120 protein-coding genes and 1 tRNA gene (1 of these 121 running past the window's edge) are annotated in these 115,343 nt (G+C 32.1%); 74 read left to right on the top strand and 47 right to left on the bottom strand.

Going from position 1 to position 115,343, the window contains the following annotated elements; translation table 11 throughout:
• Positions 1-83, bottom strand: partial view of an anti-sigma factor domain-containing protein gene (locus tag EAH81_RS18870; RefSeq protein WP_140510042.1) — the start only. It extends 706 nt beyond the left edge of the window; 83 of the gene's 789 nt are visible here — the first part of the coding sequence; the start codon lies at positions 81-83; the stop codon falls past the left edge of the window.
• A complete protein-coding gene (locus EAH81_RS18865; protein ID WP_140510040.1) occupies positions 83-613 on the bottom strand; it encodes an RNA polymerase sigma factor in 531 nt (176 codons plus the stop codon). The genes EAH81_RS18870 and EAH81_RS18865 overlap by 1 nt, the downstream gene beginning before the upstream one ends.
• A gap of 352 nt (positions 614-965) precedes the next feature.
• Here EAH81_RS18865 and EAH81_RS27510 point away from each other — a divergent pair, with 352 nt between their 5' ends.
• Together EAH81_RS27510 and EAH81_RS18860 are read left to right on the top strand one after the other, a co-directional pair.
• Positions 966-1,118: a hypothetical protein gene (locus tag EAH81_RS27510; RefSeq protein WP_161595832.1), complete on the top strand. Its 153-nt coding sequence runs from the start codon at positions 966-968 to the stop codon at positions 1,116-1,118.
• Between the two features lie 381 nt (positions 1,119-1,499).
• Complete coding sequence (locus EAH81_RS18860; protein ID WP_140510038.1) at positions 1,500-2,087, top strand: glutathione peroxidase; 588 nt, start codon at positions 1,500-1,502, stop codon at positions 2,085-2,087.
• 100 nt (positions 2,088-2,187) lie between these two features.
• Here EAH81_RS18860 and pip read toward each other — a convergent pair whose 3' ends face one another.
• The 3 genes from pip to EAH81_RS18845 form a co-directional block, all read right to left on the bottom strand.
• Positions 2,188-3,099, bottom strand: coding sequence for a prolyl aminopeptidase (gene pip, locus EAH81_RS18855; RefSeq protein ID WP_161595831.1), 912 nt, complete (start codon positions 3,097-3,099; stop codon positions 2,188-2,190).
• Positions 3,100-3,261: 162 nt separating this feature from the next.
• A complete protein-coding gene (locus EAH81_RS18850; RefSeq protein ID WP_140510034.1) occupies positions 3,262-3,759 on the bottom strand; it encodes a GNAT family N-acetyltransferase in 498 nt (165 codons plus the stop codon).
• An 88-nt stretch (positions 3,760-3,847) separates the two neighbouring features.
• Complete coding sequence (locus tag EAH81_RS18845) at positions 3,848-5,026, bottom strand: thioredoxin family protein (protein WP_140510032.1); 1,179 nt, start codon at positions 5,024-5,026, stop codon at positions 3,848-3,850.
• A 175-nt stretch (positions 5,027-5,201) separates the two neighbouring features.
• On the opposite strand from EAH81_RS18845, the gene menD reads away from it, so the two are divergent.
• From menD to menC, 9 genes are all read left to right on the top strand, one after another.
• Complete coding sequence (menD, locus tag EAH81_RS18840; protein WP_140510031.1) at positions 5,202-6,863, top strand: 2-succinyl-5-enolpyruvyl-6-hydroxy-3-cyclohexene-1-carboxylic-acid synthase; 1,662 nt, start codon at positions 5,202-5,204, stop codon at positions 6,861-6,863.
• 96 nt (positions 6,864-6,959) lie between these two features.
• On the top strand, positions 6,960-7,304 hold the full coding sequence (locus tag EAH81_RS18835; protein ID WP_140510029.1) for a DUF2853 family protein: 345 nt from the start codon (positions 6,960-6,962) through the stop codon (positions 7,302-7,304).
• Between the two features lie 148 nt (positions 7,305-7,452).
• Positions 7,453-8,310 carry a S1 RNA-binding domain-containing protein gene (locus EAH81_RS18830; protein WP_140510028.1) on the top strand — a complete coding sequence of 286 codons (858 nt, stop codon included), beginning with the start codon at positions 7,453-7,455 and terminating at the stop codon, positions 8,308-8,310.
• Positions 8,311-8,380: 70 nt separating this feature from the next.
• On the top strand, positions 8,381-9,154 hold the full coding sequence (locus EAH81_RS18825; RefSeq protein WP_140510026.1) for a hypothetical protein: 774 nt from the start codon (positions 8,381-8,383) through the stop codon (positions 9,152-9,154).
• Between the two features lie 698 nt (positions 9,155-9,852).
• The gene (locus EAH81_RS18820; protein ID WP_140510025.1) at positions 9,853-10,686 is read left to right on the top strand and encodes a 1,4-dihydroxy-2-naphthoyl-CoA synthase; all 834 of its coding nucleotides are present in this window, start codon (positions 9,853-9,855) and stop codon (positions 10,684-10,686) included.
• A 122-nt stretch (positions 10,687-10,808) separates the two neighbouring features.
• On the top strand, positions 10,809-11,771 hold the full coding sequence (gene menA / locus EAH81_RS18815; protein WP_140510023.1) for a 1,4-dihydroxy-2-naphthoate octaprenyltransferase: 963 nt from the start codon (positions 10,809-10,811) through the stop codon (positions 11,769-11,771).
• 29 nt (positions 11,772-11,800) lie between these two features.
• Positions 11,801-12,478: a metal-dependent hydrolase gene (locus EAH81_RS18810; protein WP_140510022.1), complete on the top strand. Its 678-nt coding sequence runs from the start codon at positions 11,801-11,803 to the stop codon at positions 12,476-12,478.
• Between the two features lie 327 nt (positions 12,479-12,805).
• Positions 12,806-14,008 carry a tetratricopeptide repeat protein gene (locus EAH81_RS18800; protein WP_140510020.1) on the top strand — a complete coding sequence of 401 codons (1,203 nt, stop codon included), beginning with the start codon at positions 12,806-12,808 and terminating at the stop codon, positions 14,006-14,008.
• A gap of 98 nt (positions 14,009-14,106) precedes the next feature.
• Entirely contained in the window at positions 14,107-15,141 is a 1,035-nt protein-coding gene (gene menC / locus EAH81_RS18795; protein ID WP_140510018.1) for an o-succinylbenzoate synthase, read from the top strand.
• Between the two features lie 240 nt (positions 15,142-15,381).
• On the opposite strand, the gene EAH81_RS18790 is transcribed toward menC, so the two are convergent.
• Together EAH81_RS18790 and EAH81_RS18785 are read right to left on the bottom strand one after the other, a co-directional pair.
• Positions 15,382-15,936: a hypothetical protein gene (locus EAH81_RS18790; protein ID WP_140510016.1), complete on the bottom strand. Its 555-nt coding sequence runs from the start codon at positions 15,934-15,936 to the stop codon at positions 15,382-15,384.
• A 19-nt stretch (positions 15,937-15,955) separates the two neighbouring features.
• The gene (locus EAH81_RS18785) at positions 15,956-16,867 is read right to left on the bottom strand and encodes an OmpA family protein (protein ID WP_140510014.1); all 912 of its coding nucleotides are present in this window, start codon (positions 16,865-16,867) and stop codon (positions 15,956-15,958) included.
• A gap of 200 nt (positions 16,868-17,067) precedes the next feature.
• Here EAH81_RS18785 and EAH81_RS18780 point away from each other — a divergent pair, with 200 nt between their 5' ends.
• Together EAH81_RS18780 and EAH81_RS18775 are read left to right on the top strand one after the other, a co-directional pair.
• Positions 17,068-17,541 (top strand): CYTH domain-containing protein, encoded by a 474-nt coding sequence (locus EAH81_RS18780; RefSeq protein WP_140510012.1) that lies wholly within the window; start codon positions 17,068-17,070, stop codon positions 17,539-17,541.
• 5 nt (positions 17,542-17,546) lie between these two features.
• Positions 17,547-18,512, top strand: coding sequence for a YpdA family putative bacillithiol disulfide reductase (locus tag EAH81_RS18775; RefSeq protein ID WP_140510187.1), 966 nt, complete (start codon positions 17,547-17,549; stop codon positions 18,510-18,512).
• 177 nt (positions 18,513-18,689) lie between these two features.
• Here the strand turns inward: EAH81_RS18775 and EAH81_RS18770 are convergent, their stop codons facing one another.
• Positions 18,690-20,258, bottom strand: coding sequence for a protein adenylyltransferase SelO (locus EAH81_RS18770; protein ID WP_140510010.1), 1,569 nt, complete (start codon positions 20,256-20,258; stop codon positions 18,690-18,692).
• Between the two features lie 124 nt (positions 20,259-20,382).
• Entirely contained in the window at positions 20,383-20,916 is a 534-nt protein-coding gene (gene msrA / locus EAH81_RS18765; RefSeq protein WP_140510008.1) for a peptide-methionine (S)-S-oxide reductase MsrA, read from the bottom strand.
• Between the two features lie 181 nt (positions 20,917-21,097).
• Here msrA and EAH81_RS18760 point away from each other — a divergent pair, with 181 nt between their 5' ends.
• From EAH81_RS18760 to EAH81_RS18750, 3 genes are all read left to right on the top strand, one after another.
• Positions 21,098-22,585 (top strand): aminotransferase class V-fold PLP-dependent enzyme, encoded by a 1,488-nt coding sequence (locus EAH81_RS18760; protein ID WP_140510006.1) that lies wholly within the window; start codon positions 21,098-21,100, stop codon positions 22,583-22,585.
• 220 nt (positions 22,586-22,805) lie between these two features.
• Entirely contained in the window at positions 22,806-23,672 is an 867-nt protein-coding gene (locus EAH81_RS18755; RefSeq protein WP_140510004.1) for a helix-turn-helix domain-containing protein, read from the top strand.
• A gap of 480 nt (positions 23,673-24,152) precedes the next feature.
• A complete protein-coding gene (locus tag EAH81_RS18750) occupies positions 24,153-24,758 on the top strand; it encodes an NAD(P)H-dependent oxidoreductase (protein WP_140510002.1) in 606 nt (201 codons plus the stop codon).
• 315 nt (positions 24,759-25,073) lie between these two features.
• On the opposite strand, the gene EAH81_RS18745 is transcribed toward EAH81_RS18750, so the two are convergent.
• The 6 genes from EAH81_RS18745 to EAH81_RS18720 all read right to left on the bottom strand — a co-directional run bounded on the left by EAH81_RS18745 (position 25,074) and on the right by EAH81_RS18720 (position 29,852).
• Positions 25,074-26,816, bottom strand: coding sequence for an APC family permease (locus tag EAH81_RS18745; protein ID WP_140510000.1), 1,743 nt, complete (start codon positions 26,814-26,816; stop codon positions 25,074-25,076).
• Between the two features lie 145 nt (positions 26,817-26,961).
• Entirely contained in the window at positions 26,962-27,432 is a 471-nt protein-coding gene (locus EAH81_RS18740; protein WP_140509998.1) for a nuclear transport factor 2 family protein, read from the bottom strand.
• 50 nt (positions 27,433-27,482) lie between these two features.
• Positions 27,483-28,004: a hypothetical protein gene (locus EAH81_RS18735; RefSeq protein WP_140509996.1), complete on the bottom strand. Its 522-nt coding sequence runs from the start codon at positions 28,002-28,004 to the stop codon at positions 27,483-27,485.
• Positions 28,005-28,013: 9 nt separating this feature from the next.
• A complete protein-coding gene (locus EAH81_RS18730; RefSeq protein WP_140509994.1) occupies positions 28,014-28,490 on the bottom strand; it encodes a hypothetical protein in 477 nt (158 codons plus the stop codon).
• Positions 28,491-28,496: 6 nt separating this feature from the next.
• Positions 28,497-29,174 (bottom strand): peptidoglycan DD-metalloendopeptidase family protein, encoded by a 678-nt coding sequence (locus EAH81_RS18725; RefSeq protein WP_140509992.1) that lies wholly within the window; start codon positions 29,172-29,174, stop codon positions 28,497-28,499.
• A gap of 12 nt (positions 29,175-29,186) precedes the next feature.
• Positions 29,187-29,852, bottom strand: coding sequence for a spermidine synthase (locus EAH81_RS18720; RefSeq protein ID WP_140509990.1), 666 nt, complete (start codon positions 29,850-29,852; stop codon positions 29,187-29,189).
• Between the two features lie 65 nt (positions 29,853-29,917).
• Here EAH81_RS18720 and EAH81_RS18715 point away from each other — a divergent pair, with 65 nt between their 5' ends.
• Positions 29,918-30,469: a 1-acyl-sn-glycerol-3-phosphate acyltransferase gene (locus EAH81_RS18715; protein WP_140509988.1), complete on the top strand. Its 552-nt coding sequence runs from the start codon at positions 29,918-29,920 to the stop codon at positions 30,467-30,469.
• Between the two features lie 83 nt (positions 30,470-30,552).
• Here EAH81_RS18715 and EAH81_RS18710 read toward each other — a convergent pair whose 3' ends face one another.
• Positions 30,553-31,029, bottom strand: a complete 477-nt coding sequence (locus tag EAH81_RS18710; RefSeq protein ID WP_140509986.1) for a helix-turn-helix domain-containing protein — start codon at positions 31,027-31,029, stop codon at positions 30,553-30,555.
• Between the two features lie 312 nt (positions 31,030-31,341).
• Here EAH81_RS18710 and EAH81_RS18705 point away from each other — a divergent pair, with 312 nt between their 5' ends.
• From EAH81_RS18705 to EAH81_RS18690, 4 genes are all read left to right on the top strand, one after another.
• Complete coding sequence (locus EAH81_RS18705; protein ID WP_140509984.1) at positions 31,342-32,496, top strand: M14 metallopeptidase family protein; 1,155 nt, start codon at positions 31,342-31,344, stop codon at positions 32,494-32,496.
• A 77-nt stretch (positions 32,497-32,573) separates the two neighbouring features.
• Positions 32,574-33,053, top strand: a complete 480-nt coding sequence (locus EAH81_RS18700; RefSeq protein WP_007805990.1) for an Lrp/AsnC family transcriptional regulator — start codon at positions 32,574-32,576, stop codon at positions 33,051-33,053.
• 90 nt (positions 33,054-33,143) lie between these two features.
• A complete protein-coding gene (locus tag EAH81_RS18695; protein WP_140509982.1) occupies positions 33,144-35,729 on the top strand; it encodes a phosphoenolpyruvate carboxylase in 2,586 nt (861 codons plus the stop codon).
• A 31-nt stretch (positions 35,730-35,760) separates the two neighbouring features.
• Positions 35,761-36,276 carry a DinB family protein gene (locus tag EAH81_RS18690; protein WP_140509980.1) on the top strand — a complete coding sequence of 172 codons (516 nt, stop codon included), beginning with the start codon at positions 35,761-35,763 and terminating at the stop codon, positions 36,274-36,276.
• A gap of 117 nt (positions 36,277-36,393) precedes the next feature.
• Here the strand turns inward: EAH81_RS18690 and recQ are convergent, their stop codons facing one another.
• The 5 genes from recQ to aroB form a co-directional block, all read right to left on the bottom strand.
• Positions 36,394-38,718, bottom strand: a complete 2,325-nt coding sequence (gene recQ / locus EAH81_RS18685) for a DNA helicase RecQ (RefSeq protein WP_140509978.1) — start codon at positions 38,716-38,718, stop codon at positions 36,394-36,396.
• A gap of 150 nt (positions 38,719-38,868) precedes the next feature.
• Complete coding sequence (locus EAH81_RS18680; RefSeq protein ID WP_140509976.1) at positions 38,869-39,279, bottom strand: DNA primase; 411 nt, start codon at positions 39,277-39,279, stop codon at positions 38,869-38,871.
• A gap of 7 nt (positions 39,280-39,286) precedes the next feature.
• On the bottom strand, positions 39,287-40,255 hold the full coding sequence (locus tag EAH81_RS18675) for a deoxyhypusine synthase family protein (RefSeq protein ID WP_140509974.1): 969 nt from the start codon (positions 40,253-40,255) through the stop codon (positions 39,287-39,289).
• A gap of 110 nt (positions 40,256-40,365) precedes the next feature.
• Positions 40,366-41,769, bottom strand: coding sequence for an arginine decarboxylase (locus tag EAH81_RS18670; RefSeq protein ID WP_140509972.1), 1,404 nt, complete (start codon positions 41,767-41,769; stop codon positions 40,366-40,368).
• Positions 41,770-42,066: 297 nt separating this feature from the next.
• Positions 42,067-43,134, bottom strand: coding sequence for a 3-dehydroquinate synthase (gene aroB, locus EAH81_RS18665; protein WP_140509970.1), 1,068 nt, complete (start codon positions 43,132-43,134; stop codon positions 42,067-42,069).
• A gap of 314 nt (positions 43,135-43,448) precedes the next feature.
• Here aroB and EAH81_RS18660 point away from each other — a divergent pair, with 314 nt between their 5' ends.
• Positions 43,449-44,618 (top strand): proline dehydrogenase family protein, encoded by a 1,170-nt coding sequence (locus EAH81_RS18660; RefSeq protein ID WP_140509968.1) that lies wholly within the window; start codon positions 43,449-43,451, stop codon positions 44,616-44,618.
• A gap of 325 nt (positions 44,619-44,943) precedes the next feature.
• Here EAH81_RS18660 and EAH81_RS18655 read toward each other — a convergent pair whose 3' ends face one another.
• Both EAH81_RS18655 and EAH81_RS18650 read right to left on the bottom strand, forming a co-directional pair.
• Positions 44,944-45,540 (bottom strand): PolC-type DNA polymerase III, encoded by a 597-nt coding sequence (locus EAH81_RS18655; protein WP_140509966.1) that lies wholly within the window; start codon positions 45,538-45,540, stop codon positions 44,944-44,946.
• Positions 45,541-45,543: 3 nt separating this feature from the next.
• Positions 45,544-47,460 (bottom strand): DUF294 nucleotidyltransferase-like domain-containing protein, encoded by a 1,917-nt coding sequence (locus EAH81_RS18650; RefSeq protein ID WP_140509964.1) that lies wholly within the window; start codon positions 47,458-47,460, stop codon positions 45,544-45,546.
• A 609-nt stretch (positions 47,461-48,069) separates the two neighbouring features.
• On the opposite strand from EAH81_RS18650, the gene EAH81_RS18645 reads away from it, so the two are divergent.
• From EAH81_RS18645 to EAH81_RS18610, 9 genes are all read left to right on the top strand, one after another.
• Positions 48,070-48,396 (top strand): hypothetical protein, encoded by a 327-nt coding sequence (locus EAH81_RS18645; RefSeq protein WP_140509962.1) that lies wholly within the window; start codon positions 48,070-48,072, stop codon positions 48,394-48,396.
• A gap of 296 nt (positions 48,397-48,692) precedes the next feature.
• Positions 48,693-49,742 (top strand): hypothetical protein, encoded by a 1,050-nt coding sequence (locus tag EAH81_RS18640; protein WP_140509960.1) that lies wholly within the window; start codon positions 48,693-48,695, stop codon positions 49,740-49,742.
• A gap of 277 nt (positions 49,743-50,019) precedes the next feature.
• Positions 50,020-50,739, top strand: a complete 720-nt coding sequence (locus tag EAH81_RS18635; protein WP_099712425.1) for a hypothetical protein — start codon at positions 50,020-50,022, stop codon at positions 50,737-50,739.
• Between the two features lie 3 nt (positions 50,740-50,742).
• Entirely contained in the window at positions 50,743-51,174 is a 432-nt protein-coding gene (locus EAH81_RS18630) for a hypothetical protein (protein ID WP_140509958.1), read from the top strand.
• Positions 51,175-51,285: 111 nt separating this feature from the next.
• The gene (locus tag EAH81_RS18625; RefSeq protein WP_140509956.1) at positions 51,286-51,687 is read left to right on the top strand and encodes a hypothetical protein; all 402 of its coding nucleotides are present in this window, start codon (positions 51,286-51,288) and stop codon (positions 51,685-51,687) included.
• Between the two features lie 102 nt (positions 51,688-51,789).
• On the top strand, positions 51,790-51,957 hold the full coding sequence (locus EAH81_RS27505) for a hypothetical protein (protein WP_161595830.1): 168 nt from the start codon (positions 51,790-51,792) through the stop codon (positions 51,955-51,957).
• Positions 51,950-52,495: a hypothetical protein gene (locus tag EAH81_RS18620; protein ID WP_140509954.1), complete on the top strand. Its 546-nt coding sequence runs from the start codon at positions 51,950-51,952 to the stop codon at positions 52,493-52,495. Before EAH81_RS27505 ends, EAH81_RS18620 begins: the two co-directional genes overlap by 8 nt.
• 159 nt (positions 52,496-52,654) lie before the next feature.
• A complete protein-coding gene (locus tag EAH81_RS18615) occupies positions 52,655-53,233 on the top strand; it encodes a hypothetical protein (RefSeq protein WP_140509952.1) in 579 nt (192 codons plus the stop codon).
• Between the two features lie 14 nt (positions 53,234-53,247).
• On the top strand, positions 53,248-54,099 hold the full coding sequence (locus EAH81_RS18610) for a hypothetical protein (RefSeq protein WP_140509950.1): 852 nt from the start codon (positions 53,248-53,250) through the stop codon (positions 54,097-54,099).
• A 235-nt stretch (positions 54,100-54,334) separates the two neighbouring features.
• Here EAH81_RS18610 and EAH81_RS18605 read toward each other — a convergent pair whose 3' ends face one another.
• On the bottom strand, positions 54,335-54,694 hold the full coding sequence (locus EAH81_RS18605) for a hypothetical protein (RefSeq protein WP_140509948.1): 360 nt from the start codon (positions 54,692-54,694) through the stop codon (positions 54,335-54,337).
• A 163-nt stretch (positions 54,695-54,857) separates the two neighbouring features.
• Between EAH81_RS18605 and EAH81_RS18600 the strand changes: the two genes are divergently transcribed.
• Together EAH81_RS18600 and EAH81_RS18595 are read left to right on the top strand one after the other, a co-directional pair.
• Positions 54,858-55,418, top strand: a complete 561-nt coding sequence (locus tag EAH81_RS18600) for a hypothetical protein (protein WP_140509946.1) — start codon at positions 54,858-54,860, stop codon at positions 55,416-55,418.
• Between the two features lie 499 nt (positions 55,419-55,917).
• Positions 55,918-56,328: a helix-turn-helix domain-containing protein gene (locus tag EAH81_RS18595; RefSeq protein ID WP_140509944.1), complete on the top strand. Its 411-nt coding sequence runs from the start codon at positions 55,918-55,920 to the stop codon at positions 56,326-56,328.
• 224 nt (positions 56,329-56,552) lie between these two features.
• Here EAH81_RS18595 and EAH81_RS18590 read toward each other — a convergent pair whose 3' ends face one another.
• Together EAH81_RS18590 and EAH81_RS18585 are read right to left on the bottom strand one after the other, a co-directional pair.
• Entirely contained in the window at positions 56,553-56,933 is a 381-nt protein-coding gene (locus tag EAH81_RS18590) for a hypothetical protein (protein WP_140509942.1), read from the bottom strand.
• A 93-nt stretch (positions 56,934-57,026) separates the two neighbouring features.
• Positions 57,027-57,446: a hypothetical protein gene (locus tag EAH81_RS18585; protein ID WP_140509940.1), complete on the bottom strand. Its 420-nt coding sequence runs from the start codon at positions 57,444-57,446 to the stop codon at positions 57,027-57,029.
• 149 nt (positions 57,447-57,595) lie between these two features.
• On the opposite strand from EAH81_RS18585, the gene EAH81_RS18580 reads away from it, so the two are divergent.
• Positions 57,596-58,831, top strand: a complete 1,236-nt coding sequence (locus EAH81_RS18580) for a multidrug effflux MFS transporter (RefSeq protein WP_140509937.1) — start codon at positions 57,596-57,598, stop codon at positions 58,829-58,831.
• Between the two features lie 385 nt (positions 58,832-59,216).
• Here the strand turns inward: EAH81_RS18580 and EAH81_RS18575 are convergent, their stop codons facing one another.
• The 4 genes from EAH81_RS18575 to EAH81_RS18560 all read right to left on the bottom strand — a co-directional run bounded on the left by EAH81_RS18575 (position 59,217) and on the right by EAH81_RS18560 (position 64,458).
• Complete coding sequence (locus EAH81_RS18575) at positions 59,217-60,485, bottom strand: NAD(P)/FAD-dependent oxidoreductase (protein ID WP_140509935.1); 1,269 nt, start codon at positions 60,483-60,485, stop codon at positions 59,217-59,219.
• A gap of 87 nt (positions 60,486-60,572) precedes the next feature.
• Entirely contained in the window at positions 60,573-61,907 is a 1,335-nt protein-coding gene (locus EAH81_RS18570; RefSeq protein ID WP_140509932.1) for a DEAD/DEAH box helicase, read from the bottom strand.
• A 367-nt stretch (positions 61,908-62,274) separates the two neighbouring features.
• Positions 62,275-63,816, bottom strand: coding sequence for a DEAD/DEAH box helicase (locus tag EAH81_RS18565; protein WP_140509929.1), 1,542 nt, complete (start codon positions 63,814-63,816; stop codon positions 62,275-62,277).
• Positions 63,817-63,924: 108 nt separating this feature from the next.
• Entirely contained in the window at positions 63,925-64,458 is a 534-nt protein-coding gene (locus EAH81_RS18560) for a DUF6155 family protein (protein WP_140509927.1), read from the bottom strand.
• 103 nt (positions 64,459-64,561) lie between these two features.
• On the opposite strand from EAH81_RS18560, the gene EAH81_RS18555 reads away from it, so the two are divergent.
• Both EAH81_RS18555 and EAH81_RS18550 read left to right on the top strand, forming a co-directional pair.
• Positions 64,562-64,849 (top strand): DUF3817 domain-containing protein, encoded by a 288-nt coding sequence (locus tag EAH81_RS18555; protein ID WP_140509924.1) that lies wholly within the window; start codon positions 64,562-64,564, stop codon positions 64,847-64,849.
• Positions 64,842-66,098 (top strand): mechanosensitive ion channel family protein, encoded by a 1,257-nt coding sequence (locus EAH81_RS18550; RefSeq protein WP_140509922.1) that lies wholly within the window; start codon positions 64,842-64,844, stop codon positions 66,096-66,098. The genes EAH81_RS18555 and EAH81_RS18550 overlap by 8 nt, the downstream gene beginning before the upstream one ends.
• 103 nt (positions 66,099-66,201) lie before the next feature.
• Here EAH81_RS18550 and EAH81_RS18545 read toward each other — a convergent pair whose 3' ends face one another.
• Both EAH81_RS18545 and EAH81_RS18540 read right to left on the bottom strand, forming a co-directional pair.
• On the bottom strand, positions 66,202-66,630 hold the full coding sequence (locus EAH81_RS18545) for a hypothetical protein (RefSeq protein ID WP_140509920.1): 429 nt from the start codon (positions 66,628-66,630) through the stop codon (positions 66,202-66,204).
• A 101-nt stretch (positions 66,631-66,731) separates the two neighbouring features.
• Positions 66,732-67,115, bottom strand: a complete 384-nt coding sequence (locus EAH81_RS18540) for an acyl-CoA thioesterase (RefSeq protein ID WP_140509917.1) — start codon at positions 67,113-67,115, stop codon at positions 66,732-66,734.
• Between the two features lie 59 nt (positions 67,116-67,174).
• Between EAH81_RS18540 and EAH81_RS18535 the strand changes: the two genes are divergently transcribed.
• The 4 genes from EAH81_RS18535 to EAH81_RS18520 all read left to right on the top strand — a co-directional run bounded on the left by EAH81_RS18535 (position 67,175) and on the right by EAH81_RS18520 (position 69,782).
• Positions 67,175-67,582 carry a glyoxalase gene (locus tag EAH81_RS18535; protein WP_140509915.1) on the top strand — a complete coding sequence of 136 codons (408 nt, stop codon included), beginning with the start codon at positions 67,175-67,177 and terminating at the stop codon, positions 67,580-67,582.
• 9 nt (positions 67,583-67,591) lie between these two features.
• On the top strand, positions 67,592-68,047 hold the full coding sequence (locus EAH81_RS18530) for a hypothetical protein (RefSeq protein ID WP_140509913.1): 456 nt from the start codon (positions 67,592-67,594) through the stop codon (positions 68,045-68,047).
• A 20-nt stretch (positions 68,048-68,067) separates the two neighbouring features.
• Positions 68,068-68,643 carry a Crp/Fnr family transcriptional regulator gene (locus EAH81_RS18525; protein ID WP_140509911.1) on the top strand — a complete coding sequence of 192 codons (576 nt, stop codon included), beginning with the start codon at positions 68,068-68,070 and terminating at the stop codon, positions 68,641-68,643.
• Between the two features lie 167 nt (positions 68,644-68,810).
• The gene (locus EAH81_RS18520) at positions 68,811-69,782 is read left to right on the top strand and encodes a zinc-binding alcohol dehydrogenase family protein (RefSeq protein WP_140509909.1); all 972 of its coding nucleotides are present in this window, start codon (positions 68,811-68,813) and stop codon (positions 69,780-69,782) included.
• Between the two features lie 206 nt (positions 69,783-69,988).
• On the opposite strand, the gene EAH81_RS18515 is transcribed toward EAH81_RS18520, so the two are convergent.
• The 6 genes from EAH81_RS18515 to EAH81_RS18490 all read right to left on the bottom strand — a co-directional run bounded on the left by EAH81_RS18515 (position 69,989) and on the right by EAH81_RS18490 (position 77,816).
• On the bottom strand, positions 69,989-70,783 hold the full coding sequence (locus EAH81_RS18515; RefSeq protein WP_140509907.1) for a helix-turn-helix domain-containing protein: 795 nt from the start codon (positions 70,781-70,783) through the stop codon (positions 69,989-69,991).
• Positions 70,784-70,797: 14 nt separating this feature from the next.
• On the bottom strand, positions 70,798-71,928 hold the full coding sequence (locus EAH81_RS18510) for an MBL fold metallo-hydrolase (RefSeq protein WP_241676594.1): 1,131 nt from the start codon (positions 71,926-71,928) through the stop codon (positions 70,798-70,800).
• A gap of 6 nt (positions 71,929-71,934) precedes the next feature.
• A complete protein-coding gene (locus EAH81_RS18505; protein ID WP_140509904.1) occupies positions 71,935-72,579 on the bottom strand; it encodes an NAD-dependent epimerase/dehydratase family protein in 645 nt (214 codons plus the stop codon).
• Positions 72,580-72,590: 11 nt separating this feature from the next.
• On the bottom strand, positions 72,591-73,637 hold the full coding sequence (locus EAH81_RS18500; RefSeq protein ID WP_140509902.1) for an SDR family oxidoreductase: 1,047 nt from the start codon (positions 73,635-73,637) through the stop codon (positions 72,591-72,593).
• Between the two features lie 391 nt (positions 73,638-74,028).
• Positions 74,029-75,771: a DUF885 domain-containing protein gene (locus tag EAH81_RS18495; protein ID WP_140509899.1), complete on the bottom strand. Its 1,743-nt coding sequence runs from the start codon at positions 75,769-75,771 to the stop codon at positions 74,029-74,031.
• A 68-nt stretch (positions 75,772-75,839) separates the two neighbouring features.
• Entirely contained in the window at positions 75,840-77,816 is a 1,977-nt protein-coding gene (locus EAH81_RS18490; protein ID WP_140509897.1) for a thiamine pyrophosphate-dependent enzyme, read from the bottom strand.
• Between the two features lie 171 nt (positions 77,817-77,987).
• On the opposite strand from EAH81_RS18490, the gene EAH81_RS18485 reads away from it, so the two are divergent.
• The 10 genes from EAH81_RS18485 (at position 77,988) to abc-f (ending at position 86,904) form a co-directional block, all read left to right on the top strand.
• Positions 77,988-78,938, top strand: coding sequence for an isopenicillin N synthase family dioxygenase (locus EAH81_RS18485; RefSeq protein WP_140509895.1), 951 nt, complete (start codon positions 77,988-77,990; stop codon positions 78,936-78,938).
• 127 nt (positions 78,939-79,065) lie between these two features.
• On the top strand, positions 79,066-79,398 hold the full coding sequence (locus tag EAH81_RS18480) for a translation initiation factor (RefSeq protein ID WP_140509893.1): 333 nt from the start codon (positions 79,066-79,068) through the stop codon (positions 79,396-79,398).
• Between the two features lie 278 nt (positions 79,399-79,676).
• The gene (locus tag EAH81_RS18475) at positions 79,677-80,546 is read left to right on the top strand and encodes a nucleoside phosphorylase (RefSeq protein WP_140509891.1); all 870 of its coding nucleotides are present in this window, start codon (positions 79,677-79,679) and stop codon (positions 80,544-80,546) included.
• A gap of 124 nt (positions 80,547-80,670) precedes the next feature.
• Complete coding sequence (locus EAH81_RS18470; RefSeq protein WP_140509889.1) at positions 80,671-81,111, top strand: DinB family protein; 441 nt, start codon at positions 80,671-80,673, stop codon at positions 81,109-81,111.
• Between the two features lie 4 nt (positions 81,112-81,115).
• Positions 81,116-81,508: a VOC family protein gene (locus EAH81_RS18465; protein WP_140509887.1), complete on the top strand. Its 393-nt coding sequence runs from the start codon at positions 81,116-81,118 to the stop codon at positions 81,506-81,508.
• A gap of 72 nt (positions 81,509-81,580) precedes the next feature.
• The gene (locus EAH81_RS18460) at positions 81,581-82,054 is read left to right on the top strand and encodes a DUF4265 domain-containing protein (RefSeq protein ID WP_140509884.1); all 474 of its coding nucleotides are present in this window, start codon (positions 81,581-81,583) and stop codon (positions 82,052-82,054) included.
• An 84-nt stretch (positions 82,055-82,138) separates the two neighbouring features.
• A complete protein-coding gene (locus EAH81_RS18455) occupies positions 82,139-82,990 on the top strand; it encodes a substrate-binding domain-containing protein (protein ID WP_140509882.1) in 852 nt (283 codons plus the stop codon).
• Positions 82,991-83,009: 19 nt separating this feature from the next.
• Positions 83,010-83,942, top strand: coding sequence for a transglutaminase (locus EAH81_RS18450; RefSeq protein ID WP_140509879.1), 933 nt, complete (start codon positions 83,010-83,012; stop codon positions 83,940-83,942).
• A 558-nt stretch (positions 83,943-84,500) separates the two neighbouring features.
• Positions 84,501-84,869, top strand: a complete 369-nt coding sequence (locus tag EAH81_RS18445) for a hypothetical protein (protein ID WP_140509877.1) — start codon at positions 84,501-84,503, stop codon at positions 84,867-84,869.
• Positions 84,870-85,317: 448 nt separating this feature from the next.
• The gene (gene abc-f / locus EAH81_RS18440) at positions 85,318-86,904 is read left to right on the top strand and encodes a ribosomal protection-like ABC-F family protein (RefSeq protein ID WP_140509875.1); all 1,587 of its coding nucleotides are present in this window, start codon (positions 85,318-85,320) and stop codon (positions 86,902-86,904) included.
• A gap of 109 nt (positions 86,905-87,013) precedes the next feature.
• On the opposite strand, the gene EAH81_RS18435 is transcribed toward abc-f, so the two are convergent.
• Complete coding sequence (locus EAH81_RS18435; RefSeq protein ID WP_140509872.1) at positions 87,014-87,235, bottom strand: hypothetical protein; 222 nt, start codon at positions 87,233-87,235, stop codon at positions 87,014-87,016.
• 64 nt (positions 87,236-87,299) lie between these two features.
• The gene (locus EAH81_RS18430) at positions 87,300-87,494 is read right to left on the bottom strand and encodes a hypothetical protein (RefSeq protein ID WP_140509869.1); all 195 of its coding nucleotides are present in this window, start codon (positions 87,492-87,494) and stop codon (positions 87,300-87,302) included.
• Positions 87,495-87,581: 87 nt separating this feature from the next.
• Between EAH81_RS18430 and EAH81_RS18425 the strand changes: the two genes are divergently transcribed.
• From EAH81_RS18425 to EAH81_RS18375, 11 genes are all read left to right on the top strand, one after another.
• Positions 87,582-88,316, top strand: a complete 735-nt coding sequence (locus EAH81_RS18425) for a helix-turn-helix transcriptional regulator (RefSeq protein ID WP_140509867.1) — start codon at positions 87,582-87,584, stop codon at positions 88,314-88,316.
• A gap of 136 nt (positions 88,317-88,452) precedes the next feature.
• Complete coding sequence (locus tag EAH81_RS18420; RefSeq protein WP_140509865.1) at positions 88,453-88,776, top strand: ArsR/SmtB family transcription factor; 324 nt, start codon at positions 88,453-88,455, stop codon at positions 88,774-88,776.
• A gap of 5 nt (positions 88,777-88,781) precedes the next feature.
• Complete coding sequence (locus tag EAH81_RS18415; RefSeq protein ID WP_140509862.1) at positions 88,782-89,249, top strand: SRPBCC domain-containing protein; 468 nt, start codon at positions 88,782-88,784, stop codon at positions 89,247-89,249.
• 192 nt (positions 89,250-89,441) lie between these two features.
• On the top strand, positions 89,442-89,819 hold the full coding sequence (locus tag EAH81_RS18410; RefSeq protein WP_140509860.1) for a DoxX family protein: 378 nt from the start codon (positions 89,442-89,444) through the stop codon (positions 89,817-89,819).
• 463 nt (positions 89,820-90,282) lie between these two features.
• Positions 90,283-91,356 carry a hypothetical protein gene (locus tag EAH81_RS18405; protein ID WP_140509858.1) on the top strand — a complete coding sequence of 358 codons (1,074 nt, stop codon included), beginning with the start codon at positions 90,283-90,285 and terminating at the stop codon, positions 91,354-91,356.
• 417 nt (positions 91,357-91,773) lie between these two features.
• Entirely contained in the window at positions 91,774-92,634 is an 861-nt protein-coding gene (locus tag EAH81_RS18400; protein ID WP_140509855.1) for a helix-turn-helix domain-containing protein, read from the top strand.
• 79 nt (positions 92,635-92,713) lie between these two features.
• The gene (locus EAH81_RS18395; RefSeq protein ID WP_140509853.1) at positions 92,714-93,898 is read left to right on the top strand and encodes an FAD-dependent oxidoreductase; all 1,185 of its coding nucleotides are present in this window, start codon (positions 92,714-92,716) and stop codon (positions 93,896-93,898) included.
• A 149-nt stretch (positions 93,899-94,047) separates the two neighbouring features.
• A complete protein-coding gene (locus EAH81_RS18390; protein WP_140509850.1) occupies positions 94,048-94,806 on the top strand; it encodes a helix-turn-helix domain-containing protein in 759 nt (252 codons plus the stop codon).
• A 32-nt stretch (positions 94,807-94,838) separates the two neighbouring features.
• Positions 94,839-96,005 carry an FAD-dependent oxidoreductase gene (locus EAH81_RS18385; RefSeq protein ID WP_140509848.1) on the top strand — a complete coding sequence of 389 codons (1,167 nt, stop codon included), beginning with the start codon at positions 94,839-94,841 and terminating at the stop codon, positions 96,003-96,005.
• Between the two features lie 197 nt (positions 96,006-96,202).
• The gene (locus EAH81_RS18380; protein WP_140509846.1) at positions 96,203-97,639 is read left to right on the top strand and encodes an MBOAT family O-acyltransferase; all 1,437 of its coding nucleotides are present in this window, start codon (positions 96,203-96,205) and stop codon (positions 97,637-97,639) included.
• Positions 97,640-97,642: 3 nt separating this feature from the next.
• Entirely contained in the window at positions 97,643-98,668 is a 1,026-nt protein-coding gene (locus EAH81_RS18375) for an alginate O-acetyltransferase AlgX-related protein (RefSeq protein ID WP_140509844.1), read from the top strand.
• Positions 98,669-98,704: 36 nt separating this feature from the next.
• On the opposite strand, the gene lepB is transcribed toward EAH81_RS18375, so the two are convergent.
• The gene (gene lepB, locus EAH81_RS18370; RefSeq protein WP_140509841.1) at positions 98,705-100,312 is read right to left on the bottom strand and encodes a signal peptidase I; all 1,608 of its coding nucleotides are present in this window, start codon (positions 100,310-100,312) and stop codon (positions 98,705-98,707) included.
• Between the two features lie 378 nt (positions 100,313-100,690).
• On the opposite strand from lepB, the gene EAH81_RS18365 reads away from it, so the two are divergent.
• From EAH81_RS18365 to EAH81_RS18345, 5 genes are all read left to right on the top strand, one after another.
• Positions 100,691-101,482, top strand: coding sequence for a TlpA family protein disulfide reductase (locus EAH81_RS18365; protein ID WP_140509839.1), 792 nt, complete (start codon positions 100,691-100,693; stop codon positions 101,480-101,482).
• Positions 101,483-101,522: 40 nt separating this feature from the next.
• Positions 101,523-101,777 (top strand): FUSC family protein, encoded by a 255-nt coding sequence (locus EAH81_RS18360; RefSeq protein WP_140509836.1) that lies wholly within the window; start codon positions 101,523-101,525, stop codon positions 101,775-101,777.
• Between the two features lie 56 nt (positions 101,778-101,833).
• Entirely contained in the window at positions 101,834-102,445 is a 612-nt protein-coding gene (locus tag EAH81_RS18355) for a hypothetical protein (protein WP_140509834.1), read from the top strand.
• 112 nt (positions 102,446-102,557) lie between these two features.
• Entirely contained in the window at positions 102,558-102,980 is a 423-nt protein-coding gene (locus EAH81_RS18350) for a hypothetical protein (RefSeq protein WP_140509831.1), read from the top strand.
• A gap of 116 nt (positions 102,981-103,096) precedes the next feature.
• Positions 103,097-103,486, top strand: a complete 390-nt coding sequence (locus tag EAH81_RS18345; protein WP_140509829.1) for a hypothetical protein — start codon at positions 103,097-103,099, stop codon at positions 103,484-103,486.
• Positions 103,487-103,552: 66 nt separating this feature from the next.
• Here the strand turns inward: EAH81_RS18345 and EAH81_RS18340 are convergent, their stop codons facing one another.
• Positions 103,553-104,752: a PQQ-binding-like beta-propeller repeat protein gene (locus EAH81_RS18340; RefSeq protein WP_140509826.1), complete on the bottom strand. Its 1,200-nt coding sequence runs from the start codon at positions 104,750-104,752 to the stop codon at positions 103,553-103,555.
• Between the two features lie 272 nt (positions 104,753-105,024).
• On the opposite strand from EAH81_RS18340, the gene EAH81_RS18335 reads away from it, so the two are divergent.
• The 3 genes from EAH81_RS18335 (at position 105,025) to EAH81_RS18325 (ending at position 106,536) form a co-directional block, all read left to right on the top strand.
• A complete protein-coding gene (locus tag EAH81_RS18335; RefSeq protein WP_140509824.1) occupies positions 105,025-105,369 on the top strand; it encodes a hypothetical protein in 345 nt (114 codons plus the stop codon).
• Between the two features lie 78 nt (positions 105,370-105,447).
• Positions 105,448-106,038, top strand: a complete 591-nt coding sequence (locus EAH81_RS18330; RefSeq protein WP_140509822.1) for a hypothetical protein — start codon at positions 105,448-105,450, stop codon at positions 106,036-106,038.
• Between the two features lie 39 nt (positions 106,039-106,077).
• Positions 106,078-106,536 (top strand): hypothetical protein, encoded by a 459-nt coding sequence (locus EAH81_RS18325; RefSeq protein ID WP_140509820.1) that lies wholly within the window; start codon positions 106,078-106,080, stop codon positions 106,534-106,536.
• Positions 106,537-106,749: 213 nt separating this feature from the next.
• On the opposite strand, the gene EAH81_RS18320 is transcribed toward EAH81_RS18325, so the two are convergent.
• Positions 106,750-107,652: a hypothetical protein gene (locus EAH81_RS18320; protein ID WP_140509817.1), complete on the bottom strand. Its 903-nt coding sequence runs from the start codon at positions 107,650-107,652 to the stop codon at positions 106,750-106,752.
• Between the two features lie 358 nt (positions 107,653-108,010).
• Between EAH81_RS18320 and EAH81_RS18315 the strand changes: the two genes are divergently transcribed.
• Together EAH81_RS18315 and EAH81_RS18310 are read left to right on the top strand one after the other, a co-directional pair.
• Positions 108,011-108,658, top strand: coding sequence for a hypothetical protein (locus EAH81_RS18315; protein WP_140509815.1), 648 nt, complete (start codon positions 108,011-108,013; stop codon positions 108,656-108,658).
• Positions 108,659-108,719: 61 nt separating this feature from the next.
• Entirely contained in the window at positions 108,720-109,649 is a 930-nt protein-coding gene (locus EAH81_RS18310; protein WP_140509813.1) for a DUF2268 domain-containing putative Zn-dependent protease, read from the top strand.
• A gap of 64 nt (positions 109,650-109,713) precedes the next feature.
• Here EAH81_RS18310 and EAH81_RS18305 read toward each other — a convergent pair whose 3' ends face one another.
• A complete protein-coding gene (locus tag EAH81_RS18305; RefSeq protein WP_140509811.1) occupies positions 109,714-110,127 on the bottom strand; it encodes a helix-turn-helix domain-containing protein in 414 nt (137 codons plus the stop codon).
• Between the two features lie 63 nt (positions 110,128-110,190).
• Between EAH81_RS18305 and EAH81_RS18300 the strand changes: the two genes are divergently transcribed.
• On the top strand, positions 110,191-110,370 hold the full coding sequence (locus tag EAH81_RS18300; RefSeq protein ID WP_140509809.1) for a hypothetical protein: 180 nt from the start codon (positions 110,191-110,193) through the stop codon (positions 110,368-110,370).
• Between the two features lie 10 nt (positions 110,371-110,380).
• Here the strand turns inward: EAH81_RS18300 and EAH81_RS18295 are convergent, their stop codons facing one another.
• Positions 110,381-111,685, bottom strand: coding sequence for a M20/M25/M40 family metallo-hydrolase (locus EAH81_RS18295; RefSeq protein ID WP_140509807.1), 1,305 nt, complete (start codon positions 111,683-111,685; stop codon positions 110,381-110,383).
• A 414-nt stretch (positions 111,686-112,099) separates the two neighbouring features.
• On the opposite strand from EAH81_RS18295, the gene EAH81_RS18290 reads away from it, so the two are divergent.
• Positions 112,100-113,005: a LytTR family DNA-binding domain-containing protein gene (locus EAH81_RS18290; protein ID WP_140509804.1), complete on the top strand. Its 906-nt coding sequence runs from the start codon at positions 112,100-112,102 to the stop codon at positions 113,003-113,005.
• Positions 113,006-113,106: 101 nt separating this feature from the next.
• Positions 113,107-114,261 carry an acyltransferase family protein gene (locus EAH81_RS18285; protein ID WP_161595829.1) on the top strand — a complete coding sequence of 385 codons (1,155 nt, stop codon included), beginning with the start codon at positions 113,107-113,109 and terminating at the stop codon, positions 114,259-114,261.
• Between the two features lie 363 nt (positions 114,262-114,624).
• On the opposite strand, the gene EAH81_RS18280 is transcribed toward EAH81_RS18285, so the two are convergent.
• Both EAH81_RS18280 and EAH81_RS18275 read right to left on the bottom strand, forming a co-directional pair.
• Positions 114,625-114,699, bottom strand: a tRNA-Val gene (locus tag EAH81_RS18280).
• A gap of 406 nt (positions 114,700-115,105) precedes the next feature.
• Positions 115,106-115,343, bottom strand: a 238-nt coding sequence (locus EAH81_RS18275) for a GIY-YIG nuclease family protein (protein ID WP_206669092.1), incomplete at its 5' end; no start/stop codon positions are given.

The following is a 115,343-nucleotide window of genomic DNA, read 5'->3' as shown; positions in this document are numbered from 1 at the left end:
ATTTCTAAATTTTCAGCTTCGGTCAACAGACCAAAAACATATAGTTCTAGAGTTCCTGATTCAATATATTCTTGTGCTTCCATTAGATTTTTAAATAATTTCTTAAATCGTTAATACAGTTTCTGTTTTGCGTTTTGATAGTTCCCAAAGGCATTGCCAATTCTTCTGAAGCTTCTTGTTGGGTATATCCTTTAAAAAATAACAAATCGATAATTTCGATACATTTTGGTTTTAATTTTTTTACAAATTCTTGTATACCAATGGTATCAATTTTATTAACGAGTTTGTTACTGTCGTCTAACAGATTTACGAAATTATCTGATGAAAGGTTTTTTTGGCTGTTATTATAATTTTTAGATCTCAGCTTGTCGATCGAAGTATTCCTAGCAATATTAAGGATCCAGGTATAAAACCGGCCCTTACTTTCATTATAAGAATCGATGTTTTTCCAGATTTTAACAAAAACATCCTGTAAAACATCTTCAGCTTCTTCTCGATTTTTTATAAGAACATTGATCACCGAAAACAAGCTTTTAGAGTACATATCGTACAAATGCGTAAAAGCTCTTTCGTCTTTCTTGTAAATTAAAACTAACAATTCTTCTTGACTCATAGATTTGGATTTTAAAGTTTAAACAAAAAATATTAAACATTATTTCATTACTTGAGATAAAGATAAATTATTTTTTCGGTAAAATTAGATTTTTTTTAATAGTCCTAACCCTAGTAAAACAAGGGATTAAAAAAAAAGTTTAATTTTTTTTCATTTTTTTAAAACCAAAAGCAATCCAATTACGTAAATGCTATTATAACATGAAATGATTATTTAGTAAAATAGCAGAAAACAAAAAAAGAAGCTTTTTGTTTGATTATTAGAAGCTTATTAAGGATTGTTGAGTTTGTAAATTTTAACATTTGTTTAAAGAAATAGTAAGGTGAAATTTCAATAAAAAAAACGGAAAGGCATGAATAACATAAATAATTTAAAAATACTGATTGTTGCTTTAACGACCGTTCTTGCGCTTACCAATTTCGGAAAAGAAGAATTTAGAAAAGAAATTTTAAACTGTTATCATTTGTCTGAGAATATTTCTTCGGACCTAAAAAATAAAACTTAAAAAATTAAAGATATATAATAGTTGATGTCCTCGGACTTCCAACCGAAAATTTTTTAATAGAAGGATTACAATGTTCAAAATTACACTCTTATACCAATAAAGAAAACTAGTCACAATCAACGCCATAGAAGAATAATTCAGTAATTGAGAACAATGGAATTCATTAAAAGAAATTCACTATAACCGAGGCATCAACTATAATTTAAAGAAATTGCATAAAAGCATAATAATTAATTCATGGTTTGATTTGTTTGTATGGGGGGAAGCCTAACGTCTGATTAACGTTAGGCTTCATTTTTTTTAACTATTCTTTAATAAAAATAATAGAAGCAAAAACTTTCTGTGAGAGAGATTTTAACTAAATTTATAAAAAATTAAACAATGAAAAAAGCAGTATTTATAGCTTGTAGTGTGGTATTTTTCCTGAGTTCTCAACTTCAGGCGCAAACAAGTAAAACTAAAGTATCTAAAACAGATAAAGTCATGACAAAAGAAACAATCTATCAATTTAAAGTACAAGATTTATCAGGAGATCCATTTGATTTTGCATCTTTAAAAGGAAAGAAAATTTTGATTGTTAATACCGCTTCAAAATGCGGATTAACACCTCAGTACAAAGATCTTGAAGCTGTTTACAAAGAGTACAAAGACAAAGGTTTTGTAATTGTAGGTTTTCCTGCGAATAATTTTGCATCTCAGGAACCGGGAACAAACAAAGAAATTGAAACGTTTTGCCAACAAAATTACGGCGTGACTTTTCCTATGATGGATAAAGTTTCTGTAAAAGGCGATGATATGTGCGACGTTTACAAATTCCTTACTCAAAAATCTAAAAACGGTTTACAAGATTCTGAAGTTGAATGGAATTTTCAAAAATACTTAATTAACGAAAAAGGAGAATTAGTAAAAGTGATTAAACCAAAAACTTTAGTAACAGAACCAGAAGTAATAAACTGGATTAAAAGCTAATTTATAAGTATCTAAAAAAAATCCACAAATCTGAGTAATTCAGGTTTGTGGATTTTTTTTTAGCTTATCTTTTCTTGTAGATAGATAAATAATATGATACTTAATCATTTAAAACGGTAATTATTCGTTTTTCAATTTCAGGTTCAGAATCTGAATGTCCGGCGTCTTCAATATATAAGGTAGAATTTTCTAAATGACGATGAAATTCCTCCGTATATTCAACAGGACAAATAGCATCATTTTTACCATGAATTATAATTGTTGGAATAGTTTCTAATACTTTGCAATTATTCAGAATATAATTGTCTTCAAGAAAACAATTATTACTTAAATAATGTGCTTCCATTATCGATAAAGAATAGTACGGAAATTCTTTTAAAATCGTGTCAATTTCATTTTCCTGAATCCCTTTCTTGAAAATCGATATTTCATAATATGCCCATTCATAACAATAAAACTCCTTATTTTCAAGAGTTCCGTTTAACATTTGATCAAGATAATAAGCCGAAATAGTAAGAGTGCTATTTGCCGGAACATTATTTATAAAGCGATTCCATTCTTTTGGATATTCTTTTTTAAGTCCTCCGCCAACAAAGTGATCGATTGTTGTTTTATTAGCTAAGAAAAGCCCTCTTAACAAAAGGCTCTTCACTTTTTCCGGATTCTGAATTGCAAACACAAGACTTAAAGCCGTTCCCCAAGAACCTCCAAAAATATTTATGCGTTCTATTTTCAAATAGGAGAGAAGCAAGTTAATATCATCAACAAGATCTTGAGTTGTATTTTGCTCGATGGATGTAAAAGGTTTGCTTTTTGATGCTCCTCTTTGGTCAAAAAAAACAACTTTATGCTTTTCAAAATCAAAAAAGCGTTTGTCTTTCTCTGAAAATCCTGCGCCAGGACCACCGTGTACAAATAAATAAGGTTCGCCAACTCCACAAACTTCATAATAAATCTCATGGATTTCATTAACTTTTAAATATCCTTTTTCTAAGTTGTAATTTTGTTTCAATTGAATTAATGTTCAGATTTTAAAATAGATTTTATGCAATATAAATATTTAATCGCAAAGTTCGCAAAGCTTTGTGTAGATATAGCTTTGCGAACTTTGTGCTTTCTATGCGTTAAGTAAAATTAAATCTTTGCAAACTTTGCGGTAAAATAATCTCGTAATCTACTTCAATATCAATTGCATAAACACAAGATCAAGCCAGTGATCAAATTTATAACCTACTTCGCGAATTGTTCCGGTAGCAACAAATCCAAATTTTTCATGAAAGGCAATACTTCCTGTATTATCGGCATCAATAGCACCAATCATAACATGTAAACCTTGTTCTTTTGCCAATCGAATTAACTCCGTTAATAATTTTGATCCAATACCTTTTCCTATCACATTATCGACCACATAAACAGAATGCTCAACCGTATATTGATAACCAATTTTCTCGCGAAATTGTCCATAACTACCAAAACCAACCACTTCGCCATCTAAATCAGCTACAACAATAGGTAGATTCTTGGCTTTTTTATCTTCAAACCATTTTGTTTGAACTTCAAGAGTTTGAACTTCATAACTATAGTTTGCTGTTGTATGCAAAATAGAATGATTTACAATCTCCAGAATTTTCCCTAAGTCGTTTGTAGTTGCAGGTCTAAGTATAAGGCTCATGGTATTAATTGTTTTTTTGCCACGAATTCAAAAATTAATTTAAAGAATAGAAAATAATTCGTGAATTCGTGGCTATTTTTTGTTAGTGTTATTTAGTGTTGAGTTCCGCTAGTAAAATATCAACTTCTTTGGTACTCCAGGTCATTTCGGCACAAATTTCCTTGGCGTCTTTGGCGTATTGCAAAGCTAGTTTTTTATCTTTAATTTTATTGTAAAGCCTTGCCAGAAGCAAGTTTCCATCATAAGAATCATTTAATTCTAAAGAATGTTTAACCCAGAAAATAGATTTTTTCAAACTTTCGGCATCAGAAATATGTTTCAAATAAGTTTGCCCAATTTCTTTTAGAAAACTCGCGTCATTCCAAACCAGTTTCTGTGTATCTTCAAGGGTTACTTTTTTATAAAACTGCCATTTCTCCGTTCTTTCTGCCAAAGTCAAATCAAACTTAAAAACTAGAGAATCTGTTTTTTGCAATTTAATAGATTTTGCAACTTCCCTTTGTTTGTAGTAGTTGATCGTGTCCAGATTGTCAACATAAGGACGAAGTAATTCTGATACAATACTTTCTATTTTACGATCTACACGATTTTGAGAAGCCACGGCAGCAAACTCTTTTTGGTGTTTTAAAACATATTGAAATTCCCTAGATTTTATATCCGTAACACCATTTGCGATAATACGCCAATTGGTTTCGCTCACTAATTGTTCGTCAGATTGTGTGTTAAGATAAATATGTGTCGGAATTGATAAATCAGTTCTGTCTTTTCCTTTTTTTAAGGTATTCAAATAGGTGAAAAACTTAGTCGAATTACTGGGATCTGCAAGAAACTCTTTTTCTAAATAAGGCAATTGCATCTTTGAATTCAAAGCATACTTAACTTCCGTCATAAATTCGGGAGTTTTCATTTCACCTTTTAAAGCGTACAAAAGTGTTTCCGTATTTGGATCAATAAACAAGAAAGTAGGCAGCGATTTGGTATTGTACTTGTCTTTTAAAGCAATTCCTTCTTCTTTTTCAATATTTTTCCAGGCGCAAACGTAATTTTCCTTCAGGAAAGCCATAACATTTGGATCAGTAAAAACTTCTTTTTTCATTTGATTACAATGCGGACACCAATCCGCATAAAGCATTACAAAAAGCGGTTTGTTTTGCAGTTTTGCAGTTTCTAAGGCTGTTTTATAAGGTGTATCGTCCGGAACAAACTGATTTTGAGACTTTACAGTTTGCAACGATAAAAAAAGAATGAAGATAGAGAGGAAACGCATATGAAGTTTATTTTATCAAAAATTCGCTTTTACAAATATATCCTCTTTTTCGATAAACAACCTTAATATCTTCCTATTTATAAGTTAAATCCAATGCGAAGTTTGTAACTTTGTGATATCAAAAAAGAGAAGCTAAACTTTTAAGTGTTTCTCTAAAAAAGTAATATACATACGAATGATTTACCCCAAAATACCGCTTGCACAAAGCATTATCGAAATTTTTTCTGCAAAAGGAATCACAAATATTATAATTTCTCCGGGTTCTAGAAACGCACCATTAACAATAGGATTTGCTCAAAATTCAAACTTCAAATGTTACAGCATTGCTGATGAACGCTGTGCTGCATTTTTTGCGTTGGGAATTGCGCAGCAAACCAAACAGCCAACAGCAATTGTTTGTACATCAGGATCTGCCTTGTTAAACTATTATCCGGCTGTAGCCGAAGCATTTTACAGTCAGATTCCGTTAATCGTGGTTTCAGCAGATCGTCCGCAAAGCAAAATAGACATTGGTGACGGACAAACGATTCGTCAGGAAAATGTTTTTCAAAATCATTCTGTTTTCAATGCCAATTTAACCGAAGAGGCTTCTGTAGATAATGATTTAAAAATAAATAAAGCGATTGAAACTGCCATTCTTCAAAAAGGACCGGTTCATATCAATGCGCCTTTTGAAGAACCTTTATATGAAACGGTAGAAACACTTTCGGTTCAGCCAACAATTACACATTCAGAAGAAATTCTTGGAACAAAAATCATTGATAATAGCGAAGAAGTTGCTTCAATCTGGAATTCAGCCAAGAGAAAGTTAGTTTTAATTGGTGTAAACGAAGCTAATGCTATTGACGAAAAAACAATAGAAAATTTAGCAAGCGATCCATCTGTAGTTGTGCTGACAGAAACTACTTCAAATTTGCATCATCCAGGTTTTATTGCCAGTATTGATACCTTAATTACACCTTTTGAAGAGGTTGATTTTCTGGAATTTCAGCCAGAAGTTTTACTCACTTTTGGAGGAATGATTGTTTCAAAACGAATCAAAGCTTTTTTACGAAAATACAAACCACAAGAACATTGGCACATTGATACGTTACGTGCTTATGATACTTTTAGTGCGCTAACAAAGCATTTTGTAATGCAGCCAAATGATTTTTTCAATGACTTATTGCCTAAAACTACTTTTGTAGAAAGCGATTATTTTTCGAAAATTGATAAAATTTACGATTTAAGAAAAATCAGAAGACAAGAATATCTTGAAAAAACTATATTTTCAGATTTTAAAGTATTTGAGAAAGTAATTGAGTCTTTGCCTAAAAATAGTCAGCTTCAAATTAGTAATAGTTCGGCCATTCGATACGCGCAATTAATCGACATTGATCCTTCGATTGAAGTTTTTTGCAATCGGGGAACAAGCGGAATCGATGGTAGTACGTCAACTGCAATTGGTGCTGCTGTTGCCAACGGAAAACAAAATATTTTTATTACTGGAGACATCAGTTTCCTGTATGATAGTAATGCTTTGTGGAATGCCTATATTCCCAAAAATTTCAAAATTATTTTGATTAATAATGGAGGAGGCGGTATTTTCAGAATTTTGCCGGGACACGAAGAAAAGCCTGTTTTTAATACCTTTTTTGAAACTTCACATCATTTAACAGCCGAAAATCTAGCTATGATGTATAAGTTGAATTATTATACGGCATCAGATGCAAATTCTTTGGACGAAAACATAAAATTGCTTTATTCTAATAATGATGCACCGGCTATTCTGGAGGTTTTTACTCCAACTTTTGAAAATGATGTTATCTTAAAAAGGTTTTTTAAAGAACTAATTTAATTTGTAAATAAAATAATGTTAATTTTTATTTTTTACTAAATATTTGTTTTAGATTTGGCACTTTAAAAAGTAAGAAAAATCATTAAAATAAATATTATGACTAAAAGAGAAGAGTTAATTGCAAAATACGCATCAGACTTAAAAGAAAAATGTGGAGTAACACCAAATATGGATTTACTTACAAAGGTAACGATTGGCTGCGGGCCTTCAATATATAACGCAGATTCATCAACAGTTGCAGCAACACAGCATACTGAAATTGACACAGTTAAGAATAATTTCCTGATTAAAAAATTAGGATTACCAAATGGTCCGGAATTAGAAGCAGCAATTCATGCTGTTCTGGAAAAATACGGACATTCGAACAAACATAAATACAGAGCAGTTGTTTATTATTTATTAACTGTGCACTTTAAAAAAGAAAGTGTTTATAATAAATAGACTTAATTATTCAAAAAAAACAGCAAAAGCATCTTAATAGGTGCTTTTGTTTTCTTATATCTGAAATATTTTTCTTGGTACCATTTTCAAACTTCGTACATTTGCAGCTTAGAAACTTAGTCGCTTTTCGACTTAGAACCTCAAGAATATGATTGAAATAGGAAAATACAATACCCTTACTATATTACGTGATACCAAAGTTGGTTTATTTTTAGGAAATCCTGAAGAAGATCCTGAAGGGATTCACGACATTTTATTACCAAACAAATACGTTCCAAATGAATTTGAAATAGGCGAAGAACTAATTGTTTTTGTTTATCTGGATCATGAACAACGCCCGGTTGCTACGACACTGGAACCTTATATTTTATTGAATGAATTTTCGCTTTTAAGAGTAAATTATACCAATCAGGTTGGTGCATTTATGGATTGGGGAATGGAAAAAGATATTCTAGTTCCGTTTAAGGAACAAGCTCGTCCAATGGAAAAAGGAAAACGTTACTTAGTTTACCTTTATATGGATGAAAAAACCAATCGTTTAGTAGCTTCAAGTAAATTGAACCAATTTTTAAGCAATGAAAACCTAACCGTTGAAAAAGGAGAAGAAGTTGATTTGATAGTTTCGCATATTACGGAATTAGGAATCAATGTAATCATCAATGAACAGCATAAAGGATTACTGTACAAAGATGAAGTTTATGACGACGCCATAAGAACCGGAGACAGAATGCATGGTTTTATTAAAACCATTCGTCCTGACAATAAAATAGATGTTGCATTACAAGTGCAAGGATATCAAAGTATTGAGCCAAATGCAGAGAAAATTTTAGACGAATTAAGAGCCAATCGCGGTTTCTTACGTTTAAATGATAATTCGCATCCGGAAGATATTAAGACGGTACTAAAAATGAGTAAAAAGACCTTTAAAAAAGCCGTTGGAGCTTTATATAAAGACAAACTCATCGAAATCAAAGAAGACGGAATTTATCTGATTCAGGATAATTAAAAAATAAAAAACTTGCTGAAATTGGCAAGTTTTTTTATGTTCTCAAATTAAATATTATCGATTGAGCTTTATGAAAAAAATACTTTTTTTAAGTTTCTTGTTTTTAATTCTCTTTTCATGTCAAAAAAATAAAAAAGATTTAGAACTTGAATTACTAACCAACGAGGTCGTTTGCGTAGAAAATATTGATATATACGATTTTTTTGAGGCTTTTTATAAACCAAATAAAGAATATAATAGCCTTTCAAAAAATATTCTAAGATATAAAATAACAAATGTTTCAGACAAAAAGTATTTTATAATGTTAGACCCAAATAATTTAGGAACTCTGGAACGCGATCTCTATAAAGAAGCTTTGGGACGAAAAAACTATTCTTCAAATTCAATTGGTTTTAGTATGTATAAAAATGATTCTATTTTAGATTATAGTTCAACAGCGGCGGAAAACGTGTGCGGAAATGATCTTGAATTTCAGAAAATAGAAGAGTTAGATACTATAATTAATAACTTTTTAATAAAGAACAGAATTGAAAAAAGGTACAAAGTTCAATTTTTAAACCTTGTTGATGATTCATTGCAAGGTTATTTTCTTAACCCTGGTGAAACAAAATATTTTACTTCAATAATTAATTTGCCTTATAGAAATAATCAAAAGTGGTTTTCGAATATCGATAAGAAAAAACCAAATCTAGCTTCTCTTTCTTTAAAAAGTGATTCCAGTTTTATAAATAAAAGATTAAGTCAAGATAGAAAAAAGGAGATCCAAGAAAATGGGTATATTGTATTTGACGGAACTATTTATTCAAAAAAAATTCCAGTTAAATTAATACGTATAAAAAACTAAAACAAGAAAGGCTGCTCATTACAAGCAGCCTTTCCCTTTTTATTCTAGTTTTAAAAAAAATTGTAATTAAAAAAAAACAGAAATAAAATAAATTCGAATCCTTTCAAAAAATAATAGCTTTAAAAATTTTAGAAATTACTTCCTGAAACGGTATGTCTTTAAACAATATATACATTCATATTAAAAGCAAAAATTTAATTTCACGGCTAATCCATTTGGTTTAATAAAATAACTTATAGAAAGTTTTAGTTAGTATTTTTTTCCTTTTCGTAATCAATTTTATACTAATTACTAAACAATTCCAGCATTTAACCTTAGGTGTTACTATTTCCTTTTCGAAGTTTCAACAAACGAATAAATCATTTGCCCATTAATCAAAGGTTTATAAATAAAAACCATAAAAAAATGAGCGACAAATTTTTTAAATTTTCTCAAAAAAATCATTTTTTAGGTTAATAAATCAGTGAAAGAAAATCAATCTTATACCAATGAAATAAAATGTATCTCATTGATTTCTAGGGTGTAAAATTAATTATTATTTTTCAAAACTAATGTTAAAAAATGTTATTTTTTGTAAGTAAATACTAATTGTTAACATTCCAAGTAATTTTAGAACAGACTAAAGCTAATTTGAGTAGGTAAAAATATAAAAATGCTTTATTTTTACACTATAATTATTCAAAATAAAACAAATAGAAATGGATTGGATTACTGCCAGAGAATTTGAAGATATAACCTATAAAAAATGTAATGGAGTTGCGAGAATCGCCTTTAACAGACCAAATGTTAGAAATGCATTCCGTCCTAAAACAACTTCAGAATTATACCAGGCTTTTTATGATGCTCAAGAAGATACTTCAATAGGTGTTGTTTTACTTTCAGCCGAAGGACCGTCGACTAAAGATGGCGTATATTCTTTTTGCAGTGGAGGAGATCAAAACGCTCGCGGACACCAAGGCTATGTTGGCGAAGATGGTCAGCATCGCTTGAATATTCTTGAAGTTCAGCGTTTAATTCGTTTTATGCCAAAAGTTGTTATTGCGGTTGTTCCGGGTTGGGCAGTTGGCGGTGGGCATAGTCTGCACGTAGTTTGCGACTTGACACTGGCAAGTAAAGAACATGCAATTTTTAAGCAAACAGATGCTGATGTAACGAGTTTTGATGGTGGTTACGGATCTGCCTATCTGGCGAAAATGGTAGGGCAGAAAAAAGCACGTGAAATCTTCTTTTTGGGAAGAAATTATTCAGCTCAGGAAGCGATGGACATGGGAATGGTAAATGCCGTAATACCTCATGACGAACTAGAAGATACCGCATATGAATGGGCACAGGAAATTTTACAAAAATCGCCAACTTCTATCAAAATGCTGAAATTCGCTATGAATTTAACAGACGACGGAATGGTTGGACAGCAAGTTTTTGCCGGAGAAGCTACACGTTTGGCCTATATGACCGAAGAAGCTAAAGAAGGAAGAAATGCTTTCTTAGAAAAAAGAAAACCAAATTTTGGTGACAATAAATGGCTGCCATAAAATATTTTAGATTTTAGATTGCAGATTTTAGATTTTTGAAATCTGCAATCTAAATTTAGAATCTAACAATCTAAAATCTATCCCGATAGCTATCGGGACTAAAATCTAAAATAAAAAACATAATGAAACATTGGATTGAAGCCGCGAGATTGCGCACATTATCTTTATCAGTTTCCGGAATTATAGTAGGAAGTATATATGCCTTATCAAACCCAACAGCAACCATCAATACGCCAACAGAAGTATTTAGTTGGAAAATTTTTGGTTTTGCACTATTAACAACATTAGGTTTACAGGTTCTGTCCAATTTTGCAAATGATTATGGCGATGGAGTAAAAGGTACAGATAATGCCGATAGAGTAGGTCCGCAAAGAGCTATTCAGAGCGGGGTTATTACGCCTCAAGCCATGAAAAAAGCAATCATCATTACCGCTGCATTAACCTTATTATCAGCTATCATTTTGATTTATTTTGCATTTGGAGAAAGCAATTTCGGATATTCAATCTTTTTCTTATTACTGGGAATCGCTGCAATTGTTTCGGCAATTCGCTATACAGTAGGAAATTCAGCTTACGGATACAAAGGTTTAGGAGACGTATTTGTTTTCATATTCTTCGGTCTGGTAAGTACATTGGGCGTAAACTTTTTATACTCAAAAGAAGTAGATCCACTTTTAATTTTACCTGCAGTTTCTATCGGATTATTAAGCGTTGGCGTTTTAAACCTAAACAATATGCGCGATGAAGAATCAGACAGAAAATCAGGAAAAAATACCATAGTAGTTAAAATGGGAGCATCAAAAGCTAAGATTTATCATTTTACATTGATAATTACAGCAATGCTTTCAGTAATTCTTTTTGCTATTTTAAGTGATTATAACTTCGATCAATATTTGTTTTTATTGGCATATATACCATTAACCAAACATTTAATCACCGTCTATAAAAACCAAAACCCTAAGCTATTAGATCCGGAATTAAAAAAACTGGCGCTTAGTACATTTTTACTTTCAATATTATTAACAGCATGTATGATCTCGTTGATTTCAGACATCATTGTTAACCTCTTTTTAGGAGGCAGATAAATTAAGTTTCAACTTTAAATTTTATAAAAATGAAAATTACATTTTACGGACACGCTTCTTTAGGCATTGAAGTTGGAGGAAAACATATTATTGTTGATCCTTTCATCACAGGAAACCCACAAGCATCAGCAATCGATATAAACACATTAAAAGCAGATTATATTTTGCTTACACACGCCCATGGCGATCACGTTCTGGACGTTGAAGCGATTGCAAAACGCACAAATGCTACGATTGTTTCAAATGCAGAAATTGCGAGTTATTATGCGAGCAGAGAATTTAAAGCGCACCCAATGAATCACGGCGGAAGCTGGCAGTTTGATTTCGGAAAAGTGAAATATGTAAACGCAATTCACTCCAGTTCTTTTCCTGATGGAACTTATGGCGGAAATCCCGGAGGTTTTGTAATCGAAGGCGAACATAAAAACATTTATATTGCCGGTGACACAGCACTTACAATGGATATGAAACTGATTCCGTTGCGAACCAAACTTGATTTAGTAATATTGCCAATAGGAAATAATTTCACGATGGATGTTGAAGATGCTATTATCGCTTCAGATTTTGTAGAATGCGATAAAATCTTAGGCTACCATTTTGACACCTTTGGTTACATTAAAATCGATCATGAAGACTCAATCCGTAAATTTTTTGATAAAGGAAAAGATTTGATGCTTCTGGAAATCGGAGAATCAATCGAATTATAAGTATAAAAATCGAATTTACGCTTTTTGGAATTTTCAATATTGGAATTTTAAGAAGCTATTTCCCGCTTTCGGCTATATCTTTTTTTGAGGCAAAGAAAAATTGCCTCAAAAAAAGGATACCGCCTCAAACGAAGTTCACTGAACTCCTTTGAAAATAAATATTAAGTGAAGTAATCGGGGCTAAAAACACCTTTACGTTTTTGATCATCCATTTGTAAAAGATTATTACGAAGAAATCACAAAAGAAGAAGCTGAAAAAAGAATTAAGGAAATGCTAAAAAATTAGGCTTGAAATTTGTACAAGATATTTAAACTAAATTTTATAAAATGAATTTAAAAAAAATTGCCCTATTTCTTTTTATTGCAGTTTCTTATAGCACGTACGCCCAAAAAGACGGCTATTGGGACAAAGAACGTTCTACAACAAAAGAAATTATAGTTTCCGCCCGCGACCGAATCCTCCTTAAAACCGAAGATCTACCCGTTGGAACTACCGAAATCGTGTACAGAATTACACTATTAGACGAGAATCAGCAAATGGCAAACAGTTTAGTTTCAGTACTAAAATCAATTCCGGATCCAACAGGAATCAGTCAGGGATCAGCAGGAGCAGTTTTTTTAATGTCTAAAATTTCTGGCGACGATACTTGTTCTTACGCGCTTTTTACTTCAAATGATAGTGCTAAAAAGTATATCGATGACGGAAAAACGGATAAAGCCTGTTACGCTCAGGAAGAACCTGTAAGCAAAGATGCAAAACGATTATCCCTTGATAAATCATCTTGTTTAGGAGATAATTTAAATACGATCTGGTTTGGTTTTCATAGCAAAAACTGGCTTCTCAATCAGAAAATAGTTTTAGAAGTGGTGCCTTGGGTTGACACAAAACTAAATCGCGGCTGGAATCAAGACAACAAAAACGAAATCATAAGTCTGTGCAAAACATCAACAATGGCTCAGAAAATGGCCAATTCTGATGATTTTTGTGTTTGTATCCTGGATAAAATCATGAAACAATATCGATACACAGAATTTCAGAAATTGTTACCAATTGAGAAAAACAAAGTATATAAAGATTTCGGAAACACTTGTTATAAAGATGCCGATATTTCTAAAAACGTTTTTAATGATTTAAGAGCACAAATCGCAGCTTTAATAAAAGCCCAAAAATATAACGAAGCGATTCCAAAGTTGAATACGATAATAAACGACGGGAAAGCAACCGCAGTAGATTATAGTTCTATTGGATATTGTTATATTTTGACCAAACAATATGCAAAGGCAATTAAATTCCTTAAAGAAGGCGAGAAACTTGATGATACAGAGCTATTGGTAAAACTAAATTTAGCGCATGTTTATTTGGTAAATGACGAATATAGCGAAGCAAAAAATATTTATAAAAAATACCAAACCCAAAATGTAACAGATAGTCTGAGCTGGAAAGAAAAAACAAAACAAGATTTTACAATTTTCCAAAAAGCAGGTTTACCATCAAAAGATTTTGAGAAAGTTTTAAACCTTTATAATTAAAAAATTCCACCATATAAGTTATATAAGTTCATTTAAATTAGATTACGCATAAAGCTAGACTTAAATTTTCTTATATAACTTATATGGTTTAAACAAACATGAAAGCAACTTACCATAAATACATGCTCGAGTTTAAGCGTCCTTCGGGAACTTCACGAGGCATTATGACCGAGAAAGAAACCTGGTTTATTGTACTTGAAGAAAATGGCAAAAAGGGAATAGGTGAGTGTGGAATTCTTCGTGGTTTGAGTGCTGATGATCGAGAGGATTACGAAGAAAAACTGCAATGGGCTTGCCAAAATATTCATTTGGGAGAAACAGCACTTTGGGAAACTTTATTAGAATTTCCTTCAATACAATTCGGGATTGAAATGGCGTTTTTATCTCTTAAAAGTGAGAATCCCTATTTGTTATTTCCATCCCATTTTACAAACAATTCAAAATCGATTGTTATAAACGGTTTGGTCTGGATGGGAGAAGCCGCTTTCATGAAAGAGCAAATCGAAGAAAAAATAGCCAATGGTTTTAAATGTGTAAAGCTTAAAATTGGCGCAATAGATTTTCAAAAAGAACTAGAATTATTACACTTTATCAGAAGTCATTTTTCTGCTGAAGAAATAGAAATTCGGGTTGATGCCAATGGCGCTTTTGCTTTAGATGAAGCTTTAGATAAACTGGAACAACTTAATAAATTCCAGTTACATAGTATCGAGCAACCCATTAAAAAAGGAAATATTAGCGCAATGACCGATTTATGTAGAAATACTCCGTTTCCAATTGCGCTGGATGAAGAATTAATTGAAGTATTTTCAGTAGAAGAAAAAGAAAAATTACTGCTTAAAATCAAACCTCAATACATCATACTGAAACCAAGTTTTGTTGGTGGATTCAGAGGAACTTCAGAGTGGATCAATTTAGCTAATAAGTATAATATTGGTTGGTGGATAACATCCGCTTTAGAAAGTAATATTGGATTAAATGCCATTGCACAATGGACATTTTTGCAAAATTCAGAAATGCCGCAAGGTTTAGGAACCGGAGCCCTTTATACGAATAATTTTGAATGTCCTCTTGAAGTTTCTCAAGGGCAATTGTGGTATAATACAACTAAAAGCTGGGATTCTACTTTATAAAAGCAGGTTCGTTCAAAGATTAAAAGGAACAAAGGTTCAAAGCAGCAAAGGTTTAAGAACTTTGGTTAATCTGCACTTTTTCCTAAAAAATTAAAAGCACAAAAAAACAAAGTTATAAAACCTTTGTCCTTCTGTGCTTCTGCATCTTTGAACCTTTTTTAAAGATTCGCAAAAGAATAAAAGATGCAAAACAACCAAAGCCTTAGAGCCTTTGTTACTTTGCACCTTTGAACCTATTTTTTATTCTTTTCCACCTGTTAAACTTTCTTGCAGGTCTTTCAGCTCTTGCCATTTACCCTCGTACGCAAGTAAAGCTTGTCTTGCCCACGTGCTGGGATTATGAATTGCATAATTTTCACCGCCTCCGTCTAAAATAGATTGAAGTTTTTCAGTAGAAGCTTGAGAAAGCTCATACCAGGTTTTGATTCCGGCATCATTAAACAAAGCTTCAATTTTTGGTCCGATACCTTCGACAATTTTCAAGTCATTCTCTTTTATTTTCTTGCCGTAAAAAGTTGCAGCCAAGGCACCGTCAAAAAGTACAGATGGAGCAACTACTGCTGCAAAAGATTGCGGAGCTGACGCCGAAATTTTAGATTTCGCTGCTAAATCAGCCTCTAAAGAAGCAATTTTAGCATTCAAATTTCTTGTATTTGCTTTACAAGCATCTAAATCAGCTTGTAATGATAAAGCAAGCGAATCATCTCCTTTAGAATTCATTTTTCCTAATAAGTAACCTAAAATTCCACAGATTAACCCCACTAGCGCAGGTATTAAGATACAAGGTATATTCATAATAGTATATTTTGATTAATTATTTGATTGTAATAACAGTTCTCCTGTTGTTTGCTTTGCCTTCGGCAGTAGTATTTTCGCCAATAGGTTCGTCCGGACCTTTTGATTCTGTTGTAATACGCGTGCTTTCAATACCATTTTTAGACAAATAGTTTTTAGAAAATTCGGCACGTTTTTGTCCAAGAACAACATTAGAATCACGATTTCCAACATTATCACTATGTCCAACAGCCAGAATAACAGCATCTTTAACATGCTCCATATATTTTACTAAATCAGCTACTTTTTGTTTCTCAACGTCCGTCAATTTATCACTGGATTTATTGGTATTGAAATGTAGAATTAGCGGATCGCCATTAATTTTCTCTTTCAGAATACCCCATTCATCAGTGGCAGCCGGAGTTGCTTCTAATGCAGCAAATTTATATTCGGCAGGACCAAAAAGCGTGTCTGCATTTGTTTTCCATTTATCAATCACTTCTCCTTTTGTGTCAAACTGAGTATCAGATAAACCTTTGGAAACAAAGTACTTTTTAATATCATTTGCCCTCGCCAGACCAAGATTTTCAAAAGTTGTCGTATTAGTTTCGTCAGAAGTAGCATAACCGGTTATGGTAACTTTTTGCTTAGGATTTGCAATCAAAAATGTTTTAAGATTTCCGATTCCAATTGATACAGAATCACTAACAGGCAGAATTACTGCAAAACTGTTTTTAAGGAACTTGATGTTATCATTGGTGTGATAATCAATTCCGGAACCATTTAGAATAAAAGGGACAATATTATCGTCCTGCACCGTAGCAACAGGTACTTTTTCAGTATCGACCGCTGGTGTTTTCATAGTACAATTGCAACAGAATTTTACATACAAAAAGGTACCTAAAATAATTGTTATTGCAATGCCTAAAAGATAAAGTGCTTTTTTCGACATAGGTGATGAAGTTAAGATTCTATCAAATTTAACAAAAAAATAGATACAGAACGTATTAAGAATTAGTTATTTTTTATTGTACACTTCTTATTATGAGATTGTTATGTGGTTAGAAACAAATTAAGAATGGAATCTAAAAACACAATTACAAACAAGATTAAATTGAGTAACTTGCATTAAAAAATTAATTTAGACATAAAATGGTCGAAATAGAAAGAAAGTTTCTTGTGAAATCAGAAGATTTTAAAGAACAGGCTTTTACCCAAAACAGGATAGCTCAGGGATATTTAAGTTCTGTGCCGGAAAGAACTGTCAGAGTTAGAATTAAAGGCGAAAGAGGCTTTATAACGATAAAAGGAATTGGTCATCATGGAGGAATTACTCGTTTTGAATGGGAAAACGAAATTCCGCTTGGCGAAGCTCAGGAATTACTTAAATTATGCGAAAAAGGCAAAATCGAAAAAACTCGTTTTGAAATAAAATCCGGAAAACACACTTTTGAAGTGGATGAATTTTATGGAGAAAATGAAGGCTTAATAATGGCTGAAATTGAATTAGAATCGGAAACAGACTCTTTTGAAAAACCGGATTGGTTAGGAGAAGAAGTAACAAATGATCCGCGATATTATAATGCCTATTTGAGTAAAAATCCTTTTAAATTTTGGAAGAAATAAAAGTTATGAAAGAGTATGATTTGATTATTGTGGGTGGCGGTCCTATTGGATTGGCATGCGCAATTGAAGCCCAAAAGAAAAATTTAAAGTACTTAATTATAGAAAAAGGCGCCATTGTAAATAGTATTTTCAACTATCCTTTGTATATGACTTTTTTTTCGACAGCAGAAAGGCTAGAAATTGGTGACATTCCGTTTAATTGTCTGGCACCAAAACCGGGACGTCAGGAAGCACTGGAATACTACAGAAATATTCATCGTTATTTTAATTTTTCAATTCATTTATTTGAAAAAGTAACTGAGGTTAAAAAAAATGAAGATTCATTTTTTTTAGTTACAACAGATAAAGCTTCTTATAAGGCTAAAAACGTTGTAATTGCAACAGGTTTCTATGACATTCCGATACAAATGAACATTAAAGGAGAGGAATTACCCAAAGCACGTCATTATTACAAAGAAGCGCATGAATATGCTTTTAGAAATATATTAGTTGTAGGAGCTAATAATTCTTCTGTAGATGCAGCTTTAGAATGCTGGAGAAAAGGGGCAAATGTAACAATGGTAATTCGTAAAAACGAAATTAATAACAGGGTTAAATATTGGGTAAAACCCGATATCGAAAACCGAATCGCAGAAGGAAGTATTAAAGCTTATTTTGAATCGAATATTACTGAAATTCGGGAAAATGAAGTAGAGATAGAAACTCCAAATGGAAAAGTAATCATTGATAATGATTTTGTTCTGGCATTAACCGGATACAAACCAAATTTGATTTTCCTTGAAAAAATGGGAATCAAATTATCTGAAGATGAGTTAAAAACGCCTGATTATAATCCTGAAACTATGGAAACTAATGTTGAAGGTTTATTTCTTGCAGGAGTAGTTTGCGGTGGAATGCATACGCACAAATGGTTTATTGAGAATTCCCGCATTCATGCGAATATGATTGTCGATTACATTACTTCGAAATAGAAAAATTTGCCACAGATTTTTTTTAAGTTAGCCGCGAATTTCACGAATTTTCACGAATTTTTGTTGTCAGTTCGAGAGGTCGGCAACACTTTACGCGCATTTCGACTTCGCTCAGTGTGAGATTCTATTTCAATAAAAAAAATTTGTGAAAATTTGTGAAATTTGTGGCAAAAAAACCTAAGAACTACAAGAAAGCATCGAACAACCTACTTTAGATCGAGCCCAATCCGGTCGTTTTGCAAACCATTTTTCGAATTCCGGTTGTTCTTCGTATGGTTTTTGTAACAATAAAAACAATTCATTTATCAAAGAATAATCACCTTGATCAGCAGCGTCAATTGCTAGTTGAGACATATAATTCCTTAACACATATTTAGGGTTAATAAGATTCATTTTCTCGGCACGAGCATCATCTGAAAGATCTTCAACTTTTAATCTCTCCAAATAGACCGAGAACCATTTTGTCCAGGATTCCAGGATTTCTAGCGAAATTTCTTCAGGAATATAAAAAGCATTCTGAATTTTTTTCATTGCTTTTTCAACTGAATCCAGTTTCTGAACTTTACTTAAATTCCTGAAAAATATTGTCATATCAGTTTCTGATACTTGCAAAACAGTTTCTAAATTGGTCATTAAAGCACTATCAGTTTCAGTTGAAGTAAATAATCCTAATTTACTTAAAAACATTGTTTTATAGTCAGTATTAAAATCTGTAATAAACGATTCAAGTATATCTTCCAGAGGTTTAGCTTCATTAATTAACGGATAAATTGCATTTGCCAATTGATATAAATTCCATTGTGCAATCTGAGGCTGATTTCCAAAACGGTATCTTCTATTTTGACTGTCAGTAGTATTTGGAGTCCAATTTGGATCGTAATTTTCTAACCAGCCATAAGGACCATAATCAATCGTAATTCCGTGAATCGACATATTATCTGTATTCATCACGCCATGCACAAAACCAACACGTTGCCAATGCAAAATCATTTCGCGGGTTTTATCTGCAACGGTTTTAAAGAATTTTAAATACTGTTCTGTTGGTTCTCCTTTTATTTCAGGAAAATAATGTTTGATAGTGTACTCAATAAATTGTTTTAGATTTTTGAGTTCATTTCGCGCTGTCAGCATTTCAAAACTTCCAAAACGGATAAATGATGGGGCAACGCGACAAACAATAGCACCTTTTTCGTAAGCAGGATTTCCGTTGTATAAAATATCACGCAAAACTTCATCTCCGGATAACATTAGCGAAAGCGATCGGGTAGTGGGAACACCCAAATGATACATTGCTTCAGCACATAAATATTCTCTAACAGAAGAGCGTAAAACCGCTAAACCATCGGCTGTTCTTGAATATGGCGTTTTTCCGGCGCCTTTTAACTGAAGTGTGAAAAATTGATTTTCATGTTCAACTTCTGTCAAATTTATAGCGCGGCCATCGCCCAATTGTCCCGCCCAATTTCCAAATTGATGTCCCGCATAACACATGGCATACGGACGTGTTTCCGGAAGAATTTCTTTACCCGAAAACACATTCAAAAAAGATTCTGATTGAATTTCATCAGGTGTTATCCCAACCAATTGTGCAACTTCTTCTGAAGCATGAATTAGTTTTGGACTGGATGGTTTGGTTGGATTTACATAAGAAAATAGTGCATTCTTAACCTGACGAACTTCATTAGTTTCATCCGGATCTGCAGGCAATTCGGAAGTAAATCTGTTATTTATTTTTAAATTTTTCATTGTAGTTTTTATTTTTTAGCCACAGATTATTTAAATTAAAAGATTCTTTTTTAATCTTTATCAGATTTACAAGTAAGTAAGGAAAATCATTCTAATCCTTCTAATCTGTGGCAAAAACTTTTATTTAATCAACCAGTTTATCTGCGTACATTTTTTTCAGTTTCTGTACTTTCGGATCAATTACGATCTGGCAGTAACGTGCATCCTGATTGTTGTTGTAATAATTTTGATGATCTTCTTCTGCTTCATAAAACACTTCAAAAGGAGCTATTTCAGTTACGATCTTATCATCATAAAAACCTTTTACTTCTTCAAAAACCTGTTCTGCAATTGTTTTTTGTTCGGCATCATGATACAAAACAATCGAACGATATTGCGTTCCAACATCTGCGCCCTGACGATTTAAAGTTGTTGGATCGTGACTTGTCATGAATATGAAAACTAAATCATGATATGAAATTATGTCAGGGTTAAAAGTAACTTGTATAACTTCGGCATGACCAGTTCTGCCAGTGCAAACCTCACGGTAAGGAGGATTTTTAATAAACCCGCCTGAATAACCTGATTTTAAGGATTCTACACCTTTTAAACGCTGAATTACAGCTTCAATACACCAAAAACATCCACCACCAAAAGTGGCTACTTGTAAATTTTCCATAAAATACTTTTGTTTAAGTTCCATTGCCCCATTAATCCGATAGAATATTATGATAAATTATCAACAAAACAACAATTAAAATAAAGATACCAAACGGTTCTGTAATGTTTGAAGTTTACAATTGATAAATTCGCAATTCTATAAAAAAGCAATATATTTGCAATCAAACTCAGGCACACTAATGAATAGCAAAAATAATACCATCACTTTAGAGACCTATTTTCAGGATTTTAGACAACATATTGTTGGGGTTAACCAGGATTTTACCTCTCCTTATGGCAAAAAAAAGATTGTTTATACAGACTGGACTGCCAGTGGACGCTTGTATCGCCCTATTGAAGAGAAACTTTTGAACGAATTTGGACCTTTTGTAGCCAATACACACACAGAAACAACTGTGTCAGGTACTGCCATGACAAAAGCGTACCATCATGCAAGAAACATTATTAAGCGTCATACTAATGCCAACAATGATGATGTTTTAATTACTGATGGTACCGGAATGACTGGTGTTGTCAATAAATTTCAACGAATTTTAGGTTTAAAAATTCCTGAAAACTTAAAAAATTTTACAAATATTCCTATAGAAAAAAGACCAATTGTTTTTATTTCACATATGGAACATCATTCTAATCAAACCTCTTGGTTAGAGACTATTGCAGATGTTGAGATTATTCCGTCATGCGAAAAAGGACTTTTTTGTCTGGATAATTTGGCTTTATTATTAGAAAAACATGCTGACAGAACGATTAAAATTGCTTCTATAACTTCCTGTTCAAATGTTACGGGTTTAAAAACTCCGTTTCATGAAGCTGCAAAATTAATGCATCAACATAATGGGGTTTGCTTTGTAGATTTTGCCTGCTCCGGGCCTTATGTAGAAATTGATATGCATCCTGAAGATCCTGAAGCTTATTTAGACGCTATTTTCTTTTCACCGCATAAATTTTTAGGAGGTCCCGGAACTTCGGGAGTTTTGATTTTTAATAAAAAATTATACAATAATATGATTCCTGATTGTCCTGGCGGAGGAACAGTAAGCTGGACAAATCCATGGGGAGAACATAAATATGTAGACAATATTGAGGATCGCGAAGATGGCGGAACTCCCGGTTTCCTGCAAGTTATTAAAACGGCTTTGGCAATTGAACTTAAGGAAGAAATGGGAATTGAAAACATCTTACAGCGCGAGCATGAGATTGTTGATTTTGTTTTTAATGAATTAGATCCTGTTTCGAATATCAAAATTCTGGCTGGTCAACATAAAAATCGTTTGGGTGTAATTTCTTTTTTTATTGAAGATCTTCACTTTAATTTAGGTGTAAAATTACTGAATGATAAATTCGGGATTCAAACCAGAGGAGGATGCAGCTGTGCCGGAACTTACGGACACTTTTTGTTACACGTCGATCAGGAAACTTCGAATAAATTGGTTGATGAGATTACGATTGGTGATTTAATCAAAAAACCGGGATGGATCAGAATGTCTATTCACCCAACAACTACTGATAAAGAAATTGCTTTTGTTTGCGAGAGCATCAAGGATTTAGCTCAAAACCACCAATCATGGGCTTTGGACTATTCTTATAATAAAAACACAAACGAATTTATTCATAAAAATGCAAATTCATTTGAAAATGAATTAGTTGCGGGATGGTTTAAAAGCTAGTTTGGTTTTTTAACCACAAAGTTCACTAAGATTTTATCTTACAATATATTTATAAAAACACAAAGTTCGCAAAGCTGATTCAACACAAAGCTTTGCGAACTTTGTGTTTTTATAAAACCCCATTAAGGAAAAAACTTTGTGTGCTTTGCGGTAAAAATCAATCAGTTTGTTGTTTTATAATTTTTTTTCTAACCTTTGTCAATATTAACCATACTGCAAAATGATAATCTTTAAGGATTTTGAATCGTTTAACGAATATGTCGGATTAAAAAAGCCAATCGATAATGATATCGATATTGGTTATTATGATTCTATAAACATGCGATCACAATCTGAGCCAGTTAAAGCTGATTTCTATCGTATTTCTATAAAGATGGATTATACGGATAAAACATTAGCCGTTCCGAAACCTATAACAGCTATTTTTTTCAGCAGTCCTGAAATGCTAAACGGATGGAATGTTGAACCGAATTATACAGGAATGTACGTTCAGCTTTCTAAAAAGATTATTGAGGAAAACAGGTTTTTATTCAAAACGTATCTTGATTACGGACAACACGAAGCTTTGTATTTGACAGAAAGTGAGGTAGAAGAAATAAGCACACTTTTTGGTTTGATGTATAAATATTATAAAAGCGAGAAACAAGATTTTGGTGTTTTACTTTCTTATATTAATGTATTGATTTCTGTAGTTGAAGCTTTTTATAATAGACAATTTTCTACAAACCCAAAACAGTACAATCGCATTGTTATGGATTTTCAACAAAGTTTAAAAGATTATTATAATCAGCCCGTTAATCAACTACCAAATGTTCAGTATTTTGCTGATCAATTGGGTTTGACTCCAAATTATTTGGGAGATATCATTAAACATTTCACAAACAAATCGGCTCTTGAGAATATTCATGAATTTGTGATTAAAAAAGCAAAAGAATTATTAGAAAAAAATAATTCAATGAATAATACGCAAGTAGCTTATGAATTGGGTTTTGAGTATCCTAATTATTTTTCGAAGTTTTTCAAAAAACAAGTCAATTTGACTCCGAAAGAATTTCGGGAGCAAATAAAAAGCAATAATTTTTACTAATTTGTTCCATCGGAACATTTCAGTGGTAGAATAAAAATAGATTGGGAGTAATATCGTCCTGTAAGGACGTTTGACAAATTGTGTGTCTAATCTGTATGTATTTTTTCCGTTATTATTTATAAAATCAAACGTTCCTACGGAACGTAAAAAATGCTGCATTTATTTGACTACCGATGAGATGTTCCGATGGAACAAAAAAACAAAAAAATATGTATCTTAAATAATGATATTGTCCTTAACAACCTGTTACATTTGGTTTTATCTTAACTTAATGACATTGCCCGACGTTTCCGGATCGGGAACAGTTATGTGTTAAGAAACATGTTTTTTTTTACACTCTGCTATAGATCCAAAATCTATGTTTCTATGTGTTAGTTTTTTTTGCTATAAGTAATTTGTTTCTTTTTTAATGGTAGTTTGTCTCTTCGTTCCCGACGATCCATTTTTACTTTTGCTTGGTAGAAAATAGAAAATATTAAAATGGAAAAACAGAAGAAAGTATTACTGATTAATACGCATTTAACTTACCCAAATTGGACCGAAGGAAAATTAAACAACACTTTTATCGAAGTTGCAAAGCATTTTTTTGAAGCCAAAAATTATGAGGTTCTCGAAACAAAAGTAGAAAAAGGATACAACGCTGATGAGGAAGTTGAAAAACATTTAAGCGCCGATATTGTTATTTTGCAAACTCCGGTAAATTGGTTTGGCGCGCCCTGGATTTATAAAAAGTACACGGACGAAGTTTTTAATAGTGGATTGCACAGTCAAAAATTTCTTTCTGGTGACGGACGTACAAGAGATGATTTGAGCAAACAATATGGAAGCGGCGGAAAATTGCACGGAAAAAAGTTTATGATTTGTGCAACGTGGAATGCTCCGGAAGAGGCTTTTGGAAATCCATCTCAACAATTTATGCAAGGAAAGACAACTTCAGATTTGTTTTTGAATCTTTCAAGTAGTTATCGTTTTTGTGGTTTTGATATTTCACAGGATTACAATTGCTTTGATATTTTTAAAGGCGGAACTATAGAAAATGATCTTGAAAATTATCCGAAGCATTTAGCTAAAGTTTTTAATTTGTAAGGGAAATTTAACCACAGAGTTCGCTAAGGTTTTTATCTTATATTACGTTTAGAAAACACAAAGTTCACAAAGCTAGTTCAACACAATCCCGATAGCTATCGGGATTGCGAACTTTGTGTTTTTTTATAAAACCAGGTAAGCAAAAAAACTTTGCGCGCTTTGTGGTAAAAATTAATCTGGATTGCAGACTCCTTTTATTACTATAGTTCTAATTTAGCCCCGATAGAGCCGGTATCCTTTGAGAGGAACGAACAAAGATATAGGCGAAAGCGGGACTTCTGGTCTTAAAAAACAAATTGTTCTGCTTCTAAAAAATTACATAATCAATCGGACACCGCCAAGATCTGCAACTCTGTAAGAGAATTTATTTCCGGGAGAACCTATAAACATGAAGTTTTTAGGGATTTTCCATTTTGTAGAAAGTTCATCAATCATCTCAGGGCCAAAAACGCCTTGTATTTCGAGATATTCGATATCGATGTCATCATAAGCGCGATCCAGAACCTCGAGATCTTTAATTAATGCTTCGTTGTTTGTACCGTCACTTTTTACATGGACAATTTTTAATTTCTTTGTAGTTTCATTATTTTCAACATATTGCAAAACTTTGTTCAGAATTGCTATATCATCGCCTTTGGTAAAAAAGACAAACTCCTGCGCATTAATCTCGACACTCATTTTCTGTAAATAGCGATTGCTGACAATAACAAATCTGCGGAGTGGCTGGTAGAAATATTCTAAGGCTTCGATCAGGAGTTTTATTAAAATGACACGATTAAGCATGATTCCGATAAAAAGTAAGGAAGGAACCATGTATTTCAAAAAGGTATAAAATGCATTTATGTTTAGTTTCATGTTTCCAAGGAAAGCAGCGATAATAAACAAAACTGCGATTACGACTGCAATACCTTTTGCACGCTCAGGTCTTGGTAGTTTACTTCGTTTGAATTTTAGCAATAAATTACCAATTCCGAATAATGCCATTACTGCCAAAAACGAAAAGGTATAAACTCCTGCTAAGGATTCTAAATGTCCGCTTGTGGCAAAAAGAACTGAAATACATAAAACCAGAAAACTAATTACGATACGATAATGTGAACCTCTTTTGTTTTGTTTTAGAAAATAATTTGGAAGAATTCTATCCAATGTCATTCGGTTTAATAATCCTGAAACTCCAACGAATGAAGTCAATACAGCTCCGCATAAAACTAAAACTGCATCTATAGAAATTAACCACGCCAGCCAGGATCCTCCGGTGGTTTCTCCTAAATAAGCCAAAAGGGATTCTTTATGTTCACCAACTTCTGTTAAGGGAATTACACTAATAAGTAAAATAGCAATTACAGGATTAAAGAAACTAACAATTGCCCACATATTTCTCAGCGTTTTTGGAAAAACGCCATGTTCTTGTTCTTCAACAAAATTGGCTGAACTTTCGAAACCTGAAATTCCAAGCATTGCAGCAGAAAACCCAAGAAAAAGTGCCGTTTTGATATTTCCGTAAGCGATTGGAGTTTGCCAATTGATATGAAAAGTTTCTAAGCCATTATTCAAAACGAACCAAAGTGAAGCCAGAACGAGTAAGCTTAATGTTGCCAAATGAGTGACAAAAATAATTACGGCTACAAATGCAGATTCTCCAATTCCGAGAATGGCAAGTCCCGTAAATAGTATCAAAACAATAACTGTTGCAATGGTTACATTTAAGGTTTCGAAAATACCGTGTAAATAATGCATTCCTTCTGAGGCCGAAATTACGGCTGTTGCCATGTAGGACAAAACGGTTAATGTCGCCGCTAAAGAAGCCAATCTTTTAGTAGAAGTATTCAATAAAACATTGTAAGCGCCACCATTTAAAGGAATTGCGCCAACAACTTCGCCATAAATTTTTCTAAAAAGGAATAATACTACTGCAACAATCAATAATGAAATCCACGCATATTGACCAGCATATAAAATAGTTAGTGCCGAAACATATAAACAGGAAGAGCTTATATCGTTTCCGCAAATTGCCGTTGCTTGTAATTGATTTAATTTTTTGTGTACAATTTCTTTCATGGATATCCAAGATTAAAACACGATTAACTCAACAAAATGTAGAAACAGACAAGCAAATTCTTAAAATAAGGCAGGTAGATTGAATAGGACTAAAAATGTATTTTAGCTAATGTGTTGTGTATTTAGAATATCCAATTTAAGAAAATTATTTGGATTCCTCAAATTTTTTCAGGGAGGATAATGCTTGTTCCTGAACTTTATTCTGGAAAAAACCTGTCCAGCCTAACAAATATCCAGCCGGACCAAAAGCTTGTTTGGACCATTTCCAGACATCAAAACTATCTGTATGCTTGATAATTAAACCATCTTGAAATGCAAATTCGGCAGCGATCTTATTGATTACTTTTCGGTTTGTTTTGCTAAAATTATAAGTAGCAACCCAATTTGCCGAGCCAAAAAACTCATCAGCTTTAACATTTGAAAATTCAATTTTAATGTTGCCTTTGCTTTTTAAAATCAACATTTCCCACATTCTGGAAACTTGTTCTTCTTTTAATAAACCAAAAGCCGGGTCAACAAAATGAATTTTTGGATGGTAACATTCACTCATTGTTTTTGCGTCGGCATTTGCAAAAGCAGTGTAAAATTTTGTAATTAAAGCTTCGTTGGCATTCATAGAAAAAGAATTAGATTATAAATATAAGATTTATTTTATTAAAGACCTTATTATAAAATACTAATTTCTTTTGCGGTATCATATGACTTTTTTGACTTGTCGTATGCAGTAGAAAAATAATTCATTTTGTTTTTTGCCGTAAAATGTCCGGTTTGATTTCCAAAAGTATCCGGACCTCCTGCAATAATAAAACGAATCGCATAAATATCGGTTTTTCTCAACTTTGCAAATTCAGCAGGCGTGAAGTAATAATACGCCGAAGTTTTACCATCTGCAGTTTCTTTTACATTTTTATCTGTGCAGGCAATTACATCGGCATTAGCCAAATCTATATATACGCCTCCGGCAATTCGTGCTTTGTCATTGGCAGTTGCGACAGTCAATTTTAAGATTCCACCTTTATCTGTTTTTGCAATTTGAACATTTGTTTCGCCGGTAAAGGCATATTTTTCACAAATGAAAGTATAATTTTGCGTTGCAGGAAAAGGTTTTGAGTTTACAATCATTTTTTCCTGCGCATTTGCAAAACCAGAAATTAGCAATAATACAAGCAGCGGTAGTCTTAAATTCATAGTTTTAGTTTATTGATCTGTTATTTTTGAATCAAATTTTTCATCCCAATCCATTGATTTTATTGCCGAAATCAAGTTATCCTCGTTTACAAAAACACGTAACTCTTTATTAGCCACCTTTTTGGTGTACAAAGCATGATATCGATATATAACTTCTTGTTTGGTTTTGTAAACGCCATCTAATTTTAAATCAATAAAACTTCCATAATATTGTCTAAATCTTGTACAGGTTTTAGTCAATCTTTCCTCGGTCGTATTTTCTCTAACAGACTGCGTTACTTCAGTTTCATTAAAAGGTTTAAACTTTGACGTATTGCAAGTTTCTAAAACTCTTTTGCCCAATTCGTACGCTTTTCTCTGTTGATTCGCGTCAATTTCGGCACCAGAAACTTTCTTTACTTTTAAATCTTCTGTATCTCTGGTAATGGTTTTGGATTTACATCCAATTAATAACAACAAACATATAATCAATCCTGCTTTCTTCATAACTATTTAAGTAATTTTTAATAATAAGTTAGGGTCGGGACAGTTTTCTATATAAAAATTAAGGTCATTTGTATTGCAGACTCCGGGATAATCTCCCCAATATTCTTCAATATTTTTTATAATTTGAAAGTGTACATGAGGTGCATAATCCCCGTTAACATCTGAATTTCCTAAAGTCGCAATTTTTTCGCCTTTTTTAAATAATGTCCCAACGGTTAGGTTTTCTATACTTTCTAACGATAAATGTCCGTATAAAGTATAAAAAGTTTCATTTTCAATTTCATGTTCCAAAATAATCGTTGGACCATAATCGCCCAAACCTACGTTGTTTTTGAAACTATGTACTTTTCCGTCAAGCGGAGCCAGCACTGCGGTATTGGCTTTTGTCCACAAATCGAGACCAATATGAATGTTGCGTTCGGGAATAGAATCGTTTTTAAAAATGGTACTTCTCTGATACAAAGTCCGTCCTTCGATATATCCGCCAAAAGCAACTTCGGCATTATTTTTTTCAAGATAATTTGAAATAAAACGCTCAAATTCTGCAGCGTTTTCAGGCTTAGATTCAACTAATTCCTGGTTGGTAACGGATAAATCTAAAGCGATGTATTTAGAAAAATGGATACTTGAATCAATTACTTTAGTAGGTGATAAGGTTTTTAAAATAGAGGCAAGAGGTTTCATAAAATTTTAAATTTAGGCAACTTTTTCAATTATTATTAATTCGTTATGAACTTCAATGCGGGGCAGCATTTTTGAAGTAAATAATTTGGGGTTAATTTCTGAAATGTATTTTCTGTTTCTAATATTATGCGCTTCGTCAAGAATCATGGTATTGAACAAAACAAAACCCTGATCTTTTAGAAGGGAGCAAACACGTTCGCTAAAAAACTTCTCGAACAAAAAGTTCGGCATATGAATGTCTTCAAAAATATCAATAATTATCAAATCATACTTCTCTTTTGTTTTTAAAACAAATTCAAACGCATCATCAATAATTATATCCAATTGTTTTATTTGATTAAGGTTAAAATATTCGTTTGCGATCTGAATCATCTCTGAGTCAATCTCGACACCGGTAATTTTACCTTTATATTTAACTTCATCAACTAATGTTTTTATCACGCTTCCGCCGGCAACACCAAGCAATAAAACATGATCCATTTTTAAAACTGCATTATATCCAATATTTCTAAGCCCATACCTTAATATACGCTGCAAACTTCCATAAGAATAATTTGTGTTTTCAGAGTCTAAAACCAATTCACCATTTGCCCATGTAACCTCGATTATTTTGCTTCTGGCAGATTTTTTTTTGAATATTTTTATAGGAATTAGGTAACTGAATAACTTTTGAATCATTTTATAGGCTTTTACTCAAAATTACCACTTTAAATCTTTTATTTTGCATGAAAAAATAAATTTTAATGAAAAAACAATTGTACAAATTCATCTTTTTTAAGCTAATGGGCTGGAAGATAGTTGGAATTGAAAATGCTGAAGTGAAAAAATGTGTACTAATGGTGATGCCGCATACCAGTAATCATGATTTTTATTTAGGAATTTTTACCCGCGGAATCTCCGGATTGGAAATGAACTGGGTTGGAAAAAAGGAATTGTTCAAGTTCCCTTTTGGATATTATTTTCGAAGCGTAGGAGGTGAACCTTTAGATCGCTCAGGCGGATTGAATAAAGTCGACTCGATTGCTGCGATTTTTGATCGAAAAGAAGTTTTTAGACTGGCAGTCGCAACCGAAGGAACCCGTAAAGAAGTGAAAGAAATAAAAACAGGATTTTATTATATAGCGCTTAAAGCAAACGTACCAATTGTTCCGGTTGCATTTGATTGGGGTAAAAAGGAAGTTAATTTTGGAAAACCATTTTTCCCAACGGGTGATTATGAAGCCGATTTACAAGTTCTGAAAAAACATTATGAAGAAGTGATAGGTAAAATTCCTCAAAATGGGTTTCAATTGTAAATTTTCGATAATTTTTCAATTACGTGAGAATCTTTTAAATGAAAAATAATTTTTAAAATTCTCAAATAATCAATTTTTATAGATCATGGGACATATGCCTTAAATGTCCCATTTTTATAAAAGATAACTATTTTCTCAATTTCACCTTCTTCTGATCTCAAATTTTGATTTTTTATTTCTGGTGAATATCTTGTTTGTGATTTTTCTTCTTCCTTCTTATTAATTTCAGAAAACAAATCTCCAGCTGCAAAATTTTCATTTAGCGAAGTAGGAGCATTCTGTTTTTCAATTTCTAATGATTCATAATTCTTCACATTACTATTTTCTTCTTCAATTTTAGGAAAACTTCCTTTACCGTTTAGAATCCAATAGAGATCTACATCAGGAAAAACGTCCAGAATTTTTAGCACAAAATCTAAGCTTGGCTTGTTTCTTCCCGAAAGGAGGTGAGACATACTTGAGCGTTGTACACCAATTCTATCTGCAAAAGAAGAGGCATTCAAACCATAATAATCCAGTATAATTTCCAGTCTTTTTACAAAATCATCGATGTTTACCATTGTAAATTATTTTAATTGATTCCTATGTTTACAAATGTAATTAAAAAGGATTGTATAACCTATTTTACAGATGTAAATTTGGTTTATTAGAGAATTAATAAAGAATAATAGCTTTAAGTAACGGAATTTAAATGATTGAAATACAGAAGTTTGAAATTTACTATTTAAAGTAATAACATTTGTTAACTACAATAGAATCAAGCACTCCTTATAGTGCCAAATTATTGTTTACATTTCTAAATTCTAGCAATTTTCAATTGTTTACAATTGTAAAAATAAAGATGTTTACTTTTGTAAACTAATCAAAAGACAATGAATTTAGAAGAATTATTTAGCCAATACAAAGAACATTCCATAGAAGGTCGTTACCTGACTTTAGACCATATTCAACCTTTATTAGATAAATTAAATACGAATAATCAAGTCAAAATTATTGGTACATCTGTTTTAGGAGAACCTATATATAGTTATGAAATTGGTACCGGAGAAACACGTATTTACCTTTGGTCACAAATGCACGGAAACGAAAGCACAACTACAAAAGCGTTGTTTGATTTCATTAATGTACTAAACAGCGGATCTGAATTTGCAGAAAAACTGCTTAAAACCTTTACTTTTTACAGTATTCCGATATTAAATCCTGATGGAGCCAGACTATATACACGTGAAAACGCTAACAAAATTGATCTAAATCGAGATTCTCAAAACTTAACACAGCCCGAAAGTAAGGTTTTAAGAGAAGTTTTCGAAAACTTTAAGCCTCATTACTGTTTTAACCTTCACGATCAGCGAACTATTTTTGGAGCTGGAGAAACTGGAAAACCAGCAACGGTTTCGTTTTTAGCACCTTCTTATAATGAAGAAAGAGACATTAATGAAAACCGATTAAAAGCTATAAATGTGATCGCAGGAATCAATGATGTTTTGCAAAAATACATTCCGGGACAAGTTGGCCGCTTTGATGATTCGTTCAATATCAATTGCATAGGAGATACTTTTCAATTTCTGGGAGTACCAACAATCTTGTTTGAAGGTGGTCATTTCCCGAATGATTATGATAGGGAAATCACCCGAAAACTCCTATTTTTCTCACTAATCACAAGTTTTAAACTGATCGGCGAAAACGATTTAGTTGATAATAGAATTCATGATTATTTGAATATTTCACAAAATAAAGTCGTTTTTTATGATTTTATGTATAAAAATATCAAAATAAATTATGATGGTATCGAAATTATTACGAATTTTGTCGCACAATACAAAGAAGAATTGATTGAAAATAAGATTCATTTCAACGCTTACATAGTTGAAGTAGGCGAGTTGGAAAATTATTTTGGACATTATGAATACGATGCAAAAGGAGCACTTTATTCTGATGACTTTACAAATTTTCCGAAAATGAATCAAAAAGCAGATTTTTGTTTAGATAAAAATGTTAAATTTGTTAACGGATTGATAAAAAGTTAATTTTTATGTGAATTTGTTGTTTTTTATATATATTTTTATACTTTGTAATAGCAATTAGTAATATTAATTAAAGAATTATGAGTAAATTTCGTTTAGATGAAGTAGATCACCAGATTTTAGATATGTTAATAGACAATACGAGAGTTCCGTTTACTGACATTGCAAAAAAACTATTGATTTCTGCTGGAACAGTACATGTTAGAGTAAAAAAAATGGAAGACGCCGGAATAATAATGGGCTCTTCATTGGCCTTGGATTACGATAAATTAGGGTACTCATTTATTGCTTATGTTGGTGTATTCCTTAATAATACGTCTCAAACTAAATTTGTACTAGAGCGCATCAATCAAATTCCTTTCGTTACAGTTGCTTCTGTAACTACTGGTAAATTCAATATTTTTTGCAAAATTAGAGCAAAAGATACTAAGCACGCAAAAGAAGTTATCTTTATGATTGACGATATTGAAGGTGTTTACAGAACAGAAACAATGATTTCATTAGAAGAAAGTATAAACGATAAGAAGCGTTTGATGCATACTATTTTTAAAAATATGTAATATTTTCTTGAATGCTATATTTAAATATAACCTCAAGTTTATTCTTGGGGTTTTTTTATGACTAATTAACCAACCAACTACAACGCAATTATGTACACGTTACCCAAAATTGAGCGTTTTAATCAAGATGTTCTCTCTAAATATCACATTTATAATAGTGTTTTTATAACATTACCATTTGATTCTATTGATAATACCGGAGTTTTACTTCCTTTATTTACAGAAACTTGCGAAACGGGGTTTAAAAAACAAGAAACACCAAAAGAGATCTTCGATTTCTTTTCTAATAAATACTTAAATAATGCCTCTGAGACTGAAAAAATCGACTTAATGTTTCGATTTATTCAGTACATAGAACGTCAAATTGTACTTTTTGATGCTATTGAAGATGCTGCTTTTCCAGTTGTTAATAATATGGAAGGCCGTGGATCTTTGCGCGATATTAAAGAAAAATCAGATGCTAAGGAGAAAGATGAGGAATTACTCGAATTTCTTGAAAATTTTAACGTTAGAACTGTTTTAACAGCACATCCAACACAATTTTACCCTGGTCCGGTTTTAGGGATTATTAATGATTTGACTGATGGTATTCGTTCGAATGATTTATTAAAAATAAAACAATTATTAGCGCAATTAGGTAAAACGCCTTTTATTCAAAACGAAAAACCAAATCCTTATGATGAAGCGGTTTCTTTGATTTGGTATTTAGAAAATGTGTTTTATGCAACTTCCGGAGAAATAGTTCATTATTTGCAGAAAAATATCCATGAAGGAAAGGCTATCCAGAATCAATTAATCAAACTTGGATTCTGGCCTGGAGGAGATCGCGACGGAAATCCATTTGTTACAACTGAGATTACTTTAAAAGTTGCAGACCGTTTGCGTACTTCTATTTTAAAGTGTTATTACATCGAAATGAGAAGTTTAAAACGTAAGTTAACTTTCTCAGGAGTAGATACTTTAGTATCAGAACTTGAACATAAACTTTATCGTTCTGTGTTTTATTCTAAAGGTGAAATTTATATCACTTTAGAAGAATTGTTATCGCAATTAAATAAAATCAGAAATATTATTATTGAGAAACATCAGTCATTATACTTAGATGAATTAGAAGCTTTCTTAGTAAAAATTAATCTATTCGGATTCCATTTTGCTACTTTGGATATTCGTCAAAATAGTAAAATTCATGATGCTGTATTTAAAGATGTAGTGAATTATTATCTAAATTCAGGTTCGGAAATATTCCCTGAGAATTATTTTGAATTGTCTGAATCAGAAAAAATTGAAGTTTTATCAAAAGTAAAAGGAGAATTAAATCCAGATGACTTTAATGATGAAATTACAAAATCAACATTGGAATCTGTACAAGCAATAAAAACGATTCAGAAAGCAAACGGTGAGTCTGGAGCAAATCGCTACATTATTAGTAATAATGAAAGTGCATTGAACGTGATGGAAACATTTGCGATGATTCGTTTGAATAATTGGGAAAATCCTACTGTAGATATTATTCCGCTTTTTGAATCCGTTGATGATTTACAAAAAGCACATGAAATCATGGAGCAATTGTATACAAATCCTGAATATTCTAAACATCTTGAAGCAAGAGGAAATAAACAAACAATTATGCTTGGTTTCTCTGACGGAACTAAAGATGGTGGTTATTTGATGGCAAACTGGAGTATTTATCAGGCAAAAATAGCTTTGACTGAAATTTCCAGAAAATATGGCATAAAAGCAATTTTCTTTGATGGTCGTGGTGGACCTCCAGCACGTGGAGGAGGAAAAACACATAAGTTTTATGCGTCTCTAGGACCAAAAATAGAAAATAACGAAATTCAGATTACTGTACAAGGACAAACTATTAGCTCTAATTTCGGTACTTTGGATTCTTGTCGTTATAATATAGAAAATTTACTAAGTGCGGGTGTAACAAACCAAGTTTTTAGTAAAGAGAAAAATGAATTATCTACTGAAGAAACTGCAATTTTAACACAATTAGCCGGTTTAGGATATGACAAATATTTGAGTTTCAAAAATCACCCGAAATTCATTCCGTACTTAGAAAAAATGAGTACGTTGAAATATTATTCGAAAACTAATATTGGAAGCCGTCCATCAAAAAGAAGTAAATCAGAACAATTGGATTTTGCAGATTTAAGAGCAATTCCATTTGTAGGTTCATGGAGTCAGTTGAAACAAAATGTACCCGGTTTCTTTGGAGTTGGATCTGCCTTAAAATATTTCGAAGAAAGTGGTCAATGGGATAAAGTTTATGATTTGTATCACAATTCTTTATTCTTTAAAACCTTGCTTGAAAACAGTATGATGTCTTTGGCAAAATCATTTTTCCCACTTACAGCATACATGAGAAAAGATCCTGAGTTTGGAGAATTTTGGCAAATTATCTACGATGAATTCTTAGAAACAAAACGTCTATTGCTTAAAATTGCCGATCATAAAACGTTAATGGAGAATTATCCTGATGGTATAGCATCTATCCAAGTAAGAGAACGTATTGTGCTGCCACTCTTGACAATACAACAATATGCTTTATTAAGAATTAATGAATTAAATAAAGAAAACAGTACGAACGAGGACCTGATCAAAGTATATGAAAAGATCGTTACAAGATCACTTTTCGGAAATACGAATGCGAGTAGAAATTCAGCATAATAAAATTATAATATAAAAAAAGTTATAAAAAATGAATGCAGATCAATTAACAGAAAATGAATATTCAGGCGGATTTACTAATTATATTAAAGAAGCCGGAAATGTAAATTTATTTGAAGAACTAGAAATCTCTTTGCATGATTTTATAAAATTTGTTCAAAATATTCCATTGGATAAATTTGATTATCGTTACGCAGAAGGAAAATGGACTATTAAGGACATTACTCAGCATATCATGGATTGCGAGCGTATTTTTGCTTACCGCGCTTTGCGATTTTCCAGAAATGACAAAACACCTTTGCCAAGTTTTGAAGAAGACGATTATGCAAATAGTACAGATTCAGGAAGCAGAAGCATTCAAAGTTTGTTGACTGAACTTTCGGCTTTAAGACATTCTAATTTATTGTTTTTTAAAAGTTTATCTGAAGAGCAATTAAAAAGAATTGGTACTGCGTCTAACAATCAAATTTCTGTTCGTGCTTTGGGATTTGTAATTATCGGACATCAAAAGCATCATCAAAAAGTTTTTGAAGAGAGGTATTTATAACTTTCTAATCAATATAAAAAAATCCTGTGAAGTAAATTTCACAGGATTTTTATTTTACTGATGATTTATAATTTCTCCTAAGCCGAAAATGAAAAAAAAAAAAAAAAACCGAGAAAATTATTTTTTCAATTCTAATTTTTTCAATCTGGAGTTTATTGCGCCTTCATTTCTTCCTAACAAAAGCGCTATTTCTTTCACTTTCTTTCCTTGATAAAAATTATGAACAAGATCTGAATCTTCCTCTGGACTCCATTTTTTATAGGCTTCAGGATTTTCTAATCTTTTCTCATCCACTGAATATGCTTTAATTTTTAGCTTTTCATCGTCATTTTTGTGCCTTTCAAGAAAAGCTAATCCAAAGCGAATTTTGTCATAAGATAATTTTTCTTCAAAATGATCATAATAAGGTTTCAACGCTGTAGGATATTCAAGTTCTACTTGTGCTTTGTGTAATTGTTTAACTTCTGCATCAGAAACAAATTGGCTTAAATCTAAATCTTCACCATCTACATATAGTTTTGCTAAATGTGAAACAATTGTTGTTTGTCCTAGATTTCGCTGTCCGGCAATTTCTTCAATACTGTTACCGTCTTTAAAAAGTGCTAAAGTTGTTTTATAAGTGTTGCCTTCTTTTTTTGGTTTAGATTTGGCCTTTTCTTGTTTTACCTTTTCATAATAAACAATTGCATCTATAAACTCCTGACCATATTTTTCAAGCTTGGCTTTACCAACACCATCAATGGCAAGAAATTCTTCGTCGCTCATAGGTCGCAATGTTTCCATTTGCCTTAAGGCAGCGTCACTAAAGATTACATATGCCGGAACTTCTTCGTCCTTTGCGATTTCATAACGCAATTTTCGAAGTATTTCAAAAAGAGAACTTTTTGCGGCTTTAGTTTTTGTTTCTTTAATTTCTGTTTTATCAATTACTTTTTTGACAACAGTTGTCAATTTTACTTTTTCTCCTTCAAACAAAACTTTTTTCGCAAAAGGAGTTAGTAAAATTTTATTGTGCTGATGAAAGGCAATTTCTAAATATCCAAGATTAATTAACTGAATCAAATATTGATTCCAGTCGTACCACGAAGTGTCAATGCCAATTCCGTACGTTTTTAAGCTTTGATAATTTTTTTCGTAGATATACGCGTTTCTCGAGCCGCGTAAAAAATCTACAATTACTGCCAAAGGTTCAGATTGTTCTAATCGTGTAATTGCCGACAATGCTTTTTGCGCGAGAATCGTACCATCGAAAAAAGTTGGAGGTTTTTTGCAAATATCGCAGTTTCCGCAATTCTCCTTAACCAGTTCGCCAAAATACGAAAGCAAAATTTTTCTTCGACAGCTTAATGCATCTGCATATTGCTTCATTCTTTCTAACTTTGCCAGCTGAACATCTGAGTTCAATCCTTCAGAGGCAAATTTCTGAAGTTGAATCACATCAGCATAACTTTCGAATAAAACGGTTTCTGCAGGTAATCCATCACGACCGGCACGACCAATTTCCTGATAATATCCCTCTATATTTTTAGGCAAATTATAATGAATTACCCATCGAACATTCGATTTGTCAATTCCCATTCCAAAGGCAATTGTAGCGCAGACTACCTGACAATCATCATTTATAAATTCATCCTGAGTTTTTGCACGAAGTTTATTATCCAAACCAGCGTGATATGCTTTAGCCTTAATGCCCGTTTTTTGTAATTTTTCAGCAAGTTCTTCAGTCGTTTTTCGACTTAAGCAATAGATAATTCCAGATTCATTTGGTTTCTTTTCGACAAAATCAATAATTTGTTTTACACGATCCAGCGCCGGACGAACTTCCAAACTTAAATTTTTCCTATCAAAAGAAGCAACAAATGTCTTTGGATTCTTTAATTTTAATTGTTTTGTAATATCTGTACGTGTCGCTTTATCGGCAGTTGCAGTCAATGCCAGAACTGGAGTAGAAGGGAAGCGGCTTTTTAAATACCCCAAATTGGTATATGCGGGACGAAAGTCATGTCCCCAAGACGAAATACAATGTGCCTCGTCAATCGCAATTAAACTGATTGTCAACTCATTAAATACAACATCTAAATAAGACAAGCTTTCCGGAGCAATATATACAAGTTTGAATTTGTTCGATTTTAAGTTATCGATATAAAATTGCTGTTCTTCACTACTTTGGCTGCTATTAATATAACAGGCATGAATTCCGTTAGTTTTTAAACTATCGACCTGGTCTTTCATTAAAGCGATTAATGGAGAAATAACGATAGTAATTCCTGGTAAAACTAATGCAGGTAATTGAAAACAAATCGATTTTCCTCCACCTGTTGGCATAATTGCCAAGGTATCCTGACCGGAAAGAATTGTATTTATAATCGTTTCCTGATTTGGTCTGAATTTTTCAAACCCAAAATTTTCTTTTAGTTTGGCGTGTAATATTTCTGAGGTCATTTGGCAGATATTTTTATCATTATTTTAAGTATTCTAGAAGCATTAAATATACTAATTTTCTTATAAATCAAACCTCTTGCCATTCATTATTATTTTCATAAAAAAAGGAACCCGAGTAGAGTTCCTTTAGTTTATTTTTAAAGAGATGAATTAATCTTCATCGTCTTCATCATCTTCTTCGTCAGCGATATCATCTGGATCTTTGTCTTCATCGTCATCATCATCTCCGCCATCAGTATCCGGTTTATCTATTGCATCATCATCCTCGTCATCATCACTATCATCATCAAGATCAAGACCTTTTACCGGTTCGATTGTATCAACATCAAGATCGATGTCGTCATCTTCATCGTAATTCTCAATTCTGTCAGCAAGTTTAGTACTAATTTTTACTAAATAAATAGTGTCTTCAGTACGAACTTCAACAGCTTCGATCAATTCGTTTTTAGCATTTCTAAAACGGATCACATCCGAATCATCATAACCATCAGGAAATTTTTCTACCAAAAGGTTCAAAATTTCATTGGTAAGTTTAGCGTAGTCTACTATAACTCTTTTCATAAATATCCTATAAATCTAATAAGTAAGCAAAAATTAACGGTGCAACAATTGTAGCATCCGACTCAATAATAAATTTAGGGGTTTTAATATCTAATTTACCCCAAGTAATTTTCTCGTTTGGAACTGCTCCGGAATAAGATCCGTAACTAGTTGTTGAATCTGAAATCTGGCAGAAATAACTCCAAAACGGAATATCATGCATCTCCATATCCTGGTATAACATTGGTACCACACAAATTGGGAAATCTCCAGCAATACCACCACCAATTTGAAAAAAACCAATTCCGTTAGTGCTATTTTTTGGATACCAATCTGCAAGGAATACCATATATTCAATTCCTGATTTCATTGTAGAAGCCTTTAGGTCTCCTTTGATTACGTACGAAGCAAAGATATTTCCCATTGTACTATCTTCCCAACCCGGAACAATAATAGGTAAATTTTTCTCAGCAGCTGCATACATCCAGCTATCTTTTAAATCTATTTCATAATATTCTTCTAAAACACCTGATAATAGCATTTTATACATGAATTCATGTGGAAAATAACGCTCTCCGTTATCATCTGCGTCTTTCCAGATTTTGTAAATGTGTTTTTGTAAACGACGAAATGCTTCATGCTCAGGGATACAAGTGTCAGTAACACGATTTAATCCTCTTTCCAGCAATGCCCATTCGTCTTCTGGTGTCAAATCACGGTAGTTTGGTACTCTTTCGTAGTGTGAGTGAGCAACCAAATTCATGATGTCTTCTTCTAGATTGGCTCCGGTACAGGAAATAATCTGTACTTTATCTTGTCTAATTATTTCGGCAAAAATTTTACCAATTTCTGCTGTACTCATAGCGCCAGCCATACTTACCATCATTTTAGCACCATTTGCCAATTGTTGTTCGTATGCTTTTGCAGCATCAACTAAAGAAGCAGAGTTAAAGTGTAAATAATGTTTTTCAATAAACTGACTGATTGGTCCTTTCATTTTTTTTTGTTTTTGTGTTTTTTTTTTTTTGAATTAAAAGTTTAACCTTCTAGTTGGTACTGCAAATTAATAATTTTACTGATATTAACATTTAATTTGCAGGTTTTTTTTTATATTTTTTTTGTGTACCCTAAAATCTTCAATACATCGTCAGAAGTTTGCTGTTCTGAGAAAACTTCCGTACCTATAATACCGTTTTCATCACGATCTATCAAAATATGTTTAGGTTGTGGAATCAAACAGTGGTGTAAACCTCCATAACCTCCAATAGTTTCCTGATATGCACCTGTATTAAAGAAACCAATATACAATGGTTTTTCTTTACTGTATTTAGGCAAATAAATGGCGTTCATATTTTGTTCTGAGTTGTAATAATCATCACTATCGCAAGTCAAACCTCCTAATAAAACCCGCTCATAAGTATCATTCCAACGGTTCACCGCCAGCATGATAAAACGTTTGTTTATTGCCCACGTATCCGGCAAAGTGGTAATGAAAGAGGAATCAATCATGTTCCATTTTTCTCTATCATTTTGTTGTTTTTGATACAAAATCTGATAGATTGCGCCACCGCTTTCACCTACTGTAAATGATCCAAATTCTGTAAAGATGTTCGGAACATCAACTTCAGCTTCATCACATGCAATTTTAATCTGATTGATAATTTCGTCAATCATATATTGATAATCATACTCAAATGCTAATGAATTCTTAATTGGGAAACCGCCTCCAATGTTCAAACCATCAAGAGTAGGGCATTCCTTTTTAAGTGCAATGTAAACTTTAATACATTTTACCAACTCATTCCAGTAATATGCTGTATCGTTTATTCCTGTATTGATAAAAAAGTGAAGCATTTTAAGCTCTAATTTATCATTTTCCTGAATTTGTTTTTTATAAAACGCAACAATATTTTTGTATCCAATACCTAATCTTGACGTATAAAACTCAAATTTTGGCTCTTCTTCAGCAGCGATACGAATTCCAATTTTGAATTTCCCTTTGATTTCTGCCTGAAGCAAATCAAGTTCTTCATAATTGTCAATGATCGGAATCGTATTTTTATGTCCGTTATTTATTAATCTCGCAATATTGCTAATGTATTCATCTCTCTTAAAACCATTACAAATTACATAAGTACTTTTGTTGATTTTACCGTTTTCCAACAAATTCTCTACTATATTAATATCAAAAGCAGATGAAGTTTCAACATGAATATTGTTTTTGAAAGCTTCATTCATAATGTATTCAAAATGAGAGCTTTTTGTGCAATAACAATAAAAGTATTTTGCTTCGTATTTGTTTTTTTCCATTGATTTTCTGAACCAGGCTTTTGCCTTATTGATATTTTCAGAAATCTGTGGTAAATAGGTGAATTTTAATGGTGTTCCGTATTGTTCAACCAATTTCATCAAATCGATATTGTGAAATTGTAAGTTGTCTTTGTTCAATTTAAATTCCTCTTGAGGAAAGTAATACGTTTGATTAATTAGATCAGAATATTTTGTATTCATTTATATTTTAATATTTGAGTTGTAATTTTTAAATTCAGTAAACGATGCTAAATCTAAAATTCAAACCCTAATATTGGCAAATACAATCTCTAATTTTTCATGCTCTGCCTTTGAGCATAAAAAAACATCAAAACAAAATGGACTTTTACTATTATAAAATCGATTCAACATTCTAAGTAAAGAACTATTGAGGCGGTTTCTATAGGAGCTGAATTGTCTTTGTTTTTTGTTTGTTTTCATTGAGGCAAATGTAAAAAATAATATATACCTAAAGCAAAGCTTTTTATTAAAAAAAGTTTAAGATTTATAATCCTGAAACGCATCTAGAATCAATTTATTTTCAACGGATTGGTTAATTTTTATTTTTCCTATACCTTCGATTAATGCAAATTGAATCAAACCGTACTCATTTTTTTTGTCGTGAATAAGCAATTCAAGGATCGGATCGATGTCATTTTCTTCCACTTTTACATCCTCATAAATGCTTTTTATGGCTGTTTTAATTTCGGCATATTCATTTGCTGTAATCAAACCTTTATGCAGTGAAATATAGCTTTCCAGTATCATCCCAATCGCAATAGCTTCACCATGTAATAATGTCTTCTTAGTTTCGCTTTCCAAGAAATAACTTTCGATAGCATGTCCTAAAGTATGTCCGAAATTTAAGGCTTTACGAATGTTTTTCTCCGTTGGATCTTGTACTACAATTTCGTTTTTAATTTCGACAGAGCGATAAATTAACGCATCAAAATCAGCAAAATCAATTGCTTTCAGGTCTAAAAATTGTTTCCAATAGGCAGAATCATAGATTAAACCGTGTTTTAGCATTTCTGCAAGACCGGAACGCATTTCGCTTTGCGGTAAAGTATTAAGATATTCTGTATCAATTAAAACCATTTGAGGAACATTGATAACGCCAATTTGATTTTTAAGATTTCCTAAATCTACGCCGGTTTTTCCTCCAACAGAAGCATCAACCATAGATAATAGAGTAGTAGGAATATTTATAAAATCAACACCTCGTTTAAAAGTAGAAGCTACAAATCCGCCTAAATCCGTAACAACACCGCCACCAAGATTAATTACCAGTGATTTTCTATCTGCGCCAAGTTCTGTTAATACATTCCAGATTTCAATACAGGTTTCAATATTTTTATTGACTTCACCAGACTCAAATTCAATGATTTCGATCGTTAAATCGGTTTCCAATAATGGCAAAAATATGGGCAAACAATGTTCATTTGTTTCATTATCAACTATAATAAACAAATTAGAATATTTATTTTCTTTTAAATGAATATTTAAAGCTTCGTAAGCATTTTGGTTAAAATGTACTTTATAATTATTGGCTTGAATTGATTGCATTATTTCTGTAGTTAATTGAAAGCGCAAAATAAGGCATTTTTAACTAAATAATATTCAAACTTTATCTATAATTTGTTTTAAAAACCCTTTAAATAAAATGATATTAAATAACATTATTGGATTTTAGTGCAAAATCTCTTTCTTCTGTAAAAAGCATATTTTGCCTTGTAATGAATTACTTACGGTCTGTTTTTTAAATCTTCTGTTTTACATGAGACTGAATCTTTATTTTAACAATACTCTATGCAAAATATGCCCTGTTTAACTAAATAATATTCAAAACTCTCTCTATATTTGCACAAAAAACAACCTAAATGGAAAAAATATTCGATAACACTCAAGTTGCATTCTCACTAAAAAGCGATACGGAACTTGACAGAGCTTATTTTCTTTTTAAAATGATCGACAGTCAACCCTTAGTGAGGATAGGAACTGCTGTTACCAATTTTGCTATTAAAGCAAATCTTCCGGTAGAAGGATTAATTCGTGCAACTGTTTTTGACCATTTTTGCGGTGGTGTAAACGAAGACGATTGCATTACAGTAGTAGACAAAATGTTTACAAAAGGTGTTTCATCTGTTTTAGATTATTCAGTTGAAGGAAAAGAAGAAGAAGAGCAGTTTGATGCTGCTCTAGAAATGACTTTAAAAACTATTGAATTTGCTAAAGAACGTTTAGCAATTCCGTTTGCGGTATTTAAACCTACAGGTTTTGGCCGTTTTGAATTGTATGAGAAACTGGGAGAAAAACAAACTTTAACTCCTTCAGAACAAGCAGAATGGGATAGAGTAGTAGCTCGTTTTGATCAGGTTTGCGGTGAAGCTCACAAAAAAGATGTAGCTTTATTAATTGATGGTGAAGAAAGCTGGATGCAAGACGCTGCAGATGATTTGGTTACTGACATGATGCGCAAATACAACAAAGAAAAAGCAATTGTTTTTAATACTTTACAAATGTACCGTTGGGATCGTTTGGATTATTTGAAAAAATTGCATGAAGTGGCCAAAAACGAAGGTTTCTTCATTGGAATGAAATTGGTTCGTGGCGCTTATATGGAAAAAGAAATCAAAAGAGCAGAAGAGAAAAATTATGTTTCGCCAATTTGTGTTTCTAAAGAAGCGACAGATGTGAATTATGATGCCGCTGTTCATTATATGTTGGAGCATTTAGAAATTATGTCAATTTTTGCAGGAACTCACAACGAATTGAGTTCTTATAAATTGATGGAAATGATGCAGGAAAAAGGAATAGCCAAAAACGATCATAAAATCTGGTTTGGGCAATTGTACGGAATGAGTGATAATATTAGCTACAACCTTGCCGAAAACGGTTATAATGTTGCTAAATATTTACCTTTCGGACCTGTAAAAGATGTTATGCCGTACTTGATTCGTCGTGCAGAAGAAAATACTTCGGTTGCCGGACAAACAAGCCGCGAATTGTCTATGATTAAAGCAGAACGTAAAAGAAGAAAAGGGAAATAGTTTTCAGTTTCAGTTTTCAGTTTAAATAGAAATGAAAAAGCCTCTTATTTAAGAGGCTTTTTTGTGTTTTAAAATCAAAAAAAGTCAGACTGAGCGATCTCGTCCCGAAGTTTCGGGATCGGGTAATGTCGTTAAGTTATGCTTTTAAAAAATAAAATTATTCCAAATCAAATCCGTTTTTATCCGCGTTTTTACGAAGTAAATCTGTTTAATCCGCGTCAAAATTAGACGCTGATTTTACTAATTCGCTAAAGCGAAAACGCTGATAAAAACGGATTTTTCTAATTACTTTCTTGATTAAACTGTTAAGTGATTCAAAGACTTTCTATTTTATTCCTAATCTTGATTTTAGTTTTAAAAACAAAAGCGCAATCTTATACGCATCTTCAGCAGATGAATTTCGATCACTTTTCGGAATTTTAAATATTTCAGTTAAATCGTCCAGTGAAAATTGTTTGTCATTAATATCCATTAATTTTCTGTACATCATATCAACGTCAAGAGCTTCGTTTTTAAGTCTTCCGCAATCCAGACGCTCTAAAGCAGCATTGAGCATTTCTATATCAAAATTAATATGATGGCCAACCAAAATCGAATTGCCTATAAAATTCACCAAAGCTTCTATAGCATCAGGTTCAGGCATTTTTAGCATTTTACTTTCAATGATAAATTCATTCGAAAGCCCGTTATCCTGCAGGAATTTGTATTGTAGCAAAACGGCTTCAAAATTATCTTTTATTATAATGCCGTCATCGACTACTGAAAAAGCTCCTAAAGACAAAATCACATCTTTATTCGGGTTTAACCCAGAAGTTTCAGTCGATAAGACTACAAATCTGTTAGGTTTAGTTTCGAATTTAGTCAGGTAATCTTTCCAGAAATCCGGATATTCCTTATTGATATTTTTAATCCAGTCTAGCATATTTTATGAGAATTGGGTCAATTGAAATTTACTCTTAATTAATTCCTCAAGATCTTTCATTGGTGTCAAAGCATTTTTTAACTTCTCTTTGTCTGTTTTAGACATTTCTCTCAAATTTATATATTGCCCGGAATCGTCATTTTTTAATCCTTCAACAGTTCTAAATTTAGACAAAGTTAAAAAAGCTTCGGCACAGCTTAAATATATTTCTGCATTTTTAGAATCTGTTATTGCTAATTGTTTGAATCTTAAATAAGTATTCTTGATTCCTTTAATATTTGAATTCAAAATTAACAAACGTGCGCCATCAATCAAAGGCATTAATGCACGGGTTTTAATATCAAATTTTCCTTTTTCAGGACCTTCTTCTTCAATAATGAATTTTTTGAAAAAACTCAAAGGAGAGTTCTTTTTCAAAGCATCATTACCTAAAAAGTCAAAGAATAAAGTATTGTTAACAGCATTTTTGAATATGACATTTTCAATGACTTCTTCAATTTTTGGTTCTCCAAAAACAATCTCATAATCAAAGAAAATACTGCTCAGATCATTACTGTTTTCACCTGGAGTATTCATCCAGCTGTTGTATTGTTTTGTCCAGTCAGTCAATGACTTACACCAAAGCATATTACTTCCCATATGTCCGTTTGGACAAAATTCATAACCCACTTTTTCAAGTATGGATGTAGCTCTTTTTGCCAATCTCAGGAAGTAATCTTTTACTTCTCTGTATTTTTCCGGAGCAACATCTTCAAAAATCAAAATACTATCCTGATCTGTCAATAAAAGTTGTTCTTTACGACCTTGACTACCAATACTTAACCATGCAAAACGAGCAGGAGGTGAGCCTAGATCTAAAATTGATAATTCAACCGCACGTTTAATTATTGCCAGGTTAATTTCGCTAACAATATTACTAATATGCGAAATCGGAATATTTTTCTGGATCGAGTTCTGAATCAAATCAGACAAGCGATCACGTATTTGTTTTAAATCTTTAGGTAACTGAGAACGCTTAATTTCTTTAATTAAAACCCCGGGGTTACTGGCTTGAGCCACAATTAAATCATGCTCAGAAATAATTCCTTTTACAGCAGATTTATTTGTACCGTCTTTTGTAACACATAAATGCGTCACATTATATTTTAGCATTAATAATTGCGCCTCAGCAAGAGAAACATTTTCAATTACTGTAACAACAGGCGATGACATGATTTTGTCAATCGTTTCTGTAATAGGATAACGTCCTGTCGCTATCTTAGAAGCTAAATCTGTAGCGGTTACAATACCAATTGGGCGATTTTTTTCGCATACAATGATATTGTCAACCATAGAATCAGTCATCAATATCGCAACATCTTTAACAATATGATTTGCTTCGGTCGTTAAAGGCGAATTATTATAATTTAAAGATTGGATGTATTGCATTTCTGATTGCTGATCTACATAGAATGAAGTATCAGAAATCATTTTTCCGTTAGAACTAACGCTATCTTTTGTATGTCTTGAATTTGTGGCAAAACTTTCTAATAAAAAGTTCAAAACATCTGAATTATTAGCCACAAAAGGTCTGAAAACAGCAATAGGAATTGCATAAATAATACTTTCTTCACGGGCTTTAGCCGTCATCATGTAGTTATTTTTAGCAAAAAATGGACGAAGACCAAAAATATCACCTTCGTGACACTTGTTTATGATCGTTTCTTCAGCATCAGCAATTGTTGTTAAATTTATGATACCAGAAGCTACAACATAAAAACTGTCGTGAAGTAAATCATTGTTTTGAAATAATACCGCATGTTTTTCTAAATTGAGAACACGGATATTGGTTGCAATATCAGATAATTCCTGGAAAGTTAAATTATCAAATGGCGGGTATTCTTTTAAAAAATCTGCAATATGCTCAGCGATTGTATTCATATATTTTGATAATTTTTTTAAAGTATCGAATGTAAAAATAATAAAATAAACTCTTACAACGAAAGCATCTTTACGAGAATATAAATATTTTAGAGAAATGCTAAAAATTATTGAATTGAGAAGCCTAAAATTCTTTTAAATGGTTTCAAAATTAGAATTGCTAATCAATATTACATAGATGATAGGTTTGTTGAACGAATATAACAATGCTTTGAACAAGAGAAGATTCTGAAATATTCTATTTTACATAATATAAATTATAGTTCATTTGTGGTATAACTAATTAACAATTACCACATGGCCTTAAAACGATCTTCTTTAGAGAATTACACTCTGTTACTTGTAGAATTAAATAAAATGCGTCACACAAATTTTAGCGCAAAAACATTCTTAAAAAAAATGCGTCCGTTCTGCCAAACTTCTCATTTAAAATTCAAAACATTATTTCTAAGAATCCGTGGATCAAATATAGGAATTACAATTCGAGTTTGTACGGATTGTTTTATAGTTACTCAATCTTTTTGCGTTCACGAATTTATTTTTTACTGCAATTCTCAGAAAACATTGATTTCAAAACTTCTTAAACACAATCTTTTAATTCCTTAAAATATGTCAACAATTCAAATTTTAATTCAAAAACGAGAAAATTTAATCTTGGAATTAGCTGGTTTAAATCATGATTTAAACGAGTATTCAAAAAATCCTGTAGAAACTGTCGATTTGATTGGTCTTAAATATCAGCATGATTTTACCATTAGAGAAATTACGAAAATTGGTCAGCAGATAAATGTTTTTTTTAATTCTCAAATTTCTAATTATAGAAGCAAATTTTTTGAAATCGAAAAGAAAATAACTGAAGCTGTTTCGAAAAAAGAATTTACTGTTGCTGATTTACCGAAATATCATTTTTCAATGTTTGAAACCCCTACTCTATAGCTATGATACTTTTTGTAATATCAATCTTTCATTTATTAGTAATACTACTTATAAGTGATGACGATAATGATAATTTATCATTCTAGCATTTTTTTTAAATCGTTGCCGTAGGGTATAACGGCAACTAACTCACTCAAACCTACTAAAAAACTATGATTTCATACAAAGAAAGGCATCAAGCCCAAAATAAAATTAAAAGAAACAATTTAAAAACTACTCTTATAAATATTGACTATTTAATTATTAATCTCGAGGGTCAGCCTTACGGAGAATTTCCCGAGAATTCGAAATTTCGTTTGAAACCATACGAATACGGTACTAAAATATTTGAGATTAGAGCCGATCTATATTTTGAAAATTTGAAAATCGGGATTTACACAGCAAAACCTCGTTCTGCAATTATGAGTGAAGATTTTGCACAACTACAATTCGAAAACAATCTATTTTACACTTTATCTAACGATGCCTTAAGAGGTATTATAAACGCTTTTTGCGATGAAACGAACTATTTTTTTAAGTCGATTAATAGACTGGATATATGCCTTGATAAGTCTGATGTCAACAATTCTTATCGTAATTTATACGGTAATGTTGTTTCAGGTAACTATCTTATTTCGGGGCGTCCTAAAAATTTGCAAAGCTATTTTGAAACCTACAAAGGCAAATCAATACTTAATGGTTTTCAAATTGGGAAAAGAACATCTGATAAAATAATACGATGTTATAACAAAACGCTGTCTTTACAGTTAACCGAAAAACCATATATAAATGAGTATTACCAAAATAACGGTTTAAAAAATGATAATGTATGGCGTTTTGAGTATCAGTTAAATTCTGCGTTTTTCAGAGGTTTAAATGAACATTCGAAAGCTGATATAAATATCAGTCAGGCAATGACTTGGGGTGTTTTTGATAAAGCAAATCTTTATGAATTATTGAAAATTGCAAATAAAGGTTTTTTTGAGCTTCGTGAGAATACTGGCAAAAGTCAAGTTAATAAAGAAAAGCTTATTACTCTATTTGATTTTGATTATTTACAATCTCAAATATCAAAATTCAATCCTATAATCAAACGCTTAAAGAAAGTTGTTTTGTCGTCTACAACAATTAAAAAACGTCTTGCAAAATCTCTGTTTAGAGAATATTACTCAAACAATCAGGATATATCTTATATAGTTGCATTAAATCTTTTACTTGAAGATTTAGACATGACTACGGAAAATCAACTTTTAGTATGGTTTCAAAACAAGTTGCATTTCTATCTGCATGAATTTAGAACAAAGGAAAAAATAGTTAATGATTTTGATTTTGAATTATTCCACGAACATCAAATTTTATTTTTATAAGCCATGAAAACACAAAATACAAGCCAAAAAGTAACTAAGACCCAGTTAATGCATATTCTTGAATTAAGCTATAAAACGGCTTGTAAAGAATATCAAACAATTATTGATTCTCTAGCTTTAAAAAGGAACTATTTAACCGTTCAAGACCTGATTAAATACGGCATATTATAGGGAAAATTAGGGAAAAATAGGGAGTTATAGGGAATTTTAGGGAGCGTCGGTTTAGAGTTGTAATAACCTTTGTAGAGCAAAAATTAATAATTTAAAAATTATACAAATGAAAATTACAACTTTAACTGGTGTTTTAAAATCTCCAGAATTAACGGTAACTAAATCTATTGGTTCTTTGATTGTAGCTACTGATTTAGAACTATCAGCTTTAACGAACGAGAAGATTAGTATCTATATCGAGCGTGGTAATGGTTCGAATGTTATTCTTGCTAATAAAATTCTTTTGAAGGACTTTATTTTGGCTAGTACATACGGAACTGAAAATACTCAATCTGATGCTAATAATGCTACAATCGCATTATGTGAATTGGCTGTAGATGGCGGTATTTACTTGGACGAAAAAGAAAGCATTAAAATCTTACTTGAAGATTTGAAGTCTGCAAAACGCTATGATTTGTACGGAGTTGAAGAACCTTTGACTACAAGTGTTTTGTATTTCTTAGAGCAAAAATCTGTTGCTTCTGAGGAGGTCAATAAAAAAATTGACGTAGCAGGGTTTGATTTGGCTATTATGACGGTTGATGAAAGCGTAAGCGATTTATCATATCAATATGATAACGGTCAGGTTGTTAAATATCTGCCTTTCGAACTTCAAACTTTAAGTCGTGATATTGACCCAATCCAATATATCACTTCTGCAGGTGTAGTTATTCAAGGGTTAGATAATAGAGTTTCATTGCCTTTAGTTCATGTTACTGGTTTAGAAATAAACAAGTCGCAAGGTGCAATTGTAAATTTTGTAGTAAGAACAACTAAACACGTGTAAAAGATGGGACTATTTAAAAAAATCGGACAAAAAATTAAAAGGGTTGTTTCTCTTAAAAACGTGATCAATACAGTAAGTGGTAATTTTGGTGCAGTTGCTAAAGATGCCGTGAGAATTGCGACTACTGAGAAACCTACTAAAGAGGCTCCCGTTATTAATCAAGTTGTGTCACCTACTCCTGTAGTTATTCCACAAACTATTTTAGACATAGCAGATGCTCAGGGTGCTAAATTTTCTCAAAATTTAACTTCAAAAATCGCTAAAACAGATACTGCTCAGGATGCTACTTCTTTCTTAGCAAAAATTGGTATGCAATCTTTATATGAAAAGTATAAGACTTGGATTACTGTTGGTGCTTTGGCTTTGTTAGCCTTTATTCTATGGAGGGTTTTCGGTCATAAAAAAGGAACTGCTAGAAGTCGTGCAAGGCGATAAACCGAAAAATTACCATCGGATTTATTTATATGTATTTCTTATAGATTCGGTGGTAATAATTCTCAAAAAAATGGCGGAGTTCATATTATTAATTAAACACATTATAAAGTAATGGCATATAATAACAAAGGTAATAACTCTAATAACAAGGGTTATAACAATAATCAAAATCAACAAAAGGTTAAGCACTCAGGCGCTAAAACCACTAAATACTATCCTAAAACAGGACCAAATGCAGGTGTTGAGCAGTATTTAACTACTGGGTGGAGATTGTCTAATAAGGAATTAATTTCTATTAAAGCAGTAACTACTTCAAAATCGAAACTTAGTGAAAAAGGTTGGTTAGGCTCTATAGCTGTAACTTTTACTAATACTAAAAATGGTTCTCAGGAATTTCATTGGGGAACTATGCAAGCTTCAACGGGAAAAGTTGTAATAGATGCAATGGCATTTGTTATGAATCCAAAAGCAAAAAACGGAGGTTATGCGGGAACTTTTGTACGCTCTAACTAATGTTTAGGTTCTTATTAAAATTCCTTCCTCTGATTCTTCATGAAGGAGTTGATTTACTAAAAGAGTATTTAGAAAAAAAGAAACAATTAAAACAAAAAACTGATGAATAAGTTAAAAGGAGTTATTTCGATTATAGGACTAATTGCCAAATATGGTGCTGTAGTTCTAGCCATTGTAAAAGGTCTTGAATTAGTTCATGACGAACTTAAGAAAATTGATTTTTCAGATTCTGTAAAGCCGGAACCTATAAAAGAAGTTGAAAATGAGTAGTTTTTTAGGTAGAAAGGATTTGAGTAGAGGAATTAGAAATAATAATCCGGGCAATCTTATAATTACAAATGAAACTTGGAAAGGTAAGATTTCTAAAAAACTCAATACTGATGGTCGTTTTGAGCAGTTTACCGATATTAAATTTGGTATTCGTGCTATGCTTCGAGATTTAATACATGACATTGACAAGGGAAAAAATACTATCAGAAAGTTAATTTCTGAGTATGCTCCAAAATCCGAAAACAATACAGAATTATACATTCAATCAGTTTGTAAGGCTTTAAGTCTTGCCCCTGATGAACAAATTAAAAATGTTGATTCTTTGTTCTTGGTAACTCTTGCGAGGGCAATTATTAAATATGAAAACGGTACTGATGCGGGTTTAGTTTTAAACTCACATATACAGGACGCTATTGATATGATTGGAGATTTTAATCTAAAAAATGTCGTAGTGTCTGCTAAGAATAAATTTAAGCTGAGTTCTTTAATTATTCCTGTGGTGCTTTTTTTTTATACTGTTTACACCGTTACAGTCTAAACAAACGATACAAGCGTTAAACAAAATTATTAATTCAAATAAAAAATACAATGTTAGAAAAAATCAAAACTTTTTATAATAACAACAAAACAACTGTTATTGTTAGTGGTGCTATAGTAGTAGCTTATTTCTTGTACAAAAAATTTAAAAAATAGTTTCATGACTGTTCAAAGAAATAGTAGAAATACAAAAAGAGGTGCAGTCTTAGATTCTGCACTTCTTTTCTTTTCCAAATACTGGATATATATAGTAGTACTGATTTTTGGAGTTCCTCCATTAGTACGCTATATAAGAACTGTTCTAGCTTTAAATCAAAAAAATAAGATCAATACAGATATTGTTGTTAATAATGCTGAAAATGGAACTTCTGACCCTGTTACCATAAAGAAGAAAATAACTACTGTTCAAAAGAAGTACCCAAATTTGAGTGATAAGGACATGCAAAGATGTGGTACAGTTGCTCAGGGAATTGCTATTGCTTTAGGTACTAATGTTGAAGACAATCATTTTTTATTAGATACTGATATATATAATGTCAGTGCATGGTTTGAAGATGAAGCCAAAGCTGTTAGATTACTTAAAACAGTGCCAGGCACTTTTCCAGTTGTGGAAGATTTATATTTCAAGGTTTGTACTAGATCTAGAAATCTCAAATATGATCTATTAAAGTATCTCTCCGATTCTGATTTAGCTAAGGTTCGAGCAACATATAAAAAATATAATAAAACGTGGATTTAAAAAAATAAAGCAATATGAATTTTATACAATACATAGATGATACTTATGCTGTTAAGGTAAAGGAAGTTATTTTGGATTATGAGCAGGGTTATCTTGTAAAAGATATTGAAACACCTTTTTTCATAGTTTCATTATATATTGAAAATAAGCGTGTTAATGGCGTTCGATTTAATAATTATGATAGTTTACCTATGCTGTCAATTATTAATGATTTGGGCAATGTCGATTTAAATGTTATTCCCGAAAATTATTTTGCGACTGCGTTTACTGAAATGTTTCTAGGTGTTCCTTATAGCGCTGGTGCGGGTGTAGAAATTTCAAACTTTAGCGACTTTCAAAAAAAGCCTTTAAGATATTTGAAAGAATATAAATTACCTCAGTTTAGATTGGATGGAAGATTTTCGCAAGGCTCGGGCTATTCTTATGATACTAGAGTTTATTCTTTGATTAAACTTGGAACAATTCAATCTGACAATAAGTTCTATACGGCGTTTTATGATACTTATAGAAACGGTACTCATGTTGATACGTTAGAATTTCAAGGTGAAAGCCCGAACTACATTAGAAGTGGTTATGATTTGGTTACGTCTTTTCCTGTTCAAAATAACGGTAGTATTGTTCAGTTTGGAGATTATTATGTAAAAATGACTACAACTAATCCGTATCCGTATGGTCTTAGTGTTTTTATTTTCACTGATATAAGAACTAATGAATTTTGGTTTTATGTAAACTATATTGAAGTTGGTACAAGTATTATCAAAAAAGGAGAATTTGACATTTCAACATTTGTTTGTATAAATGGAGGTTTTAAGATTAAGAATCTACTTTTTGGAATAGAGTTACAAATCAGCAATATTTATGGCTAATAATACTCCAACCCCATATAGCTGTACAGTATTTAATAAAGATAAAAATGTACTCCCCATAAAAATAGAGTTTTGCAAATCAATATTTTATCTACATAACTGGTGTAAAAATGTGGGATTTGATTATCACTACATTAATATTTACAATAGAAAAACAGGTAAATATATTGCTAGGCAATATTTTGATGAGTACGTAATAGATAAGCCTTTGTATTAGTTTACAAAGGCTTATGCATTAATTATTGTTAATAGAATCGTAAGTTTTTCTTGCGTTCTCTAAATATTCATTTTTAATATCAGTAGGCAAATGATCTTTCCACATAAGCCATGCTCTAATTATTGTAGATAAGGCTTTTAAGGGACTTTCAAAATGAAAAAAGCCATTTTCTTTGCTATAATTCCTTACTAAGTATCTGTCAAAAGCTTCAATTTCTATTTCTTTTTCTTTGTTGACATTTATGTCTGTACAAAATCTTATGTCGCAATATACTATTGAATTTATTTGCGATGTACTACTTTCACATTTGAAACCAGTAATCATTTGAGCAATATCTACAGCGTCTTGCAGATCTTGTGCGTTTATTTCATTTTTCATTATTATTCATTTTAGTGATGCTAACAAATTTAATGAAAATGAAAAGGCGAAATACTTTAAGGTATAATTATTTATTCTTTTATAGCGATTGACAAAGTGAAATTAAAATTATTGGCATTATATTTGGAAATCTTTAGTAAATTTAACCTCACAAACCACGCTTATGAAAAAAACTACTTTAATAAAAATTTTGATCGGATTGGTAACGGTTCTTATTATTCTTGTTTCGTTATCTTTTATAGATTCTCATAACGATTTTGAGGAACAATTAAGTATTAATAAAAAGGTGGATTCTGTTATGCAGGATGATGCTCAACAAAGATATTTACATGATTTAACTGTAAGAAATAAACAGATTAGAAATTCTTGGAAAGATTACATTAAGATTTCTACTAATGATTATAAGTATTTTGATTTGGGAGGTGTTGAGAATTTGAAAATCATTTGTAGAAATGATACTCCTTATAAGCTTGATGTAGTTTATGTTGATATTTGTTATATTATTGATGATGGTACATGTTATAAAACAGAGGAGTTAACTTTTAATAATGTTCCTCCAAATTCTGAGATGTCTTTAGATGCTCCTAATTCTCCACGTGGTAAAAGAATTAGTGTAGATATTTTAGAAATGTACAGTGATGAATTGAATTTTTTATATAATCTCACAACCGCTCTGCCTGATGGTACTAACGATCCTTATTTTTCTAAGGAGAGACATAGATAAAGCAAATAAATAAGCCCCAATAAAACGGGGCTTTTTTTATGTTCTTATATTTTTTGATTTTTTGGTTTCGTTTAAAACTAGGGGCGAAATGTGTTGTTAATAAAGTTGTTAACATCTTCTTGGACGTACTGCGATTCATACTATAAATTATAGTTCAAATTACATATATTTGAATTTATCTCTTATTTAGAAATCTCATATTCTGAAAAACAAATTACTTTATTTCAAATATGAGATTTATACGAATCCAAATTCATAATATTTACAGCTTTAAATTTTCTCGTAATTGAGAAATAAAATTTTTAAATTTCAAATAACGGATTTATATGCGTTCAAATAAAAAGCATCATGTAATATGGTGATGCCTCAAATTTCTCATATTTGAAAAATATTTTGCTTTTTTTCAAATAAACGGATTTTCCGTTAAGCAGAATTACTTTAAAGTATTCTTTTCAATATGGTTTAATTATTCTAGGTAAAAATCTTATATTTGGCATTTATGATACAAACTAATATGCCAGACAAGAAAATACACCAAGGTAGAAATATAAAGCGTTTCCGTGAAATGCTGGGTATAAAACAAGAAGCTCTTGCTTTTGAATTGGGAGAAGATTGGAATCAGAAGAAAATTTCTGTTTTGGAGCAGAAAGAATTGATTGAGAATGATATTTTAGATCAGGTTGCTAAAATCCTGAAAGTGCCTGCAGATGCTATAAAGAATTTTGATGAAGAACAAGCTATAAATATAATTTCAAACAATGCCTCTTTTGATAATTGCCAACAACCAGCTTTTTTTAATAATCAGCCTACCTTCAATCCTTTAGATAAAATGGTCGAGCTTTACGAGCGTATGCTTGAGCAGCAAAAGGAAATGATTGACAGATTGGAGAAATTGATTCGAGAGAAATAGTATTAAGGTGTTACCCGTTGGATGTAATGCATAAAAATTTAATTAAACACATAGTAACATAGATTTTATGTGTTCGGAAAAAGTAAATCAAAAAGAAACTCGTTTCTAACACATAGCTATGTGCGTTAATGCAAGTGAAACGCCTTTTTTGAGTTCAATAATGCTATGATGTTTCTATGTGTTAAAAATAATTGCACTCACGGGTTAAGGTGTTTTATCTCTTTCTAATCATATAACTTCGTCAGAATCGTTTCTTGCGGGATTAAATCAGATCCGCCTCTTTTAGTAAACTGTATTGCGCCGTCATTTGCAGTAAGAACTACACTTGCAGATAAACCGCTTTTGTCTTTTATTCTAATCTGAGCTCTGTCGCCCAAAACATAAACATATCCCGTAATTTCCATAACTCCGGAATTTAGCTCTTTATCATCACTAATAACTTCGGCAGTTCCGTAAACTTGACTCACAGATTGTGCTATATTTAATTTGAGAATATATTTCTTGCTGCAATCCTTGCAATTTTCAGTGCTCCAGGTTCCGGTAAAACGATTTTGAGAATATGCTGTAAATGAAATAAATGCCAACAGTAAAATAAACTTTTTCATCAAATAGAATTTTAAAAAATATCTGTCAAATATAAATCAAAAAAAGCATACACTATTATGGTGTATGCTTTTTGTATTGTGTAGAGAAAAATATTATTTAAGTTTTTTCAGATAAACAGATTTTCCGTTTAAGGCAACATTTATTTCATTGTTTTTTTCTGAGAAAGTTGTTCTCAAAGCATTTCCCTTAAAAATAGAAACATCTCCATAAACTTTTCCGGTTTGATCAGATACATATTCAAATAATAGTTTTTTATTATCCGGTTCAATTCCAATTTTATAACTTGAAAATTTAGAAGTATCTAAATTGAATTCCTGTTGCGTATCGATAATTTTTCCGTCAGCATAAAAATTTGTAACTGTTTTGTTTAGAGTAATGTCCGGATAATATTGGTTAACTTTTTCAAGCAATGCGTATTGTTCCGGTGTTGCGTCTTCTTTTTTGGACGTGATAGTTTGTGCAAATGAAATTGTTGTGAAAATAAGTGTGAATAGTAAAATGTAATTTTTCATAATTTTTAATTTAAGATTAGTGTTAAATGATTTTTGTAATCCAACTAATGCGTAATACAAGCTAACTTTTTATTAAAAAAAGTTTTAATTATACTACAAGGTATGAAATCTTTACCTTTGCAAAAAATTAAAAGCCTTTTTTTAAGAAAATGACAACAAAAAAACACATTCAACTAATACTTATTTTAGGTTCTTTAACTGCACTTGGCCCTTTTTCAATTGACATGTATTTACCTGGTTTCTCAGGTATTGCTAACGATTTGCATACAACGGTTGCCAAAGTTTCGATGAGTTTATCGAGTTATTTTATCGGAATTTCGGCAGGACAACTGCTTTATGGACCTTTATTAGATCGTTTTGGACGCAAAAAGCCTTTATTCATTGGATTAATGATTTATATTCTGGCATCTTTGGGTTGTATTTATGTAACAAATATTGATTCATTTATACTTTTGCGTTTCATACAAGCAATTGGAAGCTGTGCTGCTACAGTTGCTTCTGTAGCAATGGTCCGTGATTTATTTCCTGTAAAGGATATTCCAAAAGTATTTTCGTTATTGATGCTTGTAGTTGGGCTTTCGCCAATGTTAGCGCCAACAATTGGTGGTTATGTTACCGAAGATTATGGCTGGCATACCGTGTTTTTTATTTTGATGTGCATGGGAATCGTTATTCTCATTGCGTCACAAATTGGTTTGCCAAATACCTATAAACCTGATACATCAATCTCTTTAAAACCAAAACCAATCATTACCAATTTCCTAAAAGTAATTAAAGAACCTCAGTTTTATACCTATGCTTTTACAGGTTCTATTGCTTTTTCGGGCTTATTTTCATACGTTGCCGCCTCTCCTATAGTTTTTATGGATATTTATCATGTAGATGCCAAAACGTACGGTTGGATTTTTGCTTTTATGTCAGTTAGTTTTATTGGTTCAAGCCAGTTAAATTCGGCTTTATTGAAGAAATATTCCAGTGAGCAAATGATTTTTGGAGCTTTAATTTCGCAATCTGTGATTAGTATAATTTTCCTAATATTAGCTTTAAATAACCTTTTAGGATTATATGAAACAATCGGAATGTTATTCTTATTCTTATTCTTAGCTTGTTTAGGAATCTCTAATCCTAATACTGCGGGACTTACCTTGGCTCCATTTGCCAAAAATACCGGAAGTGCTTCTGCTTTAATGGGCGCAATTCAACTAGGATTAGGTGCATTAGCGTCTTTTGCTGTTGGAATTTTCGTTAAAAATTCTGTAACTCCAATGGTTGCAATTATGACCACAACAACTATTATTGCATTTATAATTTTAAATATTGGAAAGCGTTTTATAAAAGAGAAAGTAACTTTATCGGAAAGCGATGATGTTATGGTTGGGCATTAAAAAGGAAATTCCAATTTTATTGATAAAACTAAGATGTTTTTTTAGAAGCTAATCCTGCTATCCGTTTCAATCTTTTGTGCCGAACCCCGGCACAAAAGGATTTCCACTTCTATCAGGGCTAGAATAATTTCCATAAGAATATTTTTTTTAATGAAAAATAAGAAAGCCTGAATCTATTAAGATTCAGGCTTTATCTTGTTTTTTATTTGTCATTTCGAGGAACGAGAAATCGCACTAGAAACTACGCAATCAAAATCGCCAATCTTTGTCGAGTTACGAGTGCGATTTCTCGTTCCTCGAAATGACAGAATCATGTGTTTATAGGCAATATTTTTAGTCTAAAACTTTCCCTGAAATTTAATTCTCCTTACAATTGGAATTTCCTTTAATTTATCCCTTTACTCTTATCAGGCCTGATAATCATTCTCAGAGATTGATCTCTGGCGAAATATGCAACCATCCAGTTCCAAAAAGTATTTAATCTGTTTCTGTATGTAATTAAAGAAATCAAATGGATAAACAACCAAATAACCCAGGCAAAAAATCCTTTGAAATGCCATTTTGGATTTGGTAAATCAACTACAGCTTTATTTTTTCCGATAATTGCCATCGAACCTTTGTCATTGTAAGTAAAAGGTTTAAGTGGTTTGCTTTGAGCCATTGCTTTGAAGTTTTTGGCTAGATTTAATCCTTGCTGAATTGCAACTTGCGCAACTTGTGGATGTCCGTCGGGAAAATTTTTATCACCAGCTAAAATTGCTGTATCACCAATGGCGTAAACATTTTCTAAACCATTTACTTTATTGTATTGATCTGTTGCCATACGTTTTCCACGTCCGTAACTTTCTTTTGGAATTCCTTCAAAAAGTTTTGCTGAAACTCCGGCAGCCCAAATTAAGTTTTTGGTTTGGATGGTTTCTCCGTTTTCAAAAAATACCGTGTCATCAACATAATCTGTAACACGAGTATGGAGTTTTACTACAACTCCCAATTGTGTAAGCGCTTCAAGGGTATCTTTTTGTGATTCTTTACTCATTGGTGCAAGTAAGGCATCTCCCCCATCGACCAAATAAACATTACTGGCAGATGTTTCCAGTTCCGGATATTCTTTGAGAAGGATATTTTTACGCATTTCGGCAAACATTCCTGAAACCTCCACTCCTGTTGGTCCGCCTCCGGCAACGACAATCGTCAATAATTTGCGACGTTTACGAATATCTTTTGTAATAGCGGCTTTTTCAAGGTTTTTAAGCAATGCATTACGCATTTCGATGGCATCATTTAAGGTTTTCATCGGAATCGCATTTTTCATTACGTTTTCCATACCAAAATAACTCGTTTCGGCACCTGTTGCAAAAACCAGATAATCATACGTTAATTCGCCGTTATTCAGAATTATTTTATTCTCGGCAGGAACTACAGAAAGTAATTCACCTAAACGAAATTGCAGGTTCTTTTTACCCGCAAAGAATTTTCTAAAAGGATAACTAATGCTTGATGGCTCTAAAAAAGCCGTTGCAACCTGATATATTAGTGGTGGAAAAAAGTTATAATTGTTCTTATCTACAAGTGTTACTTGTATTTGAGGATGGTTTACAAGCTCTTTTGCGAGATTTATTCCTGCAAAACCGCCTCCTATAATGACTATCTTCATATATGTTGTTTTACGAATAAGATTAATTTATTTTTTAAATTACCTTAAAAGTACAACATAATTTAACAGTTACAAAGTCAATATAACTTACTTTTTAAATTTTTTAACAGGTTTCTCAACTACATCGATTTTGTTTTGTAAAACGTAATTGGCTAGTAATTTTTCTATTAATTCGTCTTTTGTAAGATGATGAAAAACAGTTTTTACCTTAGTTTTTAAATCGGCTGAAATATCGTGATTTGGTTTCGTTTTAAAGATTTGTTTCGCCCATAAAAGCGTATTATTCTCTTCTAAACTTAGAGCTGATGGTTTTTGGAATTTAGTAAATTTAATTCCCAGTTCTTTTTCAAATTCCGGAATTTCAGCTACTTCTTCCTCTTGCAAAACGGTTAAAGAAAGTCCTTTTGCTCCGGCTCTTGCAGTTCTTCCGCTACGATGAACATATGCTTCATAAGTATCCGGCAAATGATAATTTACAACATAAGAGATTTCTTTTACGTCGATTCCTCTTGCTGCTAAATCTGTTGCAACTAAGATATTGATATGCCCTTCACGAAATTGCTCCATGATTCTGTCACGAATTCCTTGTGATAAACTTCCATGAAGCGCTCCCGAAGAAAATCGGTTTATAGCCAGATTTTTAGCCAATTTATTGACTGCAGCTTTGGTTTTACAGAAAATAATTCCACGTTCGCCATCCTTAGAATTTAGAAAATGCATTAAAACATCCAGTTTTTCGATTGGATCAACAACAATATATTCATGATCAATTCCTTGGTTACCAACAGTTTCCATGTTGGCACTTACCTGAACTACGTTTTTATCTAAGTAATTCTGAATCAATTGTTTGATTGTTCCCGGTAAAGTTGCGGAGAACAATAAAGTGCGGTGTTTTTTAGGAAGTTCGGCTACGATTTCGTCTAAACTTTCTTTTAGGATTGAAACCATTTCATCGGCTTCGTCCAACACTAAATATTCGGCTTGTTTTAAGTCAATTGCTTTGCGCTGAATCAAATCGATTAAACGTCCCGGCGTGGCTACAACAATATGTGTTGGTGCTGTAAGGCGTTCAATTTGTGGCTTTATGGGGATTCCACCACAAGTTGAAGCTATAGAGATATTTGGAATATATTTTCCAAAACTCTCTAAATTTTTGAAGATCTGCTGTCCAAGTTCTCTGGTTGGAACCAAAACAATGGCTTGAACAACAGAAGATTCTGTATTGATTAATTGTAATAATGGCAATCCGAAAGCGGCTGTTTTACCGGTTCCGGTTTTGGCTAAACCTACAACATCATGACTTTCAGATAAAAGTAGCGGAATTGTTTTTTGCTGAATTTCTGTTGGTTCAACGATATTCAATTCGCTTAACGCTTTTAAAATTGGTGCTGAAATCCCTAATGACGAGAATTGTTTAGACATGCTTTGTATTTTAGAGTTCTGATTTTAGATTTTAGATTCTGCCACAGATTACTCAGATTAAAATGATTTTTTTTAGAACTTTTGGTTCTTTTTTTTGCAATTTTGTGCGTAATTTTTACCAGTACTTCTTATGAAACCTAAAGCCCTAGCCCTGATGGAAGCGGCATCCTTTTTCTTGCTTCTTTAGCAAGGAAAAGATACAGCGGACAGCAGGAAATAGCTTCTAAAAATCCCAATATTTTATCCCGAAGCCTCGGGACCAAATTCCAATGCTTTGTTTGATAATCTTAGACATCTTTGTCAAAGTTTAAAACTTTGACAAAGATTACGCTGAAACCTGAAACAAAAAAACTTCAGAATAAAATTTCTATTCGTCCGGTTCGTTCATGATTTTTTCACGGTATTTTTTACCAATTAATAAAACCATTTTTAGTTTATAATCGTCAACCAGCCATTCGCGGTAGTTTTTACTACATTGACTCAAACATTTTGCATAACGTTTGATACGGCATTCGATATCGTCATCAAGCTCTTTTCCTAATGATTTTGCTTCTTGTAATGTTTCTGTATTGTCAACACACATTGCGGCGTGTTGCTCTAATGATTTGTCTAATACAACTTTAGAACGTAAATTTTGTTTGATGATTAGTTTGTGTTCTTCATCAACATCAAAAGTTACATCGGCAGTTTTACTGAATTTTGCACGTAATTCCGGTGGCATACTGTATTTGAAATACAACTCAATTTCGGTATCATCACGTAGATTTTCCAAATAAAATTCAGGTGATTTAAAGATATGCTGCCAGTTTACCGGCTCGCTCCATAAACCAAAACGTGCTGCATTATTACCTAAATCAATAACCGTAAACTCGTCTTTACCAGGTAATTTACGAGATCCACGACCAATCATTTGGTAGTATAAAGTTAGTGATTTTGTCGCTCTGTTTAAGATAATTGTTTCAACTGTTGGTTCATCAAAACCTGTGGTTAAAATTCCTACAGAAGTTAAAATTGCATCCGGAGTCTTTTTGAACCAAGCCAAAATATCTTTACGCTCTTCTGAACTGCTTGTATTATCAAGGTGTCTGATGTCGTAACCGGCTTCTCTAAACGTTTCATATACATATAATGAAGTATGAATACCGTTGTTGAAAATCAAGGTTTTCTTGCCTAACGAGCGTTCTGTATAAGCATGCAAAAGTTTTTCCTGCATGATGGTATTCGTGTATAAATCATCTGATGATTTTACGGTATAATCTCCGTTGATACCAACTTTTAGCGATGTTAATCCTACATCATAGCTATAAGTGGTCGCTTTTGCAAGGAAACCTTTGTCTATCAATGAACTAATGGTATCGCCCACGATAAGTTCATCATAACTCTGGTGCATTGGTAATTTTATATTCGAACTCAACGGTGTTGCTGTTACTCCAAGAATAAAAGCATTTTTGAATGAGTTTAATAATTTTCTGAATGAATTGTAATGTGCCTCATCAATAATAACCAAACCGATGTTGTCAAGATGCAATTTCTCATCATTGATACGGTTTTTTAAAGTCTCAACCATCGCAACAAAACAAGAAAAATCGTTTTGGTCAGGTAATTCTTTTACTTTACTATTGATAATTTTATTAGAAACGCCAAACCCTTTTAACATTTTTGAGGTTTGTTTACAAAGCTCGATACGGTGCGTTAATACCACCACTTTTTTGTCATTATTAGCTAAATAACGGCGCACGATTTCGGAAAAAATCACTGTTTTTCCGCCACCTGTAGGCAATTGATATAATAAATGATGTTTCGAAGGAGCATTGTCTAAACGTTCAAAAATGGCGTCGATATCGCCTTTTTGGTATGCATAAAGTTCTTTTTTCTCTTCTCTTTCTATTTCTAAAGTGTTTTGAGACATTGTTTATTTTTGGATTTTTGCAAAAATACACCGAAAAAACAGTTATTCATCTTATTTTAACCTAAAATAAATGTTTTTTTTAAATAAGATTTTTTATGAGAAGTGTTTTTATAAATCGATTTTGTCTAAAATTGCTTCAAAATCGTATTTATTTTTCCATTTTTGTTGAAGAGTCTGCTTTTCGATTGCAATAATTCGTTCTTTAAAATCAGATAAAATTCCGTTTGAAATAGAAAAATTCACAGCTTGTTCAAAGGAGTTAAACATGCTTTTGTAGAACAATTCCTGCTTTATGTGATTTTGTGACGAATAGGTTTGTGCAATTTCGATGTTGTAAAGCATAATATCGGCAATTACAAAAGGATCAACACCTAATAAAATAAAATGCTTGATGTATTTCTGTGCAACAGAACGACGCATCTTGGCTTTTGGACGCCATTTTGCATTGGGCTTTTTGATTGGGAAATATTCGTGTGAGATTTTGACTTTGCATTCCTGAAGCAATTTATCTTCTTTTGGGTTGAAGACAAAATCATAATAGACTTTTACGGGACTAAATTTTTCGTACAACTCGATTATTTGTTCTTCGAGTTGTTCTTTACTCAATTCATTCAAATATTTTTTTAAATCGCGCTTACTCATTATCAAAGTTTAAGAATACAAAAGTAAATTACTTTCTTGATTCATGTCGCAAAAACCAACGATAATACTTAATTTTGCCTGAATAAACTCAAAAAATATATACATGCTCAAGATTTTCAAAGTTACTGCAATTTTAGAGGGAATCTCTTATTTAGTGTTATTTACCAATATGCTTTTCATTAAAACCAATAATCCGGAACTTTATCATACCTTATTACGCCCGCTTGGAATGACGCATGGTGTTTTATTTATAGGATATGTAGTGTTGGCATTTTTACTTAGAAAACCTCAAAATTGGGATTTAAAAACCTTCGGAATTATTCAAATAGCTTCTCTTATTCCATTTGGAACTTTTTATATCGAGAAAAAATATTTAGAAAATAATGCCTAATCTTTTGGATAAAATATTTAACTTTTTATACCCTCTTTTTAGAGGTTGGGGAATGAGCCGCAATTTTGCGTCTTACATCAGCCTCGTCTTTAATATTGCCATTATGGTGGCTTTGGCTTTTGCCATTTATTATGTTGCAAAATTTGTTTTGGTAACCTTAACCGCCATTTTTGCACAAAAGACCAAAACAAAATTTGATGATTATTTAATTCATAATAAAACCACAAAATACACCGCTTATTTAATTCCGTTTTTCTTTATTTATAAAGCGGTTCCAATTATTTTGGACAAATATGAATATTGGGAAAGTGTTTTTGGAAAAATAGTTGGTGTCTATATTGTATTGATAACGTTATGGATTGTTAGAACAATTTTTAACGCTTTACGAGATTACTTAAAACAAAAACCGGAATACAGCGACAAACCAATCGATAGTTTCGTTCAGGTTATTATGATTGTGCTTTGGATTTTTGGTGTTGCCATCATTATTTCAAAGTTATTCGGAATCAAACAAGGCGAGTTACTGACGATTTTAGGAACGCTTTCGGCGATTATTATCTTGATTTTCAGAGATACTATACTAGGATTTGTTTCGAGTGTTCAGGTTGCCATAAACGACATGGTTCGTATTGGTGACTGGATTACAATGGATAAATTTGGTGCCGATGGTGATGTAATCGAAATTAACCTGACAACGGTAAAAGTTCGAAATTTTGACAATACGATTACCACGATTCCAACATATGCTTTAAGTTCTGACTCGTTCCAGAACTGGCGCGGAATGCAAAAATCTGCCGGAAGACGTATTAAAAGACACGTTCTGATAAAAAGCAGCAGCATTCGTTTTCTAACTGACGAAGATTTAGATCAGATGAAAAAAGTACAGCTTCTGAATTCTTACATCGAAACCAGACAGTCTGAAATCGAAAAATATAATGATATCCGTGGCGTAGATAAAACCTTGGCACTGAACGGTCGAAATATGACTAATCTGGGATTGTTTAGAAAATATATTATACAATATCTAATTACACATCCTGGTTTGAATAAAGACATGCACATGATGTGTCGTCAGTTACAATCGACTGCACACGGAGTTCCGTTAGAAATTTATGCTTTCTCAAGCGACAAACGCTGGGCAAATTACGAATATATTCAAGCCGACATTTTTGATCACATCATGGCTTCTGTAGAATATTTTGATCTTGAAATATTTGAACTACCATCGACAATAGGACGTCTGGATTAGTTTTCAGTCTCAGTATTCAGTTTTCAGTCTCAGTTTTCAGTCTCAGTATTCAGTCTCAGTATTCAGTCGCAGTTTAGCTGAATACTGAGACTGAGACTGAAAACTATTTCTTCACCTCTTCAAAGACAAATTCTGATTTATCATATTTAATTGGCTGATCCGGCATAAAAAGCGGGAGATTAAAATAAGTTCCAATTACACCACTTCCAAGATAAAGTTTATCTTCTTTTTTTAGGAATGCCAGCGGAATCCTTTTCCAGCTTCCTCCATTAGAAATAAAATGGAAATCTCCTCTTAAGGTATCGCCTTTAATATCTCCTCTTACATCTCCGGAATCTTTCCCTATTTTGTGGTATACTATTTCATAACGTCCGTAGAATCGTTTGTCGTTTATATTTATAGCCAAAATTGCCGTATCCTTATTGTTTACAGCACGGTACACAACTTGATTATATTTACTTTTATCTTCTTTCGAATTGCAGGAAATCAGTAAAACAAACAAAATAGAAGCCAGTATAAAATTTTTAGACATTTGGGAAAGGATTTAACCATATAAGTCATAGAAGTTCATTTAAGCTAAACTTATAATTTCTTATATAACTTATATGGTGGAAAATTATATGATGAGAAAATTTATAAACGATCTTTTACGAATTCGATTTGGGTTTTTCCGTGGGCTTTGGGTTTACCGTTTTCGTCCAGATTCACCATTGTAGTCTGGTCGATTGTGATAATGATTTCGCGAGTCATCATATTTCGAACGGCACAGGTTAAAACCAAAGAAGTATTTCCGAATTTTACCACATCAATTCCAATTTCTACGATATCACCTTGTCTGGCCGAGCTCTTAAAATTAATTTCGGACATATATTTGGTTACTACTCTGGTGTTTTCTAACTGAATAATGGTGTATAATGCCAGTTCTTCGTCAATCCAGGATAGCAATTTTCCGCCAAATAAAGTTCCGTTTGGATTTAGGTCTTCAGGTTTAACCCATTTTCTGGTATGAAATCGCATAATTTTAGTTTAAATAAAAGTTTTTGTATTGGAATTTTTTCTAAATTTAAAGAAAAAACATGGAAGATAGAGACACTTTTTTAAGAGAATTCAGAGGAGAGACTTTAGGAACTGTTAGTGATCAATCTTCTCCAGATGAGCTGTTTCAAAATCAGACGATTAGACCTATTCTAAAACTTCAGAATGATTTGTTTATCGCCGTTTTTATTAATTATGTAAAGAAAAACAAAGCGGATTTTTATTCTTATACCGTCGAAAAGAAACTTCAAACTATCGAAAACTCCATTCAGAAAGATATTAAGTTCCGAAATTCCCTTAAAGGAATTGTAATGGCGCTTTTTACAATTGAAGAATACGATACTTATATTCAGAACTCATCAAGTCTAAACAAAAGAATGATGAATCTATTGATTGATAGATTGAAAAGCCAAGTGCAATTGTTTGAATTGGAATCGAATTCGAATTAGTTTTTTTTAATGGAAATAGAAATAATCGAAAAGCAAAACCAATGTTTAGTTGCTTATAACGATGGTGTACTTTTGTTTTATTCAACAATAAAATCCAATTGGTTCAACAGAATTATAAAGATATATAATCCTTATGATGTATTAGTTTTAGAATTGAAAGATGATGCTTTTTTTTATGAAATTTTACATCAAAACAAATTTATGACTAAACTTATATCTAGAATAAGTAAAGAAGCTATAATTTTCAGTAATGACAAGCGTTTGTTTACTAAATCGGCATATTTCATCACTATAAATAATAATTTTAATTACTTTTTTGAGGGAAGAAAAATAGCTCAGGTAAAACAAAAAATCATAAATTTTTCAACTAAATTTTTGCTAACTATAAATGATGAAGATTTAGAATTTGCCGATCAAATAATTTTTCATGTATTATCAATTAAAACCGGGTTTTCAATTGATTAAAATTTCTAATAAAATAATCAATGTTCAACCAATTCCGAAATAAATTCCCATTAACCGATGAAAAATGGATGGAATACACCAACTGTTTCAAACGGCTAGAAATCCCTGCAAAAACAATTCTTTTAGAAGAAGGAGAAGTTTCAAAAAGACTTTTTATAATTGAAAAAGGCATTATTAGAGTTTGGTTTAATAATAACGGAAAAGATCTTACTACACAGTTTTTTTTCGAAAATCAAAGCGTTGCTTCTATCGAAAGTTTCATGAAAAAATTGCCAAGTCCGGTTGTTATTGAAACCATTGAACCGTCTGTTGTTTGGTGGATTTCTAAAAATGATTTGGATAAAATTCTGGAAGAAATAAAAGAAATTCCAGAATTGAGAGATCGTTTTATCAATATGCTTTTTGAGCGTACATTTGATTACATGAAGCATTTTGTTTCTTTTATAAAGGACTTTCCTACTCAGCGTTATCTTAACTTAATTGAAGAAAGACCTCAAATTACGCAACGAGTTCCGCAACATTATATTGCCTCTTATCTTGGCATAAGCACCGTTCATTTAAGCCGAATAAAAAGCAAATTATTACAAAAGAAATAGCCCGATTTCACCAGATAAAATGATTTTACCATATAAAATTATATGAGTAAATATAAGTCAAGCTTAAATAAAATTATATAACTTATATGGTAAAAAATATTTGATAACAAATGTTATCGTTTGTCTATAAACGTCTATCGAACTTTGCATCATAAAATTTAATAATTATGAAAGCAGCAGTAGTTTATAAAAAAGGCGAAATGCCAAAATATGCCGATTTTGCAGAACCATTTGTGCAAAACGAACACCAAATTTTACTTTCGGTCAAAGCCGTAGCGATTACAAACTTAGATAAGGGAAAAGCGAGTGGTCAGCATTATTCTTCTGAAAATGACAATCAAAATGGTTTTGTAGTTGGCAGCGATGGCGTAGGTTTATTAGAAGACGGAACCAGAGTTTATGCCCGTGGATTTAGCGGAACAATTGCCGAAAAAGCGATTATTGACAGAAATATTTTGGTACCATTACCGGACGGAATTAGCGATGCCGTTGCAGCTTCTTTACCCAATGCAGTTGCAGGTTCAGCAATGGCTTTGCGTTTTAGAGCCGAAATAAAAGCCGGAGAAACGGTTTTAATAAATGGCGCAACTGGTTTTACGGGACAAATGGCGATTCAGATTGCGAAACATTACGGCGCAAAGAAAATAATTGTTACGGGAAGAAACGAAAAAACACTTCAAAGCCTTTTCGAATTAGGTGCTGACGAAATTATTTCGCTTAAACAAGATGACGAAACGATTATGGCACAAATTAAAGAGATTCATTCGAAAACTCCTATAGATGTTATTCTGGATTATTTATGGGGACATCCTGCCGAATTAATTCTAACCGCTATAAAAGGAAATGGCTCGTTTACCAATAAAGTGCGATACGTTACTATTGGCGGAATGGCGGGTGATACGATTCAATTATCATCCGGAATTCTACGAAGTGTTAATCTTCAATTATCGGGTTCTGGTTTAGGAAGTTGGACAAAAGACGAAGTGAAATTATTGTTTTCAGAAATCCTTCCGGAAATGTTTCTTCTTGCCGCTCAAAACAAACTAAAAGTGAATATTGAAACTGTAAATTTAGCTGACATAGAGAAAGCCTGGAGCGCAGAAATTCCTGATGGTAAACGATTTGTTGTGAAGATATAAACAGACAGAAAAGAGCTCCAGCGGAGCAATATATTTATAGCCAATTTAGTTTAGAATCTAAAATAGAGCTCCAGCGGAGCGAAATAGTTATTATTAGTTTAAACTTAACATTCCATCCCGATGTGGTTCTATAATTGAGGTGATTTTTTTCTATAAATATATTGTCCCGCTGGGACTTAAAATTAATTATACCCTATTATATCAATTTACTGCCTCTGCTCCATCAATTTCTTCGGGGCAAAACCAAATAATTTTTTAAAGGCAAACGAAAAATGAGACAAATCTTCAAAACCCAGATCCAGATAAATATCAGATGGCTTTTTGTCTTTCTTTTCAATCAGAAAATAAGCTTCTTCTAATCGCTTTTGAGTCAGCCAATGGCTTGGTGTTGTATTGAATATTTTTACAAAATCTCTTTTAAAAGACGACAAACTTCTGCCTGTTAAATAAGCAAAACGTTCCAGACTTACATTGAATTTGTAATTATGAAGCATGAATTTCTCCAGATTAATTTTTTCGGGAATAGTAAAATCAAAGAAAATAGTTGCAAGTTCTGGTTTTAACTTTAGTAAAATGAAAACTAATTCTTCCCGTTTGATGTCTGAAAATGTATCGTCGATTGCTCCGGTTTGGTTGTAATAAGGTGACAAAGACTGAATAAAATTCGGAATTAAATCATTCTTTTCTAATGTTATAAAAGCTTCTGTTGGTTTAGAAGTAGAAATCGGAATTTGATGTCTGTCTTTGATCTTTTTTAGAAACTGCTCGTCCAGAATAATTACCACTTTTTCAAATTCTTCGTTCTCTTTTTCTTTGTTATATCTGGCGAGATAGTTTTTACGCACAATGCAATAATCTCCTGATTTCAGGGTATAATTTTTATTGCCGTCATATCCATTAACTGTGCCTTTTGCGAGATACAAAAAGAAATGCTCTGCAATGAATTGTTCCGGCGAGGTCTCAGGTCCGATATAACACGATTTTATTTCTGTAATTTTCATTATGCTCAATAAAATTAATTGACATTCTCCCACCAACGCTTAAATTGCTGATGCTTGTTCTTTAAATCCACTTCCTCACCAATCATTGGCGTAACTAATCGATACTGTTTATTTACAGACAATTGTGTGATTTTTTTTAAAGGTTCATCCCACGCATGTTTCCCCAAAGTAAATTTTGAATTATGCACCGGAATCATGTTTTTTGCTTCCAAATCTACAGCCGCCTGAGCCACTTCTTCGGGTAAATTATGGACAGATTGCCACGCTTTATCGTATTGCCCGCATTCTAAAATTGCCCAATCAATTGGTCCGAATTTTTCTCCAATTTTTTTAAATCTGTCATCATAACCGCCGTCTCCGCTAATATAAATTTTTAAGTCCGAAGTCTGAATTAAATACGACATCCACAGGGTTTTACCACGCAATAAACCTCTACCTGATTCATGATGTGATGTTTCTGTAAAAATAGTAAAGTTATCGTCCAGTTCGATCTTTTCGTTCCAGTCTTTCTCTATAATTTGCTCCGGTTTATAACCCCAACGTTCAAAATGCGCCCCTACTCCAAGTCCGCAAACTACATGTTTTACCTTGTCTTTTAAGCCGACAATAGTTTCGTAATCTAAATGATCATAATGATCGTGAGAAATGAACAAATAATCAATTTCAGGCATATCCGCAACGGAATAAATATCACTTCCTTTATAGGCGCGAACTCCCCAAGGCAATGGCGATGCTTTTCCGCTAAAAACGGGATCAATCAGAATCTTTTTGCCTTCGAGCTGCATAAAAACCGACGAATGCCCAAACCAGACTAATGCATCAGAATCCGCTGGAATATTTTTTAAATTGGTTTTTACAGATGGCAATGAATCTGAAGGTTCTCTTCTAGGATAATCTTTAAAAACAACGTTATACATTTCTCCCAACATAGTATATCCTTCTGATAATGTTGGTCTTTCGACAATATTCTGAAATCTGTCATTCTTAAAATGAACTGATTTTTCGATTTCTGCTAATCGTTTTCCTGATGGATTTTCGCCAAATTGAGGTTGTTGCAAGTAGAAAAATGTAATAGTTGCAAGCAGTAAAATAACAATTAAAAAAGGGACCATAATTTTTTTAAGTATTCGTAAGGATTTTTTCATTGAATATTATTTTGCCGCAATTTTTATATCCTCAATTTCAAGTATATTTTTTGAATATCCTCTTACGACATTGTTGATCATTGCTTGACCTACTTGTTTTAAGGTTAATGATTTGGAAGGAAGTAAAATTGGAAATAAGAAAATCAACGGTTTAAAAAAAGTCTTTACATTTTTTTGTTCTTTGAATGGTTTCATAAAACCGGGTCTAAAATTATACGCTTTTTTTAAAGGCAGTTTTACTAATGCATTTTCAGTTTTGCCTTTTACTCTTGCCCACATAACTCTGCCTTTTTCTGAACTGTCGGTATGACTTCCGGAAACATAATTAAAAACCATATTCGGGTTCAAGGATGCCAGTTTGCTCGCAAGACTCATCGTTGTGTCGTACGTAATCTGCGTATATTTTGCCTCGTCCATACCAACAGAACTTATTCCGGCGCAATAAAAACAAGCATCATAACCGGTAAGTTGTGCGTCAAAAGCTTCTAAATTCATGAAATTAGGCACAATTAATTCAGTCAATTTTGGATGTTTTATAGGCGAAGGTTTTCTGTTAATCATTAAGACTTTTTTTACGGTGTTATTTTCTAAACATTCCAATAAAACACCTTCGCCAACCATTCCTGTTGCACCTGTTACAATTACTTTCATATCTTTTAAATTTAAATTTTCACTCCTCCAAATTGAAATAAACTTTCGGCAGAAGCCAATAATGCTTCTTTACTAGTTCTCGGTTTCCAGTCTAAAATTGTTTTTGCTTTCTGATTGCTCGCATTTTTTACCCGATTCAGCTGTGGTACAATATTTTTGGCTTTATCATTGAATAAAGCGATTATACGTACTGCCCAATTGGGTAAAATTATTGTAGAAACATTATTTGCTTTAGAACCTAAATTATCTTTTAAAAACTGCGCAATTTGAGGTAATGAAATTATTTCTCCTGTAAAGGCTAAAAAACGTTCTCCATTTGCGGCGGGGTTTGTCATAGCGCGCAAGTGCAAATCGGCAACATCACGAACATCTACAATCCCGAACGATATTTTAGGAATCGCTTTCATTGATCCGTCAAGCATTTGTTTTAAAACTTCAAAACCACTCGAAAGATCAGGTCCTAAAGAAGGTCCGAAAATCCCCATTGGATTAATTACAGAAAGCTCCAATCCTTTTCCTTCGTTTGCAATATAATTCCAGGCAGCTTTTTCTGCCAAAGTTTTTGATTTTAAGTAGGCCGAAAGTGTTTTATCGTTTGGGTCTGTCCACGATTCTTCCGTGATTAAGGTTTTAGGATCATTATGGCTGTAGCCAACTGCTGCGAATGATGAAGTTAAAACCACTCTTTTTATGCCCGCTTCTTTTGCTGCTTTCAAAACCCTTAGCGTTCCTTCGACTGCGGGTAAAATAACCTCATTTTCATGTTTTGGAACTTCAAGAGAGATTGGTGTTGCAACGTGCAAAACATAATCGCAATCTTTTACGGCTTCGCTCCAATTGTCATCTTTTGAAAGGTTGGTTTCTATAAAAGATAAATTTTCGAATGAATTAATTCCGCCTACCCTCAACATATCCTTCACTTCTTCTTGTCTGTTCATAGAACGAAGCGTTGTTTTTACGGTGTAACCTTGTTCGAGCAATTGTAAAATACAATGTATGCCCACGAATCCGGAGCCGCCTGTAACTAAAACTATTTTGTTTTTATTTGAATTTGTCATCTTGATACGAATTGATAATGCAAATTTCAGTATAAAATGAATTGATAACTTTGTTTAAAAGTCCAAACTTGTTTTGTTTAAAAGTTCAAAAAAAGTTTGTCGAATAATTTAATATACAATCTTGTCATTTCGACCGAAGGGAGAAATCACACAAGAAATTCCGTTCCTAAAATCGCCAATCTTTGTAGAGTTACGCGTGTGATTTCTCTCCCGAAGCCTCGGGATCGAAATGACAAACTAAACGAAAAGATTCTTATGAAAACGAATTTCCTAGCCCCGATAGAAGTGGAAATCCTTTTGTGGCGGGGTTCGCCATAAAAGATTGAAACGGATAGCGGGATTAGCTTCTAAAAAAAAAGCCTATCAGTTTATCACTTGATAGGCTTTGAATTTATTCTTTAGACAACATTAATTCTTTTATATATTTTACTGGAGAACTTCCGTAGCTCAGGAATTTTTCATGAAACTCTTTAAGGTTAAATTTAGTTCCTTGTTGTTTTTTTAGTTCTTCTCTCAGGTTGTAGATTTCTGTATATCCGGTAAAGTACGAACATAATTGCACTTGAGATAGCGTTACGCGTTTCCATTTTCCATCGGCTTCAGCTTGTTGTTGAAAAGCTTCTTTGGTCAATAACTTTAAAGCATCTTCTTTGGACATATTTTTCGTATGAACGCTAATGTCAAGAATGGTATTGCAAGTTGCTCTTAAATTCCATTTATAATACATCAACCACATTTCATCCGAATTTTTGTAACCGCTTTCCAGCATCATTCTTTCTGCATAAACAGCCCAGCCTTCAACCATAGCACCATTTCCCAGGATAGATTTTATAATACTTGGCGATTGATTGCTGTAAACCAATTGTGCATAATGTCCCGGAATTGCTTCGTGAATATTCAGGATTTGAAGAATATAATCGTTGTATTCACGCAAATAACTTTCTGCGTTTTCCGGAGTCCAGCCAGACATGCTTCCTACGTTATAATAGGTATTTGCATTTTTATCATAAGGACCGGGAGAAGAAATCGAAGCGCCGGCAACTCCAGCCATATAAGCCGGTTCTTTGCGTACCACAAGAGGTTTTGACGGATCTATATACAATAAATCTTTGGCTTTTACATAAGCTGCCAATTCCGGAATTTGTTTCTCAATCTCCGATTGAAATTTCTCAGGCGTTGTATGCTGCAAGGAAATTTTATCAATTACTTGCTGAATTAAATCCAGTTTGTCAGAAGGTTTTGGTGCGTCTCCTTTGTATTTTGTCCAAAGTTTATCAGCCAAAACAAACATTTTATCGTGTAGTTCTTTTTTGTGATCTACGGCAATTTTAAAAATTTCATCGGCAGAATAGCCTGATTGAATGTCAAAATTGAATTTTTTGGCATATAATGCTGCTCCTAATCTAAAAGAGCGAGGTGTTTTGTTTGGAAGATTTTTAAGCCAATTTGCATAATCAGCAATTGCTTTTACAGAAACTTTTGCTTTTGCAAGCATTTCTTTTTTCTCCGTATCACTTAATTTACTTTTTGCTAATGCGTCAGTCAATTCTCCTTCAAATACAGATGATCCGCCTAGATTTTGACCTATCGCAAGCTCAGTATGTTCAACAGTTGGATTTTTGATGTTCTTTTTGGCAGCTTCATAAAAAGCAGGGATATTATTCATTTTTGCGCTAAACGCACGTAAACGAATCTCTGGAGTATCGTATGAACCGTTTAATATTTCGGCAAATGAACCGCAAACATTATAACTGGAAGGATCCCATTCGCCTGATTTTAATTCCTTAATGTCAAAAATAGTACTTTCAAGTTGGTTTTTTATCAGATGAAAATCGGTTTTGTTATTGTCTGATAGATTCTCAATATCAAATTTTTTTAAAGAATCCAATTGTGCATTTGCAAAATCAAGTTCTATTTTATCTTGTTTATCATCTGGAACAACCAAAACACTGTCTAATTTGTGATAGCCAACACTTGAAGCCCATTCCGGACTAATTTTCCATAAAGCGGTTACAAAACCATCTTTATAAGTGTCAAATTTTTTATCTAAGGCTTTATCTTCGTTAGACTTACTACTTTTATTACAGGAAAAAAGTAAAGTGATTGCGAAAAAAGAAACAAATAGTTTTTTCATAAATTAATTTTTTAATTGTTTAAAGATAAAAAAAATGTTGTTTATGCAAAACTATTTACTATTTGGTCCTAATCTTTTAATAAATCCAATAAAACTTCTTCAAAACGATCTTTTGGTAAAAACTGATCTTCCAGTGCTTTAGTAAATGGAATTGGCGAATCTAAACTTGCAACTCTTTTTACAGGCGCATCAAGATATTCAAAACATTCTTCCATAATCAACGCCGAAATATCGCTTGCAATTCCGCCAAAAAGAGTGTCTTCCTGATAAATAATTACTTTTCCTGTTTTCTTAACGGATGCAAAAATAGTTTCGGTGTCTAAAGGCTGCAAAGTCCTTAAATCAATTAAATCAGCCTGTATTTCGGGGTATTTTGACAAAGTTTCTAAAGCCCAATGTACCGGAGCTCCAAAAGCAATAATAGTTATTGAATTTCCTTCTTTTAATAAAGCGGCTTTTCCTAACGGAATTGTATAATAATCTGTTGGAACATCCTGATAAACGCTTCTGTACAATTGTTTATGTTCGAAAAACAAAACAGGATTTGGATCGTTTATTGAAGTATTTAGCAGCCCTTTTGCATCATATGGAAATGCGGGATAAACTACTTTTAAACCCGGAGTTTTAGTAAACCAGGCTTCATTTGTCTGCGAATGAAACGGTCCTGCCTGAGTTCCGCCACCGCAAGGCATTCGAACTACTACATCAGCCTTTTCGCCCCAGCGATAATGAGATTTTGCCAGTAAATTAACAATTGGATTAAAACCTGTGGAGACAAAATCGGCAAATTGCATTTCGACAATTGCCTTATATCCGTTAATTGATAAGCCCATTCCGGCAGATACAATTGCGCTTTCGCAAATGGGAGTATTCCGTACGCGATCTTTACCAAATGTTTCGACAAAACCTTCTGTGATTTTAAAAGCCCCGCCATATTCAGCAATATCCTGCCCCATAATAATCAGGTTTTGGTGGCGTTGCATCGATTGGTCTAAACTGTTTCTGATAGCGTCTATAAAACGAATATTTTTAGATTCTGATTCCGGGCTAACTTCTTCGTATTGAAAAGGTTTGTAAACATCGTTTAATTCTCCACTATAAGTAGAAATGATTTCAGGTTCTGCATTTGCAATAGCCCAATTTTCTTCTATTTCATGTTTAATTTCTTCGTATAAAACTGCATCATGTTCTTCGGTTAGAATACCTTCTTCTAATAAAAACATTCTGTAATTATCAACAGGATCTTGTGGTCCCCATTTCCTTAATAATTCATCAGGAACATATTTTGTGCCACTAGCCTCTTCATGTCCGCGCATTCTAAAAGTCTTAAACTCCAGCAAAACCGGATGCGGATCTTTCTGCATCTGCTCTTTTAACTGAGTTATTTTGTGATAAACTTCTAAGATGTTGTTTCCGTCAATAATATAACTGTCGATTCCGTAGCCAATACCTTTATCGGCTAAGTTTTCGCAGGAATATTGTTCGTTTGTTGGAGTCGAAAGTCCGTAACCATTGTTTTCGATGATAAATAGTACGGGCAATTTCCAAACGGCAGCAATATTTAGTGCCTCGTGAAAATCACCTTCACTTGTTGCTCCTTCTCCTGTAAAAACTGCTGTAACTTTTTTATTATTCTGAAGTTTATCGGCAAGAGCAATTCCGTCTGCGATCCCTAATTGCGGACCTAAATGCGAAATCATTCCGATAATATTATATTCCTGGGTTCCAAAATGAAAACTGCGATCTCTTCCTTTTGTAAAACCGTTTGCTTTTCCCTGCCATTGCGAAAATAAGCGATGCAACGGAATGTTTCTGGTGGTAAAAACGCCTAAGTTTCGATGCATTGGCAACACATATTCAGTGTCGTCTAAAGCAGCGGTAACTCCCACAGCGATTGCTTCCTGCCCAATTCCGGAAAACCATTTTGAGACTTTTCCCTGCCGAATCAGGATTAGCATTTTTTCTTCGATCAAACGAGGTTTTAGAATTTTTTTATACAAGTCTAATAATTGAATATTAGTAAGGTTTTGTTTGTAGAAAATCATTTGATGCGCTGTTTAAGTATTTCAAATATAGAAAATTATAACAATTCAATTTATTTTTGTTAGATAATTTTAATTTTATTATAACTTTTAAAATTCAAATATAAAATATTCTCTACCTTTGTTATTGAAAGGTTTTACGAGACCTTTTATCTTTAAATAAAAATGTAAAGTATGCAAAACATTCCTAGTGTAGACTTACGTGATTTCCTTTCGGACGACCCGAAACGTAAACAAAAATTTGTAAATGAAATCGGCAGTGCATTTGAAAACATTGGCTTCGTAGCCCTAAAAGGTCACTTTTTAGACGACCAGTTAGTAGACGAGCTTTATAGCGAAATTAGAAAATTTTTCGCTTTGCCAGTAGAAACTAAGCATAATTATGAAATTCCCGGTATTGGCGGACAAAGAGGTTATGTATCTTTTGGAAAAGAACATGCTAAAGGACGTAAAGAAGGAGATTTGAAAGAATTTTGGCATTTTGGCCAGTATGTTGATGCTTCTTCAAAATATGCTTCGGAATATCCGGACAATGTTGAAGTAAAAGAATTACCACGTTTTAATGTTGTTGGTAAAGAGGCGTATCAAATGCTTGAAAAAACAGGCGTTTATGTGTTAAGAGCTTTGGCTTTGCATTTAGGTTTAGATGAGTTTTATTTTGACCAATATGCCAAAGAAGGAAACTCTATTTTGAGACCAATTCATTATCCACCAATTACTTCTGAGCCGGAAAATGCAATTCGTGCAGCCGCTCACGGTGATATTAACCTGATTACGCTTTTAATGGGCGCTCAGGGAAAAGGATTGCAAGTTCAAAACCATGACGGTGAATGGATTGATGCTATCGCAGAAAATGACGAATTAGTGATTAATGTTGGAGATATGTTGTCAAGACATACCAATAACAAGCTAAAATCGACAATTCACCAGGTTGTTAATCCGCCTAGAGAATTATGGGGAACTTCACGTTTTTCTGTTCCGTTTTTTATGCATCCCGTAAGCGATATGCGTTTGGATTGTCTTGAAAACTGTATAGATGCTGAGAATCCTAAGAAATTCGAAGATATTACGGCAGGAGATTATTTATACGAACGTTTAGTAGATTTAGGTTTAATCAAAAAATAAACTCAAATTAAATTCCTCCCGAAGCCTCGGATAAAATTCCAAATTCCAAACTCATCATTGGAATTTGGAATTTAATTTTTAAAATACTTAATAATTGGAATTTATTTTTTTTAGCATAAAAAAAATTATGGACTTACAAGATCAATTAAAAAATTTATTTCCGGATCATGTCGAATCAAGTGAGCCTGAAGAAGTTCAGGAGCAGGATCATGTGCTTTATATTCAAAAAGAGCCTATGATTTGCAAATTCGAAAAACGAAAAGGAAAAGCCACCACGATTATAGAAGGTTACGAAGGATCTGATGAAGATTTTAAAGTCCTTGCCAAAGAAATTAAAACCAAATTAAGTGTTGGCGGAACTTTTAAAGACAGCTCAATCATCATTCAAGGTGATTATCGCGATAAAATCATGGAAATCCTAAAAGTAAAAGGATTTAAAACGAAAAGAGTTGGTGGGTGAAAATTTTAGATTGCAGATGATTGTGAAATTTAACCGCAAAGTTCGCTAAGAATTATAATTTGATGCCGAAACGTTGGGTAGTAAAAACACAAAGATCACAAAGCTTTGTCTTGAAAAATTAGATTTCCAGTTATTGAAATTTCGAAAAAAAAAAATAAATCTGTGACAATCCGTTCGATCGGTTAAATCCGTGGGCATAAAAAAAGACGTACTGCTGTGCGCCTCTACGATAAAACCTTTGAACCTTTGCCACTTAGAACCTTAGAACCTCAAAAAAAATGATACAAAACTCAGAATTAATACTAAATCCAGACGGAAGTGTTTACCACTTAAACCTTCGTCCTGAACATATTGCCCACGATATAATTTTTGTTGGAGATCAGAACAGAGTCGAGAAAATCACTCAGTTCTTTGATTCTATTGAATATTCAACTCAAAAAAGAGAATTTAAAACTCAAACTGGAATCTATAAAGGAAAAAGAATATCTGTAATATCAACAGGAATTGGTCCTGACAATATCGATATTGTTTTGAATGAATTAGACGCTTTGGTAAACATAGATTTACAGACCCGCTTGCCAAAAGAAAAACTAACTTCACTTAATATTATCAGAATTGGAACTTCGGGTTCTTTGCAGGCTGATATTCCTGTGGATAGTTTTGTAATGTCAAAATTCGGATTAGGATTAGACAATATGCTTCGCTCCTATTTGATCGACGAAGTTTCGAATGCAGCGATCGAAGATGCTTTTGTTGCGCATACTAATTGGGATATTAGAAAAGGAAAACCGTATGCAATTGCCTGTTCTGAGAAATTAGAGAAAATTATAGAATCTGATAGGATTTTTAAAGGAATTACCGCTACAGCCGGAGGATTTTATGGTCCGCAAGGGCGTGTTTTACGTTTGGATATTCAGGATGCAGAATTAAACAATAAAATGGATAATTTTAATTTTGATAATAATAGAATCACTAATTTAGAAATGGAAACTGCTGCAATCTATGGACTTTCGGCTCTTTTGGGACATAATGCATTGTCATTGAATGCCATTATTGCCAATCGTGCATCGGGAACTTTTAGTGAAGATCCTTATAAGGCTGTTGATGAATTGATTACTTATACGTTGAATAAACTGGCGCAGAAATAAATTAGATAATTAGATAATTCTTGTTGGTCGTTGAAGTTGATGGTGTTGTTTTTATTTGTTTGTCATTTGATTATTTATTGCAATTCATTTAAATAGTACTTATTTTTAAAAATTAGAGAGTTCAATGCAAGACGCTATTCTTAAATTTGAAAAACTATTGTTGGAAAATGTGAACCATTTTCCAACAATAAATCATAATACTTTAGAAGAAAGAAAACCAGGAAAGTGGTCTAAAAAAGAGGTTTTAGGGCATTTGGTAGATTCGGCAATTCATAATCTGGTTCGTTTTACAGAAATTAATTATGTAGAAAAACCTTATCAGCATCGACCATATAGTCAAATAGATTTGGTAAATTTAAACCAATATCAAACAATGGATATTAATGAACTGACACAGTTGTGGTTTGTGTTAAACAAACAGATTGTCAAGCTAATGAAATCGGTTGATGAGAAGGCTTTAGATTATAAAATTGTGCTAACTGATGGCTCTGTAATTGATTTAAAATTTTTGATGACAGATTATGTGGAACATTTAGAACATCATATCAACCAGATAAAAGCTTAAAATTATGTTTTTGAGAGTTGCCCGCCACACCAATGATTTAGAAAGAATTGTCGATTTTTATGTCAATATTCTGGGTTTTGAACTTTTAGGAGACTTTCAGAATCATAATAATTATGATGGTATTTTTATTGGAAAACATGGGTTAGACTGGCATTTTGAATTTACAAAATCTCATGAAGAAGCCAATCATACTTTTGATCCGGATGATGTTATAGTACTTTATCCCAAATCAATTTTAGATTATGATGTATTGATTGGCAATCTTATACATAACAATATTTCAATCTTAACTGCAAATAACCCTTTCTGGAATGAAAACGGAAAAATGTTTCTCGATCCGGATGGTTATCGTATTGTTTTGTCGCCGTTGAAAGCCATAATAAGTGAGATTAATTAGATAATTAGTCAATTTGAAAATTAGATAATTGATTAGAGCACGCTTAAAAAAAAATATTACAAAAATTTAATAATGCAAGATACACACAAGAAAATCCTATTTAGGTATTATAGTGATTTATTAGAAGACACGATTGTAGAAACAATGTGGGCCGAAATTATAGATTTAGATAAAGGTTATTTTAAATTAGATAATATTCCTTTTTTCGGACCTTCAATTGCAACAGATGATATTTTCTTTGCTGAATTTGATGAAGACGAACAATTTCTTACTTACAGAGAAACTATCAAAGTTTCTGGGAATTCTATTGTTCAGGTTGTAATTTTGGAAAAAGGATTTGATAAAGAAATTATCAGAGAAAAGCTTAAAGAAATTAATTGTGAATCTGAAGGTATGAACGAAACTCTTTTTGCTATCGAAGTAACTCAAGAAGTAGATTATTCGATTGTTAAAAGCTTACTAAATGAATATGTAGAACTTTCAGTAATAGATTTTGGAGAACCTTGCCTTTCTGAAAAACACCGAACTGATTTATTAAAAAACTAAACCAAAAACGCAAACAAACAAACAAACAAACAAACAAACAAACTTATAATACGCATACCAAACTTAACTTAAACTTAAACTATAATGAAAACTGTAAAAATTGTAGGTGTTCCCGAACACTTCAATTTGCCATGGCATCTATGCATTGAAAATGGCGAATTTGAAGCTGAAAACATTGATTTACAATGGAAAAATATTCCCGAAGGTACTGGCAAAATGTGCCAGATGCTACGAGACGGAGAAGCTGATATAGCGGTTATTTTGACGGAAGGAATTGTAAAAGATATTGTTGCCGGAAATCCAAGTAAAATTGTTCAGATTTATGTGCAATCGCCTTTAATTTGGGGAATTCACGTTGGTGCAAATTCAGATTTTCATACTGTAAAAGATCTTAAAGACAAAAAAGTAGCTATTTCGAGAATTGGTTCAGGATCTCAGTTAATGGCGTATGTAAATGCGCATGAACAAGGCTGGGAAACGGATGATTTGCAATTTGAAATTATCAATACAATCGACGGAGCTGTTGAAGCACTGACAAACGGAACGGCAGATTATTTTATGTGGGAGCGTTTTATGACCAAACCTCTTGTTGATCAGGGAATTTTCAGACGTGTTGGTGACTGTCCTACTCCATGGCCTTCATTTGTAATTACTGTTCGCGACGAATTCTTAAAAAAGAACCCTAAAACCGTCGAGAAAATCCTTGAAATTATAAACAAAACTACACACGATTTTATTCAGATTCCTGATATTGACAAAACTTTGTCGGAGCTTTTTAATCAAAAACTGGAAGATATTCAGGAATGGTTAAAGCTTACGCAATGGTCTCAGAAACATTTAAGTGAAAAAGCATTTATTAAAATTCAAAATCAATTATTTGATCTCGGTATTATTGATAAAAAAAGTACTTTTGTTGAAACGGTAAAAGCGCTGTAAAATACTGCTTTTGATTCTTATGATAAAATTCCCTAAAATTGACTTTCCGCAGTTAAAATCCAAGTTACAGGTGAAATCACCTTGGGATAGGGTCATTATTATGATATTGAGTCTTTTGATCACAATTCCGATTTTTATCATTCTGCACCAGAATCTAATTGATTTAAACTGGGCTTTTAATTTAGATCGGGTTTTCATATTTATATTTGTTTTTGCTGCAATTTTCTTTCTTTTGATGTTGTTGCGAACGATTATAATATTGTGTATCGCCGTTTATTTATTGGTTTTGGTTTATGGAAGCGTTATTGGAAATTATGGTTTCAGCGAAATTTCTGAAGATTATAATTCGATGATTTATACCATGTCGGATAATCCATTTCCACAGGATATTATTGTAGCAAAACTGCTTCCGTTTCCCAATAAATCTAAAATTATAAATGCAATAGAATATCAGAATCCAAAAGTGCGCAATTTTGCCATTATGGCGACTACAAAGCATTTTAAAGGTATAAAAGGATATTCTGATTACAGAACCATCATTCAGTGTTTTGCGGTCTTTAAAGAGATTAATAGCCGCTGGAATTATGTCAATGATCCAAAAGAAGGCGATTATATTGCGACGGCAAGCGAGTCGCTGCAATATTTTTCGGGAGATTGCGACGATCATTCTATTCTGATGGCCGCTGCAGTACGTTCTATTGGCGGAACTCCACGATTAATTCATACCAAAGGACATATTTATCCTGAAATATTAATTGGCTCTTTGATCGACTTGGAGAAAGTCAATTATTTGATCAAAAACGTACTTTTTGTCAAGGAAAGTTACGGCAAAAAGATCCATTATCACGTTGATGACCGCGGTCAGGTCTGGATGAATCTGGATTATACTGCCACGTATCCCGGAGGACCATTTTTGTACGAAGAAATTCTGGGAGCCCTAACTCTTAATTAGAGGGACAAAGGTTCTGAGGAACAAAGGGGCAAAGAATCTACCAACACAAAGCCTTGGTTGGCTATTTTTAGCACGCAGATTGGGCAGTTTTGGTAGATTTTTTTTCTATATTCTAAAATTGACCTGCTCAATCTGCCAAATCTGCGAGAAAATTTGACCACAAAGTTTTGAAAATCTTTTTAATCATTAAAATCTGTGGCAAAAATTAACTCTTAATTAGAGGGACAAAGGTTTCTGAGGGACAAAGGGACAAAGGTTTTTCTGTAGAGACGCACAGCAGTGCGTCTAATCTATGTTGTCTGTTTGATATTTAATCTCTAATCTATTTGTATAATCTTACGAAAGATGCACTGCTGTGCATCTCTACACATCTATATATGCTTACAATACGAAAAGGCTACAAACTTTATGTGTAAGTTCTATTAATTGGAATTTGGTCCCGAGGCTTTGGGATAAAAATTGGAATTTAAAACAACCTCTTTATAAATATTTGATTTTTAGATTCTTAATTAGAAAAAATTTTGTAATTTTCTGTAGTTTAACTTTAATCAACAAATCATGAAAAAATCTAAATTATTTATCTTCGGAATTGCAATGGTGGCAGTATTAATGATTTCATGTCATAAGAGTAGAAATGAATTGGTGAACTCTTGGAAAGTTACCGCTGTTGAGCCTAAAATAACGCTCTCTGATTCTTTGAAAAATGTAATTCTAACTCAGGGAACATTAACCTTCACAAAAGATGGGCATGTAACCGGATATTTGCAGAGCGAAATCAATAATGGTACTTATGCTTTGACAAAAGGAGGAAAAAGTTTAGTAATTAAAGATGAAACTGGTACTCCATATCCTTGTGAAAGCACCATTACTGAGGACAAACTGATACTGGACAGTAAAGAAATGAAACTTACCCTTAGCAAAATATAACCATTAAAGTTCATTGTTTATGAACTCAAAATATTTAAAAACAAACCATATTGTACCCAAAAGCAATATGGTTTTTTTGTTTTCTATAATAGAGCGAAAATTAAAAAAAAGTTGCCACGAATTTCACGAATTTTCTCTAATTTTTATTTTGAAACCGCTTAAAAAATTTGCCACAGATTGTACAGATTTAAACAGATTTTTTGATCTGTGCAATCAGAATAAAAATTTAAAAAAAATTCGTGAATTGCTTCGCCTGTTCGCTATCGCTCGGGTCGTGGCGAAAAAAACTTACGTAGTACTCTTTGCAAGCTTTCAGATAAAATTATTATCTTTGTAAAACTTAAAACTACAAGCATTAATTTATGTGAAAAATAATTTCTTTCAGACAATTTAGAGAGTAACCACAATTTGTGGTGGCTCAATTTATTCATCTTTAGAGAAAGAAATTATGCTTATTCTACAAAACATTTCATATAAACACAATAACAAAGAATTATTGTTTGACAACATCAGTTTTACTGTAAACAATCACGAAAAAATAGCGCTAATTGGTAATAATGGCACAGGAAAATCTACTTTACTTAAAATTATTGCCGGCGAATTAGAACCTTTAAATGGCGAACTGCGATTAAGTTCTGAACCCTATTATATTCCGCAGATTTTTGGGCAATACAATGAATTTTCTATTGCTGAAGCATTACGTGTTGCCGACAAACTTACGGCACTCAAAGAAATTCTCAACGGCAATGTTACCGAAGATAGTCTAAACATTCTGAACGATGACTGGACAATTGAAGAGCGTTGCAGCAATGCTTTAAACTACTGGAATTTAGAAGAATTAGACCTAACAAAGAAAATGAATACTTTAAGTGGCGGGCAAAAGACAAAAATCTTTCTTGCCGGTATTTTAATTCATCAGCCGGAATTGGTTTTAATGGACGAACCAAGTAATCATCTTGACGCTGCTGCGAGAAAGTTACTGTATGATTTTATAGAATCTACATCTTCTACTCTGCTTATCGTAAGTCACGACAGAAATTTGTTAAATAAACTAAATACGGTTTATGAATTAAGTAAACACGGTGTTGCTGTTTATGGCGGAAATTATGATTTTTATGCTGAGCAGAAGCAGATAGAAATAAATGCCCTGAATCAGGATTTGCACTCCAAAGAAAAAGCGTTGCGAAAAGCGCGCGAAAAAGAACGGGAAACATTAGAAAGGCAACAAAAACTGGATGCTCGAGGCAAAAAGAAACAAGAGAAATCAGGCGTTGCAAGAATAATGATGAATACGCTGCGAAATAATGCTGAGAATAGCAGTTCGAAATTAAAAGGTGTTCACGCGGAAAAAATCGAGGGTATTTTGCAGGAATTACGCGAATTACGTTCTTCGGTTCCTGATATCGATCAGATGAAGATAGGATTTGATAATTCGGTATTGCACAAAGGGAAAATACTTTTTAATGCCAACGAAATCAATTTTAAATACAAAGATAATCTTCTTTGGAAAGAGAATTTGAATATCGAAATTACCAGCGGAAACCGACTTGCATTGAAAGGCACGAATGGCTCAGGCAAAACGACTTTGATTAAAATTATACTTGGAAAACTAGAACCGCAGATTGGAACGGTTTTCCGAGCCGAAAACAAATCAATTTATATCGATCAGGATTATTCTTTAATTCAAAATAATCTAAAAGTTTACGATCAGGCACAATATTTTAATAATTCAGGATTGGAAGAACATGATATAAAAATGAGATTAAATCGCTTTTTGTTCTCGAAGCAGGATTGGGACAAACCCTGTTCTGCATTGAGCGGAGGCGAAAAAATGCGTTTAATGCTTTGTTGTCTTACGATAAGCAACGAATCTCCGGATCTTATTATTCTCGACGAACCAACAAACAATTTAGACATTCAAAATATTGAAATTCTGACCAAGGCGATTAATGAATACCAGGGCTCACTAATTGTGGTTTCACATGATGAGTACTTTTTGGAACAAATTAATATTAAAAAGGACATCTTGTTATAATTAATTCTTTTGAATATTTTACAAAAAAAATAGCCTCCAAAATCGACGTTTATGGAGGCTTTTGACTTAGAGATCACATCTTAAGATCTACTAAATCATGAAAGCAAAATTAGTTAATCACTCTATAAGTTGCTTTTGTGTGTTTTGTGATTTTTGGATTATCCAGGATTAATTCACCATAAGATTTAAACGCTTTTTTCTCTGTTTCAGAAAGCTCAATATCACTTTGCCAATTGCCTGTTTCATCCATGAAAATCAATTTCCCGTTAATTTCATATTCTTTATGATCTTCAACGGGTTTAATTTCTACAATCAATATTTTATGGTCCATGGTTATTCTTTGGTTTTGAAATATTTTAGAATATTGTTATTAAATTTGTCAGACGTAAAACTTTTTATAGCGTTTTTAAAAGCGCAGTAACTGCCACTTCCATTATTTTATAATCCTTTCTTACAATATCAGTCATTTCACTTCTGCGATCTCCGGAAAGGCTCATTGTGATGAATCTTTTTGATAGTCCATACTTTTCTTTGATACGATTAAGTATTTCTGTGTTGTAAGTATTTTTCTTTTTCGTTTCTTTGTCCATTGCCTTGTCTGTTCCTGTTGCGGGAACAAAGATATAAACAATTGTTTATAAAACAACAAGGTTTAGTAAACTATTTCTTATAATTTTATGAAAGCAATTGAAAGATTTTATCAATACCTTGAGTACAAAGGTATTAAGTCAACCAGATTTGAAAAGGATAATGGTTTGTCAAACGGTTATTTAGGGACACAATTAAAGCGAAATGGAAATTTAGGAGAGGAAATCTTAAATAAACTAATAAACAATTGTTTAGATATCAATCCTGCATGGTTACTTACAGGAAAAGGTTCTATGGTAAAAACGGACAATTACGCACAAAATTTAAATCGCGATGATAGTAATTACTTAGAAGAACAATCTCCGGTATTTGCAGCCACAAAAAGCAAAAAACTTCAAAAGCCATCAATACCATTGTACAATATAGAGACAGCAACATCGGCGGCGACCATATTTAGTGATGAAAATTCAGAAGAGTTTATTGACGAAATTACAATCCCAAACCTGCCAAAATGTGATGGTGCCGTTTATATAAGCAGTGACAGCATGTATCCGCTTTTAAAATCCGGCGATATAGTGATATATAAAAAAATCGCGGCTACAATTGAAAACATTTATTGGGGCGAAATGTATCTTATCTCGTTGCTTAATGCTGACAAAGAGGAATATGTGATGGTAAAATGGATTCAGAAATCTGAAAAAGGTGATGAGTTTGTAAAACTTGTTTCAGAGAATAAATTTCACGAATCAAAAGACTTTCATATCGACACTATTACCGGTTTAGCCCTGGTTAAAGCAAGTATAAGAATAAATACTACTCTTTAAGAAGCATCTCCACTACTCTATTTCAGTGATTTAGAATTATTATTTTTTAAAATAAATACAATATTTTAAAAAAAATTAATAAAAAACATTGCGCAGTCAAATAACTGCATTATATTTGCAGTCAAATAACTGCACAATGGAAATTAGAAGAGATGTTTTTCAGGCAATTGCTGACCCAACTCGCAGGGCAATATTGAGTTTGGTCGCTATTCAGGCTATGACACCAGGAAATATAGCCGAAAATTTTAGTTCGTCACGACAAACTATTTCAAAACACATTCAGATTTTAACGGAATGCGAATTATTGCATCAAACACAAACCGGAAGAGAGATTTTTTATCATTTGAATCCCGAAAAAATCAGGGAAATTGACCATTTTATTGAGCCTTTTAGAAAAATGTGGGATGAAAAGTTCAATAAACTCGAAGCTATAATGAAGAACTATCAACCCAAAAAATAGAAATCATGGAACAAAAAACAAAAATTGCCGCCGAAAACGGCAAACAGGAAATTGTAATAACCAGAGAATTTGATTTGCCTTTGGAATTACTTTTTAAAGCTTATGTAGAGTCTGAAATTGTAGAACAATGGATGGGAACAAAAGTTTTGAAGCTTGAAAATGTAAAACATGGCGGATGGCAATTCGAAACTACAGACGCCAAAGGAAATGTTGTGTTTCAGGCTAATGGCGTGATTCATGAGATCATCGAAAACCAAAAAATCACAAGAACTTTCGAAATGGAAAATACTCCTTTTCCGGCTCAGTTAGAGTTTTTGGAATTCGAAAAAACATCAGATCAAACGAGTAAACTTACCATGCAAATTGTCTACAAATCAGTTGCATTGAGAGATCAAATGCTGAAACTTCCTTTTGCGCAAGGAATGAATATGGCACACAATCGTTTGCAGGATTTTGTAAGCCAATTAAACTAAATAAAAAGTTTAATCCATACGGCATATTTTTTCTGGTGAATTTCATTATTCTACTACCAACATTTAACTCCTAACGGAGTAATAAAAAAATATCTCGGAGAGATTACATATTGGTAGAAAACAATTTATCCAGGTCTGTTTTGTCCCTTAGGGACTAAACTTTATTAACTAACAAATTAAACTAAAGAAATTATGACTAAGAGAAATAAAATTATCTATTGGGTTGCAACGCTTTGGCTTGCATTAGGAATGACTGCAACAGGAATTGTTCAATTTATTAAATTGAAGGAACAAACAACAATGATGGCTCATTTGGGATATCCGCTTTATTTTTTAACGCTTTTGGGAATTTGGAAAATCCTTGGTGTTATCGCAATTCTTATTCCTAAGTTTCCTTTGTTGAAAGAATGGGCTTATGCAGGTTTTTTCTTTGCAATGTCGGGCGCAGTTTTCTCGCACATAGCGAGTGGAGATGAAGCCAAAGAACTTTTTGGTCCGATTTTATTAATCGTTTTAACTGTATTATCTTGGTATTTTAGACCTGCAGATCGAAAAACGATTTCGGCTTAATTAAGTTTTTAACAATATGTTTCATAGAACTCCATTTTAATAAATGGAGTTTTTTATTGCATTTTTGGCTTGCACATTTTTGTCATCCTGAGGAACGAAGAATCACATTATTAACTCGACAAAGATTGGCGATTTTGCATGTGGAATTACTTGTGTAATCCTTCGTTCCTTAGGATGACAATTGTTGTGTTTCTAATTTTCTTAAAAAAAAGAGACTTCTAATTTAGCCCCGATAGAGCCGGTATCCTTTGAGAGGAACGAACAAAGATATAGGTGAAAGCGGGACTTCGGGTCTTGAAAAAACTGATTTTTCTGCTCCTAAAAAAAAATAGACAATCAAACAAACTTCGCCAAACTCTAAAAATTAAATCCTTTTATACCATAATTAGGAAGATAATTGAATTTATAATTTCTATTTTCGTTTGAGAAATATTTCCCTAAAGAAAGAGACAAAATAGAATATATGGAATTGCGAACTTATGATTTGACAAAAGGTATTGAGGTATCTTACGAGAATATTCTAAAGATGCATTTTGTCCCGAATTCGAATAAACTTGTATTGCTTAAAGTTAATTCATCTTGGGGATTATTTGTTGAAATTGTTGATTTTGACAGCTTTTTAACAACAATAATTACTCTTGATAATAAGTTAAGAATTTATTATCGGGAATTCGAACATAATTCTTTTGTAGATTACAGTAAGTGTTTGGATGATTCAATAGTATTTTCTTTAAAACATATTTTCGAGTTTTATTTCTCGGATGATTTAGAATTCATTTATTTAAGAGCGAGATTAAACAATTCTGCCGAGCAAGTTTGTCATTTTAAAATTGATTTAGAAGGAAAAATAGTTAATGAAAAAATAGAAAATTCATCATATGATTCTGTGTATGCCTACTCTCATTTAAAAAAATATTTGATAAATGATAATTTTGTTTTTTTAGACCTTGATAATTTTACTGAACATGATTTAGTAGACTTTTTTGATAAAACTTTTGAGAATGACAATTTTTTATATTTAGGTTTCAATGACGGTAGATATTCAATATTTACATTGCCGGATAAAAATCTTTTTGGACTGATTTTTTTCGATAAAGACGATAATTATCCACGGGGAAGTTTTAATATTTTTAAAATTAATGATATTAAAAAGCCTGAGCTTATATTTTCCTTTAGAATTGATGAATTTGGAGATCATCACACTTTTAATCCAAGCGGAAATAAAATTGCATATTGTAAATATTTAGATTTTGATGAAATAGAAATTAAAATAAGAGAACTCTATCAAAATGAATTTGAGAATGCAATAGAATTTAATATTCCGTATTCAAAAGAAGATTCGTCTCCAGAGGAGATAATTTTGTCTGATGCTAATTTTATTATAATAGTTTTCAATAATAGATTTGAAGTTTATAACATTTATACACAGGAACAAATGGCCGTTTATAATCGGGATATTCGAACTTTATATTGTTTTGGCGAGAATAAATTATTCTATATTTATTTGAATAAATTAAAAATGGAGTTTTTAGGTTAAACGACATTCGTTTGATTTTGTAATTTTTTTTAGAAGCAGACCAATCTGTTTTTTCAAGACCAGAAGTCCCGCTTTCGCCTATATCTTTGTTCGTTCCTCTCAAAGGATACCTGCTCTATCGGGGCTAAATTAGAAGTATCAAATTTTCAAGCTTTTCAATGAGAAACCCGATATTCCCTAAGTTTCGGGATTAGGGCTTTGCCGAATAAATCTCGCGCAAAGTCGCAAAGACGCAAAGAAAATGTATTGTAAACTTGGCGGCTTTGCGACTTTGCGCGATTTTTTTTTAATCATAATTGTCTAAAAAATGCTTAATAAAATGACATTGCCCATAGCCTCGGCATTCAAACCTATCAGCCTCATGCAGCAAACTTAGCATCAGAATTGAATATCTTTGTGTCAAGTAATAAAGCCATAATGTCTAAAAAAACAAAATCAATTCCAGTAAATCCTGCAAATGGCGACTTTGAGCCCGGAATTGCTATTATTGGCAGAATATCCGTTAAGGATTTTGAGGCTTCCAGAGAATTTGAAGAATCACACAGAGATAATTTTCATTTATTTCTCTTGCAGGAAAAAGGAACTACGGGTATTGAAATTGATTTTGAAACCTATAAAATTCAGCCTTCTTCCCTACTCTACATTCATCCCAATCAAATCCATCGTTCAACAGGATTCGAAGACGTAACTTTTAGCGGATGGGCAATCGATAATGAAAATTTAAATCCGGAATATCTAAAATTATTAGAAGATATTACGCCAGTAAAACCCTTATTAATTAACGAAGATACATTTGCCGTTATTTCAGAAGCAATAGCATTGTGCGTAAATCTCTCTAAAAGAAACCACGAAAAATTATATCATTCTATTCTCAAAGATAGTTGCAATGCATTAGTAGGATTGGTTATTTCGCAATATTTGGAACAAACAAAAACAACAGATACACTTTCGAGATTTGATATTGTGACCAAAGCATTCAAAGTACTTTTAGAACAAAATTTTACAACTATAAAAAAGCCTGTTGAATATGCGAAAAAGCTCAATATATCAACAGCTTATCTTAACGAATGCGTAAAAAACGTTACTGGTTTTTCGGTTACACATCATATTCAGCAACGTATTATTCTCGAGGCAAAACGATTGCTTTATCATTCGGATAAATCAGTAAAAGAAATTTCTGCCGAATTAGGCTACGATGATTATCCTTATTTTTCCCGATTATTTTCTAAAGTAACCGGAATATCTCCGCTAACCTTTCGGAATAAAAACCACGTATAGTCCAACGCTTACTTTGTTTTGCTATTTTCCACCTTAATTATTGACCATTTCTTTGCACTACAAATAAAAGGTATCAAAAATGGAAGCATTAAAAGAAATAAATTTAATAGAAAATAAGAATATAGCAATTGTAGGCGGCGGTCCTGGCGGACTTACTTTAGCAAGGCTTTTGCAGCTTAAAGGAGCAAATGTAAAAGTCTACGAAAGAGACGAAAACAGACATACAAGATTGCAGGGCGCAACACTCGATTTGCACTTTGAATCGGGGTTGAAGGCTATTGAAGCGGCTGGTTTGTTGGATGCTTTCAAAGCAAATTACAGGCCTGAAAACGACAAATATCGTGTTGTGGATCAAAACGGAATCATTTTTTATGACGATCATGAAAAAGAATCAAGCGCTGATTTTGGCGACGAATGGTTTAGACCTGAAATTGATCGCGGACCTCTAAGAGATATATTACTGGACTCGCTGGAGCCGGAAACAGTGGTTTGGGACAGTCATATTGTTTCGCTTGAAAACAATGATAATGTCTGGAAAATCATCTTCAAAAACGGAAATACTGTAAATGCCGATATTATAATTGGTGCTGATGGCGCAAATTCTAAAATTCGTCCGTTTGTTACGTCAATAAAACCAGTATATTCCGGCGTTACCTATATAGTTGGTAATACAGAAAATTTAGAAAAAAATACTCCCCGAATTAATAACTTATTAAAAGGCGGAAAAATATCGGCAATGGCAGATTCTAAAACCTTGTTTTTAAGTGCTAAAGGCGATGGAAGTCTGGATTTTTATATTGGTTGGAAAACAGACGAAGATTGGGCTGAAAAAAGTGGAATTGATTTTAAAAATTCCCAACAAGTTTTAGCATGGTTTAAAGAAGAATTCAAGAATTGGGATGCTATTTGGGACGAATTATTTACAGAGAATGAAACTTATTTTGTTCCAAGACCTTTATACGGAATGCCATTTGACCAAAATTGGGAAACACAATCTAATATTACTTTGCTTGGTGATGCGGCGCATTTGCTGCCTCCAAATGGCGAAGGCGTAAACATGGCAATGCTCGATGCGCTTGAATTATGCGAAGTTCTAACCAATGGAAAATTTGCGGATGTAAAATCGGCAATTGCTGCTTATGAAAAAGAAATGTTTGAAAGATTTGTAGAAGAAGAAAAAGTAACGGCAGATTTTATGGATTTTATGTACTCTCCAAAAGGACTGGAAATGATGGTCGGAATGTTTCATGAATTGCCTAATTGATCAATTATTCTTTAATCAAAATTCACTTCTTACAGTAAGATTAATTCTATCTTAGCAATTGAAATATTAAAACGATAGTTTGATTGCTTGCACAACGGATTAATAATTTTAGAAAAACAAATCCTGTATAAGAATAAAAAATATTCAAAATGACAACCGACGAAATTCAATATAAAAAAAACTTACCCGACAAATCTATACAAGATTTTGTCGAATGTTTTTGGATGGTTGAAAATTCAACAGGAGTTGATAAAGAGGTTATTGTAATGCCTGATGCTAATTTTGATTTGGTTTTTTCGAAGGATAATGATCAGCCTTTTCAGATTTATTTACTGGGACTTGGCACTTTATATGATAAAAGAAGGCTAGATGCGAATACTAAAATGTTCTTTATTAGTTTCAAACTTTTGGCTGCCGAGTATATATTTCAGCAATCTATAGCAGATCTTCTAAATGAATTTCGGCTATTGCCAAATGACTATTTAGGTTTTGAGGAATCGGATCTTGGTGATTTTGATGCGTTTTGTATTAAAGCTACTCAAGCTATAATACAATTAATACCAAAGAATATTGACAGCCGAAAACAAAAACTGTTTGAGTTGATTTATACTTCAAATGGAGAATTGACAATTAAGGAATTCTCTGAAAAAACTTTTTGGACAAGCAGGCAGATAAACCGTTATTTTACCAAGTATTTTGGAATTTCCTTAAAAGCATACTGCGGATTTTTACGCTTCCGAATTTCTTTTAATCAACTCAAAAAGGGAGAACTTTTCCCCGAACTTAACTTTTCTGATCAGGCGCATTTTAGTCGGGAAGTCAAAAAACTATCCGGTGTAAATCCGCGGGAGTTATCCCGAAATGAAAACGACCGATTTATTCAAGTTTCCGCCATAGACAACAAGTAATTTTGTACTGTTAATATTAAAGACAGTAAAAAATGTTATTAAAAGATAAAAAAGCAGCAATCATAGGCGGTGGACCTGTGGGGCTTACAACTGCAAGACTTTTGCAGCAAAAAGGCGTTGATGTAACCGTATATGAATGGGATAAAGATGCGCAATCAAGAATATCAGGAGGAACACTCGACATTCATAAAGGTTCAGGACAACTCGCGCTCGAAGAAGCCGGTTTATTAGATCTATACTATTATTATGCGCGCCCTACGGGTGAACGCAGCGTAGATATTGAAACTAATATTCTGGAAGAAAGCATGCCTACGGAAGAAAATAAGTACGATCGTCCGGAAATTGACAGAAACGATTTGAGAAAAATTCTGCTGGACAGTTTGGATAAAAATACGGTTGTTTGGGACAGCAAATTAAAAGATCTTGAAAAATTAGAAAATCAATATCGTCTACATTTTAAAAACGGAACAACAGCACTGGCCGACTTTGTAATTATTGCGAATGGTGGAAAAAGCAAAACCAGAAAATTTGTTACGGATATTGAACCACAATATACGGGTACATATATCATTCAGGGTGAAGTTCTTAATCCTGAAATTAATTGTCCTTCTTTTAAAAATCTTTGTAAAGAAGAAAATACAATGGCACTGGCAGAACAAAAAATGCTTTTTTGCCAGGTAAAAGCGAACGGGGCTTTGAATTATTATCTTTCTTTTAAAATCGATGAAAATTGGGTCGAAAAAGAAAATATGGATTTCTCCAATAAAGAAATGGTACTTAATTATTTGGATAAACTATTCGTGAATTGGAATCCAACATTCAAAGAACTTTTTAATGCAACCGATAATTTTGTTGGTTTGCCAATGCGCAGAATGTTTCTGGACAATCCCTGGGAAAGTCAAAGCAATATTACTTTGGTTGGTGATGCCGCTCATGTCATGCCTCCATTTGCCGGAATTGGTGTAAATATTGGATTATTGGATGCTTTACATTTAGCTAAAAATCTTACCGAAGGAGATTTTCCTGATTTGCTTTCGGCTGTAAAAGATTATGAAAGAAAAATGATTGCTTATGCCAGCGAAGCGCAAGAGCAAACGCAAATGGCAGAAGAAGGAATACATTCGGACGAAAGTTTTGAAGAAGGCAGAAAATCTAAAGAAGAATGGGATCAAAAAATATTGGAACCGAACAAAATATAATAACAAACGATTTAAACAAAACCTCCAAAATCAATGAATTTGGAGGTCTTTTGTTTTTGCAATCATAACTAATTTGTGTTTGATCAATTTTATACAGAATTATAAAAAAACTTTCTTATGACACTTATTTTATCCCTTTGAATTTTGAATAAGTGGCACATTGTTGTTTATATTAGCCAAAAATTTCAATTGCCAATATGCTTTTTAACTCCATAAACTTCGTAATATTTCTACCGATTGTTTTTATCTTGTATTGGTTTGTTGCGAAGGAAAATTTAAGACTTCAGAATATTTTTTTACTTGTTTCAAGTTATTTTTTCTATGCTTGCTGGGATTGGAGATTTCTGTTTCTTCTAATCTTTTCGACATTATTAGATTATTATACCGGCATCAAAATGTCTGATGCAAAAAATGAAAGAATAAAAAAGTTTTGGTTTTGGTTGAGCATATCCGTTAATCTTGGTTTTCTTGGTGTTTTCAAATATTACAATTTTTTCATTGAATCCTTTTCGAATGTTTTAAATAGCGCTGGATTAAATTTTGATGTCTGGACATTAAAAATTATTTTGCCTGTTGGTATTTCCTTTTATACATTTCATGGTTTATCATATGTAATCGACATTTATAAAAACCGAATAAAAGCAGAGAAGAATTTCATAGATTATTCGCTTTTTGTGAGCTTTTTTCCCTTATTAGTAGCGGGTCCAATAGAACGAGCGACACATCTTTTGCCACAAATTCAGCAAAAAAGAACTTTTAATTATGCCAATGCAGTAGATGGTTTAAGGCAGATTTTATGGGGTTTATTCAAGAAAATCGTCATTGCAGATCAGTGTGCCGAGTTTGCAAACCAGATTTTTAATAATTCAGCGGGATATTCAGGAAGTGATCATGTATTGGGCGCTATTTTCTTTACTTTTCAAATTTATGGTGACTTCTCCGGTTATTCCGATATTGCTCTGGGAACAGCACGCCTTTTTGGTATAGAATTATTAAGAAATTTTGCGTTTCCATACTTTTCAAGAGATATTGCCGAATTCTGGCGACGTTGGCATATCTCACTTTCTACATGGTTTAGAGATTATCTTTATATTCCGCTTGGCGGAAGTAAAGGAAGTACCTGGAGGAAAGTCAGAAACGTTTTTATTATATTTATTGTCAGCGGATTATGGCACGGCGCAAATTGGACATTTGTGGTTTGGGGATTTTTAAATGCTCTGTATATTCTGCCTTCGATACTATTAAAATCAAATCGAAATAATCTGGATATTGTTGCAAAAGGAAAATATCTGCCAAGTTTAAAAGAGGTATTTTCTATTAGTATCACCTTTTGTCTGACTGTTTTTGCGTGGATTTTCTTTAGAGCAGAAAACTTAAGTCATGCCGCACAGTATATTTCGCAAATGTTTTCAGGTTCCTTATTATCAATTCCTAAAGTAAGACCAACATTTTTATTCGTTTTATTATTATTGTTTATACTTATAGAATGGTTTGGCAGAGAAGGACAATATGCCATTTCTAATCTTGGTTTAAAATGGAAACGCGGCTTTAGATATGCGATGTATTATGCTATTATTGTTGCAATATTCTGGTTTGGCGGTAAAGAATCTCAATTTATTTATTTTCAATTTTAAGCTATGAGAAAATTTATTTTCAAGACTCTCCTATTTACCGTTCCCTTTTTGACTTTATACATCATAACGTCTTTGTTTTATAGTACAAAAGAAACTCCTGATCTATTACGTATTGGTTATATTCCAAATGTTTCCAGCGACTATAGAAAAGTTTTTGATTTTAATAAGCCTAAAAAATTTGAGTTATTGTCTAAATCATCAAACAGAAAATTTAAAATTCTTACTATCGGAGATTCATTTTCTGAACAAGGCGGTATTGGATATAAAAACATATTGGCGAATGATTTTAGCGTTCTTCATGTTAATAGATTTATTTCGGATAATCAGATTCAAACTTTGATTGATTTAACGAATGGAGACTTTTTCGAAAAATACAAAATTGATTATATCGTACTTCAAAATGTAGAACGGTATATAATCGATAATAGCCAAAACATTGATTTCAACGATAAAATGACGACTCACGAGTTGGATAGTTTAGTTTCTGATTTTCAGCCAAAAGAAGAGGTTTTTAAGTATGATTTTTTTTCTGCTGCAACTCTAAAATTCCCGATATCGTCTGCTAAATTTTTCCTTAAAAAGAATTATTTGTCAAATAAAGAAGTTTACAACGTTCAGCTTAACACTACTTCTTTGTTTAGTAACAATTCAGATAAGTTGCTCTTTTTCTATCAGGATCTTGACAAAACCAAAAAAAATAATTTGGTAGAGAATTCGAACAATCTTAACCAGGTTTTAAATACTATTTCTACAAAGCTTAAACAGAAAAACATCAAATTAATCGTCTTGCCATCGCCTGATAAATACGATATGTATTATGACTATATCGTCGATAAAAAGAATTTTACAAAACCTGTTTTCTTTGAGAATTTCAGAAAATTAAAGAAAGACTATATTTACATTGACTCAAAAGAAATACTGTCAGAACAATTAAACATTCAAAAGGATATTTACTTTTTTGATGATACACATTGGTCACCGATATCTGCTAAAATAATAGCATACGAAATCAAAAAAGTAATAAAATAAAAAAAGCTCCATCAGAAATGGAGCTTTTTTTAATGTTTACGCCTTTGCCTTTTTCTTTATTAATTTTTTAGCTCCAATATAAAGAAGCACTAAAACTATAAAATGAATTAGATACGATTTAGGTTCCTTATTCCCATTTACAACAGAAAATACGCGGTCCCATCTTACTTTATTAAGCCCTTTCCCATCCTTATTCCAGCTAAACCAAATAAATACAGGTTTTCCTAATACGTGATCAAAAGGAACATATCCCCAAAAACGCGCATCTAAAGAATTCTGGCGATTGTCCCCCATCATCCAGTAATAATCTTGTTTGAAAGTATAACTGACGCTGACTTTGCCGTTAATTATAATTTCATTTCCATTTACTTTTAGCGTATTTTTTTCATATTCCTGAATGATTCTTTTGTAAAAAGGAAGCGTTTTTAGATCTAATTTAATCGTTGCACCTTTTTTCGGAATGTATATTGGTCCAAAATTGTCAACGTTCCAACCTAAAGAAGCAATATGCGGAAAAACACCTTCGTCTGTTCCTTTTGGGGATAAATATTTTTTAACGCTTTTTACAACCGGATTATTGGCGATAAAAGCAGCTTCTTTATCCGTTAATGTCAGGAAATATTCGCCATTTCTTGTCAAGGCAAAATCACCATTTTCATATTTCATTCCTTCTCTTGCTCCATATCGATTTACAAGGACATCCTGGCTTATAGGCACTCCTTTTGTATCTATTATAAAATTAAACTGAGGTTTGGCACTTTCCGGCATTTGGCTTAATTTTCCGTTAATGTAGATATCTCCGTTTCTGATCTCAAGAGAATCACCGGGAATTCCAACACATCTTTTTACCAGATTTGTCTTTTTGTCAATAGGTTTGTAATAATTTCTGTCCGGTTTAAAATTATCCATATCGCGCAGCGTATCTGCAGGTTGATTAAAAACTACAATCTCCTTTCGCTCGATTTTTTCTATTGCAGGAAATCTAAAATAGGGCAATTGGAATTTGTTTAACAATGACGTTTCCTTTTTTGTAAAATCATCACTAAATAAATAAGATTTAAAACCCGTAAAAGGTATCGAATCATGAACCATAGGCAATGCAACCGTGGTCATGGGCGTTCTTGGACCAAAATTAATTTTGCTCACAAAGAGATAATCACCAATTAATAATGTTTTTTCTAATGACGAAGAAGGAATTGTAAAGGGCTGAATAATATAAGTGTGAACCAATGTTGCAACAATAATCGCAAACAAAAGAGAACTTATAGTATCTCCGGTTTTTGTTGTAGCCGTTAGATCCCTATTCTCAATGTAAGTCAGTTTTTGAGAATTATAATTTAAAAAAGTAATATAAAATCCAAGTGTTACTAAAACCAATATGGTATCAGATGTAGCATTTTTCCCGAAGCTTCTAATGGTTTCAACCCAAACTACCGGAATTATTATAAGATTAATTATGGGGATAAAAAGTAGAATAATCCACCATCGAGGCCGATTTATAATTTTCATTAAAACATATAAATTATAAAAAGGAATAAATGCTTCCAGAGGTTTTCTTCCAGCTTTCAAATAAAGTTTCCAGGTAGATAAACCATGAATAAGTTGCAGGATTAGAATAAAAATGAGCCATTGGGATAAATTCATAAGTTGAGATTTATTTGTTTTTCTTTCTTATATAGGTATGATTTTAACTAATATGTTACACAATGTTTTAAAATAAATTTCTAATCGATTATAAAAACTTAAGTTTTTGTTAATTTTTCACATCACGATCGAATTCCGAATAACTTTGAAAATGGCTAACGCTCTATGGTTCTTTGGCTTGTTTACGATTTTTTTTTTGAAGAGGTTTTATATGTGGATCTACTAAAATTTTTAAAACAATTAGAATAAAGATTTTTCTTATATTCGTCATTGTTAAATTTATTTTTATGGAAAGTACACAACTTAAACAGCATAAATAGGAGCCATTTTTATATCAACTATTAAAAAACTAAACTTTACTTATAACCAATTAAAAAAATGAAAAAAATACTCCTTTTTGCTCTATTAATTATTGCTCAATCGTTCTACGGACAAGATAAAGTGGTTAAGAAACCTGAATATGTGCTTTTAATAAACAATGAAATTTCAACAAAAGAAAAACTTGAAGAATATGGCGCCAATGGTTATGTAAAATCAATGAACAAAGGAGTTTCTGAAAAGGAAAGAGAGGAATTAGTGAAAAAGTTTGGAGATAAAATTGGAGACAAAGAATTTGTAATTACTGTGGCACTTTTTACCGAAGAGGAAAAAAAGGAAAACGAAAAAAGGATCAATTCACAACCAATTGAAGCTAAAAAAAGCGTTGCACAACCTGAAGAATATATTTTAAAAGTGAATGATAAAGCAAAGGATTTTACTTTAAAACTAGTTGATGGTAAAGAAGTAAAACTATCTGATTTAAAAGGTAAAATTGTGCTTGTAAATTTCTGGGCAACTTGGTGTGCGCCTTGTTTAATGGAGTTTTATGATATTCCATCAAAAATTCTTGAGCCAAATAAAGCGAATGATTTTGTGTTTTTGGCAATCTCAAAAGGAGAAAGCCAAGAGAAAGTGATGAAAAAAGTAGAAAAATTAAGAAAAGACGGAATTGATTTTAATTATGGAATTGATCCAAACGAGAAAATATGGAATGAATATGGAATGAATTCAATTCCAAAGAATTTTTTAATAGATCAGGAAGGTGTTATTAGATTTGTAGCAACCGGAAATGCTCCCGGAAATCTAGAAAATATTGTAGCCGAAATAAATAAATTATTACCTAATAAATAAACATTTAAACCAAACCAAAAATAAAAACCAATCAATACATATGGACAAAAAAGAACTATCACAATTAACGGATCAAGAATTATTGCAAGAAGCTAAAAAGTTGAAAACCGCTTCGATAACGAATGCTTTATTAATTGGATTTCTTATTGGGGTTATATTTTATAGTGTTGTAAAGAGTACTGTAGGACTTTTTACTCTAATCCCTTTATTTTTTGCGTACAAATTGATCAATAATTCAAAATACAAGAAAGAAGAATTAGAAAGTCTTTTGAAAGAGCGAAATTTGAAAGCATAAAATGTATAAAATCAATTTTATAAGGGATATAAGCTCGGCTAGTTTGTCATAAATCTATGGAAAAAACAACAAGAACAAAGCGCCCAATAATCTGGACAACAATGATTTGCTGCGTTTATCTTTTGCTGATAATATTTTATCATCATATAAATAAGAATTTATCAGGAGTTCTCTACATCTTCCTGACATTGCTAATTGCAATAACTTTTATAACGATAATTGTTTACGTAATCAAAGGAATTATTGAACTTGTCCGAAACAGACAAAACTTAAATTTTAAATCTTGTTTCCCCATAATAATTTGTTCAATAACACTTTTATATACTTTTTTATCTCCTTACAGACTTGATTCTGAAAATCTTGAAAGCAAAGTAGAATTTAGAGCTTGCTATGAGGGAACTCAAAATCAAGCTTATATTCTTTTTCGTAAAGACAAAACATTTGAGATAAATTGGACAGGTGTTTTTGGATACAATGAATGGTGGACTGGAAAGTGGACAAAAAAAGGTGATATTTTATCCCTTAAATATGATAATGAAAAGAATGAACAACTAGGCGATACAATCTTAATAGCAAATGATTTCTTAAATCCAATTGCTAAATCATTTGACAAAGTGAAATATCCCAGACCAATGTTTTATCTTGGATATTGCAGACATGAAAATTAATATCTTGCAATAGTATTTCTTATTCTGGTCCTAAAAATAAATATTGACTTAGGCATAAAGTCAATATAATTGGATTTTATTTAATCTTTAAACAAACTAGCACTAGTTTCTCATGAAAAACATTACAAGAAACAAAATACTGATTATTGTTTATATACTAATAGTAGGTTCAACTTTCTTTTTTTTAATAGAAAGAGAAAAGGAATTTTGGCGCAAAGCAGCTTTATTTGGACTTGGAGTAACGACTGTCGTATTATATATTAGAAATATTAATAGTATTATTTATTACAGATTCATTGATGATGTTTTAATTATTCGTCAAATGTTCACAAAGCAAAAACATTACAGTTTACAAACTGTTTCAAGTTGGAGTGAAAATCAATATGAATTATTAGGAATTGAAACTGGAAGAAATATAGTTTTAAGTATAAACGGAGGAACTAAAATTATTTTGTCTAAAAGCAATTCTAAAGATTTTGAAAAGCTGTCAGATTATTTGAATGAAAATTTTCCTGACGCCTTTGAAAATAAATAAGAATTAACGGTTTTGCAATAATAAAAAATTACCTTTTTTGCCTATTAACCCGAGTTGATTATATGAACGTGATAAAAAAAAATAGAACTAGACTGTCATTCCTATTAATTCTTTTTATGTTTCAAAATATTGATGCTAGAAGTTTAAAAGCAATAACTAAAGATGATTGCGAAGAAAAAAATGTTTCGCTGAAATCGGAGCATTCGTATAAATACAAATATTTCTTTTTTAGACAAACCAATCACAAAAAAGTAAAGCGCATCGATAAAGTAGTGGATGAAAATGGAAAAGAAATAATCAAAATTACAATGAAATCAACTGAAAGTGGTGATGAATATAATTTCAGAAAATTTCATCGATTAGTAATTATTGGAAAAGAAATTCAGGAAGTTATCTATGTTATTGGTCAGGAAAACGGAAAAGTAATTACTTATAATTTTTGCGGAGAAAAAATAAATACACTTAATATGAAAGCAGACGATTTATTAGAAAAATACAGATTTTAAGAATGGAGTAAATAAATATTGCTGAAATAAAAAAAGCTGACTCGTATTGAGTCAGCTTTTTTCTTGTTATCGAATTAGTTTTAGATATGCGTTATAAACGTCGTCTTTAATAGACGTTCGCAGATAAACTTCGTTTTCGTCTTTTGTTTTCAAGTCAAATTGAATTAAAGCCGCGTCAGAATAATAAAACAAGGAATCATCCACTGGAAATTCAAAATTTGAAATTGGTTGGGTTGTTAATTTTACTTCCGTTGCTATTTCGCCATTTGTTAAGTCTATCTGAAAAAGTTTTGCTTTATGCGTATATCCCCAAATATTGTCACTTTCTTCCGTGATGTATTCGATATTGTCACCTTTAAAGTCTGTTTTCCATAACTGAGTTCCAGTTTTTGAATCTACAGCATATACAGAAGAAACTTCTGGACCTTGTGCTGCAAAATATACTTTTTTGTCTTTGCACAAGATGCGTTCCTTGATATTATTTTGATTTTCATCTAATTTAAATTGCCAAACAATTTCCAGATTGTTAGGATTTAAGGCATAAAGTACATTTTTTTCATTTGCTATAAATATATTTTCACCATCTGTTACAGCTTTTCCATGCAAAGGTTCTTCAAAAGTTTTTTGAGAAAGAACTTTTCCTGTATTTGCTTCAAAACTGTAGAAAGTGGATCCGCTTTGAGTGAAAATTTTGTTGTCAAAAAACAAAACGGGAATATCATTATTGGGAGAATCTAATTTGTGACTCCATATTAAACTGCCGTCTTTTATGTTAAGGGCATAAATAGTACCGTTTTGAGAAGTTATATAAAGCTTTCCGTTGTTTATAACAGGAATTTGATCTTTTAGTATAATTTGATCTGTAGTATTGCCGATTCTTGATTTCCAAAAAACTTCACCGGTTTGGTTATCAATTGCAAAAATTTCACCGTTGATAAACGGAATATATATTACTCCGTCTTGAAGCGTTATTTTATTTGCGCACATTTCTGTCTTGGAATCCGTGGCTTTTGCAATCCAATTAATATGTTCGGCTTCTAAATCAAATGACATAAGTGAACCGTCATAATCATAAATTAAGATTGAAGCTTCATCTAATGCCACTTTTTTAAGCGGAGTTAAAACTTTATGAGAAACTACATCATTTGAGGTTACAACGTTATTACCAGAATTATCAGTTTTGTCAGATTTTGAAATCGTTGCTGTTTGCCCAAAGATATTTATAACAGTAAATACAAATAAAAGCGTTACGAGGTTTTTTTTCATTTTTAAAATTTTGTTTTGATAAAAGACTGATTAATAATTGATTAAATTATTAAAAATCAATAATTTAAATATTCCGCTCAAGTCAATATCTACGCCAAATATAGTGAAATTTTATTATTGCGTTTTAGAAGTTTATCCGATAAATTATTTCTAATTCAATTTCAAAAAGCCACTAAATTGTAGTAAAGATATTTCTTATATTCGCTTGACGAAAACCAATTTTTAGCCACGAAACATTATAAATAAGTTGGTAAAAAGACAATTAAATAAGAATGAAAAAATACGAGCTCTACTGGAAAAATATTAATATTGGTTCGCTGATTGAAACCAATTGGGAAATGAGAAGTTATGGCAATATTTCGTTTAATCCTGTTCTTTTGATTAAGACTTCTGAGAATAGAGATCTCATAAAGCTTATTGAAAATTCGGTTAAAGCCAGTAAATATTTGGATGAAGGAGATGATGACAATTATGATAGGATGTGCGAGGAGGCAAATAATTTTCTTGACTTAATTAATAGCCCTGATTGGTACGTGATTAATGACAAAAGTGAAATAATAAAAATTCTTTGTCCTATGTTTCATGAAAATAATGAAATCACCTGGCAAGATAAATAATATAAGCAAGTTGTGTGTTATTATGGAAAAATAGAAATCCCAAGAAAATAATGAAATCTCCAAAACCGAGTATAAATTATGAAGTTCAAAATTAAACATATTCTACTTCCATCCTTTCTGATATTTTGCTCTTTTGCAAAACTTCAAAACCAAAATATTAAAAATGATAAAACTGGATTTTCAGAAATCTGTTTAAAAATTAGCAGCGATTTTGAACCGGAAGATGAACTCGGATATATATATAATAACAAAACAATAAAGTTTATACGTTTACCCGAATTTAGTAAAGCATTAAAAGCTATTTCTAAATATGATTTGGATAAAAATGCAAAATATAAAATTGAACAAAGTAATTCCGGAAAAATCGAAAAAATAGTTTGGAAGAATATTACAAAAGGAAGCAAATTTATAAGTCTTGAAAAGTTAACTTTCAAAACTATAATTGAACAGAAATTTAGCGGAGGAATAGTTAGAAATGAGTTTACAATTATTGATTATCATATAACTAGAAATGAAAAACCAAAGAAAATTTATTTTAGAATTCTTCAAAATGATTTCGGAAAACTTACAATTGACAATGTTTTGTATACAGGACTTTTTGAAAGTAGATTATTAGGAATTGACGATGCTGAAGAAGAATTTGACATACTTTTGAATAAAAAAAACTGACTAATTATCGCAAAAAAAACATCATTACAAAAAACAAATATGACCAAAAGAGAAACCGATCTAAACGAAATAAAAAGACTTTTAGCTGAGAAAGATAGTGATGGAGTTTATGATAAAGCTTTTGGCTTTATTAATTTTTATACAGAAGACGAGGAGATTTTATTACTTCTTTGTCAAATATTTGAATCAGATTGGCACAAAGCTCATGAAGATATGGCTCGGGCATTTCAGGGTATTTCAAATCCAATAACTGCAGAAACCTTATTTAAAGTTACATTTTCGGATTTTGAAAATTACAACTGGAATGAAAATTATCCCATGCAAAGAAAGTGTGTCTGGGCACTTGCAGACATTGGAACTGATGAGGCTATAAACTATTTAAAACAAATAGAACAACAAGCTAATGAAACAATCGCGGCATTTGCAACAAAAAGATTGCTAAACTGGGAATCTGAACTAGGACGAAAAGGACCACTTTCTCAATTTGAGAATTCGTAAAGAAAAAAAGCAAAACGAAAAAAAATATACAATAATATTTCTTTCTCAAAGACGGAACATTAATACTGTGGGAATTGCGCGGGAATTTTTTAATAAATTTCCCGAAGGATTTTTTTGAAAAGCAAGGTTATATCTGTAAAGAAATTAAATTATAAAATGGCCATGCTCAACAGCAATCAAAAATAATAGCAGAGGTTTTGTATCACCAATTAACTATTCGATTCTTTGTCGTTTTGCATTTGTATATTTCGTTCCATCATAATACAATAAATTGTCCCACATTATATCAGTATCGGGTTTTGAATTTCTTGTCAATAGATAAGGAAGTCTATTTTTCATTACAGGTACAACCTGTAAATTATTAATGTTTTCGGGTTCTGTGCTTTTGTATAAAACTTTAAAATCTTCCCCTTTAAGTAAAACTATGTAGGCAGAATTCTCAGAATTAACTACTGATAGTATAGAGTCGCTTTTAGCAAAGAAAATATGTGTTCCGCTATTCTCAAGTCCAGAATAAGATTTAGGTACGTTGAGTTTAGTGAGTAGTTTTTGAGTTAATACAGTATCTTTTGTTATTTTATAATTTGCAGTTTCAAGGCTTTTCTCAGAATTACTAATAGCATAACAATTTTCTGATTTGATTTTCTTATCAGTCTTGTAAACAGCTATAAAACAAGGCGAAATATCTTGATTTAGATATTCTACACGAACAAAATCTGCGTTGCAAACAAATTTATTATTCTCGTCATAGATTGCAAGTTTTGAAAGTCCTCTTAAATCAAAATGTTTTGCCGATAAACTCGCCGGAAACCTGCTCCTGCTGTTCTCATCATCTTTGTAAATCAATGAGTCTGTCAGTTTTTCTAATTTATTATATTCTGGTGTGGTAATTTCGTCTTTATTGAAGTAAAGCTCAATGTAAGCTTCGTTTTTATTCGAAAAATAGAATTTGTTTATGAATCCCAGATAATGGATATTCTCATTTAATTCGGCTATTTTTTTTTCGTTCTTTAAAGGCTGATTTTTCAAACTGGCACTATTTGCTATGTTTGATTTCTCCCTGTTAGAACAACTAAAAGTTACTAAAGCAATTGTCAATACTATTAATATTCTCATTTATTTTTTGTCTTAAATAAGTGGCTAATATAAAAAACAATCCTTTCTAAGTTATTAATTGAATATTAATTTTCTACATGCTATTTGTACTTAAACGAGTTTTTATTTTAAGGATATGAATTACGTGTCGTAAAGTTTTTTCTATTTTAGCTAAAACATTCTCTTCCGACATATAATAAGAATGATAATATAGAAATTTATAATGCTATGGTTAATAAATCTCGCGCAAAGTCGCAAAGCCGCCAAGTTTATATACATATTTTCTTTGCGACTTCGCCTATTTTTTTTAGTCTTAATTGTCTAAAAAAAATTAACTTAATAACATTGGGCTATAGGACAATTTGAAAAAAAGCTAAAAATGAAAAAACACATAATAGTATTGATTTTGGCAACAATTGGACTTTCTTCCTGTAAGAAAGATAGTAAATCAACGCCAAATAGTGTTAATAAATTGACACTAGATTCAGCAAAAAAGAAACCATCAATTTATACCCAATATACATATACTGATTCTGTTGGTAAAAGTTTAATTATACAAAATAGCTTTCCAAAAGGCGGAACGAAATATACTGATCCTAATGGTGAAGTATATGTTTATGCTGTATTTTGGACTCGAATAAGTAACGAAACAAATAATCCTCTGGAATTGAAGATTAACTTTCCTTTAGATTCATACCAAATTCCGTCTTTACCTAATGAATACTTTAAAATAGTGGTTCCGTCCGAAACAATGACAGTTGACAAAGAAGCCTTGTTTAATTATGGTTTAAAAGATTTAGAATCTTTATTAGACAATAATATTCATAAATCGTCTTCGCTGAAAAGAACTATCAAGCCAAAAGAATCACATGGTTTTTATGTCGTATTGCTCTCTCCTATTAATGGTGCACATGGTACTTTGCGAACCGGATTTAGTCTAAAAGGGCAAAATCTTTTTTATAAAATTAATGATAAAGAAATTCCTTCCGGAAGCATTAATTTAACAAATTTGACGTTAAAGAAATAAACAGAAAGCCACGAAATATTGTACGGCATTTTATAAAAAACTCCGTTAAAAATCATCAGATATGAAGTTAAACCTTGTTATTACAACACTTTTTATTGTTTTTTCTAATTTCCTTTTTGGACAAAGTAATTTCTCAGACAATCCTTATGATGCTGTTTTTGAAACCAAAGATTCAAAAAACTTTTGGGAAGCATTTGACAAAATGGACCAATCAAAACAGAATCCATTTATGGATTATATGCAAAAAGGCTCTCCAGGTGTTAAAGGGTTTACTGAAAACAGAATAATCAATGCGGATTCTCTTTTTGTAGTTGTGAAGAAAAGAAAAGCAGATTATGAACTTTCCAGAAATGTTTTGGATGGTCTTTCTTCTAAGGAAAAGAGAATTAGAGCAATTTATAGTGCTTTAAAATATTGGTATCCAAAGGCAAAATTCCCTCCAGTTTATTTTGTTTATGGAAGGTTTAATTCCGGAGGAACTTCTTCTCCAGATGGAATTATTGTTGGAATTGAAAAGCTTAAAAATCTGGATGGCATTTCAGGTTTAATAGCACATGAACTTATTCATTATCAGCAAAACATAACAGGCAAAGATATGTTGTTGAAATGGTGTTTGCTTGAAGGCGGTGCAGATTTTGTTGGTGAACTTATTTCAGGAGAATCAATAAATCAGCTTTCATATAAATATGGAGACCAAAACAAGGATAAATTGTGTCAGGAATTTGTAACGAGATTAAAAAATGTGGATTATCAAGATTGGTTATATGGAACTTCCAAGAAAGATGACAGACCAAATGATTTAGGATATTGGATTGGTTATAAAATAATAGAATCTTATTTCAATAAACAAAAAGACAAACAAAAAGCAATTGAAGAAATATTGAATATAAAAGACCCGATGCAATTTTTAAAACAAAGTGGTTTTTTGGATGTATATATTGAAAAGTATCAAAAATCAAAAAAAGAAAATTATGATGAATTTTTCAAATAACAAAAACTTATAAAACAAAAACTCCTCAATTTCTTAAGGAGTTTTTTTATGGACTAATAAAAGATTATTTTCCTTTTATTATATTTTCAAGATATTCGACTTTCTCTTTTTCAGCCTGAACTAAACGTTCGTAAAGTCTTTTATTTTCCTCGTAAGATTCAACTAGCTTATCTAGAGGATTAAAAGTGCAATAGTTTCCTGTGTAAGTGTATATTGGTCCTTTGTTATCAGTAAAACTATTGAAATAATTAATTACGCCTTCTTCTGAAAAATTCTTAATAGCTTCCACGCTTACACCAAGAGCTTTTGCAATTTCCCCAAGTTTTGCATCTTCTATCGTTTCACTGTTTTCAATAGCAGATATAGCTTGCTGATTTGTTCCTAAAGCTTGCGCCAAAGCTTCTTGTTTCATGTCGCGAAGTTCACGAATACGGCTAATTTTTCGCCCTATGTGATTTGGTTTTAATAGTGTGCTCATAGTTCAAAGATATTTAAAATTTCTCAGAAATTTCGCATTTGGTAAAAAACAAGATTAAAATGTGTGATACATTTATATGAAAAAACTCCAAAATCAAATGACTTTGGAGTTTTTGGAAATTTGTGGATCTACAAAACTATTTACGAACCATTTCTTGAAGGATTTAAAGAAAATTTCAGCAAGACACATAATAAAAAAGCCCTGAAAACCAATCATTTTCAGGGCTTTTTTGATTCTTTATAATTTACTTATGTTATTTCAATTGAGTAGGATTTACTCTTGTTGGCGTATCTTTTCCACTAATAATCGAAGAAGAACTTAATGCAATTGATTTTATTATTTGGGTCATGTTATCAATATCTAAGGTTTCAAATTCATCATCGGCTGTGTGATACGTTAGCTCATTATCCATTTTTGAAGTAGAAATGGTATGAGCAGGAACTCCAAGCTTGGCTAATGTAGCGTTGTCTGAGCGGTAAAATAATTGTTGGTCCGGATAAGGATCTGAATAAAATGTAAAATTTGTTCCTGTTAAATTAGTTTGTAAAATCTGCCCCATATTCGACTTTTCGAAGCCTGTAATGTAAGCAGAGTTTTTACCCCATTTAGATTCTGTTCCTATCATTTCAATATTGAACATCGCAATCACTTTTTCTGGCGCAAGCTGTTTAGAAAAATATTTGGCTCCATAACCACCAATTTCCTCAGCTACAAATGTGGTAAAAATAATAGTACGCTCGTTGTTATTTTGTTTTTTAAAATATTTCGCAAGCATAATTACTGCTGTTGTTCCAGCGGCATCATCATTAGCACCATTATAAATAGAATCTGTTGCAGGATGCGGAGCCCCTTCTTCGGGAGAGCCTACTCCTAAATGATCATAATGTCCTGAAAAAATCACATACTCATTTGGTTTAGTTTTTCCGGGTAATATTCCAACAACATTATTCAGTGTTTTTTTGGAGATTATATTCGTTAATTCAACAGAAAAAGTGGTCGCTTCTATGCTACCAAAAACAAACATAATCGTATTGTTTCCAGGATTAGCATTTATTCGATCAATATGTTGAATATTCGGTAAAATTTTGTCAAATGAAGGATCAACAAATACCAAAAGATTTTTTGGACTTTTATAATATTCATTAAATTTCTCGCCAAAGTTATCCCCTTTATTGATTTTTACAATAGCAACATCACTTTTTTCAGTTAAAGAAACTTGAGGAAGGTATGAGAATGTTACAACTTGATTATTATTTATTTCTTTGCCATCAATAGTAATTTTTGAAGAAACTGCTTTAGAGGTAGTCATCGAAAATTCTTGTCTGTAATTCGTTGCCGCATTAAAACTTTTCAAACCAATTGCTGCAAACTCTGATTCTATAAAGGCTGAAGCTTTGTCAATACCGGGAGTAAAAGTTCTCCTGCCCTGCATATCATCAGCCGAAAGTATTTTTTCTATACGAGTTACTTCCTTGTTCGTAATAATTTTATCAATCGATTGTCCCTGTACATTAAAACATTGACTTAAAACAAACATACTTACAATAATTTTTTTCATATTTTACTTTTATAAATAGCATTTTAGTTAAACCAAAAGTACATTAATTATTTGCAAAACTTTGCGCTGGTAAAAGTTTTTAATTGAAAAAATGGATAACATTATTAAATTATAAATTACAATTACATCACTGAAAATGGAGATCGGCATAATCCTGACCTACTTCTCCTCCGCCCGCATGCTGGCTAAATACTTCAGATTATTTGTTATTGTAAACTTCTTTAAGTAAAAAAGGTTTCTCATCGAGAGAAATTTCAAGTCCTTCATCTGGGTTAATATTCCACTTAAACCACAAAAAAGCAAAATATTTTTCATAACATTTTGCTTTTTTTATTTATTATCAAATCCAAATAATTCGAAAAGCCATAAGCCTGCATTTTTTTGTATTTTTATTCCCAAAATAAAATTCTTAATATGCGATTCTATATCAATACAGAACATTTGAGGAATGAAATTGAATATCCTGGACGATATAAATCTCAAAATCTAATAAAAAGTTCAGGTCTGGTTTTTCTTACCCTTCTAACATTCCTTTTAGTATTCAAACCATTTGGTATTTATGATCCGGAACTTAAAATGCATTATTTCTTTATTTGTTTTTTACATGCCTTTGCTCCCGCGCTAATTCTATTTACTTATTTTAGAACACTGAATTATTTTAGAAAATTGAAAAATCATGCACAATGGACTTTGCTTAAAGAGTATATTCATATTGGAGTTCTACTAGTTTTTATTGGTACAACAAGCTTTTTAATGCGTGATGTGCTTTATACCAATCCCAACAACTGGTCATGGCATTATCTTTTTGAAGAAATTAGAAATTGTTTTGTGGCCGGTATCTTCTTTTATTTTTTTCTACGATTATCCAGTTTCTATTTTGAATCCAAAAAAGGTTCTCCATTTGTTCTTCAATTTATTCCACTGGCGGTTAAACCCGAAAAAACAGTCTTAATATCTAATCTTTTTATTAGCACGCAGGTAAAACAAGATGATTTTTTCCTGGATATGGATCAATTACTCTTTGCAAAAGCAGATGGCAATTACATCGAGTTAACAAAATCGAATGACCTTCAAATTACTACAGAAGTAAAAAGAATTTCCTTAACTCAATTTGAAACTCAAGTAACAGATTATCCGCACTTATTTAGATGTCATAGAACCTATTTAGTAAATATGTTTAAGATCGAACAAGTATCCGGAAACTCTCAAGGTTATGAATTATCATTTAAGGAAACTAGCATAAAAATTCCTGTTTCCAGAAAACAAATTGATAATTTTAATAACTGTTATCAAGAGCTTCGCAATAAACATATTGCATAAGCTTGTTGCTTATCACAAAAGCTAGTTATTAGTAACAAGCCTTGCTCTAACTGCTTTTTCTTGTTGTACGTTTGTCATCAATGATTCTAAAACAATTTATTATGCCATCTACAACTCTTAGCGTAAATCAGAATTCCGATTCCTCAAACAAATTATTGTACATAGATAATATAAAAGTTCTATTGACAATTTTGGTTGTACTCCATCACACTTTTATTGCTTACAGTTCTTCTGAAGGCTGGTATTACAATGAACAAACTAACCTTATGTCAGCGCGGATTCTCTCGACGATGTTCATCAGTATTAATCAATCTTTCTTCATGGGATATTTCTTCTTGTTGGCAGCTTACTTTACTGATTCTTCCTATTCTAAAAAAGGGGCTTCTAAGTTTATTAAAGACCGACTAATTCGATTGGGAATTCCTCTGTTATTCTATTGTTTCATTCTTACCCCATTTATTAGCTATTTGGTTTATTATTTTGCAAAAGAACATCATATCACTTATTTCGAATATCTAAACGGATATGACAATTGGATTGACTTAGGGGTAACTTGGTTTGTAGCTGCACTATTGCTTTTTACATTACTTTATGTAGCGGTAAAAAAAATATTCAAAATTAACTTCGACAAACCTGTGGCAGTACCTAACTCGAGTGCTATACTATTATTTGCAGCAGGATTAGGAATTATTAGTTTCTTGGTTAGAATAATATTTCCCGTTGGATGGATTCTTGAGCCAGTTGGATTTCAGCTTGGGCATTTTCCACAATATATTGCATTATTCATTATTGGATTACTGGCTTCAAAAAACAATTGGTTTGATCAACTTTCAGAAAAAACAGGTAGACAGCTCAAAAGATCTGCTTGGTTATGTCTATTGTTTTTTCCAGTATTTCTTATTGTGAAATTTAAACTGAACACACCTTCTTCTTGGTTTTCCGGCGGTTTTCACTGGCAAGCATTATTATACGCCCTATGGGAACAATGGATTGGTATTTCTATTCTAACAACGCTTTTAATTAAAGGTAAAAGAAATTGGAATAATACCTCAGAATTGCTTGCCAAAGCATCTCGCAGTAGTTTTGCCGTTTACATTTTTCATCCGTTAGTTATAGTAGGTTTCACATTAAGCGTGAGAAATTGGGATATTGAGCCCGTAGTAAAACTTTTGGTTATGATTCCTTTAATAGTGTTAGGCAGTTTTTTACTTGGTTTACTAGTTTTATTGATCCCAGGAGTTAAGAAAATTCTTTAATATATCCTTTAAGTGATGAAATTGTAATTTGAAATTTTACTCAGAATCTGGGTCAACACAAAAACCTGTGGAGAAACATAAAACATTTTGTATTGTAAATAATTTTAACGCAAAGCACACTAAGACTAAATTTTACTTTACGCATAGAAAACACAAAGTTCACAAAGCTGCATCGATACAAAGCTTTGCAAAACTTTGTGTTTTTTAAACATACTATTAGATAAAATCTTTGCGGTAAAATTCATTCCTATATTATTTTTGCATTGATTCCGAATCTTAAAATCTTCTAACAAAAGGTTTGAAAGGAGTTCACAAGAAAAAAAAACTCCAAAATCAAATGACTTTGGAGTTTTTTAGATTCTGTGGGCGATGAGGGGTTCGAACCCCCGACCCCCTCGGTGTAAACGAGGTGCTCTGAACCAGCTGAGCTAATCGCCCTATTTTATTAGGTTGCTATCGTTTCATGATTGCGAGTGCAAATATACAGTTAGATTTTGTAATTGCAAGGATATTATGAAAAAAAATAAAAATAATTTTATGCAACGGTACTTACCAGTCTTGCAAAGATTTAAGAGATTAGATATTCTTGAGTTACATCAAAAAAGATTATTTGAGATTTAATTTTCTTTTTTGAGACAACAAAAATAGAAGCAATCCTGGGATGATCCCAATAAAAATTCATAAAATTGCTTTATAACCATAAAAAAACTCCAAAATCAAATGACTTTGGAGGTATTTTAAAAATCTGTGGGCGATGATAGCCTGTTCCGATTTTTCATCGGAAGGTTCGAACCCCCGACCACTTCCGATGAAAAATCGGAATGCTCTGAATCAGCTGAGCTAATTATTTATTTTTAATTAATTCTTGAATTTTTATTCTGCTTTTCCATGCTTTAATTTGTAATTCTCTTTTATGTGCCAGTTCTTTTGTTTCATAATTTTCGGTATAAACTACTTTCCAGTCATTTACATTTCCTATAAAACCTTTGCTTTTTTGATTATGACGAAGAAGTCTTTCTTCTAAATTAGAAGTAAATCCAATATAGAATCTATTCTTGCTTTCGCTAAATAAGATGTAAACA

Origin of the sequence: Flavobacterium pectinovorum (genome assembly GCF_006438875.1) — a bacterium.
Taxonomy (GTDB): domain Bacteria; phylum Bacteroidota; class Bacteroidia; order Flavobacteriales; family Flavobacteriaceae; genus Flavobacterium; species Flavobacterium pectinovorum_A.
The sequence above is the reverse complement of the archived record's forward strand: the minus strand, read 5'-3'. Positions and strand labels throughout refer to the sequence as shown.

Coding starts and splice junctions, on each gene's coding strand:
- EAH81_RS18865 (WP_140510040.1), bottom strand. CDS start 613: ATGAGTCAAGAAGAATTGTTAGTTTTAATTTACAAGAAAGACGAAAGA.
- EAH81_RS27510 (WP_161595832.1), top strand. CDS start 966: ATGAATAACATAAATAATTTAAAAATACTGATTGTTGCTTTAACGACC.
- EAH81_RS18860 (WP_140510038.1), top strand. CDS start 1,500: ATGAAAAAAGCAGTATTTATAGCTTGTAGTGTGGTATTTTTCCTGAGT.
- EAH81_RS18850 (WP_140510034.1), bottom strand. CDS start 3,759: ATGAGCCTTATACTTAGACCTGCAACTACAAACGACTTAGGGAAAATT.
- EAH81_RS18845 (WP_140510032.1), bottom strand. CDS start 5,026: ATGCGTTTCCTCTCTATCTTCATTCTTTTTTTATCGTTGCAAACTGTA.
- menD (WP_140510031.1), top strand. CDS start 5,202: ATGATTTACCCCAAAATACCGCTTGCACAAAGCATTATCGAAATTTTT.
- EAH81_RS18835 (WP_140510029.1), top strand. CDS start 6,960: ATGACTAAAAGAGAAGAGTTAATTGCAAAATACGCATCAGACTTAAAA.
- EAH81_RS18830 (WP_140510028.1), top strand. CDS start 7,453: ATGATTGAAATAGGAAAATACAATACCCTTACTATATTACGTGATACC.
- EAH81_RS18825 (WP_140510026.1), top strand. CDS start 8,381: ATGAAAAAAATACTTTTTTTAAGTTTCTTGTTTTTAATTCTCTTTTCA.
- EAH81_RS18820 (WP_140510025.1), top strand. CDS start 9,853: ATGGATTGGATTACTGCCAGAGAATTTGAAGATATAACCTATAAAAAA.
- menA (WP_140510023.1), top strand. CDS start 10,809: ATGAAACATTGGATTGAAGCCGCGAGATTGCGCACATTATCTTTATCA.
- EAH81_RS18810 (WP_140510022.1), top strand. CDS start 11,801: ATGAAAATTACATTTTACGGACACGCTTCTTTAGGCATTGAAGTTGGA.
- EAH81_RS18800 (WP_140510020.1), top strand. CDS start 12,806: ATGAATTTAAAAAAAATTGCCCTATTTCTTTTTATTGCAGTTTCTTAT.
- menC (WP_140510018.1), top strand. CDS start 14,107: ATGAAAGCAACTTACCATAAATACATGCTCGAGTTTAAGCGTCCTTCG.
- EAH81_RS18790 (WP_140510016.1), bottom strand. CDS start 15,936: ATGAATATACCTTGTATCTTAATACCTGCGCTAGTGGGGTTAATCTGT.
- EAH81_RS18785 (WP_140510014.1), bottom strand. CDS start 16,867: ATGTCGAAAAAAGCACTTTATCTTTTAGGCATTGCAATAACAATTATT.
- EAH81_RS18780 (WP_140510012.1), top strand. CDS start 17,068: ATGGTCGAAATAGAAAGAAAGTTTCTTGTGAAATCAGAAGATTTTAAA.
- EAH81_RS18775 (WP_140510187.1), top strand. CDS start 17,547: ATGAAAGAGTATGATTTGATTATTGTGGGTGGCGGTCCTATTGGATTG.
- EAH81_RS18770 (WP_140510010.1), bottom strand. CDS start 20,258: ATGAAAAATTTAAAAATAAATAACAGATTTACTTCCGAATTGCCTGCA.
- msrA (WP_140510008.1), bottom strand. CDS start 20,916: ATGGAAAATTTACAAGTAGCCACTTTTGGTGGTGGATGTTTTTGGTGT.
- EAH81_RS18760 (WP_140510006.1), top strand. CDS start 21,098: ATGAATAGCAAAAATAATACCATCACTTTAGAGACCTATTTTCAGGAT.
- EAH81_RS18755 (WP_140510004.1), top strand. CDS start 22,806: ATGATAATCTTTAAGGATTTTGAATCGTTTAACGAATATGTCGGATTA.
- EAH81_RS18750 (WP_140510002.1), top strand. CDS start 24,153: ATGGAAAAACAGAAGAAAGTATTACTGATTAATACGCATTTAACTTAC.
- EAH81_RS18745 (WP_140510000.1), bottom strand. CDS start 26,816: ATGAAAGAAATTGTACACAAAAAATTAAATCAATTACAAGCAACGGCA.
- EAH81_RS18740 (WP_140509998.1), bottom strand. CDS start 27,432: ATGAATGCCAACGAAGCTTTAATTACAAAATTTTACACTGCTTTTGCA.
- EAH81_RS18735 (WP_140509996.1), bottom strand. CDS start 28,004: ATGAATTTAAGACTACCGCTGCTTGTATTATTGCTAATTTCTGGTTTT.
- EAH81_RS18730 (WP_140509994.1), bottom strand. CDS start 28,490: ATGAAGAAAGCAGGATTGATTATATGTTTGTTGTTATTAATTGGATGT.
- EAH81_RS18725 (WP_140509992.1), bottom strand. CDS start 29,174: ATGAAACCTCTTGCCTCTATTTTAAAAACCTTATCACCTACTAAAGTA.
- EAH81_RS18720 (WP_140509990.1), bottom strand. CDS start 29,852: ATGATTCAAAAGTTATTCAGTTACCTAATTCCTATAAAAATATTCAAA.
- EAH81_RS18715 (WP_140509988.1), top strand. CDS start 29,918: ATGAAAAAACAATTGTACAAATTCATCTTTTTTAAGCTAATGGGCTGG.
- EAH81_RS18710 (WP_140509986.1), bottom strand. CDS start 31,029: ATGGTAAACATCGATGATTTTGTAAAAAGACTGGAAATTATACTGGAT.
- EAH81_RS18705 (WP_140509984.1), top strand. CDS start 31,342: ATGAATTTAGAAGAATTATTTAGCCAATACAAAGAACATTCCATAGAA.
- EAH81_RS18700 (WP_007805990.1), top strand. CDS start 32,574: ATGAGTAAATTTCGTTTAGATGAAGTAGATCACCAGATTTTAGATATG.
- EAH81_RS18695 (WP_140509982.1), top strand. CDS start 33,144: ATGTACACGTTACCCAAAATTGAGCGTTTTAATCAAGATGTTCTCTCT.
- EAH81_RS18690 (WP_140509980.1), top strand. CDS start 35,761: ATGAATGCAGATCAATTAACAGAAAATGAATATTCAGGCGGATTTACT.
- recQ (WP_140509978.1), bottom strand. CDS start 38,718: ATGACCTCAGAAATATTACACGCCAAACTAAAAGAAAATTTTGGGTTT.
- EAH81_RS18680 (WP_140509976.1), bottom strand. CDS start 39,279: ATGAAAAGAGTTATAGTAGACTACGCTAAACTTACCAATGAAATTTTG.
- EAH81_RS18675 (WP_140509974.1), bottom strand. CDS start 40,255: ATGAAAGGACCAATCAGTCAGTTTATTGAAAAACATTATTTACACTTT.
- EAH81_RS18670 (WP_140509972.1), bottom strand. CDS start 41,769: ATGAATACAAAATATTCTGATCTAATTAATCAAACGTATTACTTTCCT.
- aroB (WP_140509970.1), bottom strand. CDS start 43,134: ATGCAATCAATTCAAGCCAATAATTATAAAGTACATTTTAACCAAAAT.
- EAH81_RS18660 (WP_140509968.1), top strand. CDS start 43,449: ATGGAAAAAATATTCGATAACACTCAAGTTGCATTCTCACTAAAAAGC.
- EAH81_RS18655 (WP_140509966.1), bottom strand. CDS start 45,540: ATGCTAGACTGGATTAAAAATATCAATAAGGAATATCCGGATTTCTGG.
- EAH81_RS18650 (WP_140509964.1), bottom strand. CDS start 47,460: ATGAATACAATCGCTGAGCATATTGCAGATTTTTTAAAAGAATACCCG.
- EAH81_RS18645 (WP_140509962.1), top strand. CDS start 48,070: ATGTCAACAATTCAAATTTTAATTCAAAAACGAGAAAATTTAATCTTG.
- EAH81_RS18635 (WP_099712425.1), top strand. CDS start 50,020: ATGAAAATTACAACTTTAACTGGTGTTTTAAAATCTCCAGAATTAACG.
- EAH81_RS18630 (WP_140509958.1), top strand. CDS start 50,743: ATGGGACTATTTAAAAAAATCGGACAAAAAATTAAAAGGGTTGTTTCT.
- EAH81_RS18625 (WP_140509956.1), top strand. CDS start 51,286: ATGGCATATAATAACAAAGGTAATAACTCTAATAACAAGGGTTATAAC.
- EAH81_RS27505 (WP_161595830.1), top strand. CDS start 51,790: ATGAATAAGTTAAAAGGAGTTATTTCGATTATAGGACTAATTGCCAAA.
- EAH81_RS18620 (WP_140509954.1), top strand. CDS start 51,950: ATGAGTAGTTTTTTAGGTAGAAAGGATTTGAGTAGAGGAATTAGAAAT.
- EAH81_RS18615 (WP_140509952.1), top strand. CDS start 52,655: ATGACTGTTCAAAGAAATAGTAGAAATACAAAAAGAGGTGCAGTCTTA.
- EAH81_RS18610 (WP_140509950.1), top strand. CDS start 53,248: ATGAATTTTATACAATACATAGATGATACTTATGCTGTTAAGGTAAAG.
- EAH81_RS18605 (WP_140509948.1), bottom strand. CDS start 54,694: ATGAAAAATGAAATAAACGCACAAGATCTGCAAGACGCTGTAGATATT.
- EAH81_RS18600 (WP_140509946.1), top strand. CDS start 54,858: ATGAAAAAAACTACTTTAATAAAAATTTTGATCGGATTGGTAACGGTT.
- EAH81_RS18595 (WP_140509944.1), top strand. CDS start 55,918: ATGATACAAACTAATATGCCAGACAAGAAAATACACCAAGGTAGAAAT.
- EAH81_RS18590 (WP_140509942.1), bottom strand. CDS start 56,933: ATGAAAAAGTTTATTTTACTGTTGGCATTTATTTCATTTACAGCATAT.
- EAH81_RS18585 (WP_140509940.1), bottom strand. CDS start 57,446: ATGAAAAATTACATTTTACTATTCACACTTATTTTCACAACAATTTCA.
- EAH81_RS18580 (WP_140509937.1), top strand. CDS start 57,596: ATGACAACAAAAAAACACATTCAACTAATACTTATTTTAGGTTCTTTA.
- EAH81_RS18575 (WP_140509935.1), bottom strand. CDS start 60,485: ATGAAGATAGTCATTATAGGAGGCGGTTTTGCAGGAATAAATCTCGCA.
- EAH81_RS18570 (WP_140509932.1), bottom strand. CDS start 61,907: ATGTCTAAACAATTCTCGTCATTAGGGATTTCAGCACCAATTTTAAAA.
- EAH81_RS18565 (WP_140509929.1), bottom strand. CDS start 63,816: ATGTCTCAAAACACTTTAGAAATAGAAAGAGAAGAGAAAAAAGAACTT.
- EAH81_RS18560 (WP_140509927.1), bottom strand. CDS start 64,458: ATGAGTAAGCGCGATTTAAAAAAATATTTGAATGAATTGAGTAAAGAA.
- EAH81_RS18555 (WP_140509924.1), top strand. CDS start 64,562: ATGCTCAAGATTTTCAAAGTTACTGCAATTTTAGAGGGAATCTCTTAT.
- EAH81_RS18550 (WP_140509922.1), top strand. CDS start 64,842: ATGCCTAATCTTTTGGATAAAATATTTAACTTTTTATACCCTCTTTTT.
- EAH81_RS18545 (WP_140509920.1), bottom strand. CDS start 66,630: ATGTCTAAAAATTTTATACTGGCTTCTATTTTGTTTGTTTTACTGATT.
- EAH81_RS18540 (WP_140509917.1), bottom strand. CDS start 67,115: ATGCGATTTCATACCAGAAAATGGGTTAAACCTGAAGACCTAAATCCA.
- EAH81_RS18535 (WP_140509915.1), top strand. CDS start 67,175: ATGGAAGATAGAGACACTTTTTTAAGAGAATTCAGAGGAGAGACTTTA.
- EAH81_RS18530 (WP_140509913.1), top strand. CDS start 67,592: ATGGAAATAGAAATAATCGAAAAGCAAAACCAATGTTTAGTTGCTTAT.
- EAH81_RS18525 (WP_140509911.1), top strand. CDS start 68,068: ATGTTCAACCAATTCCGAAATAAATTCCCATTAACCGATGAAAAATGG.
- EAH81_RS18520 (WP_140509909.1), top strand. CDS start 68,811: ATGAAAGCAGCAGTAGTTTATAAAAAAGGCGAAATGCCAAAATATGCC.
- EAH81_RS18515 (WP_140509907.1), bottom strand. CDS start 70,783: ATGAAAATTACAGAAATAAAATCGTGTTATATCGGACCTGAGACCTCG.
- EAH81_RS18510 (WP_241676594.1), bottom strand. CDS start 71,928: ATGAAAAAATCCTTACGAATACTTAAAAAAATTATGGTCCCTTTTTTA.
- EAH81_RS18505 (WP_140509904.1), bottom strand. CDS start 72,579: ATGAAAGTAATTGTAACAGGTGCAACAGGAATGGTTGGCGAAGGTGTT.
- EAH81_RS18500 (WP_140509902.1), bottom strand. CDS start 73,637: ATGACAAATTCAAATAAAAACAAAATAGTTTTAGTTACAGGCGGCTCC.
- EAH81_RS18495 (WP_140509899.1), bottom strand. CDS start 75,771: ATGAAAAAACTATTTGTTTCTTTTTTCGCAATCACTTTACTTTTTTCC.
- EAH81_RS18490 (WP_140509897.1), bottom strand. CDS start 77,816: ATGATTTTCTACAAACAAAACCTTACTAATATTCAATTATTAGACTTG.
- EAH81_RS18485 (WP_140509895.1), top strand. CDS start 77,988: ATGCAAAACATTCCTAGTGTAGACTTACGTGATTTCCTTTCGGACGAC.
- EAH81_RS18480 (WP_140509893.1), top strand. CDS start 79,066: ATGGACTTACAAGATCAATTAAAAAATTTATTTCCGGATCATGTCGAA.
- EAH81_RS18475 (WP_140509891.1), top strand. CDS start 79,677: ATGATACAAAACTCAGAATTAATACTAAATCCAGACGGAAGTGTTTAC.
- EAH81_RS18470 (WP_140509889.1), top strand. CDS start 80,671: ATGCAAGACGCTATTCTTAAATTTGAAAAACTATTGTTGGAAAATGTG.
- EAH81_RS18465 (WP_140509887.1), top strand. CDS start 81,116: ATGTTTTTGAGAGTTGCCCGCCACACCAATGATTTAGAAAGAATTGTC.
- EAH81_RS18460 (WP_140509884.1), top strand. CDS start 81,581: ATGCAAGATACACACAAGAAAATCCTATTTAGGTATTATAGTGATTTA.
- EAH81_RS18455 (WP_140509882.1), top strand. CDS start 82,139: ATGAAAACTGTAAAAATTGTAGGTGTTCCCGAACACTTCAATTTGCCA.
- EAH81_RS18450 (WP_140509879.1), top strand. CDS start 83,010: ATGATAAAATTCCCTAAAATTGACTTTCCGCAGTTAAAATCCAAGTTA.
- EAH81_RS18445 (WP_140509877.1), top strand. CDS start 84,501: ATGAAAAAATCTAAATTATTTATCTTCGGAATTGCAATGGTGGCAGTA.
- abc-f (WP_140509875.1), top strand. CDS start 85,318: ATGCTTATTCTACAAAACATTTCATATAAACACAATAACAAAGAATTA.
- EAH81_RS18435 (WP_140509872.1), bottom strand. CDS start 87,235: ATGGACCATAAAATATTGATTGTAGAAATTAAACCCGTTGAAGATCAT.
- EAH81_RS18430 (WP_140509869.1), bottom strand. CDS start 87,494: ATGGACAAAGAAACGAAAAAGAAAAATACTTACAACACAGAAATACTT.
- EAH81_RS18425 (WP_140509867.1), top strand. CDS start 87,582: ATGAAAGCAATTGAAAGATTTTATCAATACCTTGAGTACAAAGGTATT.
- EAH81_RS18420 (WP_140509865.1), top strand. CDS start 88,453: ATGGAAATTAGAAGAGATGTTTTTCAGGCAATTGCTGACCCAACTCGC.
- EAH81_RS18415 (WP_140509862.1), top strand. CDS start 88,782: ATGGAACAAAAAACAAAAATTGCCGCCGAAAACGGCAAACAGGAAATT.
- EAH81_RS18410 (WP_140509860.1), top strand. CDS start 89,442: ATGACTAAGAGAAATAAAATTATCTATTGGGTTGCAACGCTTTGGCTT.
- EAH81_RS18405 (WP_140509858.1), top strand. CDS start 90,283: ATGGAATTGCGAACTTATGATTTGACAAAAGGTATTGAGGTATCTTAC.
- EAH81_RS18400 (WP_140509855.1), top strand. CDS start 91,774: ATGTCTAAAAAAACAAAATCAATTCCAGTAAATCCTGCAAATGGCGAC.
- EAH81_RS18395 (WP_140509853.1), top strand. CDS start 92,714: ATGGAAGCATTAAAAGAAATAAATTTAATAGAAAATAAGAATATAGCA.
- EAH81_RS18390 (WP_140509850.1), top strand. CDS start 94,048: ATGACAACCGACGAAATTCAATATAAAAAAAACTTACCCGACAAATCT.
- EAH81_RS18385 (WP_140509848.1), top strand. CDS start 94,839: ATGTTATTAAAAGATAAAAAAGCAGCAATCATAGGCGGTGGACCTGTG.
- EAH81_RS18380 (WP_140509846.1), top strand. CDS start 96,203: ATGCTTTTTAACTCCATAAACTTCGTAATATTTCTACCGATTGTTTTT.
- EAH81_RS18375 (WP_140509844.1), top strand. CDS start 97,643: ATGAGAAAATTTATTTTCAAGACTCTCCTATTTACCGTTCCCTTTTTG.
- lepB (WP_140509841.1), bottom strand. CDS start 100,312: ATGAATTTATCCCAATGGCTCATTTTTATTCTAATCCTGCAACTTATT.
- EAH81_RS18365 (WP_140509839.1), top strand. CDS start 100,691: ATGAAAAAAATACTCCTTTTTGCTCTATTAATTATTGCTCAATCGTTC.
- EAH81_RS18360 (WP_140509836.1), top strand. CDS start 101,523: ATGGACAAAAAAGAACTATCACAATTAACGGATCAAGAATTATTGCAA.
- EAH81_RS18355 (WP_140509834.1), top strand. CDS start 101,834: ATGGAAAAAACAACAAGAACAAAGCGCCCAATAATCTGGACAACAATG.
- EAH81_RS18350 (WP_140509831.1), top strand. CDS start 102,558: ATGAAAAACATTACAAGAAACAAAATACTGATTATTGTTTATATACTA.
- EAH81_RS18345 (WP_140509829.1), top strand. CDS start 103,097: ATGTTTCAAAATATTGATGCTAGAAGTTTAAAAGCAATAACTAAAGAT.
- EAH81_RS18340 (WP_140509826.1), bottom strand. CDS start 104,752: ATGAAAAAAAACCTCGTAACGCTTTTATTTGTATTTACTGTTATAAAT.
- EAH81_RS18335 (WP_140509824.1), top strand. CDS start 105,025: ATGAAAAAATACGAGCTCTACTGGAAAAATATTAATATTGGTTCGCTG.
- EAH81_RS18330 (WP_140509822.1), top strand. CDS start 105,448: ATGAAGTTCAAAATTAAACATATTCTACTTCCATCCTTTCTGATATTT.
- EAH81_RS18325 (WP_140509820.1), top strand. CDS start 106,078: ATGACCAAAAGAGAAACCGATCTAAACGAAATAAAAAGACTTTTAGCT.
- EAH81_RS18320 (WP_140509817.1), bottom strand. CDS start 107,652: ATGAGAATATTAATAGTATTGACAATTGCTTTAGTAACTTTTAGTTGT.
- EAH81_RS18315 (WP_140509815.1), top strand. CDS start 108,011: ATGAAAAAACACATAATAGTATTGATTTTGGCAACAATTGGACTTTCT.
- EAH81_RS18310 (WP_140509813.1), top strand. CDS start 108,720: ATGAAGTTAAACCTTGTTATTACAACACTTTTTATTGTTTTTTCTAAT.
- EAH81_RS18305 (WP_140509811.1), bottom strand. CDS start 110,127: ATGAGCACACTATTAAAACCAAATCACATAGGGCGAAAAATTAGCCGT.
- EAH81_RS18295 (WP_140509807.1), bottom strand. CDS start 111,685: ATGAAAAAAATTATTGTAAGTATGTTTGTTTTAAGTCAATGTTTTAAT.
- EAH81_RS18290 (WP_140509804.1), top strand. CDS start 112,100: ATGCGATTCTATATCAATACAGAACATTTGAGGAATGAAATTGAATAT.
- EAH81_RS18285 (WP_161595829.1), top strand. CDS start 113,107: ATGCCATCTACAACTCTTAGCGTAAATCAGAATTCCGATTCCTCAAAC.